Raw genomic sequence first — 115343 nt, 5'->3', positions numbered from 1 at the left:
GACGATCGCTGTGTTGCCATCTCGTAAAACCTTCGAAATCGGTTGGGGATGTCCTTCAGCATTCTTTCAGACTCAGATCGCATCTCGGACAGCCCGGAATAAATTCCTCAAAGAAGGTTGGAGACGCCGCCGGGCTTTCTTTCAGACTCAGGTTGACGACAGGCCCGGGTTTGATTTGCTTTTTGAAGGAGTTCTATTACCTTTGTGAAACCAGTGCGCTTAGACCTGTCGGGAGCCGTACAGCCATTATCATTCTTTTCTTCGGCATGAGAATCGTCAAAGGCCTGCAATGCATCGGTGGCCCTCTTGAGAGCCGTACAGCCATTATCATTCTTTTCTTCGGCAAGAGAGCGGTCAAAGTTCAGCAATGCTTTGACGACCTCTACGTGGCCATATGTAGCAGCAGTGTGGAGAGGCGTATCGCCAAAGCCAGACACCATTCTGGCCATTTTTTCGGCCAAGGGGCGTTCAATTTCCAGCAATGCTTTGACGACATCGCTGTGGCCTTGGTAGGCAGCAAGGTGGATAGCCGGCCTGTTAACCTTTTGAGTGGCCAGGGTTTGGTTATTCTTCAGCAATTTCTTGATAATATCTGCATTGCCTTCGTTGGCAGCATTTTCGAGCGGCCTAAGGCGATTTATATCCTCCTTATAGACGAGGTTGGGGTCAATCTTCAGTAATTTCTTAACTAACGCTAAGTCGCCATACTTGGCAGCAAGGTGAAGAGGTGTTTGATTCCTATTATCCACTTCTTTAGCCAGGCCACTATCTTTTTCCAGCATTTTTATGGCGATATCCGTATTTGCCTGTATTGCTAGTTCGAAAGCCGATAAACCTCTGCTATCCCTATGTTTGGCCAGGGAGATATCAAAGTCCAGCAATAAATCGACGGTACGCCTGCAGTTATTACCGATAGCGAAGTGGAGAGCCATTTCTTGCTTGGCCAAGGAGTCTTTATCTTTATCTTCAATATTCAGAAAAACATCGACAACCTCTGCCAGGTTATCTTTAATAGCCGATATGAAAACCTTGGGCACGAGGGAGGGGTTAATGTTCCACAATGTCTCGACGGTATCTTTGTGGCCACTGAAGGCAGCACTTTCGAGAGCTTTGGAGACACTGTCATCATCTTTGGCTAAGGAGGGGGCAATGGCCAGCAATGCCTTAACAAACTCTGTTCTGCCTTTTCTGGCAGCATTGACAAGAACCGTGTCGCCACGGTGATCCTTCTCTTTAGCCAAGGAGCGGTCACTGGTCAGCAATTTCTTGACCATCTTTATGTTCCCATTGTCGACTGCAATGTGGAGAGCGGCAGAAAGCCGGGATCGATCATTGCCCAGTTGCTCGATGAATTCGTTTTTTGGGTCGTCAAACCTGTCAGCTTTGCTGAGAGCAGGATTATCTAGCGCCGTTTTAAGGATTTCCTTACGCTCGATGCAATCATGATCGTGAGCATTGAGAGCCAAGTGGAGAGCGGTCTTACCATCATTATTTTTATCTATGGCCAGAAAGGGATCAATGTCCAGCAGTGCCCTGACGCTCTCTGCGTTGCCGTTACGAGCGGCTAAGTGGAGAACTGTTTCACCATCATTATTGCGAGCATTGACGTCGGCACCGTGGTTGACCAGAGTCCGGATTAATTCAGCATTTGCGTTGCCGTTACGAGCGGCTAAGTGGAGAACTGTTTCACCATCACCAACGCGAGCATTGACGTCGGCACCGTGGTTGACCAGAGTCTGGATTAATTCAGCATTTTTGCTCTGATTTTTGCTCTGTATGGCGACAGCTAACGGGTACCTTTCACCAAAGTCTAGCGCCGAGTAGTATTTCTGATTTGCACAAGCCTCATTTTTGCCCAGCAGATCTTCCAGCAATTCCCAATCACCGGTACGGCATGTATTAAGTATCGGGGATGATTCACAATATTTGTTTTCACCGACTTCACTCCCGTCCTTAGGAATCAATGGCAGTGCCGGTTCTTTGCATTCACTACATTGGCGTTTATCAAGGCTTGTCTCCTTCTGACTATCCAAGTGTTTGGTGATGCATTCCAAGTGGAAAACGTGGCCTTCTTTACAGGACGTTTCCACCAGTGAGTGCCCACCAAACTGACCTCCGATACGTCCGTCATTTATACATATGGAAGAACATTTAAGTGGTAAGCCTGCCGAACTGTCGCTGATACTGTTCATCATTTTGACCTACTTCATGTTAATGTTAAATTTTGGATATAAGTACATGATCAAATAAAATTATATATTTCAATAATTAAAGGCACAGATGCATGGCTGCGTCTTTAAAAGCAATCGTAAAGACAAAATCAGCAGAAATAAGTTCCATAAAAATCAAACTTTATAACAAATGAAAGGCGATGGTCGTTAAAATCCTAAAGTCAGGCGCGCGCCTAACCGCGTTGCACCAGACAATGGTCGTTAATTCAGAAAGGAGAAATCAAAGGCGTTGTGCCGAGTTTGGTGCAGAGTTTCCAGTGGCTTGGTATTGGGTTTTATGTCCGGTTTGCAGTTGAGCCCTTTGCTCCCGGTTTTATCGGTTCCTGTTTTTTGTCGCACGATGAACGCTTATAAGGTGTCTCCTGAAGACAAAAGGGATTAGAGATCGTATAATCCTTCGAATTTTGTCTGGTGCATACTGATCGATAACTCCTATGTATAAATTGACACGAAGTGCCCTGTTTTGCCTTTCTGCCGAAACTGCCCATGATGTTGCCATGGAAATGATCAGTGCGGGGGGGCGTCTTGGTCTTACCCGGTTGATGGCACCTGCTGTCCCTGTCAAACCAAGGGAAGTGATGGGATTGACCTTTAACAATCCGGTTGGGTTGGCAGCGGGGCTGGATAAAAATGGTGAGTGTATTGATGGTCTGGGCAGTCTGGGCTTTGGCTTTCTTGAGCTGGGAACCGTGACGCCGGTGGGGCAGCCCGGCAACCCCAAACCAAGAATGTTCCGTATCCCTGAGAGAGAAGCGTTGATCAACCGTATGGGGTTTAATAATCTGGGTGTGGATCAACTGGTTGCGAATGTTCAAAAGAGCCAATACAAAGGCATTATCGGTATTAATATTGGCAAGAACCTGACCACGGCTGTTGAAGATGCCAACCAGGATTATCTCACCTGTCTGCGTAAGGTATATCCCTACGCCGGTTATGTTGCCGTTAACCTCTCTTCCCCGAATACTCCCGGGTTAAGAAAACTGCAATATGGTGATGCCTTGAAAAGCCTGCTGTCAGTGTTGAAGGAAGAACAGGCGTCACTGGCTAAAGCTTATGGTCGCCAGGTTCCTCTGGCCATCAAAATTGCCCCGGATATGACCGACGATGAAATAGCCTCAGTTGCTGCCGAGTTGGTGTCCTATGAGCTGGATGGCGTTATTGCCACCAATACGACACTGGATCGAGATAAGGTCAGCGGCTTTGCGACAGCCGAGGAAGCGGGAGGACTCAGTGGTGCGCCGTTGAGTGATAAGTCCACGGCAGTGATTCGACTGCTTGCCAGTGAGCTTTCCGGTAAGCTGCCGATTATCGGTGTTGGTGGTGTTATGGATGCTCAGACGGCAGCGGATAAGATCCGGGCCGGGGCCAGCCTGGTGCAGATATATTCGGGCTTTATTTATAAGGGGCCGGAGTTGATCCGAGAGGCTGCGGAAGCGGTCTATTCTGTTGATGCATGAGAAAGCGCGTTTGATCAAGCGGGTGATATCAAAAAGCCCCGAACGGGGCTTGTTGACAGCGCAATCAGAGCTGGTTGGCTGAATAGGAGTGAGAGAAGTTATACATTCGGTGTAACCCCGAGATTCCTGTCATTCCTTCCCAGTTATCAACTCGACCCTCACGCCAGCCACTTAACCACGACTGGCGCAAATCTGCCTCCTGGTGGGGGCAGATATCCCTGGAACGGCCAGACAGGCCCACTTGGTATCCTTTATTAAAGGCTCTATCTGATTTATCCCTTTTGAGTCTTTTCAACATGGTAATGCCTCTTGCTGATATGGTTTTTGACGGCCTCCCTGGCACCTCGGGTTTGGTTCAGAATGACCGGACAGCCGCAAGTGCTAACTGTCCCCCAAAAGACAGTGTGGGCAGAGTGTCGACTGAAGAAGGTATTCACCCAAGGAAAGTCAACATTCTAAGTTTTATCCAAATCTGAAGCTTTTGTTGAGAAAACATTGAGAATTTTTAGTTAATAAGAGCTGTTTTTTAGCTTTTTTCAGGAATATGACGTTATGAGTACAACGATGTTGACTCTGTTTGCCAGTTGTCCCAAGGGGGTAGAATCCCTGCTGGCAGAAGAGCTGAAGGAACTGGGAGCCAGTGAAGTGGCAGAGACCGTTGCCGGAGTCAGCTTTGCCGGTCACCTTGAGTTGGCCTACAGGGCTTGCCTGTGGTCTCGTCTGGCCAGTCGGATTCTGTTGCGCATCGGCGAAGTGGATGCTTCTGACAAGCATGCGCTGTATCAGGGCGTGCAATCCTTTGACTGGGATGAGCATCTGGATCAGGGCTCCAGCTTTCGGATTGATTTCAATGGTTCGACACCGGATATCACCCATACCCGCTTTGGTTCCCAGTTGGTCAAGGATGCCATTGTTGATCAGCTGCGGGATCGTTATGGCTGGCGGCCATCTGTGGATAACAGCAAGCCGGATCTGCGGGTCAATGTGCACGCCAGAAGCGGCAGGGCATTTGTTGCCATTGACCTGTCCGGCCAGAGCCTGCATGAGCGCGGTTACCGTCTGGAAGCCGGTGAAGCGCCCCTGAAAGAGAACCTGGCGGCAGCGATTTTGTACCGTGCCCGCTGGCCTGAACTGGCGAAACAGGGCAGCACACTGCTGGACCCTATGTGTGGCTCAGGCACCTTTCTGATTGAAGGAGCCATGATGGCGGCGGATATCGCGCCCGGATTGCTCAGGGCCCGTTTTGGCTTTGATAAGTGGATGGGGCATATTCCCAAAATCTGGTTGGCAGTACTGGAGGAAGCCCGTGCCCGCCGCACGGCTGGCCTGGCTGCGATTAATACGACCATCGTAGGCTATGAAGGTCTGCCAAAAATTGTCGGGAGAGCCAGGGCCAATATCCAGCGTGCCGGGCTGGGTAAGCTGATTACTGTCAAACAGCAGGAGCTGGCCAGTCTGAAGGTTGACCCGGGGATTCCAGCCGGGCTGGTGATTGCTAACCCACCCTATGGTGAGCGCATGGGCGATGAGGCCAGCCTCGTTTATCTCTACAAACACCTTGGCGAAAAAATCAAACAGCAGACGCCGGGTTGGCAGGCGGCGATCTTTACCTCTTCACAGGCGCTGGTCAGAAGTCTGGGCATGGGGCCGAAGAAAAGCTATACCCTGTTTAATGGTGCGCTCTCCTGCAAGCTGTTTCTCTATGATGTTCGTGAGCGACAGGCTGACCAGCCGGCTTCCGGGCAGAGCCGTGTGGACAGTGGGGCTAATACCTTATTCAAGGCCAGCACTGCCGGTGGTGAAATGTTTGCCAACCGCTTGAAGAAGAATCTGAAGCAGTTGGGTAAGTGGGCCAGGAAAGAGAATGTCGACTGTTATCGTCTATATGATGCGGATATGCCGGAGTATGCCGTTGCCGTGGATCTCTACAGGGATTGGGTTCATGTGCAGGAATACGCGGCACCGAAAAGCATTGATGAGACTAAGGCCCATCAGCGTCTGCTGGAAGCGCTGGAAGTGATTCCCGGTGTGTTGGGTATTCCGGATAGTCATGTGGTCTTCAAGCGTCGTGAACGTCAGTCTGGCAAGCGACAGTACGAAAAGCTTGAGCAGTCCGGTGATATGCTTGAGGTGAAAGAAGGTGATTGTCGTTTACTGGTGAACCTGAGGGACTATCTGGATACCGGCCTGTTTCTGGATCACCGGAAAATGCGCCTGCGTATCGCCCGGGAGGCCGCCGGTAAAGATTTCCTGAACCTGTTCTGCTACACCGGAACGGCAACGGTTCATGCCGCCGTGGCCGGTGCGGCCAGTACCACCAGTGTTGATCTGTCGAATACCTACCTTGGCTGGGCCAGAAAGAATCTGGCGCTCAATGGCCTGGTGGATCGCAAACACCGGCTGGAGCAGGCGGACTGCCTGCAGTGGCTGAAACAGGATACCCGGAACTATGATCTGATCTTTATGGATCCCCCTACCTTCTCAAACTCCAAGCGGCTGCGCGGGGTATTTGATGTGCAGGAAGCCCATGTTGAGTTGATCGAGCGGGCAATGGCCAGGCTGAAACCGGGTGGGGTGCTCTATTTCTCCAACAACTTCCGACGTTTCCAGCTGGCCAAAGAACTGGTGCAGAAGTTCCGTGTTGAGGAGATCACGGCTACTACCATTGATCGGGATTTCCAGCGAAGACCGGGTATTCATCGTTGCTGGTGTATTCAGCGCTGAGTACTGAAGATGGCATTTAATTCAGTAATATTTATAGTCCATATTAATCTTTGTGGTTATAAAGCCTCACTCTTATAGTGCATGTTGTTAAGTTATGGATTGATGGGGAAAATAATGAATCTGGAGATGATTAATCAGGATCTGTCGACTCTGAGCCCGCAGGCTATTATCCAGTGGGCCGTCCAGCGTGCTGAAAAACCGGTGCTGACCACCAACTTCGGGCCCCATGAAGCGGCCATTATCCATATGGCCACCCGGGTCAAGCCGGATATCCCAGTGGTCTGGATCGATTCGGGCTACGGTACTGAAGCGACTTACCGCTTTGCTGACCAGCTGATTCGGCGTTTGCAGCTCAATATCCGGGTCTTTCACCCACAATACAGTCGTGGTTTCCGTGATGCCATTTACGGTGGTGTGCCGGAGGTTGACACCCCGGAACATGATGAGTTTACCCGGCAGGTAAAACTGGAGCCTTTTGCCCGTGCCATGGACGCATCCGCACCGGATTACTGGCTGACCGCCATCCGTAAGGATCAGACTGAATTCCGGCAGAACCTTGATGTGGTCAGTCTGACCAACAATGGTTATTACCGGGTGGCACCACTCCTTAACTGGACGGAACTCGATGTTGAGGAGTACCTGGTCACCCACGATCTGCCCATCGAAGAAGATTACTACGACCCGACAAAAGTATACGGTCACCGGGAGTGTGGTTTGCATACTTCTGTGGCGGGTTAGGAACTGGCATTCGACATTTCTGGTAAGGAATAGTCCTTGAATAATTTACACATTTCGGAGCCTACGAACTCCGTTCGTCCTGAGCCTGTCGAAGGGCGTTAACTCCGAGGCATGATAGATTGTGCCAGGCACCCTTCGACTCCGCTCAGGATGGACGGAGAGTGAGTTCTGAAAGTCGGAATTATTTAAGGACAATTACTCAGCGCTTCCCGTTACCCGCCACCCGAAAGAGACAGGCCACTTATTTACTTTTTACTGCCGCCCCGGCAATCCGGTGATGTCGGGGCGGTCTGGTTCTTGTCTGCCACTCAACGGGTGTGTAAGTGTGTAGCGCCAGCGCATGAATCTGCTCTCGCAGTTCGTCAGCCAGCAGTCCGTAGATCATCTGGTGCCGTTTGACCGGCATTTTCCCTTCAAATGCTTCACTGACAATCACTACCTTAAAGTGTGACTCTGAGCCCGGTGGCGTGTTGTGCAGATGGCTCTCATTGGTTACATCGATTAAGTCATTCTGTAAGGACTCATTCAGCTTATCGATGATATTTTCTTTCATTCCCATACATCACCTCTTCAGTCCCGGCCCGAACGACAAGGAGTTTGTCTTACCTGGCAATCTCTTTCTGGCACATTATAAGTAGCTAACCCTGTGAAATCATATATTTCTAACCCCTTGCACTGGTTTATGGATGATTTTTTTTCATGGTCTATGCTCATACCACCTTATTGCAGAAGCCCTCCGCTCAGTTGTTTTCAGGCTATACGGCGAAGTCCCCTTTACATGATATTCAAGGTGCAGGTCTTATGGGAAATCCGGATAAAGGTTTTGCTGGCAGAACAGTGAAGTCAGCCATAACCGTTCTGTCTGCTGCAGTGATTATTGCCGCCTCCTCAACCATCGCCCATGCGCAAAAGGCAGAAGCCTCCGATAAGGACAGCGACGATGGTGTACCTCTCTATACGGTGCTGGCTGATGGGGAGTCCGGTGGCCAGCTCCAACAAAAAAGAAGGGCGAATATCAATCCACAAAACCTCAGTGTATCCAGGGATTTTAAATTCTATAACCAGGTTGCCGCCCTTGACCTTACCGACCCGGTGCAGGCAGAAACTTTTCTGAAGTTTATGGATATCCGGTTGGCAGAAAAGAACCTGAATGAAGAGGTGGTACTGGTCGGTAACAATGAGTCCGAAACCAGGGCACAGGAAGTGGTGGTGCCGGTTGAGCAGACAGTAGTCACAGCGGAGCAGCAAAGAGGCTTAAAACCTGAGGTGGAAAATGAGACAGGTGTTGTACGTCAAATGCCTGTCAACACCGCCATTACCAGAGATTCAAAAGCACGGGAGGCAAAAGTTGTCAGGCCGACAAAACTCGATAAGGGGAGGGAGCAGCAGGGGCCGCGTTCAGGGAGTGTACAGAAGGACAATAGCAAGGTCAGTGACGCAAAGTCAGCAGTAGTTAAAGAAAAGGACCAGGCAAGATTGGCCCGGGTAAATGAGGCCCGTCAGGCAAGGGAGCAGGCCAGAAAGAAAGCTGAAGAGCAGAGGCTGGCACGGGAAACGGAAGAGAAAGCCAAAGCGGAAGAGTTAAGGTTGGCTGAGGAACAGCGCAGGGCTAAGAGAAAAGCCAAAGCCGAAGAGTTGAGACTGGCTAAAGAAAAGCGAAAAGCAGAGGAAAAGGCCAAAGCCGAAGCGTTGAGAGCGGCTGAAGAAAAGCGGAAAGCGGAGGAAAAGGTCAAAGCCGAAGCGTTGAGAATGGCTGAAGAAAAACGGAAAGCAGAGGAAGAAAAAGCCAAAGCTGAAGCGTTGAGAGTGGCTGAAGAAAAACGCAAGGTAGAGGAAGAAAAAGCCAAAGCTGAACCATTGAGACTGGCTGAAGAAAAACGAAAAACGGAAGAAAAGGCCAAAGCCGATGAGTTGAAAGTGGCTGAAGAAAAGCGAAAAGCAGAGGAAAAAGCCAGAGAAGAGAAAGCAAAAGCAGAAGAGTTGAAGCTGGCTGAAGAAAAGCAGAAAGCTGAGGAAAAGGCTAGAGAAGAGAAAGCAAAAGCCGAAGAGTTGAGGCTGGCTGAAGAAAAGCGGAAAGCAGAGGAAAAGGTCAGAGAAGAGAAAGCAAAAGCCGAAGAGCTGAAGTTGGCAGAAGAAAAACTCAAGGCTGAAGAAAAAAACAAAGCCGAAAAAGCGCAGGTTGAAAAGAAAAAAAGAGGGAAGGTTGAAGCCTTAGCCCAGGAGAAAAAGCGTAAGGACGAAGAGCGGGAACGCATCCGCAAGGAGAGGGCGAAGAACAGCTCCTTGCTGAAAAGAAAAAGCACGAAGCTGCCCTGGTGCAACAGGAATCAGATAAAGCAAAACCATCCAAAGAGACCGCTGTCAACATTCTACCCAGCCGCCCTGTGGCGTATCAGATTGCAGCAGAACAGGATCCCGGCATCATCAACTTTGATCAGGCCATTACCCGCCGCTTCAAGGTGGCAGGCTCATACCTGGATAAAGGTGAACACGGCAATAATATCGTCAAGGATCATAGAGGCCGGGAGTTTATCAATGTTATGGCTTTCTGGGATGTGCTGGTGGAACACCGGGACAACGGTGAGCATTATTACTACGGCAGCATTCAGTTCCCCCTGGGCAGTCGCCATCCGGCCATTATTAAAAGTACGGCAACCGGTGATGAAATCGCGCTGGGCTGTAAAACTGGTGAAGTTCTGGTATTGAAGGGCTTTGAGACAGAAGGGATTGATTATACCCATGGGCTGGTGGATGCCTATCTTGCCCACTCCGAGGTTATGCCCGATGGATCGGTCGCCTTTCAGGAGGTGGTGCGTCAGCCTTCCTTCAGCTTGGTTAATGCAGAAACCGGCTGTATGTCCCGCGATATATTCTCAAGAAATTATGTGGATCCACAAAGGATGGGGCATGACAAAACCCTTGATGCGTTACCGGTCAGAGAGTAATTTAGCCATTCTTGATCACCATCAGACGGTCGCCTGCTCTTGCCTCAGAGTGAATCCAGGCACTGAATGGGCTGCCCCCTGCGGAGCGAGCAATAATGCACTCCAGTGTTTGTGACTCGTCGTTGAAGCCGGTAACCGGGTAAGTGGCTTCAAAGCCTTCATTGGATACCAGGGTAATATGTTCGCCAATGGCAACCTCGAAAGGCAGGCGGGTGGATAACTTGATGATGACTTCCGTTGAGCTGAGTGACGTCAGCTCAGTAAGAATGCCGGGCACTTCATCCCGGGTAGGCAGTGCCAGGCTTAAATCACCAGTTACTTTGGTCTGACAGGCGAGAATATAGCCTTTTTTGATTTGCTCAGCAGTCAGTAACGACTGGGCTTCTGTCGGTACAGGCCCGGCTGTCACCCGAAGCATGCAGGAGTGACAGACCCCGGCCCGGCAGGACCAGGGTGCCCTGGCATGCTGGCGCAGTAATCCATCCAGAAGGTTCTCGTTCTCATCCATCGGGTAACTGTTGCCCTGAAATTGAATCTTCGGCACGGAAAAAAACCTGATATGTTGCACAGTGAATTTGGTGTGCAAGTTTACAACCTGCAATCGATAATACCAGTTGTACTCATAGTACATGGTTTCAATGAGTTTGACGGGTTGTCGTGCCTCCGCACTCCGTTCGTCCTGAGTGCTGAGCTTGTCGAAGCATCGAAGGACCCATAGGGCCTAAAGGCGGAAACTCCGGACTCTGATAGATCGTGCCAAGCACCCTTCGACTCCGCTCAGGGTGAACGGAGATCGTACACGTCAAACTCATTGAAACCATGTACAAGGAGCCTGTCGGACTTAAGCGTCCGTAGCGACGCTTTTTGAGAAAACTTTACCTCTCCTGCGGTTAATCAATGTTATTAGCTTTTGGCGTTGGTATAATCCCCGTCAAAATAAGATGAGGTTTGCCTGCCGTTAAAACTGTGCAAATGGGCATAATGCTCTCAGTTTATTGCACAGGTTCAAATCGGCAAGGTCGGATTGCGGAATAAAATCGTAGAACAAGGGGTGAAAACCAATGAATGTTGTGATTCGGGAAGATGACTTAATTCTGAGTGTGGCGGACGCACTGCAGTTTATTTCCTACTATCATCCCATTGATTTTATTGATGCGGTTTATCAGGCCTACCAGAAAGAAGAATCCAGGGCGGCGAAAGATGCCATGGCCCAGATTCTGGTGAACTCCAGAATGTGCGCCATGGGTAAGCGTCCTATCTGCCAGGATACCGGTATCGTTACTGTTTTTGTCCGTGTGGGTATGAACGTACGTTTTGATACTGACCGCTCCATTGAAGACCTGATCAACGAAGGCGTTCGCCGGGCCTATACCCATCCGGACAACGTGCTCCGTGCTTCCGTCCTGGCCGATCCTGCCGGTGCCCGCAAAAATACCAGAGACAACACGCCAGCGGTTATCCATATGACCCTGGTGCCGGGAGACACCGTTGAGGTGGAACTGGCTGCCAAAGGTGGTGGCTCTGAAAACAAATCCAAAATGGTCATGCTCAACCCATCCGACAGCATTGTTGAGTGGGTGAAAAAGACGGTACCGACCATGGGGGCTGGCTGGTGTCCTCCGGGCATGTTGGGTATCGGTATTGGCGGCACCGCTGAAAAAGCCATGCTGATGGCCAAAGAAGCCTTGATGGAACCCATCGACATTCATGAACTCCGTGCCCGTGGTCCACAGAACCGGGTGGAAGAACTGCGTCTGGAGATTATGGATGAAGTGAACAAGCTGGGCATCGGTGCCCAGGGGCTGGGTGGTTTGACCACCGTGCTGGATATCAAGATCAAGGATTACCCCACCCACGCCGCCTCTCTGCCTGTGGCCATGATTCCCAACTGTGCCGCCACTCGCCATGCCCACTTTACCTTGAACGGCAGTGGTCCGGTATATCAGAAAGCACCGAATATTGATGACTACCCGGAAGTCAGCCTGGATATGGGCGAAGGGGTGCGCAAGGTCAATGTCGACAACCTGAGCCATGATGACATCAAAAGCTGGCAGCCAGGCGATACTGTGCTGCTGTCTGGCAAGATTCTCACCGGTCGGGATGCCGCCCATAAGCGCATGGTAGATATGATCTCCAAAGGGGAAGAGCTGCCGGTTGATCTGAAAGGGCGCTTTATCTATTACGTAGGCCCCGTTGACCCTGTGCGTGATGAAGCCGTTGGCCCGGCTGGCCCAACCACCTCAACCCGTATGGATAAGTTTACCCGCACCATGCTGGAGAGCACCGGGCTTGCCGGTATGATCGGTAAGGCAGAGCGCGGCCCGGCAGCCATTGAGGCTATCAGGGATAATGAGTCTGTTTACCTGATCGCCGTCGGTGGTGCCGCCTACCTGGTCTCCCAGGCGGTGAAAAAGGCGGAAGTGCTGGCCTTCCCTGAACTGGGAATGGAAGCGATCTACGAATTTGAAGTGGAAGATATGCCGGTGACCGTAGCGGTAGACTGCCGTGGCGAATCGGTACACAACACTGGTCCGCAGATCTGGAAAAAGAAGATCGAAGAGCAGGTGCTGGAGATTAAATAAGCCTATTTGCAAAGAGTAGATTTAATACAGCCGCTTATTGGTAAACGTAGTTGTAACGCTGCATGGATGCAGGAGCAGTTACCAGGGGTGCCTGAGCAAGGGTGCAGGAATCACCGCCCTGCCATTCCTGGCAGGGCTTCAGGGGAAAATTTTTTCATTCAGAAGTTCATTTTTCAACAAATAAGGCAAATCGAAAGAAGACATTGTTTGTTTATCAAACACCTCAATCAGCCTCCTCCTGCACAGAACTTTTAGACTGAGAGGTGTTTCCAGAAAGCTGCCGCCAAATTTTTCAGTGACTTTCTGGATAACATCCGGTGCCAGGCTTCTTTGAGGACAGCCGCCGTGGTAGAGCAGTTCAAAAGCAATTTCACAAAACCCGTGTTTGTTGGCCCAAAACAGGGGGGTACCTTTTTTACAGTCACGGCTATGAACATCTGCTTTATGATGCAACAAAAACCGCACCACCCGGTAATGTCCTGCTGCGGCCGCCTGGGTCAGGGGCGTATACTCCCCAACTTTATTGCCGTGAATATCGGCACCCGATTGCAACAGCAGTTTAACTAATTTAATGTGCCCGGATCGGGCCGCAAGAGCCAGCGGAGGGAGGTTCCAGATATCAAAGGCATAGCCATCAGGATTAGCGCCCGCTTGCAACAGAAGTTTCACTACCTCAAAATCCGACCTGTCGACGGCCACTGACAGTGGTGAAAATATGCAGTGTTTAAAGCGGCTTACGTCATCTGCATGATGCTGCAACAGTAATCTCACGATCTCGATGCAGGCTTTTTCAACGGCCAGGTTCAGCAGACCTAACCGGTTCGAATCTTTCCACTGCGCGCCATGTTCCAACAACAGCTTGACAAGCTCAATATGCCCATTCCTGACCGCTTCACTCAGAGGATTCCACTGGTAATAGCTATTATTTTCACAGCTGTTAATGTTGGCTCCATGACTCAGCAGTAGCCGGGCACTCTCAGTATGTCCCCTGGCCGCAGCCTTCCACAGAGGTGTCCTGAATCCGGAAGCTTGGCTATTAGCGTCGGCTCCCCTGCTCAGTAGCAGGCTTATCGCCCCAACCCGCCCGTACTTTGCCGCCTGAGTCAGAGGCGTTGCCTCTCCGCGGGCACGGTTGTGAATATCTGCGCCATGTTCCAGCAACAGGCTTATCGCTTTCACCTGTCCCCACCTGGCAGCCTGGGTCACGGGAGTCCGTAAGCCGATGGTATTGCCGTTAACGTTTGCCCGGTAATCCAGCAACAGCTGCATTACTTTGATGTTACCCCGGCCGGCAGCCATAGCCAGTGGGGGTAGGCCCTTGGCATCGCAGTGGTCAACAGGTGCCCCGGACTCCAACAGCAACCTCGCTATGTCAGGTAACCCGTATATGGCAGCCCGGCTCAATGGAGTAAGCTCCTGGCTGGTGGGGAACTGGCAGGCAGGTCGCTTGAGCAATTTTTCGTCGCTGCCATCAACCTCTGTACCATTTTGCAGTGGCCACGCCACCATCCTGATATCCCCGGACTCAACGGCACAATTCAGTGGGAGTCTGCTGGCAGCGTTGGCAGAGTATGCACTCACACAACGGTTGTCGTCGGTAACAGCAAGACCCTCGGTCCTGACTCCCAACTGCACTGCCACAGACCGTTTGCGACCATTGGGCGGTGGTAATCCATTGCCATCGGATGTTGTCTGATCGCCGGGGCCAAAGCTTGGGGAATCTGTTTTGCACAAGCCGATAAAGCAGTGTCGACTAATGCCTTTGACGCCGGTGAGTTTTCAGCAGCACCGGTTGGTAGCAAGCCAGGATAACCCCTGGCATTAAGTGGTTGCATGATAATTACCATCAGTCCGAATATGTTTCAGGGTCCTTAGAGCAATCACCCTGAAAAAGGTTCCGGCCCTTACACGCCGGGCGACAGTGTGACTATTAAAAAACAACACGATGACGGATGTTGATTTATAAGCGGGCTCGCTGGGTTTTTCCGGAATCTTTTATGCCCAGTGTCAGCCGGATATCGTTGATCACCAACTCATCGATGGCCGTAAGATTGAGGCTGCTATCACCAAGGTAGGAATAATTGGACAGTGTGAAGCTGGTGGCCATTAACTTCCAGGCGCATTGCCGACTATCCAGGGCTGGATCAAACAATCCTTGTTGTTGGCCGAGGGTAATCACACCTTCAATCAGGTCTGTCAGGCTGATCATGGACTCACAATAGACCGTTTTCAGCTGTTCATTGCGCCACATTTCATCGGCAGCACTGAGCCACACCCGGTTTTCAAACTCACGGTCCGGGAAGTTTGATGGCAGTAACATCTGCTGCAGGGCTTCGTAGGGTGGTAATCCCTTAATGGCCTCCAGGTCGGAGTCAACGGATGATGATATGGCATAACGGATTACTTCGGTTTTCAACTCATCCAGCGACGAAAAGTGATGGTGAATGGTTCCCGTAGCGGCACCCATTTCGGCGGCAACCTTGCGGGCAGTTATGCCGGCAAAGCCACAGGACACCACCAGGGAGAGGGTGGCCTCCAGAATAGCTTTGCGTTTTTCATCCTTTGGCAGGTAACTCATAGACTGCATTTGTCCGATATAACTACTGGTTGACATAGCATAAAAAAGAATTGAACATGCGTCCAATTTGAACAAGTGTTCATATTGATCAACCAAAGGAACCAAAGCATTGCGGGTTAATCTAATGCCGCAATAAGGAAACGCCTATGTCAGTTCACACTACTGATGAAACGATGACTTCCGGTTGCACCACGGTGGATTTTTTCCGTTTTGTGGTGCCATCCATACTGGGTCTGGTAGCGCTGTCTTCAGCGGGTATTGTTGATGGTATCTTTGTCTGGAATTACGTGGGGGCAACAGCCCTGGCCGCGGTTAACCTGGTGGTACCACTGTATTCGGTGTTCTTTGGCCTGTGTGTCATGATGCTGGTAGGTGGTGCGGTGGTTGCCGGTAAAGCCCTGGGGGGGGGGGGAGATACACGCAGGGCGTCCAATATTTTTACCAAATCCCTGACGGTGATTGTTATCTTTGCCCTCACAGTGTCCAGCCTGGCACACTTTTTCGCTGGGGATATCGCGGCTTTTGTGGGAGCCGACGAGGAAGCACTGCCTTTGACCACGGAATATATCCGTATAATCTCGCCTTTTATGTTGTTCATGGGGCTGGCTTATACCTTATCGTATTTTGCCCGGGTTGATGATGCGCCAAATTATGCCCTGGCCGGGCTGGTGCTTACCGCCTTTACGAACATTGTACTGGATGCGTTGTTTATCAAAATGTGGGGCTGGGGTGTCAGTGGCGCAGCATTTGCCAGTGGTATCGCTTATACGCTGGGTACTGCGTTTCTGATGGTACGTTTCTTTGGCAGGCAGGCCCGCATTCGGTTGATTAAACCCTATGGTTCCTGGTCTGAGTTGTTCCGGGCTGCTTACAATGGCTTTTCCGAGTTTATAAATGAGATGTCCGGTGGACTGCTCATGTTCGTTATTAACTGGATTCTGATTATTGAAGCAGGCACTACCGGCGTTGCCGCCTTTACCATTGTCAATTATATCCTGTGGCTCAGCATCATGGTGGCATACGGCACTGCTGAAGCCCTGGGGCCTCTTGTCAGCGTTAACTTCGGTGCCAGAAAGCCAGAGCGTATTGTCAGCTTTGTGAGACTGGCTGTTGGTCTTGCCATTATGGTGGGTATTACCTTTGCGATGGCTCTGCTGATTTATCCTGAGGAGCTGGCCAGTGTCTTTATTCAGAGTGACGAAGTGGCCACGCTGGCGCTGACCATGTCGATCATTGCCGTCATCTGGCCGGCATTTCTGTTTAACGGTATCAACATTACCCTGTCCGGCTATTTTACCGGTATGCATGCGGCTACCCAGTCGGCCCTGATTGCTATCAGTCGCTCTCTGGTATTGCCATTGGTGCTGATCATTCTATTCTGGAAAACTCTGGGGCTTGAAGGTGCCTTTCTTGCCCTGCCGGTAGCCGAACTGCTGACGTTTGCCCTCAGTGTCACGCTGTTTTACCGGGCAACACCTGAAATGATGATGGGTAAAGATGTGGCAACAGCGAATAATAAAGTGGGCAACTCAGGAGTCTGTCGTACTTAATGCTGGCGTTGTGTTTTGTTTCCGGAACCCACTGTGGTCCTTGCCTGTGGGCAGCCTTCCGAAAGGCTGCCTGAATTAAAACTGCCAACCGTTGCTCCGATAACCTGACTAAATATCACTGGGAAAAGGAAACAATTGATGGATGGCATGAATGGCATTGGCGGGCTACATAGTGTTTACCATCTGGAAGGTAAACCCCAGGGTCAGGAGACGGCATCCGGGAAAAAGTTCGGACGAAAAGTCAGTAAAGCGGATCCGGTTCCTAAAAGGGATCTTCTTCCCAAACAATACCGTAACAAAAAAATAGCTGGCTACGTGATAAATGGCGTGGTTTTCCAGCCAGTCAACAAGAGTGGCGTGATTAACCCGCCAGCCAGTACAGCGATTCTTCGGCTGCAGTGGTTTAACTGGGCTACCCACCAATTTCAGGGCAAAGGTTATGCCCCCTCTGTTGCCAGGGTGATGGCAGAACGGGTGTTAAACCAGTGCGGCTATGATTATCGCTCGGTGGAAATCATGGTTAACACCACGCCATTGACCCCACAGTCTGCCTTTCGAGAACTGCAGCGGCAAAATTATCAATGGGCAATGGGGCAATTCACCGCCAAAGGCTACCGCCCGGACCGGTCCCATGAAGCCATTGTTAATGCGCTGAACATCGCTGGCTCAGACCTGAACCGGTTTCAGCAGTGGGTTTCTGATGCTCCTCATGCCCAAAGTGATAAAAATGCCAACACACTGCGCCCCTGGATGATTGAACAAATTGAGAAAAAAGGCTTTTCCCCGGAGGAAGCTCGGGCAGTAGTGGATAACCTGATCAGAGAGTCCGATGGCAACGTAGATTATCTGCGCCAGTCGGTCGGGAAAATTCACCCAAAAGGTGCCCCGCGCAAACTCTCTGCCGAGCAGATGGTCCAAAAGAATCGACAGTCACTTAATGCATTGGGGTTGTCGGAAGGTGCCAGCCTGAATGATGTAAAAAAAGCCTACCGGAAGCTGGCACTAAGGTTTCATCCTGATAAAAACCCTGGAAACGTTGATGAGAGTAACAAGACTTTTCAAATAATTACTGAGGCAAACAGGCACCTGATCGAAGATTCAGATTTGTTCAAAGGTCAAAGCTGATAGCGCACTGGTGGGGGAATTAATCCAGCAGAGCATCCATTTGAGTTGATCCCCCACAATCTGAACGCTGTCTCGTCGCGTTTCAGGAAGGCGATGTGAAGATCACCCATCATCTTATCCCGATTGTATTTTAGCTCGTTTGCTTTGTGCATCGCCTCTTCCCACTCAAGCTGGTCCAGACGGGCACCCAGATCAAACAGGTCGTTAGCATAGTCAATAACGCAATCGTAAAGGGTGTCAGAGCAGGAACTGTTTCTCCCCAGGACTTCCTTCAGGGCTTTGGGCAGTTCTTCTGGTGTCAGGGAGCCATTTCTGTTTTTCAGGGAGCGAAAGAGCTTGCTGCCTTCATCACTGTTGAGCGTCAGGGTGATTCTCATAATAATGGACTTTTGTTCCATGTCCAGATCATTGCAAGCGGCATCAAGCAGCCGATGGGAGGATGGGGCGGAAGCTATTCCCTGCAAGAGCGTGATATATCCCATACTGACTTCATCTTCAGAATTGAATATTGGTTGCATGATCCCGGACAACTGTTCACTGGGAATGGTCTCTGCGATCTGAACCAGTAATTTGATATGGTCTTCCTGAATCAGACGACGATGGTTGCTTGGATCGCCGTCATCACTTTCAATTGATTGCAGTAAAACGATCAGAGCCTGATGCAGTTCTTCCGGCGAGAGGCTGACACCCATTTGCCATAAGGCGGTGGCATGTCTGGGCATAACCGGGTACATACCCATTGGCTTTGTAAGTGAATAGGGCAAAATCTGCAGGGCAATATGCTTCATGCATTGGTAACAAGACGCCTCATAGTCAGTAATCCCTAGAGCTTCTTTCAAGGCCCGGGACCGCTCTTCAAGAGGCAAAATGGCACCTTTATCCATCAGGTCCCGAATTACTGTGGCCGCCATGTGATCGTCTATGCTCAGGGCGACTCTCAGGTCATGGCATTGGTTTTCCCGGAGTTTGGAAATTTCATTGGCCAGGGTAGCAGGAGAAAGATTTCGTGAATCAACGGCTTTCTTGCATACCGGGCATTGTGCGGGATCTTCTGGAATCGTTCCATGCTCAGGCCTTCTTTGCACCAGATTGACTTTTCTGCCCTGAAAACAAGACTCCTGACAGGATGGACAAATGCTCACATCCCTTAAATTAGGGTGCTTGAGAGGCACTGAGGAAGGAAGTGATATACCGGGCGTGGAAGCTAAATTGTCCATAATTGGGTTTCTCAAGACCAGATTGTGTATTTGGTGGAGAAATCGTTTTTTTCATTCCAACGTATTCATCTGATGTTTTTGAATAAAAAAAACAAGGCAGTACGGAGGCAGCTTGATACCCTGACTCTTATGACAACGATTACATTACAAAGTTCAGGAAACAGTGAGATATGAACAGATCCGTAAAAACCGTATTTGACTCAACCCAATGAAATCTCTATAGTTTGCCTCCGTTGACGCAGGGCGCTCGTAGCTCAGCTGGATAGAGTACCTGGCTACGAACCAGGCGGTCGGAGGTTCGAATCCTCCCGAGCGCGCCAAGTCAACAAAAGTGATTGACGGATTGAATTGATTCAAATATCTTTCACGTCGCTTCAAACAACGCGCTCGTAGCTCAGCTGGATAGAGTACCTGGCTACGAACCAGGCGGTCGGAGGTTCGAATCCTCCCGAGCGCGCCATATTAAAACGGTGAGGTGGCCGAGAGGCTGAAGGCGCTCCCCTGCTAAGGGAGTATACGGTTTGTAGCCGTATCGAGGGTTCGAATCCCTCCCTCACCGCCATTTATCTTTTCTAGCGTTTTGCCAAGAAATCTAAAACTATCGAATCAGATAGATAGTACGTATTAAGTTCGGTTAGTTCAGATCATCCCTAGAATATAATACACTCCTTTGCGCGGAATCTTGCATAATATTCACCTTGTGTATCGTGTTGATCAGATTGTGTATCGTGTTGATCAGATTGTGGATTGTTTCTTCTTTGCTTCCGTTGCTCATAAATGTTTTCTTGATTTGGATTTAATCCAGTCCTTGCTTCGGCAAGTCTAATATCTTCTCTTGTACAAATACGCTCCTTTGAGTGGTATCTTGTTAGAGGTGCATTTTGTGTAACGTGTTGATGAGATTGTGAATTGTCTCTTATTTGCTTCCATTGCTGATAAATGTCGCCTTGATTTTGAATTGGTCTGAACATTGCGTTGGAAATTCCAATATCTTGTTCTGTACAAAGACTTGTTATTAAATCTAAATCCTCATGGATAACGAACATTTCGATGAATTGCTCAAGTTTAATAGCTGCTTTCGTTCCTTTAAATTCACCATGCAAAAATTGTTCAACATTTGATTTGTTTTGTTCTGTATCGTACCAGTTTAAGACTGTGTCAACTTGTGCAAAAAGACGTGATCCATAACCCAGATGAGCCATACCATTATATAATATGTTATCAAGCTGGACGGCAAAACACTTAAAAACTTCTGCGCCCATCAGTTCTTTTAGCTGACTATAAGCTGCCAATTGCTGTTCTTTAATTAATTCAGCAGATTGAATTTCAGTCCGTTTTTGTAAAGAGTTCTCGTAATTTAGTTGGCGTGCAATTAAGTAAGCATCATGAATGGCTGTTTTTCCACTGTATTGAATTCGAGGCATTCCAGTATTGTCAATTACTAATCCTTCAATAAGGTCGCTGCATGGTGTTTTCTCTGGCATTATTTTCCAGCCATCCGGGAGAGAAATATCAGCCGAAATTTTTGACTTCATTTCTCTGATAATATCCATGACGATAGCTTCTGATTTAGCATCAAAACTGGTTGTTTCTGATTCAGCACCTAAAGATGGATATGATGCAGATGGTAGCAAAGAAGCTGAAACGTTTGGTTCAGGATCGTGAGTAACCTTAGGATCAATAACAGTAATTGTCTCATGCTCGGCTAGAGTTTTTTGTGTGTTTTTACCTGATCTTTCAGGTGAGCTGTAATTAATGTATTTATTTGTTGGGCTGTTATTATCTGAGCGCTTATTATCTGAGCTCTCTCCAGCCATTGAATAATTAGAAGGCTCAGCTAGTTTGGTTAGGGAGTTTACTGGCTGCATAATATAATCTCATAAATTTTCAGTTAATTTACAGGATGACCAGTCTTTTTCCGACTCGAAGATAATAATCCTTGTAGATCAAGGGTGATGTTACTCAGATTATTATTAAGAAGTGGTAAACCGGCAACTTCGTTTGATTATCAAGTCAGCAATAAGTTCAATTTTAAGGAACGCTGGGGCTTTCTGTCTGGGTCGATCTCATTATCAACAAATATGCTTTTGGCATTCCGGTCAACAGACAACTTAAGTCAGGAGAGACTTTATCGATGCCTGTCGTGGCGACTCGGATCTGGATAAATGGAGCACTAGAGTTGCTTCTTGTCAGGAATGGTAAGACGCAAAGTAAGGGTGCTCAAGCGCTTCAGTGGGGGACAGGCGCTTCTTGGGATCTGGCTCTGTCAGCGCCCTGAAAAAATCCGCAGCCTGTTCGCCTTCCACTTCCAGAAGTTTCTGGTAAGCATCCTCTCTTGCTTCTGTTAGCTGGGCTAAAGCCTCTTTATAAGACGTCTTATGTTCCCACATATCTTGAGTAACAGGCATTACAGGATCACCACCTAAACACATTTCAGCAAAAGTACATCCCAGGGCCCAGGAGTCTGCTCTGACATTAGGTTTTTTGGTCAAGTTATACAGTTTTTCCGGTGATATATAATCTGGTGTTCCGCTGAGAACTGGAGTGGCCCTGTCCATTTTTGCTGAAAACCCGAAGTCGCATATCTTCACCAGACCTTTTCCATTGATCAGAATATTTTCAGGTTTAATATCATGATGTTGATAGCCGGCTTTAAATAGCGTGTTAATACCCATGGTTGCCTGAAAAAAAGTGCTTTTCAGTTCTTCACCTCTAAAAAGACCATCCTGTTCTAATGAGTCCAGTAAATCATGACCGCCATATTCCATAAGAATGTATTTTTGATCGGATTTGCCACGACTCAGGGAAACAAGGTTGACAATATTCTCTGTGCTCTCACCGGTTGCTGCTATTGCCCGCTGAATTCTTACCATTTTTGCACACTCATCTCTGCGCGCAGTCTCATCACCAACAATTTTAAGGGCGAATTGTTGATTGGTACGTTTGTGTTTTACGAGAGCAACAGAGCCAAAACCTCCTTTGCCTAATGTCTTGAGCTTTTTTAACTCTTTTTTGGGTATGATCGCACAGTTGTACTCAGGATCGATTGGGGCACCCTGAAAAGTGATAGGTTCAGCTGGTTGAAGATCAAGAAGCACATTGGACTGCCCATCTTTTTGCACAAGAGGCGTTTCAGTGCTCTCTGTTATCGAACTTTTACTGACTTTGTTGTTCAGGTTGCTTGTATTGTCAGGGGTTATCTTGCGTTGATTTTCTAATTCCGTTATTGCTTTTTCTGTACTGCCTTGAATTTTCTGACAGTGTTTTTCTGGATTTACGGAAATTGTCTTAAGAAATGGTTCTACTGTTTCTTCTCTTAAATTCTGAATATTTTTTGATAATTGTTCACTCTCTTTCAGATTGTTCCGGGCAAGGCATAACTTTTTGATTTCACTTACATCGCTTGAGAATGTATTAACCATCATCTCACATATTTCTTTTTCAAGCCTGACAGCCAGGTTTTTCTCAATATGCTCAGCGGCATTAAACAGGTTTTTGATGGCATGGCACTTTTTTATAGCCATATTAAAGTCTTTTTCCGGGTCTCCATCGTAGGGGATGCTTTTAAGATGGTTCGGCATGGCCTTCACCAGAACTGCCATCTGATCATGTATTTTCTGATTGAGTGAATCGATCACGTTGGCTGATAGCTTATTGCCTGCCTTAAGCCGGTTGACTTCTTTTTTTAATGCAATAAGGCTTGCACCCGATTTGCAACGATGGATTTCATGGGAGAGATAGACTTCAGTATCTGATTCGATCAGCTTCCTGAACTGATTCTTGTCAAAAAAAGTACACTCTTCTGGTATTTCATCGGGAAGTTTTAAAATACTGTCAACGTGGTTTGATCTGTTTTTACCTTCCTGATCTTCTTGAACTTCTTCCATTAATACTTCGATACGTCTGTTGGTTATGCCTTTTTCAAATTTATACATCTTGGCTTTCGGGACGGATTTTTTTTCGTCAATAAACGTTTTATTAAAGTGATTTTCAATACGCCGTCCCCATTTAGAGACCAGTTTTCCATCGCTATTCAGTATCTTGGTGCTTTTATTTTCTTCGATCCCCGAATAATTGGCTGCTTTTGGTTCAGCCAGATTGATTTGTTCAGGGTTTATATTTAAGGGCGAGGTTACGTTGAAACGTTCCATGTTATGATCCGATGCTATGTATCTTTCTGAATATATCAAGAATAGCAAGCAGCAAAGTAAGGGTGCTTCAGCGCCTGGGTGGTGGACAGCCGGTCACCAGGATGCAGCTTCGTTAATGCCCTGAATAACTCAGCTGCCTGCCTGCCTTCCCGTTGCAGAAGCTGCTGGTATGCCTCTTCTCGCATCGTTTTCAGATGAGCTATTGTCTCACCAGGGAACTTGTGACTTTCCCATATAGTGCGAGTACCGATCATGACAGGGTAACCTAAGCGCAGTTCAGCAAATGTACACCCCAGGGACCAGGAATCAGCTCTGTCAATGGGGCCGCCGTGCAAATCATACAGTTTTTCCGGAGGCATATACTCTGGTGTTCCTCTGCCAATTTGAGTTCCCCTGCCCATTTTTTCGGCCAGGCCGAAATCGCAGATCTTCACAACACCTTTTCTACTAATCAGGATATTTGCAGGTTTAATGTCATGATGCTGGTAACCGGCTCTAAACAGGGTGTTAACGCCCTTAACAGCCTGGAAAAAAGTTCTTTTAAGCTCGTTCCCCCTGAAACGGCCATACTTTTTTGATGAGCCCAGTAAATCCCGCCCCCCATACTCCATAAGAACATATTTTCTATCTGACCTTCCTCGACTCAGGGAAATAAGGTTGACAATATTCTCTGTGCTACCATGGATTTTTGCTATTGCCCGTTGAATTCTTATCAACTGTGCACACTCTTGCCTGCGATCAGTATCGTTACCCACCATTTTCAGGGCAAGGTATTGATGGGTATATCTGTGTATCACAAGTACCACTGAGCCATAAGTCCCTTTGCCTAACTTCCTGACCTTAAGTAAATCTTTTTTAGGCACGATCGGGTAGTTGTACTCTTTATCGATAGTGGCCCCCTGAAAGGTAACAGGTGCTGCTTGCTGCAGATAAAGGGCTGTATTGGAGTTAGCGTTTCGCTGCAAAAGATGCCTCTGAGTTTTCCCATTGACGGCCCTGGCGGTGTTTGCGTTCACATAACGTTGTCCTGTCTCTGGAGTTACAGGGTGCCTGCCAAGGCAACCTTTGACAGGCTCAGGTTGTTTGGGTGGCTGATGCTGGAAATGATGCTGTCCCATTCCATCTGCAATTCTTTGAGGCATTGTGTCCCCCGGGCTCAAGAGTCCGATAAAAACCTTCGAGCTGGTTTGTAAAGGTACTATACCTATATAGAACAACTCGTCTTTCTAATCAGCAGGGAAGCAGCAAATGACTGATTCAGTGTTCAGCGCGCCTGATGTCCAGGCAATGGCCATTGTGGGGGACTATATGGCCAGGGGAGGGAGTCTTGCTGAAGCCAGTAATATCAGTGAGGAGGCGCAGGAAGCCATCTATGAACTGGCGTATCTGAAATATAATAATGGTTTGTACGAGAAGTCTGCCCGCCTGTTTCAATTTCTCTGTCTCTATGATCAGTGGAATCCCCGCTTTTTCACTGGCCTTGGTGCCTGCCAGCAAATGATGAGCCTTTATGGTGAGGCCATTGATACCTATCTGTACGCCATTTCTCTTGATGCCAATGACCCGCATCCGATGATTTATGTGGGCGATTGTTATGTCGCCCTGGAGCAGTATCCAAAAGCGAGGCTTGCTTATCGGGCGTCGGTTTTAATGGCCCATGAATCCGGCACCCCCAGTCCTGAGGTAAGCCGGGTAGAAAAAATGATTAACGAGTTTTGATGACACTGCAAGGAGTGAGGGTATGAGTGAGGTATCCGGGGATATACAGCCCAGCCGACTGGAACCTGTGCCGCCAGAGTTTCTGGCCGGGCAGCCTGCAAAAGAGAAGGTTGATAAGGTGGCTTCCGGTTACCATCAGTCGAACTCTGTCTCACAGGGTCAGGCAGCCAGGACTGAAGATTTCCCTGTTGCATCTGTGATTCCGGTTCCTGCCCTGCAACCGGCTCTTCCTGGTGCAATGGTGGCTTCCTCTGAAGAAATTAAGGGGCTCCTGTCAACAGCCCTGGTGATCAGAGACTCTCTGGGGCAAAAGTCTACAGGAGCAGCTGCCGAGCCTTTACCGGGTGGCCTGTCAGCGTCTTTGTCAGAAGCGGCATCTGGACAGCCACCTCAGGAGCGATCAACCGTTGATAACCAGGCAGCAGGGACTCAACGCTCAACCGTCAACGTGCCTGCATCCACCCCATTACAGGATATGGTGACAAAGGTGCAGTCGGCACTGCCAGAAGCCACGGATACGGATGAAGTATTGGGCGTCTACGAAAGTAATGTCAGACAGCTGACAGAGACCATTCAGCAAGCTTTGGCAGCAGGATCATCAGCCCCTCTTCAGGTATTAAGCGTTGTTGCTGCTGATGTGTTCCCATCGGATGCAAATAGCGGCTCACTGGTGCTGCAAAGGGTGATTGATAATATTGTGTCGATCAATCGCAACAGTGGGGAGTCATCTGTCCATAGTGGCAAGGGTATTCAGCAGAACAGTGCAGATCTCTATGGAATGCCGGAACATGTGCGGTTAAGTCTATTATCCCAGAGGTTGGGCATTGATCTGCAGCCATTAATCAGAACCCGTGAAGAGTTCCTGGAGAGTATTCTGGTCGCCCAGAGGGGCATACTGCTGGCTATTGAAGCTATGTCTAATGCAGAATTTTTCGAGCTCTTGAAAGAGCGATTACGGGAAGAACAGATCAAAGAGGACCTGGTCAAAGAAGGCCAGCATAAAGAAGTGGTGGACAAACTGAAGCAGGCCATTGCAGCACTGAAAGCCGGTGAACCGACAGTGGCAGCTGAAGTACTGAACTCGGCAAGCCTGATCACCACGGCAATTGAACAGATTGTTGATCGCTATACATCCGATGAAACACCCGGGAGTCTCAGGCAGCATTTGCAAGAGCACCTCACCCGGGTTCTGGATAGTGTCACCCAACAAGGCTCATACCAGGATATGATGAATAAGCGGGTGGAACTGCTGCAATCCGCCAAAAAAGTCTGATAGCAATTTATTTTAATTTTTCCAAAATTCCTTTGCATATTGGCTCAATCATCGAAAATATTTGTGCGGACTCATGACCTGTATTTTCATAATGTAACTTGATAAGAAGTTTTGCGTAAATTGTGTTGAATTCACCTCTGCTTGGAATCCCTTCAACTCTGGTAATAGAAGATAGCTCTGGATAATCTGACAGCATGTAGCTAAGCCGGTCAAGTAATTGCACTTGAGAAAGCACGTCAATCGGCATATTACTGACTCTGAACGTTGTTCCTTCAGACATGCTTGATGACGACAGTGAGCTGAAGCTACTCACGGAGCTGCTTGAGGTTGTGGTTAAAGATGAGTCACTATCTGTGCTGCTTACGGTTGTGGTTGAAGAGGAGGCACTATCTGAACTGCTTTCTGTGATTGTTGAGGAAGAATCACTCTCTGAACTGCTTCCGCTGACAGTTGATGAGGAATCACTGTCTGAACTGATTCCGGTTATTGTTAAAGATGAGTCACTCTCTGAGCTGATTCCTGACGTTGTTGAGCTGACTGAGCTGATTCCGGATATTGAAGCAATTGTGCGCTCAACAAGGCCTGTTGTTGGTAAATGCTGATCATCACTGTCAGGTATTTCTTTTTTAATCGCTTTCTTTGCGGGCTCATCATCAGGAGTTCGTGGGGATGATGGTGTATCTCTTATACTTCCTATCTTGAGCATATTCTTTTCCTTTTCTTATTTAACGACATAAGTACTTGAGGCGGCGCATAAGTAGTTAACGGGTAGAAACGCAGAATCTCCATGCGCCGATGCGTTACTGTCCACCGACAAGAGCGTGTTAAACGACATGTTATATGCTTTCTTCACGTTTAATCACCAGAATTCTAGCGTGTCCTGTGAGATGGGCAATGTTCTTCGTGACAATAAAAGCAGCGAATATCCCTTGAGGTTTGTCTCATGTGATAGCCCGAAGTAAGAAATATTCGGATTTAGCGTAAAATCTGATAATTTACCGGGTGAACCCAAAGATGGGTTTCGTTATTTTTTCAACAAAATGATCAGGTGTAAGCAATATGAGTACCGGTAGAGTCAGTGCCTTGATACTGGGCATGTCTGTTTTTCTGGGGCTTTCCTGTCTGGGGTATTTGTTGGCGAATGCTGCCATTGAGTACAAGCAGTATGAAAGAAGTGTCACAGTCAAAGGGTTATCAGAGAGGGAGTATCAGGCAGACGTCGTGATCTGGCCTATTCAGTTTTCAGCGGCCGATAATGATTTGAAAGCTCTCTATGGCACGATTGAGAACAATATTGACAGCATCAGGGAGTTCCTGGAAAAGAGTGGTATCGCGGCTGAAGACATTAGTCTTATGTCGTCTGATATTACCGATAAATCGGCTAATAACTATGGCAGCAGCAGTCGCCCGGAGTTTCGTTATACCGCCCTGCAAACCATTACTATCTATTCCAGTCATATTGAAGCGGTGCGCTCGGTGATGGGCAATCTGTCGGACCTTGGCCGGGAGGGCATTGTGTTTACCGGTGGTCATTACGGTTCACAGCCGGAGTACCTGTTTACCCGCCTGAATGATGTTAAGCCGGAAATGATTGAGGAAGCGACCCGTAAGGCCCGGGAAGTGGCGGAAAAGTTTGCCTCGGATTCACAAAGCGAGCTGGGCAAAATCAAGAGAGCTTCCCAGGGGCAGTTTTCCATCAGTGATCGTGACCGTAATAACCCTCATATCAAGAAAGTCCGGGTGGTTGCGACAATCGAGTATTATCTCTCCGATTAAGTATCACGGCAGGTCATCTGCGTTAAACAGCCGTTACCCCTGGGCAGGGAATATGCTATTTTAAGCCGCCTATATAAGGCAGTAAGGGTTCGGCTCAGCGTGAAAATTCCGGGCGTTTCGAATCCGAAGGAGCAAATGTGACAGGTTCCAATGAGTCCTGCGAAGGGCTGGTGTCTATTCGAGACTTTGTACGCTGGGGAGCAACCCGCTTTAATGAGGCGGGGCTGTTCTTTGGTCATGGCAGTGATAATGCGCTGGATGAGTCCCTGCATCTGGTGTTCCAGGTATTGCAACTGCCATGGGATCTTCCAGACCAATATCTTGACAGTCGTTTAACCCATCGTGAACGTGAAAAACTGGCCAACCTGATTGAAGAACGGGCGGTCAGTCGTAAACCCCTGGCCTACCTGGTCAATCAGGCGTGGTTCTGTGATATGCCATTTTATGTGGATGAGCGGGTGCTGGTTCCCCGTTCTCCCATTGCCGAGCTGATTCTCCAGCAGTTCCAGCCGTGGCTGGGGGATGTAGAGATCAGCCGTGTGCTTGATCTGTGCTCCGGTTCCGGGTGTATTGGCATTGGTGCAGCCCATGCTTTTCCTGAATCCCAGGTGGATCTGCTGGATATTTCTGAAGATGCCCTGGAAGTGGCCAACATCAATATTGATCGCCACGAACTCTGGGGCAGGGTGCAGGCCATTAAGTCGGATCTGTTTGATTTTCTGGATGCTTTGCCAGAGCGTCCCAGGTATCAACTGATTCTGAGTAATCCACCCTATGTGGATGCTGAAGATATGTCGGATATGCCGGAAGAGTTCACCCACGAACCCGAGCTGGGTCTGGCCGCCGGAGACGACGGGCTTGATTTCGCCCGTACCATTCTGGCGCAGGCAGCTGATTACCTGGATGACCAGGGGCTGCTGGTGCTGGAAGTTGGCAACAGTCAGTGGGCTTTACAGGATGAGTATCCGGAAGTACCGTTTGTCTGGCCTGATTTCGAAAAAGGCGGTCATGGTGTTCTGGTGCTGTCTGCTGAAGATTGCAGAAAATATCAGTCTTTGTTCAAAAATCGGTTAAAAGCCCTGTAAGGGGCTTTTAGCCATTTTGGGAATTTTCTGAAAATAACAATGAGATCGCTCAAGTATGGCAGGAAATAGTATAGGACAATTGTTCAAGGTAACTACCTTTGGTGAATCCCACGGTCTGGCACTGGGCTGTATTGTTGACGGTTGCCCCCCGGGGTTGCCCTTAACAGAAGCGGATCTTCAGGTTGACCTGGATCGTCGTAAGCCCGGTACCTCCAAATTCACCACCCAGCGTCGTGAGCCGGATCAGGTCAGAATCCTCTCCGGCGTTTTTGAAGGGGTGACTACCGGTACCCCCATCGGCCTGTTAATTGAAAACCAGGACCAACGCTCCAGGGATTACTCCAATATCAAGGATCTGTTCAGACCCGGTCATGCGGATTACACCTATGCCCATAAATACGGTGTCCGGGATTATCGCGGTGGTGGCCGTTCATCCGCCAGGGAAACGGCCATGCGAGTGGCGGCTGGCGCTATTGCACGCAAGTTCCTGCTGTCCAGGGGGATTGAAGTGTTTGGCTGGCTGTCCCGGATCGGCGATATTCAGGTCGAGAAGCTGGACTGGGATGAAGTGAGAAACAACCCGTTCTTCTCGCCAGATGCGGACAAAGTCCCGGAAATGGAAGCGTTGATTACCAGCCTTCGTGCCGAAGGTAACTCCGTGGGCGCTCGTGTTTCCGTGATGGCGACCGGTGTTCCGCCAGGGCTTGGTGAACCGGTTTTTGACCGCCTTGATGCGGATCTGGCCCATTCACTGATGAGCATTAATGCGGTCAAAGGCGTTGAAATAGGTGACGGGTTTGCCAGTGTCAGCCAGAAAGGTACAGAACACCGGGATGAGATTACCCCGGATGGCTTCCTTTCCAACCATGCGGGTGGCACCCTGGGCGGTATCAGTACCGGGCAGGACGTGGTTGCTCATATTGCCCTGAAGCCAACATCCAGTATTACCACCTCAGGAAAGTCGATTAATAGTCAGGGCGAGCCGGTGGAGGTCGTCACCAAGGGGCGCCATGATCCCTGCGTAGGTATTCGTGCAGTACCCATTGCTGAAGCGATGATGGCGATTACCCTGATGGATCATTTTCTGCGGCACCGGGCACAGAATGCCGATGTCGTTAGTCCGATACCGGTTGTGTAAAGCACCAAAAAGGCCAGTAACCGAACTGGACACTGGCCTGAATGTTCATGCTGAGTCTTTACACGGACAGGACTTTCAGATCATCGGCGAGCCAATTTGATAGCTCTCTCAAGCTTAATAAATTTCAATACTTCTTTGAAAGCACTCTGGCTCTGGTTTGCTTGCCACTGTGTTAGAGTTTTTTCGACAGTTTCCAAACCATCAAAATCACCACGATCAAGGATTGCTTTGATATCATCCTGCCATTGCTCACCTTCTATATAACCAGGAGTGTTGAATTTTTCTAACAGTTTGCTGGCCCCATTTTCCATATCCACGGGCATGACAGATGGTGCTGTGGCTTGTTTTGGTTTGATTAAGTTTTGTGCAACTTGTCGGTTCGTGGCGCGAGCTTTCTTGATTTCTTCCATACGAACTTTGTAAGCCTTTTTTGCGTTGTCAATATTTTTCTCTTTTCGATCCTTGAACAGATTCTTGTTCGCCTTGTACTTATCCAGACTGGAATTAACATGAACCGCTTTCTGACCCCCTTTTTCAATATTCTGGTGATAACTCTGCTTAAGTTCTGCAATTCTATTTTTATAATCTGCTTCTTGCTTCGCTATGTCAGTTTCCATTGCCTTTTTGGCATTTGCCATTTCCTGTTGATATTCTTTGCTCGCTGCCGCGCCCAGTTCCCTGCTTATCTTACCGTAAGCAGAGGAAATCTGTTCTTCCAGCTTGCGGAGAGCCTCTTTTGTTTCAGTCAACTTGTCCTTATTATCACAGTGCTTGTTAAAACAATCCTGTGTTTCGGAGTTCTGGAATTGCTCTTTAATATTATTGACTTGTGATTTTATCTGGCCCTGACTGCTTGAGTGTATTTTTATGTTTTCAGAACCGCTATTGGTTGGGATTTTCAGATTTTTTACTTTCTCTAGGTCTTTATCATTAAAATTGCCTTTATTAAATAATTTCAAAGCATCTGAATATGAACTTTCAAACTCTTTGACCTTATTCTCAAGTGCCTCAACTTCTTTCTTACTTTCTTTTACTTTAGAAACCAGTTCATTGTATGCCTTTGCGGAATTTACTGAGTCTGATTTTCCATCTTGACCTGGTATTTTACTGACTCTCTGCTGTTGAAAATAATTTACCCTTCCCCAATTGGTTTGTTGGATTTTTCGGCTAAACAACTTTGTAATTACTTTCTTTGGTTTAGATAGATAATCAGTGTCATTAGCCCTGCTCAGACCTGGCTCTTTCGTACCTTTAAAGGTTGTCACTAACTTACCCAGAAAGGATTTTTTAACGGGAGTGGCACCGTTGATAGAAGCATCGGATGGCGGTATGAACATTTTGTAGTGTCGAACCAGCAACTCTCGAGCTATCCATAGTATTTCTCCAGCATTCCTTTGGACTTGATAAGTACTAACTGTAGTCAATAAAACCAACGCTTTGTGATTTGATGCCGGGATAGGGCGAAAATGATCAATATAATGACGCAATCAATGGTTTTGGTAATGAAAACACAAAATGGTCAACCAACACGTCAAAGAGAGAATGTAAGAATCTGCACAGCAATAAGATGCCGCACGGTTCATTTTATTCGTTTAATACAGGCATGCTGCTTACCTGCTTAATTAGAAAAGAAATATTGAACGGGAACTTTTGCGTCATTTAATGGACAAACACAATACCATTTGGTCGATTGTCCAGTATTTTACGTACTGTCGTTCAAACTTCACTAATGCAACATGAGTTAAAAGTTATGCATGGCTTAGAATTAAACGTCTCTCTGCAGGGCGTGATGACACCCGCTGATTCAGTAGTCTTTAAAGCGGATAATCCGGAAATTGAAAAATGCAATTTCTGTTTTGGCAATCTGGGTAATCAGCGTACTGTTGTTATGTTTCCCTGTACCCATAGCTACCATAAGATGTGCATTGAAGAATTTCTGGAAGTCCCAAAGAATACCACTTGCCCGGGATGCAATCATAGCGTTACCCATTGTTTATCACCTGATGAGACGCCGCTCCTGGTGGCAGCTGCAAAAGGTCGGCCTGATGCGATCAGTGGCCTGCTTGCCCTCGGGGTAAATGTCAATGACAGCACCGAAGATGGGCTAACTCCCCTCCATAGCGCTGCCATCAAAGGTGATGTAGCGACTTTAGAGCAACTTGTCCGCCATGGTGCTAACGTCAACGCCCTCACAAGAGGTATGACTCCACTCCATTTTGCGGCGCAATTCGGGCATCTCGATACCATCTGGTTCTTGCTTGAAAATGGTGCAAATATCAATTACCAGGCAAATGTGATGGAAACGCCCAGTCAAATCCAAGACAGGCGGGATTGGAACGTTTTATTGGCTTCGGTGGAAAAGTGGCAGGGCCTCCCTTTGGGATCCACTCTCGAATACCATGGAAGCGATGCGCAAATAACAAGCTACGGGAAAACTCCCCTGCACTGTGCCATTGAAGCCGGGCAGGAACAGGCTGTTAACGATCTGGTCGTTGCCGGTGCCGACATCGAAGTACTCATTGGTGAAGGCAAGACACTGCTCAGCTGGGCAAAAAGTGAGGGGAAACTGACGAAATCCATAATTTGTTCTTTAGCCAATGCAACTTGTGATACTGAGGCCCCCTGCGAAGGGGCACGTGCAGAGCTACTTAGTGCATTGATTGAAATCAATGACTGGGCTTTATTCGACAAATTGTCGGCCAATACCGGGGGGGTTGCTCTTCATAAACTTCAATGCCTGGGGTCCAGTCAGCTCGTCTTTTTCCGGTCGGTTGAATGCGGTCAGACAGATATTATCAAAGCCATGATTACCAGAGGCGCTGACGTTAACGGCCTTAACGATCGTGGTATGACTCCACTTTACCGTGCAGTCTGCGAATGCCAGCCTGAAAGCGTTGCAACGCTGATTGCAGCAAATGCTGATGTCAATGCCACTATGGGAGAATATAGGTGGACCGCCCTCCATCTTGCGGTTAAAAAAGGTGAGTCATCCATTGTTCAGCTCTTGATTGACGGAAACGCTAATGTCAATGCCTGTGTCTCAGACGGGGAGATCCCGTTCCCCCCCGATAAAGCGTTTGACAGATATAAAACAAATTCAACAAACGGGGGTACCCCTCTTCACATTGCAGTTGAAAATTGTCAGCCAGAGATTGTTGAACGCCTGATTGCTGCAAATGCTGATGTTAATGCCCTCAATACTGCAGTACATACCCCTCTTAAAGTTGCAAAAGTGCTTCTCGACAGGGCAATTTATCGTGTGGATCACCTGAATGACTTAGCCGCTATCGATAAGATTGAACCTTACCAAGCTATCATTCAATTCCTGCACAGTGTAAACGCTGGTTCTGGTGTTGAATATTGAGTTTGTTTAGTAGTGCTATCACTGTTCCGGGGCAGTGATACAATCACAATGGGGCGGTTGATTCAGGTTCGCACGATGCGTGAGGGAGTCAGTCCGCCGCTAATGGCCAGCAGGTAGCCCGGTTGGCCATCGTGTTCAGCAATGGTTCCTGCCGCTGTCCAGTGAGAAGGAAAATCTTTTGCAGCACATAATACACATAGCCGCTATCTGGATTTAGGCATATTATACTGCGCCTTTCTTCTTCCTCTTCTCTTGAACAGGCCATTATCGTGCCACATCGAGCCCATCTGTTGTCACTGAAGCTTTGCCATGCCCTTAGTCAGGCCTGCATTGCCGACAAGTACACCGGCAAACGTTTTGCCAGCGACCTGCTGGCGGGACTAACCGTCGGAATTATTGCCATCCCATTATCCATGGCGCTGGCCATTGCCAGTGGTGTTGCGCCACAGTACGGTCTTTACACGGCGATCATCAGCGGATTTATTATCGCCTTGCTGGGCGGGTCCCGTTACAGCATATCCGGCCCCACCGCTGCCTTTGTGGTGCTGTTATTTCCTATTGCAGAAACATTCGGTCTTGCTGGCTTGCTGCTGGCAACGGTTATGTCAGGCATCATTCTGGTGCTGATGGCTCTCATGCGCCTTGGACGTCTGATTCAGTATATACCGGAGTCGATCACACTGGGATTTACCGCTGGTATTGGTGTTGTAATTGCCACACTGCAGCTGAAAGATTTCTTTGGTATGACCATCAGTGCCATGCCTGAGCACTATTGGGAAAAAGTAACAGTTCTGGTCAATGGAGTGGGCAGCACCCATTGGCCAAGCCTGCTGATTGCCAACGTGACACTGGCCGTGATGTTGTTGTGGCCCCGGTTAAGGTTGCCCATTCCCGCTCATTTACCGGCGGTGATTATTGGCAGTTTACTCGCTCTGATAATGGGCCATTATGGTTTCGATGTTGAAACGATTGGTAGCCGATTCCAATACCTGCTACCTGATGGCTCCATGGGTATGGGGATTCCTCCGGTCCTTCCCGAGTTTGCCTGGCCGTGGATGCAGGCGGGTGTCGATGGTCAGCCATCCGGTATCAGCTGGTCACTGGTTCAGGCCCTGCTTCCTTCCGCTTTTGCCATTGCCATGCTCGGGGCTATCGAATCGCTGTTGTGTGCCGTCGTGCTGGATGGCATGACGGGTAAACGGCACAGTGCAAACAGTGAGCTGTTAGGGCAAGGCATTGGCAACATGGTTGCGCCATTCTTTGGCGGGATTCCAGCCACTGCCGCCATTGCCCGATCAGCCGCCAACGTCAAGGCCGGGGCACAGAGCCCGGTAGCAGGGATGGTCCATGCCCTGGTTGTGCTGCTGGCGCTGGTAGCACTGACCGGTATTCTTGCCTGTATTCCCATGTCTGCGATGGCTGCTTTGCTGCTGGTGGTTGCCTGGAACATGAGCGAAGCACCTAAAGCGGTGCACCTGTTGAAAACGGCTCCGCGCAGTGATGTGCTGGTTTTTCTGGTCTGCTTTTTCCTGACGGTTGTCTTTGATATGGTCATTGCCATCAGCATTGGTGTGGTACTGGCCGCATTGCTGTTTATGAAAGAAGTCGCTGAGATGATCCAGGTCAGGGATATCACCAGGGACAAACGCTATGTGGACACGCCAGTAGCGCCAACAACGGCCGTCCTGCGCATCGAGGGGCCGCTGTTTTTTGCCGCTGCTGATCATGTTTTTGGAGAGATCAGTCGTTTAAGCCAGGATAAACATACGATTATTTTACAGATGGAAAATGTCTATCTGCTGGATGCGGGCGGTCTCTCGGCCCTCACGCGATTGATTGAACAGTGCAGGAAGCACCATACCCGGCTATTGATCAGTGAATTACAGTTCCAGCCATTAAAAAACCTGGCCCGGGCCGGTGTTGAGCCTGTAGAAGGCGTGGTGAAATTTTATCCTTCATTGAGTGATGCGTTGCTGGACGGGTGAGTCGGCCGGTATTAATAATAATGTCATGCGATGTTTGACGGTTAAATTCACCTGATGGGGCATGGCTGTCCTTCCTGTCTGCTATTAAAACAGTGGAGTCCGGGAAGGATTCCTGCCATGCCAGTTGAACGGTTTATCTCCACTGTCTCTGGTATGCACTCATGATGATCGCTTCCATATCATCATTAAATTTCCTGAACTCTCGCCTTGTACGACGAAAGCCATCTCTAAGCGAGCGCTGGGCCCTGCTTTTTGTATGCATACGTGGATATGGGTTACGGATTTCCCGGTCGATCATAACCAGCTCACATCGTTCCACATCGCGAATAATTACATCTTTCACTCGCAATGGCGCAAAGAAACCCTGCTGGTGAAGTCTGGCAATCAATGTGCCATAGGCTGTCAGAAGGTCATGAGTAATCTTTTCGTCCTCAGTATCGGTCAGATACCGGTCCAGCTGATAACCGGGAACCTCATCCACAAGAATAAAACCTTCGAAAGGAAAACCATTTTTCCGGCGCTCCCCCACTGCCATCACGTCCATGACCTGAAAATCATGGAATTTGAGCCGTTTGATATAAATAGCTTCATTAACAGCAGGGGTGTAAGCTTTGTGCAGCAGCATATTGCTCTCAAGGCACAATCTTTTCGAAACAATAAACTGTCGTTTCAAGTAAGCAACTTGCCCACTCTGTTTGATACGACGACTCTCTCTGGATAACTCTTTTTCCAGCACATCACCTAATGGCAACGTCATCGCTTTTCCAAAAGAAGTAATACCCAGCTGCTCCAGGCGTGGCCGGTAGCGCTCTTCAATATGAAAATAAGTTCCTGAGAACAACAGTCGGCTTCCTTCTGCGCGTTTCTTGTTATATTTGCTTAGATGCGGAGTCTAGCAAGCTGCTGTCATAGCAACAACCTTGATTGAACAGTACAGGAAGCGCCATGCCCGGTTATTGACCAGTTAATTACAATGCTCGTCGTGACGGTGTTGAGCCTGCGGAAGGTGTGGTGAAATTTTATCATTCATTGAATGATGCGTTGCTGGACGTGTGTCGGCCGGTAAACAAAGCGTTAAAAAAAGGCATCCGTTTGGATGCCTTTGCTGTGATGTTTTCAATCAGTCATCAGGCCTTGCTGGGAGTATACATGGCCTCAATCTCTTTCTTAAATCGCTTCATGATAATTTTACGACGCAGTTTCAGGGTTGGCGTGATCTCACCCAGTTCGATGGAGAACTCTTTGGGCAGCAGCGTGAATTTCTTCACCTGTTCAAATTTAGCCAGCCCTTGCTGGATTTTATTGACCCGCTCCTGAATCAGTTCCTGAATACTGCTGTGCTGAATCAGTTCCCTGTGGTTCTGGTATTTCAGGTTCAGCGCTTTGGCATGTTCTTCCAGAGCCTCAAAGGCGGGAACAATCAATGCGGTTACGTAGTTTCTGGCATCGGCAATAATGGCAATCTGTTCGATAAAGCGGTCTTTGGTCAGCGTACCTTCGATGTATTGTGGTGCGATGTATTTACCGTTGGAGGTCTTCATCAACTCCTTGATGCGTTCGGTCATTCGCAGCGCACCGTTCTCATCAATCAGGCCGGCATCGCCGGTGTGCAGCCAGCCGTCCGCAGTAAAGGTTTTTGCAGTTTCTTCCGGCTTTTTGTAGTAGCCGCGCATGACGTTGTCGCCTTTAACCTGAATTTCACCTTCTGCACCGATGCGCACCTGTATGCCCGGTAAGGGAATACCACAGGAACCAAATTCAAAGTCAGTATCACGGAAACAGGTCACGGTTGCCACGGTTTCCGTCATGCCGTAACCCAATTTCACATCAATACCGATGGCATGGAAGAAGCGGTTGATGTCGTCATCAAGACGAGCGCCGCCACAGGGCATAAACCGGATGTTACCGCCCAGGCCCGCACGAATTTTGCTGAACACCATTTTGTCGGCGATACGGTTGAGCTTCTGCAGATAAGCAGGTGCCTCAACACCTTTGCGGCGGTATTCCATGTGGGCGTTGCCAATGCTAACCGCAGTTTTAAAAATCATACGACGAATAAAGGGGGCTGTGGCAACTCTACTGTGAATGGTCGTATAGACTTTTTCAAAGAACCTGGGAACGGCACAAAGCACCGTCGGCTTAACGGTTTTCAGCGCCTCGCTGACTTGCTGGGGCTCTTTGAGGTAGACATTGGTAACGCCACGGGCAAGGGCGTAAAAACTCCAGGCACGCTCAAAAATATGGCTCAGCGGCAGGAAGCACAGCGAGGTATCCAGGCTGTCCAGGTGGATGATCTGGTCATGGCCACGGAAGCTGGCTGCCATATTGGCATAGTCCAGCATAACGCCTTTGGGCTCGCCCGTGGTGCCTGAGGTATAGATCAGGGTAAACAGGTCTTCCATGCAACGGGAATTCAGCCTTTCTTCAAGAATGGCCGGTTCAACACCGTGCTGGATAAAGTCGTCAAAGTAGATAGCCTGCGGGCAGCTGCTAATATCAACCGAGCGGTCAAAGATAACTATGGTCTTTAATGTGGATGACCGGGCCAGTAACTCAAGTGCACTTTGGTATTGTGCCTGTTCACCCACAAACAGCAGACTGGCTTCTGTCTCATCCAGAATGTATTTGACCTGTTCGGTGGTGCTGGTGGGGTACAGCGGTACGGTAACCAGTCGTGCCTGAAGGCAGGCCAGGTCGGCTACGGTCCACTGAGGCATATTCTGGGACCATATGCCCACTTTTGCCTGTACTTGCAGGTTTTGCTTTAACAGTGCGCGGGAAGCCTGGTCAATCTTTTTGCTGAGCTGATGCCAGCTGACTTCCTGCCACTGATGAGCATCCTGATCAGCGCTTTGAGTGACGAAGCGCATGGCGATATGTTCCGGGTTGCGCTGGGCACGATCACGGATCTGGCTGATCAGGTGCATATTCAAGGGGGAGTTCATCGGCACGGAACGTATTCTCAACAGCTGGATGAAAGGTAGACAACAAAATAATGGAAGCCAGATGTTACAGGATGGCTTGAAAGACCAAAATTGATCCACGTCATTTTTGGTGAAATTCTGAGCGGGAAAATGTAACGGTTAGTAACGATAATTGCTGGATGTAAACAAAACCCGCCATTCTTGTCAGATAAGTGCAGATTATACCATCACTGGGTCTGCAAAATCTGTTTTTATATGCGTTTATTGGCCAGTGAGTTGTGCTCAGCACCGCTGATAATGGGCCATTATCTAATGGATTAATGAATTATTATGATTCCCTCAGAATATAACTTGTTCCGCTGTGAACCTGCATCCTCAGGTGAAGGGATTAACAAGTCTGAAACACATGACGCGCTTTTACCAAGCCAACAGGATCCAGCGCACGCTACGGTGACTGATAGCCTTTCCAGGCGCACTGTAGAGCCCAAATTCACTAATAATTACCTTGGTTCTTCAGGTTTCGGTTCTGCTTTTTTTGATGCCGGGTCTCAGGAATACCTTCTCCTGGTAAAAGCCATCGGTGTTATGGAGAAAGGACCAGCCTTTAATGAAGATAAGCTTGGTCCTGTTTCCAGGAAAAAAATGACCGTTGCCCAACTGAGAAAAAAGAAGAGGGAATTAAAAGCTGAAGAAGATAAAAAGTTGAGCGAGCTGGAGTATCTTACAGTGCGAATCTTATATGCAATCAATACTGGAAAAGAAATAAGGCAGCAGGATATTGCTTGTTTTCTTGAGATATTGTCTGATTTTTACAGTTCTCAATATTTTATGCAATGTATGTTTTTCATTATTCATAAAGTGTTAATTGATCAGGGTTCTGAAACAAATGTGTTATTACCCGAAGTCGTAAAGAATCAGTGTGGAGGCATTATTGAGCTGATCTACAAAATTGTACTTAGCAGGGATGATGTGGGGCTTGTATCAGAGTTTTGGTACGTAGGGTGGGATCTTTATTATGTTTTTAATATTATCGCCTGCTGCGTGAATTTGGATGGCAGTGAGCGTTGTGCTGCATTCTTTAGCCCTGAGCTACCTGTGAAGTTGGCATTGAAATGTTTGCAGCAAATGCCTGGTGTAACTGAACAGGAAAAACAATTTCTGGAAATGAAAAAGAAGCGCGGTGATGATGAATCAGATATTCATACTTTACAATTCAGTTTGCTGGCAGGAAAAGATGTTGACCTGGAAATGCTGATTTCCCGTGTAAAAAATGGTTGTCAGAGATATCAGCAAACGGATTTGAGTGATATGAAAAAATATACCGAGTATCTTGGGCTGTTGCAGTTGTTGTTTTCTGCAACAGTGTGTGCCTTGGAAAGATCCGGGGAGGATGCTCGCAAATTGCTTGATTGTTACGATTGCTTTTCCTATCAACAGCCTTCCGCAGACGTATTGAAACAATATATGCTGGCCAGGTGCGAAGAAAAATCCGGCGCTATTGATGCAGCAAGCCGAATTTACCAGTCTTTGGTCAGCGGGGAAAGCCAGGTACCCTTATACGAAGAATGGATTACCTGTCTGGAAACGTTGGGCGATAACAGTGCTATTGTTCAGGGCTGCATAAGTGCTGCTGACTATTATAGAGCCAAAGATATTAAATGGCGGGAGGAGTACTATGAGCACAAGGCTGCCGACTATATGCTGGTTATGGCAAACATGGATGATATTGATGTCAGCTCCAATCAGCCTGACGTTGAACCACAATCTAAAGCCGCCAGCAGTAAAAAGCACAAAGTTAATCGAAAAAACAAAGCTAAACGGGGGGGCGAACATCATGCAACGCCTTCCTGTTCTTCCCAACCTGCTGAAACAACAGAATCTGTTCAATCCGGTCCAGCTGCCCGACCTTACCCGTCAATAAAATCCAGACATGGCTCGGCTCATGCTATACCTTCAGAGTCAGGAAGCACGAAAAATGGGCGGGATTACTGGCGAGAGTTGAATGCGCTGTTTGTGGATTATTATCACCTTCCTCACCGATACCGGGATACCGTCGAGAGCTTTTCCCGGGAAGCCTGTCAATGTTTCCCAAATGATATATGGGTTCTTCATTCTGCTGGTTGGGGATTTCATCTTATTGGCGATGAAATAAAAGCCGCTGAGTTGCTATTGAAAGGTTTGCGTCACTCTCTGGGCCGTTTCCCTGAGGTCAAAAGTTTTATACCGGTTAATATTTATGGCAATTTCGAACAGGGTCTGGATAGACTTAAAGCGCATCCCGGGATAACCCCCGGTTCATCCGCAGGTCTCAATGTGGCTGCTTATTTAAGCTCTCTGGCGTATGTGTATCGAAATCTTAATAAACATTGTGATGATCAGATGCGCTCTTTGGCTAATTGGTTGAACCCTTCCAGGGATGTACGCAAAAAAGAAAAACAACGCGTATCTTTCGCGGCAAAGGTGAATGTGATTCCAGCAGAAGTTGACCAGGTTACCAGAAGGTTTATGGCTTTTGGCCATGGTTGTCATGAGTAAATCCCTCAGCCCTTCCAGAAAGCAGGTGTAAAAAGGACCAGGACGGTAATCACCTCAAGCCTGCCCAGCAGCATGCCGGCACTTAATAGCCACTTGGCGATATCCGGTAGAGAACTGAAGTTTCCTGCAGGGCCAATGACGGCTCCCAGGCCGGGACCGACATTGGCAACCGCTGTCGTGGCTCCGGAAAGACTGGTGATGGGGTCGAGATCGCAAAGGGACAGTAACAGGCTCATTAAAGCAATCAACAGGATGAAGAAGAAACTGAAACCGATTAACGAACGGAGTATGTCACTGCTGATTTGCTGGCCGTTATAGGTTTGTACAAAACAGGCCCTGGGGTGAACCAGTTGCTTTAACTGAATGTTCAGAAGCTTGCCGCCAATTTGAAACCGGAAAATTTTGATGCCTCCTGCAGTTGACCCTGAACAACCGCCCACCAATAACAGGAAGAAAAAGGTGAGGTTGGCAAGACCACCCCACAGGGTATAGTCACCGTAGGCAAAGCCGGTGGTGGTGATGGTTGAGGTGGTATTAAATGAGACCAGGGTGAGCGACTGGGGAAAGGTGTTGTCAGAGTGGCAGCATAACCAAACGCTCAGAACCAGCCAGACTATCAGCAGAAAACCGATAAAGGCCTGTACCTGGGTATCCTGGTAAAAGCAGTTAACGTCACCGCGCATACAGCGAACAAAAAGAACAAAAGGGAGGCTGGCAAGTATCATGAAAATGGTGCTGGTCCAGATAATAAACGGGTTTTTAAATAACCCCATGGACGCATCTGAGGTGGAATATCCGCCGGTTGAGACTGTGGTCATAGCATGGTTTATGGCCTCAAAGCCGGTCATACCGCCCAGGAAATAAAGGTACGCACAGATAGCCGTCATGATCAGATAGACAGTAACGATACCCTTGGCAATGCTGCCTGAACGGGGCATGGCTTTCTCGGACCAGTCAGACGATTCGCTCTGGAACAACCTCATACCACCCACTTTGAGAAAGGGCAGAACGGCAACCGCCATCACAATAAAACCGATGCCGCCAAACCATTGCAGCAGCGACCGCCAGATCAGCACACTGGGGGGCATCTGATCCAGACCAGTCAATATGGTGGATCCGGTGGTGGTAATACCTGACATGGTTTCAAAAAAGGCATCGGTGAAACTGACGGGAAGTTTGAACCAGAAGGGCAGTGCTGCAAAAGTGCATACTGCCACCCAGCAGAGTGTGGTCAGTACAAACACCTGTCTGGGCTTCATATTGAAGTGTTCTGGTTTGAAATTGATGGTCAGGGCTGCGCCGCTAATCAGCGTAATGGCCGCAGCGGCGACAAATTCCCAGATATTCGACTCACCAGTCAGCAGATCATAGATGACCGGAATCAGCATAAACTTGGCCAAAGCGGTCAGGAACAGGCCAATCACATAGAATACCGGACGGTGTTTCATTGCTTTTCAATGGCAGTTACTGAGAAATAAAAAAGTTGGTACGCATCGTTTGGAGGGAAGTCAGATGCTCTGGGTGATCGCATCTGACTTGAAGAAGTTTAGAAGGTGAGAGCGTGATTACAACTTAATCAGTGTTCTGCCGGTGACTTGTCCATTAGTGATGGCCTCTGCCAGTTCAGGCACAACATCCAGTGACACTTCTTTGGCCGCGTCGCTGTAGAAGGACTCTGGCAGCAGCTCAGCAATACGGTTCCATGCCTGCATACGTTTTTCAATCGGGCACATGACCGAATCAACACCCAGAAGCTTAACGCCTCTGAGAATAAAAGGCATCACCGTGGTTGGCAGATCAAACCCACCGGCCAGGCCGCAGGCGGCAACAGCCCCCTGATAATCAACCTGTGCCAGTACCTTGGCCAGAACCTTGCTGCCGACGCTGTCAATGGCACCTGCCCAGAGCTGCTTTTCCAGCGGACGTGCAGGTTCAAGCAATTCTGCACGATCAATCACCCGGTCAGCCCCGATGGACTTTAACCAGTCACTGTTTTCCGGGCGACCGGAAGCGGCAACCACCTGGTAACCCAGCTGATCCAGCAGCGTTATGGCAACACTGCCGACACCACCGCTGGCACCGGTGACCAGAATCTCACCTTTCTCAGGGGTAATACCTGCGTCTTGCAGCGCCATGACACACAGCATGGCCGTCAGGCCGGCAGTACCGATAATCATGGCCTTGCGGCTGTCCAGTCCAGCAGGCATGGAAACCAGGTAGTTAGCAGGCACGCTGGCTTTCTCGGCCATACCACCCCAGTGGTTCTCACCAACACCCCAGCCAGTGAGGATAACCGAATCACCGGGCTGGTACCGGTCATCACTTGAGGAAATGACCTGACCCGCGTAGTCGATACCCGGAACCATCGGAAAATCACGGATGATTTTTCCCTTTCCGGTGATGGCCAGGCCATCCTTGTAATTCAGTGATGAATAGTCAACAGCAACAATAACATCCCCGGCGGGCAGGGTGGATTCATCCAGCTGTTCTATGGAAGCGACAGTGTTGTTGTCCTGCTGGTTCAGTACTAGCGCCTTGAACATAAACGATAATCTCTAAAAAGGTCAGGGCGTGAACTATACTCCTGCAATTGGCAGGTGGCGAGGATTGATTATTGCTGCTTTTATCCTGATTCAATTGGAAAGGTTATATTTTTTACCCGGGCAGCCATGAATGCATTAATAAGAAGTTCGTTTCCCTGTTCCCCGTCTTCCGCTGTTGCTTCTGAGAATAACCATGTCACTGGTCAGAAGGTTCGGGTGAAGGTACTGGTGGTTGGCGCTGGCCCTATCGGCCTTTTTGCCATGCAGCAATTGGAAGGGTTGCAGTTTTACCATAACGAAAGACTGTGTACTGGCAGTAATAAAAATTCATTTCTTGATCGAAAAGTGCTGGTTCATGATATGTCTCCCCGGGGCCATAACCCTAATGACGTAAAAATGGTATCGGGGCAGAAGTTTGCATCCCTCTACGATAAAAAAACGCACAGCTATGAACGTTGCCTGGAATGGCATTTTGATAGTGGGCAAAAACTGGACTGGATGATGTGCTCGGACGAACCCGTGGGAGGGAGTTGGAACACTTATCTACCATCACAGCAGACATTGAGCGACTACCGTGAGATGGGATTGCCTGACTATCCCATTGAACAATGTGATGTACGCAAAATTCCCTTGCCACCTCCACCACGCCCTTGCCAGCGGGTGGTGACCGACGGTGAATCTCTGCTCAAGTATTACCAGGACTATGGAAAAAAAATATTGACGGAATCCCGTGCAGTTCCGGGGCGAGTGGTCTCTGCAACTCAGGCCGGTTCTGTCTGGCAAAGTGGTCTTTTCTGGGACGTCATCGTTCGGGGAGCGGCCGGGCAGGAGACCCAGATCCAGTGTGATTATTTAATGCTGGCGATCGGCAAGAAAAAGCCAAACTGGTTAAATATCCCCGGGGAACGGGATAATCCCCATGTCTCTCATTGGACCCATGAGGCCTGCCGGGCGATGGATAAATTAGCACCGGGCAGTAAAGTTTTAGTGGTTGGCAACAGTTTTTCAGCCGGTGATACGATCTATGAGGCCTGGCAAAAAGGCATGAAAGTTATCCATCTGCTGCCTGCCAAAATTAAAGAAGAAGCCATAAGTGTGAAAAACCAGCCGGGTAAAGGGGGAAGGAATCCATTGATCCAGCATCTGAATTATAAAAGATCAGAACGCCATTACACGGTGGCAGAGGCAATGGCATGCCCTGAAAAATATCAAGTCGGTTATGAACAGGGACTGAATTGCAGCCTGGTCGGCATTGAAAACCAACGGTTGTGCCATATCGTTCAGGAATTGGCAGGGAGGGAGGCACAGCGCTTCCAGTTAGAATTTGATCATATTGCTCTGTTGACCGGGATAAAAGTGGATTATCCCTTCTTTCCTGATACTTTAAAGCCTTCTCTGACTCAAAGTAATGGCTATCTGGATCTTTGTCCTGAGACGATGGAAAGTAATGCCTGTCAGAATTTATTTTGTATTGGCTTCAGCGCCGGTGAGTCATTTTTAAGCCACTCGTTGGGTCATGCCGTGGCGGCCGTTGAAACCATCAGGAAGAGGGAACAGGATAAAAAGGCGCAAACGATGAAACGTGATGAGGTAGTTCCCATGGAATGGGATTAATAATGATCCGTCAACAAGAAAACGACGGAGACATACGATGAACATCAACATTTTGGGCAGTCACTGAACAGAGCAACCCCAACCCCAGCGTTGCTGGGATGCATCAGTCAGCAGCTGCTGACAATGGATATTGCCATTATTTATGGCCACTTGCAGGGGGGGGATCGCCAAAATTATCGGCCATATTGAGATCCGCGCCCTGGTCAATCAGTAGCTGCAGGTTCCTGGTATGGCCACTCTGGGCGGCCAGGTGCAGTGGTGTTCTGCCAAACTTATCGGTCGCATTGAGATTCGCCCCCTGGTCCAACAGTAGTTGCAGGACTGGCGTATGGCCAAGCCAGGCAGCCAGGTGCAGCGCGGTCTTGCCAGTCTTATCGGTTACATTGATTTCTTTTACCTTGTCCATCAGCAGTTGCACGATCCCGGTCTGGCCTTGCCAGGCGGCCAGGTGCAGCGCTGTCCTGCCAGACTCATCGGTTGCATTGAGCTTCCCATCCAATACCATCAGCTTTTTCAAGACCTTGGTACGACCCCACCAGGCGGCCAGATGCAGCGGTGTTTTGCCGGATTCGTCTGTGGCCCAGAGTTTCGCCCCGCAGGCTATCAGCAGATTCACGTTATCAATATGGCCTTGTATCGTGGCCAGATGCAGCGGCGTCATCCCATTCTTATCGGTACTGTGGATATCCGCATGGTGAGCGATTAACAGTTGCGCCACCTCGAGACGCCCCCAGTCAGCGGCCCGGTGCAATGGGGTTTGGCCAGAAATATCTTTGCTTTCCAAATCCGCCCCATGGTCTATCAGGTAGAGCATCTTCTCCCTATTTCCCATGACAGCGCTGTAAACGACGGCATGGTGCAGAGGCGTGCACAGGGACTCATTAACGGCATTCACGTTCGCCTGGTGGGTAATCAGCAGTTGCAAGCAGTCTATGCTACCTTCCGAGGGGCTCAGGGCAGAATGGTGCAGAGGCGTCTTGCCGGACTGGTCAGCGGCATTGATGGCCACCCTGTTATCCTGCAGAAGCTGTCGCAGGTTATTGATGTAGCTTTTTTTCGCAGCCAGGTGCAGAGGGGTGAGACCCTCATCGTCGGCAACCGTCGGGTCTGCACCGTAATCCAACAGCAGTTCCAGAAACTCACCAATATTATTTTCGATGGCCAGATGCAGGGGGGTAGAGCCGGTATTGTCCCTGCAATCGAGTTCCGGCCCATGCTTCAGCAACGCCCTCAGGCACTGGTCATGGCCTCCGGCAGTAGCCAGGTGCAGGGCCGTATTGCCCCGGTGATCGGCGGCATTGATATCGGCAGAATACTTGAGCAGAAGTTGCGTGAGTTCCGCCTGGCCTGCCTTGACAGCAACCTGTAACAGCCGGACACCCTGACCGGTCACGGCTTCACGAAAATCTTGTCGGGCAATGCCGGGTTCCTGCGCCAATAGTGTCTTGAACGTGTCCATATCCCCACGGCAAGCTTGTCGGCAGGCACAAAGTGCCAGAGGTTCGCAATAGGGTGAGGTTTCAATTTTCAGAGCCCCGGCCAGACGCTCCAACGGCACTGCCGGTTTCAAGAAGGGTGGACATTGACAACAGTTTCTTTCTGCAATTTCATGTTCATGGCCCGGCCGGCATTCCAGGATTTCAGCAATGCACCCCAGGTGAACGGTGCGCCCGCAGCAATTAGTCCTGACCAGAGAGTGCCCGTCGAAATCACCGGTTGCTGAAGCATCGATGGCGTCTGCAGGACCGGTTTGCTGTGAGCAGTACATGGAGCATGGGCCGATTAGTATTCATAGTGGTGTTTCCTGACTTTTCAGTTACCAGCACACTAAGGCATTAATGTTCAAACTATTTCTCAGCCAGCCTATTCTAGGCATAAAACCGTCAACCTGTTCGCAAAAGTAGTAAAGCTCTTTAATAAGACGCTTCTGAATCAGCAATCTGGGTGCCCTTTGATTCCAGAAAGTTATCAAAACCAGAAAAAAGATGAATTTGAGTAATTTTCTATGAGCGACTAGGATAGGCATTTTTAGGGATAAGCTGAAATTTTTGATAAAAATACCAGGGTTTGTTGACGTATCGTTGCGAACTTATCGGGAAGCGCAGTCTGGTTCACATTAAAGTGTCATGTGCGCGAAAGAAATCGTAATAAAACTGCACATAAATCAAACAAAAAACAGTCTTTTTCTGTTTATTGCAGCAATGAGGGTGGTTCAATGGCTGGCCAGGCTTTCGATGTGAAAAGCAGGGGTAAAACGCTTTATGACAAGTTGTGGGATGCCCACCTTGTACTTCAGCGTGACGATGGATCCGCGTTGATTTATATCGACCGGCAGTTGCTCCATGAGGTGACATCACCACAGGCGTTTGAGGGGCTGAAGCTGGCTGGTCGCCAGCCATGGCGGCTGGATGCCAACCTCGCCACACCTGATCACAATGTACCCACTACGTTGAATGAGCGCCAGCACGGTATTGAAGGGATTGCGGATCCGGTGTCGAAAATCCAGGTCAAGACGCTGGATGACAACTGTGATCATTTTGGTATCACCCAGTTTGACATGCAGGATCAGCGCCAGGGCATTGTCCATGTGGTTGGCCCGGAGCAGGGCGCGACTCTGCCGGGCATGACCGTTGTCTGCGGTGACTCGCACACCTCAACCCACGGCGCTTTTGGTGCACTGGCCCATGGTATCGGAACCTCGGAAGTTGAGCATGTACTGGCGACCCAGTGTCTTGTGGCCAAGAAGATGAAGAACATGCTGGTTCGGGTTGATGGTTCCCTGGGCACCGGAGTCACGCCGAAAGATGTGATCCTCGCGATTATCGGCCGTATCGGTACAGCGGGGGGTACCGGCTTTGCCATCGAGTTTGGGGGCGACGTCATTCGTAATATGACCATGGAAGGGCGAATGACGCTCTGTAATATGGCCATTGAAGCCGGAGCCCGGGCAGGCATGGTGGCGGTTGACCAGACCACCATTGACTATGTGCAGGGCAGGCCGTTTGCTCCGGTGGGAGAACAGTGGCAGCAGGCGGTCAAGGTTTGGGAAACCCTTCATTCAGACAGTGATGCAGTGTTTGATCAAATCGTTGTGCTCAATGGCGATGAGATAAAGCCACAGGTCAGCTGGGGAACTTCCCCGGAGATGGTGTTGCCGGTGGATGCCCGGGTACCTTCCCCGGAGGATGCGCCGGATGAAACCCGTAAAGAGGGCTACGCCCGTGCCCTGGAGTATATGGGATTAACCGCTGGCCAGAAGATTACCGACATTCCTGTTGATCGGGTGTTTATCGGCTCCTGCACCAATTCGCGCATTGAGGACTTGCGTGAGGCGGCAGCTGTCGTAAAGGGCAAGCAGGTGTCTGACACGGTTAAAGAGGCTCTTGTGGTGCCGGGCTCGGGTCTGGTCAAGGCCCAGGCGGAGGCAGAAGGGCTGGATAAGGTGTTTCTGGCCGCTGGCCTTGAGTGGCGTGAGCCGGGGTGTTCCATGTGTCTGGCCATGAATGCCGACAAGCTCGGGCAGGGCGAGCACTGTGCATCCACCTCTAACCGGAATTTTGAAGGTCGCCAGGGCTTTGGCGGGCGAACCCATCTGGTCAGTCCGGCCATGGCGGCTGCGGCGGCCATTGCGGGCCATTTTGTCGATGTCCGTCATCAGACATCCGTAGTGTAAGGGGAGAATCATGCAGGCTTTTACCGTCCATCAGGGGTTAGTGGCTCCCCTGGATCGTGCCAATGTGGATACGGACATGATCATCCCCAAGCAGTTTCTCAAGTCCATCAAACGCACCGGCTTTGGTGTCAATCTGTTTGATGAACTTCGCTATCAGGACGAAGGTTATCCGGGGCAGGATTGCACCAAACGTCCACTGAATCCGGAGTTTGTCCTGAATCAGCCCCGTTACCGGGGCGTGTCCATCCTGCTGGCCAGGCAGAATTTTGGCTGTGGTTCCAGCCGGGAACACGCCCCCTGGGCTCTGGATGATTTTGGTTTCCGCTGTGTAATCGCGCCAAGCTTTGCGGATATCTTTTACAACAACTGCTTTAAAAACGGCATTCTCCCCATCACCCTGTCGGACGAGGTGGTAGAGCAGCTGTTCAAGGAAGTGGAAGCGAATGAAGGGTATCAGCTGACGGTGGATCTCCAGCGCGAAGTGGTGGTTAAGCCTGATGGCGCAGAGTTGCCATTCAATATTGATGCATTTCGTCGTCACTGCCTGGTCAATGGTCTGGATGATATTGGCCTGACCTTGCAGGATGCGGATCAGATCCGCCATTTTGAACAGCGTTATAAAGCAGATAACCCCTGGCTGTTCGCCAGTAAAAATAATTAACAGCGGAGCTTTTCATGAGCAAGCAGATGTTATGTCTTCCAGGTGATGGCATCGGCCCTGAGATTATGGCTGAGGCCCTGAAAGTACTGGATGCGGCCAAACTGCGTTTTGGGCTCGATATTGAAGTCAGTCATGGTCTGGTGGGCGGTGCGGCCATTGATCAATATGGTGTTCCGCTGAGTGAAGAAACCCTGGCGCTGGCCAGGAATGCCGATGCGATCCTGTTCGGTTCGGTGGGTGGTCCGAAGTGGGATGATCAACCCATGGCGAACCGTCCTGAAAAAGGGCTGTTGCAACTTCGCGCTGAACTGGACCTTTTTGCCAACCTTCGTCCGGCCATTCTTTTCCCGCAACTGGCCGAAGCTTCCAGTTTGAAGCCTGAGCTGGTGGCTGGTCTGGATATTCTTATTGTGCGGGAGCTGACCGGGGGCATCTATTTTGGTGAGCCCCGTGGCGTCCGTACCCTGGAAAATGGCGAACGGGAAGGTTATAACACCTACGTCTATCGGGAGTCTGAAATCCGTCGTATCGCCAGGGTGGCTTTTGATGCAGCCCGAAAGCGGGGTGGACGACTCTGTTCGGTGGACAAGTCCAACGTGCTTGAAGTGACCGGTCTCTGGCGGGAGGTGGTTATTGCCGAGTCTGCCGGTTACAACGATGTTGAGCTGAGCCATATGTACGTTGATAATGCCGCCATGCAGCTGGTTCGGGCTCCGAAACAGTTTGATGTGATGGTGACCGGTAATATGTTCGGTGACATCCTCAGCGACTGTGCGGCAATGTTGACCGGCTCGATTGGTATGTTGCCATCAGCCTCCCTGAACGAAAAGAACCAGGGAATGTATGAGCCGGTGCACGGTTCGGCACCGGATATCGCCGGGGAGAACAAGGCGAACCCTCTGGCGCAGATTTTGTCCCTGGCGATGTTGCTTCGCTATTCGTTGGCCGAAGCTGTCGCTGCGGATGCCATTGAAAAAGCGGTCAGCGATGTTCTGGATAAAGGCTATCGTACCGGGGATATCGCCTCTGAAGGTTGTCAGTTGGTGGGCACCGCTGCAATGGGTGATGCGGTTGTTGACTGTTTGTTAAATGCATAACAAATATATAATGTTGGCGGCTTCTGTTGTCTGTTTTGAGCAGGGGCCGTTTTTTCGGGGGAGCGCAGTATGAAAAAAGTAGGTTTTGTTGGCTGGCGAGGCATGGTGGGCTCCGTATTAATGGAGCGTATGCAGAAAGAAAACGACTTTGCCCGTTTACAGGGCAAGGGTGTCGAGCCGGTCTTCTTCACCACCTCGCAACTGGGTCAGCCCGGACCTGATGTTGGTGTGCCTGTGGGCGACCTTCAGAATGCCCATGATATAGACGCTCTCAGAGAAATGGACGCTATTATTTCCTGCCAGGGTGGTGATTATACCGGCAAAGTTTTCCAGCCATTGCGTGACAGTGGCTGGCAGGGATACTGGATTGATGCCGCTTCCTCCCTGCGGATGAACGACGATGCTGTGATTATTCTTGATCCCGTCAACCGTGCTGTGATTGACCGTGCGCTGAATGATGGTGTTAAAAATTTTATCGGTGGTAACTGCACCGTTTCCCTGATGTTGATGGCCATCGGCGGGCTCTTTCAGCACAATGCCGTGGAGTGGGTCAGTGCCATGACCTATCAGGCCGCCAGTGGTGCCGGTGCCAGAAATATGCGTGAGCTGATCAGCCAGATGGGCTCTATCCAGAGCAACGTTGCTGCCGAGCTGGCTGACCCGGCCAGTGCGATTCTGGATATTGATCGTAAGACCTCTTCCTTATTAAGAAGCGCTGATCTTCCGCAAAGTGAGTTTGGTGTGCCACTGGCAGGCAGCCTGATTCCTTACATTGATAAAGAGCTGGATAATGGCCAGAGCCGCGAAGAGTGGAAGGCTCAGTCTGAGACCAACAAGATTCTCGGGCTCCAGGCTGCACCGGTTCCTGTGGATGGTATCTGTGTTCGCATTGGAGCCATGCGCTGTCACAGTCAGGCATTGACCATCAAGCTGCGTAACGATATTCCGATGGCGGATATTGACGCGATGATTGCCGGTGCCAATGACTGGGTATCCGTGGTTCCAAACCACCGGGAAGAGACCATGCATCAGTTGACACCCGCAGCGGTCACCGGCCGTCTGGATATTCCGGTGGGCCGCCTGCGCAAATTGAATATGGGACCTGACTATCTGACGGCATTTACTGTGGGTGATCAGCTGTTGTGGGGAGCGGCAGAGCCACTGCGTCGTATGTTGACCATATTGCTCTGAGTGTCTGCTTCTGTATTGAAATAGCGTTCTATAGACAACAGAGGTTTCATACTAAAGGTGAAAGACATGAAGCATTCCCGTTACTTCGTGTCTTACTGCCACTGTATAAATAACAAATAATCAGAAAAAATGAATTATGTTAACGGAACAACAGCTAACAGACTTTGCCAGCAATTTTGTCAAAGTTATTCCCCACTGCCTGCATCTGAATATGTCATTGGTCAAAGCGGATCGTAACGGCATTGAACTGGAAATGCCCTACGACAACCGACTGATAGGGAACCCGGAAACCGGCGTCATTCACTCTGGCGCCATTACCACCCTGATGGACTCCTGTTGCGGCATTTCCGTGTATACCCGTATGGAGCAGCTGGAAGCCTGCCCGACACTGGATCTGCGTATTGACCATATGACCACCGCTCAGCCCGGTAAGCCGGTCCGGGCATTTGCCGAGGCTTATCATATAACCCGTTCCATGGTCTTTACCCGCGGTTTTGCCTACCAGGAACACCGTGATCAACCCATTGCCCATGCCGTAGGCACCTTTATGCGAATAGGACAACACTCCATGAAGCCAGTGCAGGAGCATATGCAATGAAGGAGCAGATCGAACAACCGCCCGGGGACATTTCAAACTTTCCAGGGGAACGGCCTGAAACTGCTTGCCTGATATCAACGCCCTGTATAAAGTCGATGGTTTTTTATCATTTATGTGGTGCTGGCTGACACAAGGTCAACAATGCCCATACTTTCTCTGGCTTGCGGGGCCTTTTATCCATGAACCGAACATACAATATTGCTATTTACGCTGCCGACACACTGGCTGGTGAAACTCTGGTTCGGCAACTGGAAGAATCACTGTTGGATGGTAAGCCGCTACCGGTAATGAGCCTTTATCCGCTTGTGGAGTCTGCACAGGCTTCAGGTTCCGTTGAGTTTCATGGCGAAACACTGGAATTTATTCCCGCTGATGAAGCCGACTTTTCCGCCACTGATTTTCTGGTGATGCCCGCCGGGTGTCAGCGAAATGCCCAGTTGATGACCCAGGCCGTTGAGAGCGGCTGTGTTATTATTGATGCGGCAAAGGGGGCTGCATCCCAGGGTTATACCGTGCCGGTGATGGTTGACTTAAACAGGCATTTTATCGAAGAGGCAATAGATAACCGTTACTTTGCCGTACCCGGATCTGCTGTTGCCTGCTTACTTCCTCTGCTGCAAAAGCTGCACCAGCGGTTTACTCTCAGCCGTATCAATCTGGTGGTTATGCAGCCAGTGGCGGCTCTTGGTAAAAAGGGTGTCGATACCCTGCGTAAGCAAACCATTGAGCTGCTGAACGGCAAGCCAGCAGAGCAGGGTGATTTTTCCGCTCGCCTGGCCTACAACCTGATTCCGGAAGTTGATGCCGAAGAGGGTGAGAAAATCGGCAATGAAGCCGATATGCGCAATGAGCTGCTAGTGGCTTTGGGAGAGGAGTTGGACATCCGTGTGACCTGCATCACAGCCCCGGTATTTTTCGGTGACAGTTATGTTGTTGATCTGGATACTGTCCAACCGGTTGATTTTCAGGAAATACAGTCTTTACTATCAGAACTCCCTGAAATAGTAGCGGCTGATGGCCCTGGCATGCCTACCCTTGAAGACGCTGCGGGAAGCGATCAGCTGCATATTGGCAAACTCCGGCAGCAATCAGATTATGCAACCGACTTGAGTTTCTGGATGGTGGCCGATAGCTTCAAGAGAAGTGCTGTTCATGCTGTTGAATTAATTGGGTTATTGATCAAAGACTTTGCTAAGTGATAACTTAGTTTAACTGCTTGGGGTTCCTCGCTGTATCGAGAAGGGGGGGGCTGCTTTCTTTACAGCTGAAGGCAGAAGGGGCTCAAACAGTCTACGCATAAAACAAGGATTCATGATGAAACTGCAAAAACTTGTCGTAGTGATGTCAGCGCTGGCAGGGGGAATCGCTGCAATGAATTCCCATGCGCTGGGTCTGGGGGAGGTGAAGCTGTATTCAGCTTTGAATCAGCCCCTGGTGGCTGAGATAGAGTTAATGCAGGTCAATGATCTCACTCGCAACGAGATCCTCTCTAACCTGGCCAGCAAAACAGACTTTGAGCGGGCCGGTGTTGAACGTCCTTTCATTTTGAATAATCTGCGGTTTACCACCAAAGTTGGCCCTGATGGCAAAGGTTTGATCAAGGTCACCAGTGACAGCCCGGTCCATGAGCCTTATCTGAATTTCCTGGTGGAGGTGCACTGGCCAAGTGGTCGCCTGTTGAAGGAGTATACGCTTCTACTTGATCCTCCGGCCTTCAATGGTCAAACGTCAGCCCCTGTTGTCAAGCCATCCATTCCGCCCCATTATGGGTCTAACCCTGTGTGGGACCAGCCGCCCAGGGCCAATGGTAACCGGATAAACCGCAACTATGCGCCGTCCCAGGAAGCCGTTGAATATCGTGATTCCGTTCAGCGGCAACCGGTCCAGCGTGTCTCCTCCCGTCGCGATGATGCCTCTTCAGATTTGAGCAGCACACCCGGGACTTACCGGGTGAACAGAAATGACAGCCTCTGGGAAATCGCTGAGAAAGTGCGCCCCGACTCCGAAGTGTCGGTACAGCAAACCATGCTGGCGATTCAGCGTGGCAACCCACAGGCATTTATTGATAACAATATTAATCGCCTCAAGAGCGGGCAGGTCCTGCGGATTCCGGGTCGTAATGAGATGACCAGTCTGACGGTCCGTGAAGCCGTTGCCGATGTATCCAGGCAGAATCGTGAGTGGCGTGGGCGCAGCCAGGTTGCGCAACTGGATGCTACCAGGCGAACGTCATCCGTCGCCTCGGATTCCCGCAAGTCTCTGGATGGTCAGCTGGCCATCGTTTCCGGTGATGCAGCCAGCGGTCGTGGGCAGGATCTCGGTGGCGATGCCGCCGGTGGCAATGCCGTGTTGCAGACCGAGCTGGCCATGACCCGTGAACAGCTTGATAAGCTGAGCCGGGAGAATGCCGAGCTCAAGAGCCGGTTGAAAGATCTGGATGATCAGATTGCTACCCTGAAGCGCCTGGTTGCCTTAAAAGACGATCAGATGGCGGCCTTGCAAAACCAGTCCCGGTCGTTACCCTCCCAGCGCCAGGCAGAGACAGCATCCCCGGGCATGATGTCTACGCTCTTTGGTAACCCTCTGATCATGCTCCTGCTGGCTTTGATACCATTGGGAGGCGCTGGCTGGCTCTTTTATCAGCGGCGCAGGAAACAGCAGGAAGCGCTGGACGACGAAGATGTTGACATTCAACCTGTCAATTTGAATAAGGAGGTACCGATTGATGCCTCCCCAAAGCCAACAGCCTCTCCCAGCGCAGAGGATGAGCTTAAGTTTGATGAAGCGCTGGCCATCGATGATTCGATCATTAATGAAGTAGACGCTGATGGGGAAACCACTGGGCAGACCGAAGACCCGCTGAGTGAAGCCGATATTTATATTGCCTATGGTCGCCTGGATCAGGCTGAGGAACTATTGACTCAGGCAATCTTCAATGAACCGGGAAGGTCTGACCTTAAGCTGAAGCTTGTTGAGGTTCATTCAGAAAGTGGCGATCTTGAAAAGTTCAACCAGGCCTTAGCCGATCTGGAGGCAACCGGCGATGCGGCTGCCATGCGTGCAGCGGAGGAGTTCAAGGCCCGATTCCCTGACGCATTTGCAGGTGTTTCAGCGCCAGACGAGATTGATGGAATACCAGACCTTGATCTGGATGGCCTTGGGCTGGATGGTGATGAGCAGGGATTAGACTCTCTGGATGACCTGGACTTTGACCTGGATGATTTTGATCTGGATGAAGAGCCTGAAGCCGCTGAACAGTTTGAGACCAGCGGGCTTGATGATCTGGATGACCTTGATTTTGGTGTTGAGTCAGACGATGTGCTTGCCCGGGATAGTCAGGCCGCTTTCTCCGATGAAGGCGGTTCCAGCCTTGAAGCTTCTCTGGATGATGACCTGGACTTCCTCTCCGATGGCGATGAGGTTGCCACCAAGCTTGATCTGGCCAGGGCTTATATGGATATGGGAGACAGCGAAGGGGCCTCGACAATCCTGCAGGAAGTTATGGAGCAGGGCAGTGATGAACAGAAGCAGGAAGCGATGTTACTTATGCAGAGTGCTGGAACCCATTGATCGGGTTGATCAACCCTCTACTTCTGAAAGAGCTCTTGTGAGCTCTTTTTTTTGAGACCTTTCCAGAAGGCAACCTACTGATGAGGGTTCAGTCTGCTGGACTCGATAAAGACTCATTCACCTGCTGCACCTTGCCCAGGTTTTTCCAGGCAAGCTCATAATGGCTGGGCGAGTGATCCAGTGCCTGGTTAAGCAGTTGTTCTGCTAATGCCTGATTTCCCGCCAGTAGCGAAAGATAACCGGCATCATTAAAGGCTTCCCAGGACTTCATGGTGGTGCTGAGCAATGAGATGGCCTCTTCCTGTTGATGTTGACGAAGGTATAGCAAGGCAAGATTACGGCTGGCACGACCATAACCGGGCTTGATATTCAGCGCTTTTCTGAAGTGGCTTTCCGCCTGTGGCCATTGACCGGCAAGGTACAGTGAATACCCCAGGTTATTAAGCAGGGTTGGATCATTAGAGGTGAGGGTCAGTGCCTCCCGATAAAAGCGTTCTGCCCGCTGGTAATCTTTGCTCAGATCAGCAAGAACGCCAAGACCATTGAGTGATCGTATTGGCTGATAGCCAGTCATCGCATTACGTTCAGAATGCTCACCAATATTTTCAGACTGCTGTCGCCAAAGTGACACTGCCCTGTGGAGCAGTGCTGCTGCCTGCTTATTTTGCCTGCCTTGCAGCCTGATAAGCCCCAGAGCTTCCAATGCCGCAACAGGATAGGGATGATCGTTCACTACCTGTTGGTAAATACGCTCTGCCAGTGCTTGCTGTCCGGTCTGCTGGTAAAGTCCTGCCAGTTTCAGGCTGGCCAGATAACCCTGATCCCTGGCGTTATCTGTCTCTTTTATTTCCGCATTCTCCATTTCGGGGTTGAACGCATCCTGTAATTCAGCTTTTAAAGCATTGTTTGCCAGCTCAATGGTTCTGACATAGTAGGCCGCTGCCCGATCTGTTTCTCCCCCGGACCAGGCAATATCCCCCTTCATGAGAGCCTGCTCCATGGTCAGGCTCTGTTCAATACCGAGCATCTCTGCTGTCAATGTACCCTGATAAAGTTCTGGCGTCTGAGCTGTTGCAGCAACGGAGTCCGTCGATGTCTTTTGCGGCAGTCCCTGGTGCGGCAGTCCCTGGCAGCCAGCCAATAACAGTGTAGATATCAGTAATGGGTAACCGTACTTTTCGGTTGGTAAGCAGCGTTGCAGTAAAGCGGGTATGGATAACGGCATGGTAACTTCCCGATGCATATCTTCTTTGCAGGTTCTTTTTATTGGTAGGGTGTCGGTTAAAACTGGCTGAATGATTCGATCAGCTGCATGATTGCCGGCCCAACCGCCACCAGGAAAAAGGCGGGCAGCAGAAACAGAATCAGGGGAAAGATCATTTTGGTGCCAATTTTGGCCGCCTGCTCTTCCGCAGACTGAATCCGTCGATCCCGGAAATCTTCCGAAAATGTTCTGAGAGTATCGGCAATACTGGATCCATAGCGGATACTGTCACTCAGTGTGCTGATCAGGCCGTCCACCTCTTTCAACCGGATGCGCATGCCCATATCCTGAAGCGCCTTATCGGACGGAACACCCGCACGCATGGCCGCATTGACCAGTTCCAGTTCGTTGGCCAGTTCCGGATGGCTGATGTAGAGATCATCAGACAGACGTTGTATAGCGCTGCGCAGACCAAGCCCTGCTTCCAGGGAAACCACCAGTAGATCCAACGCATCCGGAATGGCCAGGCGTATCCGCTGCTGCCGCCGTTGAATCAAGCCAGTGAGTATCCGGTTGGGGAGCATCATGCCCAGCCAGGCACTGCCCGAAAAGGCAAACAGCCAGAGCTGGAAAGACATTTTCTCTACCACCAGGGCGCACACCGACAATACGACAATGGGCAAACCGGCGGCCAGTATTACTTTTAACCCGTAGAATACCCACAAGGCACTGTCCGCACGCCAGCCAGCCTGAACCAGACGGGCCTGTACCCGACTGCGCTCCCAGTTATCTTTTGGCAGAATGTAAGCCTGTATCGGACGCAGAGCCTGAAACATATCCACCCCGACCGGTGCCGTTCGGCTTTCGATATCGGAGATTTGTTTCAAACGACGGCGAACCGGATCGGTCATGCCGGTGGCAAAGGTGTACACGCCCATCAACAGTGTCGCGACGGACAGGGAGATCAGTGTTAAAAACACCAGTCGGCCTGCCTGCATATCCCCAAGGGCAATCTGTAATTCGGTTAACAGGTTTTCCATAACCACTCCCACATATTTCGCTACATACGGACTTTCAGTAGCTGTCGAATCCAGAGAACGCCTATAACGATCATGGCCAGGGCGGTCATCAACAGATGATTACCGCTTTCCGTTGCCAGCAGAGGCGTCAGGTAACCGGGATTAATGATATACAGCAAACCAAACATGCCAAATGGCATCAGACTCAGGACCCAGGCACCCATCCGTCCTTCAGCACTGAGGGTTCTGACCCGGCGCTGAAAACGAAAGCGTTCCCGCATCTGCTGATTAATCCTGCCCAGCACTTCAGTTATATTGCCGCCGGTATCCCGCTGCACCAGTATTGACACCACCAGCATCATCATGGCCACGGAAGGTACCCGTTGCAGCATGGCAAGCAACGCTCGACGCATATCATTGCCGTAGTTGATGTCGGCAAAGGTCAGGGCGAACTCGCCTGCCAGTGGGTTGGCCTGTTCTTCCGACACAATACGAACGGTTTCAATAAAAGGGTGTCCGGCCCGCAGGGCATTGACCATGGTTTCTATGGCATCCGGAAGTTGTTCCTCAATACGATCCAGGCGTTTTTTCCGATCCATGATGACCCGGACAAATGGCAATGCAGTGCTCACCACAAAGGCCATCAGGGAGAACGCTGGGGAACCCGTAAAAAACCAGAGACTAAAACCGGCCGAGATCCCCGCCAGCAATCCGGTAGCGACCAGTCTGTGCGCCAGCATTTCCCGGCCAGATTGCTCGATATACAGGCTCAGACGCTCCATCAGGGGCAGCTTTTCCAGTTGACGTTCCCAGGGTTGCAGGTTTCTGAGGTATTTTTCCCGCAGAATACGCTGCAGCGTCGGTGTATGGTCTGCCAGTTCAAGACGGTGCATCCGGCTCTTTAAACGACGGCGGACTTCACGTTTCTCGCCCACCAGGGGAACAGTCAGTGAACTGAGCAAGGCAAACACAGCAATAAATACCAGCAGGGCAAGTATCAGTTGTGGATTCATGGAGCAACTCCCAGCTCACCTGATGGGCCATACTGCCATTCGGTATCAAAGACATCTCTGGACAGCTCAATACCGTACAGTGCCAGACGGTGATAGAGTTCAGGCACCAGACCGGTAGCCTTGTAAACACCGGTAACCTGACCAGACTCGTCATGGCCGCGGCGCTGGAAGCGGAAAATCTCGGTCATGGTAATGATATCCTGCTCCATTCCGTTCACTTCCTGAATACTCACAATACGACGTTTACCGTCTTCCATGCGTTCCAGCTGCACAACCAGGTCAATGGCAGAAGCGATCTGCTGCCGGAGGGATTGTTGGGAAAATGCCAGGCCAGTCATCTGTACCATATTATCCAGGCGTTGCAGTGCATCCCTGGGCGTATTGGCATGGATCGTCGTCAGGGAGCCATCGTGCCCGGTGTTCATGGCCGTGAGCATATCCAGGGCCTCGGCTCCCCGAACCTCACCGACCACAATACGATCCGGTCGCATCCGTAAACTGTTTTTGACCAGCTCCCGCTGATTAATTTCCCCTTTGCCTTCCAGATTGGCTGGACGGGTTTCCAGGCGGACCACATGGGGTTGCTGCAGTTGCAGTTCGGCAGAGTCTTCTATGGTGATGATGCGGTCATCTTCAGGAATGCAGCCAGAGAGGGCATTAAGCAGTGTGGTTTTCCCGGTGCCGGTGCCACCGGAGACCAGGATATTCAAGCGCATCCTGACCATGGCCTCCAGGGTTCGGGCCATTTGTGGTGCCATGGCACCCAGTTCCGCCAGGTGCAGAAGGCTCATCCGGTCAACGGTGGCACGGCGGATGGAGAGGGACGGGCCATCCAGTGCCAATGGCGGAATAATCGCGTTCACCCTTGAACCATCGGGCAATCGGGCATCCACCATCGGCGACGATTCATCAATACGACGGCCGACCTGGGCGACAATTTTTTCGATGACATTCAGCAGGTGCTCATTACTGCGAAAGCTTAAGCCGGTCAGTGTCAGCTTTCCCTGCTTTTCCATGTAGATGGTCTCTGCGCCATTGACCAGAATATCCGACACATCCTCACTGCGCAGTAATTTCTCAAGGGGACCCAACCCCAGTAATTCATCAATAATCTCACTGAGAATGACACTTCGTTGCTCCATGCTTAAGGGAGCACTCATGGCGGTGAGTAACTGTTGTCCTGTTTCCTCTATCTGTCGACGGGCCTGGTCATGGGGGAGCTTACTCAGGCGGGGCAGATCAAGACGTTCCAGTAACTCTTCATGCACCCGTTGTTGCCAGTGATTCTGCAACTCCCTGAGGCGACGGGCCTGAAGGCTATCTTCTTCGCTGGTCTCGATCACTGGCGCTGCATCAGTGTCGCTGATAACGGGCTCACGACGTTTTTTTTCTGCCTTCCTTTCAACAGTAGGCTCAGGATGGTAGGTGAATGCCATAAATACGATCCCTGTATTTTTTCTCCAGCTATTAATCTTTTGATTTAACCGAACACTCGTTTAACCAGTGCCGACAGTCTCGATGGAGCTTCAGTCTGCTCGGTAAAACGGCTGTGCAGAGCCACTATCGCTTTGGTAACACTGGCCTTCGGGGCTTGCTTAAGCAGTGGCTTACCAGAATTGAGGCTGTTGCTTACCCGATGATAATCACCGGGAATGGTGACAACCTCGCTCACCTTGAGCGTGTTGCAGATATCATTGACCCTGATGGGCAGGCGGGGATGATAACGGTTGACGACGATAGTGAATTGATCCCGGGAAAGCCCAAGTTCACTTTCCGACAAGTCCAGCCAGCGCAGGGCATTGCGAAGGGAAAGCATATCCTGTTGAATAACCAGGCAGATATCGTCGGCCTGATCCTGGATAAAGGTACTGATATTGGTGGGAAACATAGGCAGGTCAATCACCACATCGTCCCGTCCCTGTTTCAGCAGTTTCAGCAGCCTGGCCAGCTGGTCGGCATCCGGGTCAGAATACGCCATCAGGTCTGGCTGCTTCATGGCCAGCACCTCAAGCCCACTCTCGTGTCTGGCCAGATAACCGGCCAGCGCCGTTTGATCCAGGGAAGGCAGTTCAGTCAGCACATCTTCAAGGCCATAATCGCTGTACAGATCCATAAACTGCAGCACCGAGCCCATTCTGAAATTGAGGTCCAGCAACAGGCTTTTCTGGTGATTGGTTGCCTTGATATGGGCCAGGTTACAGGCCAGAAAGGTGGCACCGGCACCACCGGAGGCAGAAATAGCGGCAGTTACCCTTGCATGCCTGATGCTTGAGTTGGCCTGCCGATGTTCAAAAAGAGTTTCCAGAAGAGAAAGCAGTTCCTGGTTGCTGAATGGCTCTGGCAGATAATCACTGGCTCCGGCCCGCATGGCGGCTCTCATCAGCAATGGTTGATCGGCAGGGCCGATAACGATCAGCGTCGTTTTTCCGGCGGTGTTGTTTATTACCGGAAGCAGTGATGACAGGGCATTAAGTTGTTGCTCCGGTTGCTGGCCCAGTCGGTGAATGATCACGTCAACTGGTTGTTGTTGCTGGAGTAGCTGTGTGAATGTGTCTTCACTCTGCAGTAACAGGCGTTGGCTATTAATCTCCACTACCGGTGCCAGAATGGCATTCAACCAATCCAGGGACTGCTCTGAATCACCCGTCAACAGTACTTCCAGTTGTTCCTGCTTTTGTTCTGGATAGAGGGTTTCACGGCTGGCTGGTTGGGTATTTTTCATAGATAAACTCACTGACATCTGCCTTCTGACTTTATTATGGGTATTGTTCTTATCAGCTACTGCACGGCGTCCCACTGTTTGTCCAACCCAGGCTTTCCCTGGGCAGAATAACCTGGAAAGGGGGCATGGCCATGGTTTTGGGGAACCCCATCAGATTGACCGGAGTGACAAATTCAAATGAATAGCCGCCACTCCCCTGAGCGAGTTGAGCCCTGACAAAACGGATGGAATCATAGGCAGCACAGTTAGCCGGGGAGGCAATGACGCTGCCATCCACATCCAGATAGGCCAGATCAATATGACTGGTGGTCAGTCCATTAATTAATGCACTGCTGCTGCCGTCAGCTTTCAGTATTCCCGCCTGTTTGGCGGATTCAATACCACGGGCGTCAGGAAACAGGAATGTTGCGGCTTCCGCTGACCGGCGAGTGGATTCCTGCAGCAGGTTCATGGTGAACATCATGCGACCAAAATCAATAATGCCCAGAATCAGGGCAAACAGCACCGGGGCAATCAGGGCAAATTCCACGGCGGCTACACCCTGCTGTTGTTGCTTTGAAATATTAAAACAGGTGCCCGCTATCATTAGAAAACCCTCATGGATGCCTGTGCTTGCATGGGAATACTGAGATCCAGGCCAAGCAGGGGGATTTCGTTGAAAATGGGTTGATAGGTGTAATCAATCTGTACCATCAGATTGCCGTCTATTTCGTTGCAGTAGCGTTCGCCATTGATCTGGTCTACCAGCTCACTGAGAATGTTGTAGCTTTCAAGATACGCTCGAACCCGACACAGGGATTGTCTTGATGTGCTTGTATCGCTGTTTTGAACAGCCTCAAGGGCGTTAAAATTCATATAGACCTGGTTTTCAGATAATCCGGGAAGTACGGGATCTCCCTTAGCATTGGCAATACCGTAAACGGCTACTTGGCGAGCCTGAATCCGTAGTTCATTTTCCAGATTAGCTTTTAAATTCTCCAGATTGAAAAGGCCACTGCCGGGAAGTCGGGCAGATATATAACGTGCAGCATCAAACGCTGCCATATGCAGGCGCTGATAGCTGTAATACATTCGACCAAATTCAACCGTGGTAATTAACAGTGCTATCAAAAAAGGTACAACCATGGCAAATTCAACAGCTGCCATCCCTTGCTGCCTGTTGGTGTTCTTATAGTTATCTCTGCTCATGCCCCTGGCCCATCATAGAGAACCACATCATAGGCACCACTGATCTTCTCTTCATTAGTAATGGCAGGGCATGGGATATGCTGTGCAATGAACTCTGTACGATATTCAAGATCAATGTTGGTCCAACCCCGCTCTTCATCTACATCATCAATGAACACTCGAGCCGGTTCCAGCATAAAGAAGCAGGCAAATTCTTTGTTATCCAAATCTTCAACGCCACAGTTGGGTGCAACGGGCATTTTCAAAATACGCCGGTTGGTTTCACACTCACTTCTGTTGCACTGCATGTTTTGATTGGCATTGTCTTGAAGATAATCTGCATAGATATAGGGATAATCTGCGATAGCTACTTCTCTACCCCAGCGTCCAAGTATCTCAGTAAGTAACCCCAGGTATTGCTGAAAAAACTCAACTTTGCCATCAATATTGGCTCTTGGGCGAAACTGCCGTGAAAAGGCATCACGCTCTCTGCAGTCAGCACAGGCTAACTCATCTTGAGAAGAGAATGTTGAATTGTAATCAGCACTGAAAACATCATTGCCGAAATTAGTAATACCCAGTCTTGTGTTCAGCATTGTGCCAGGCCTGAGAGTCCATGAGTCGTAGCCAAACTCATCAACGACCCTGGTGGGGGTATCTTCATACATCAACACATTTTCTCCGCTCCCTAACATTACGGAAGTGATTTCATAGAGTAGAGGCATATTCAATATCTGCTGGTCAAAACCGGTGGTATCAATAAACATTCTGAAACCAACCACATTTTCCAGGTCAGTGTCGTCCAGAAATGATTCGAGAAAGTGATAGATTTGTGGATCATTGGTATCAGCCGGACCAGGATCACCAAGATTTTCCGTACAGGCCATAATAGGAGCAACGCTATAGGCTGGCTCAGGGGCAAGCCCGGCAGATGCAGTTGCCGTAATCGTGGTATCACCAATTCCGGCTAAGCCGAGAAGAACCGGTGATACCGTTTTGGAGACTGTAACGGAATAGCGACCGTTAATGTCACTTCGTCCTCCAGCAGGCGGGGAAAATTGCATATCAAGTTGTTTGGGCCTTTCACCCATTGCCCGAATAGTGTCTTTTGCGTTTTTTTAACCTTGGAATACTTTTCATTCGGAAAGTAATAGGTTTTTGCCGCACTGAGCGCTGCCGCATTGGCAATATTCTGCAGTTTATCCCGCTGGGAAATAATATTGCCGGTATCCACTGCCAGCCCCATCATTGCCATAACACCGGTCAGGGTAATGGCAACCACCACGGCAACAGCACCGCGCTGTTTCCGTTTAATGAAAATGTGGGATAAACGTCGTTTATCTTGCATAACGGCTGTCTTCCAAAATAAGTCTGCCCTGTGGTCAGTTACCTAAATCAAGAGTGATACTGTTGTTCTCCGATGAGTCACTACCTTCACTCCCCCGATATTCCCCGAGGCTCAGGGCCGCCCGGCCGCCATCTTCACCGCTTAACAGTTTGTCAGAGTTCTGTTCAGAGGCGTTCGGGTGTAACCGTTGACTGACCATAATGGATTTAACGGCAAGGCGGCGGGTGTCAGCGGCTTCATCGGTAAAGTGATGCCGTTCTTTCATCACGCAACCGGTTAATGTCACTGATACCAGGGTGAGAAGAAGTATGGAACGTTTATTGTTGATCATTAGTAATCACCTCCCAGGTCATGACCGTACTCGCCTTCCGCACCGGCATGGGCTATCCGTTTCTGCGGGTTATCGGTTGCCGACTGAACTTCCGGCTGGAACTGTCCAAGCAGGTAAAAGGCGCGGTCATCCGGAGCCACAAACGTATCCGTAGGCAGGGAGGGCTCTGGATTCTGTAATGGTCTTGCCAGACGGGGTGTCACCATAATCACCAGTTCCGTCTGGCCTTTCTGGAATTCCTGGCTGCGGAACAGATAGCCAAGCACCGGAACATCGCCAAGACCGGGGAATTTATCCACCACATCCCGCAGGTTTTCGTTGACCAGTCCGGCAATGGCAATGGTCTGTCCATCCATCAGTTCAACCGTGGACTGGGCACTGCGCTTGGTCAGGGTGGGAATCACCAGCACATTGGAGTTATTGGCAAAACCGAAAGAGGAGGCACTATAGCTGATAATATCGCTGACATTGACATCCAGCTGCAGGTTAATACGACCAGAGTCCAGTACCATGGGCAGGAACTGAAGACCAACACCGTATTCCTTGTAATCGATGGTCACTTGATCGTCACCGGAATTGACCGGAATCGGAAACTCGCCACCGGCAATAAATTTGGCTTCCCGGCCACTCATGGTGGTCAGTGTTGGCTCTGCCAGAATCCGGGCGATATTGTTGTTTTTCGCCGCATCAATATAAAGATTGAACAGGCTGTCACCGGTCAGCAGGCTGGCAAACAGCCCTGAGCCGGGCAGGGTGATATCATCCGGAGTAAACTGCTGCAGGGGAGGCCCCCAGACGCCACCGTCGCGAATCAAGGGAATCGTATCACCACTGTCGGCAGTGGTGAGGTTGGGGAAACTGCTGCCACCATTGGAACCACCAACGCTCCAGCGTCCACCATTGGTCAGGGCATTAAATTTGATGCCCAAACGTTTGAGATGGTTTCGCTGGACCTCGGCCACCTTAACTTCCAGCATCACCTGGCGGGCACCGCCAATGCTCATCAAACTGATGACACTGGCATCGTCGTCAGTTCCGGCAGCAAAACTCTGAGCCAGACGAATAGCGGAATCCTGAACGATGGCGTCGGATACTTCACCGGAAAGCACAATATCCCGGCCACTGCTGCGCACTTCAATGGTTTCTCCGGGCAGCAGGCGATACAGTTTACGCTTCAGCAGATTCAGGTCGTGGGTCACTTCAATATTGAGACTGGCCAGCAGTTGGTCCTTGCTGTCCCAGGCATGAATATTGGTTTGCCCCAGGGTTTTGGCAACCACGTATACCTGACCACTGTCCAGTACCAGCAGGTCGGCAATATCGGGATTCCCCACCGAAATCCGGCCCGGCTTGCCCGCAAGATTGATCAGCCGGGACTGATTAATAGCCACCTGATGCTGCTGATGACTGCCCCGTGAAATATCAATGGCGCTGGCCGCAAAAGCGCACTCGGGTACCAGTGGGGTTGATAACAGACACAGTGAGAGACTGCCGAGAGCGCAGCCTTTGATGCACTTTCTGAAAAAACCTCTGGCCTGCTTCTTGAGAATGAGTCGATTCGGTGAACATAACATCGTAAACACTACCCCTGATCAGTTGCTGGAAGCCAGAGAGGCCGGTTGCCCTGAAGCACCCGGACTGACAGACTGGCCTTTCAGTCGGGTCAGCTCCCGGGAGGTGCCCCGGATAATCTGCAGCCGGTTATCTTCTACCTCCGGATACAAAGATTCTTCCGGATTGCGCAAAGAAAGTTGCAGGCTGCCACGGCTGCTGGCCAGCACCAGGGATTCGCTGTCCCGTGGTGAGACTTCCAGGGTCACCGAGCGCACCACCTGGGGACGACCACTGTCGTTGATAGCCTGCTGGTCTACTGCCAGCACTACCACATCTGAAAGAAGAATTTCGGAGTTGTCCGTATTATTGGAGCCACCGCTGCGGGCAGTCTGGATGGACAGCACATCCACCCGGTCGCCGGGCAGCACAAAACCGGCAACACCACTGACGTCGTTTACCCGAACGCTCACCGCCCGCTTGCCCGGCTGTACCCGGGTGGCCAGCAAACCACCGGTACCGGCATCGGTTAACCGTGCGGACATAATAATATCCCCTGGCAACAGTGCATTCAGGGCCATCTTGCCGTTTATCTCTGTAAGCCTGGTCAGGGCACCGTCGGGCAGATGCTCAAGGGCAATATCCATGGTGGAAACCAGGTCACTGGTCAGGGGCGTGCCGAAGGGAATGGTCTCTTTTGCCACCAGCACCTGCCCCATGGGGATACCCTGCTGTTGGGCCTGAACCGGCTGGGTGGATTCTGCCCCGGTCAGTTGTGTGCTGGCATACCAGGCGGCAGTGAGTCCCATCACTGCGGAGAAACCCAGCATACCCAATGTGCGTCCGTTCATGGGTGCTTCCTTGCTGTTGCAATGTTGATAAAGGCGTAGGTTGTCAGGAAACTACGGCTAAACCAGTGTCTGATAATAAAATTGCAGAATAACGCCGGTGGTAATGGCCAGGGCATAGGGGAATTTACCCGTAGTCACCTCGCCATCAGCCGGTGATAAATAAGTCATTAGTCGTGTGCTGAGCCAGTATCGCTGCATTGTGGGTAACAGCTGGCCTTTAAGGGCAATATAAAACAGTGCCAGTATGCCGCCGGCGATCAGGGTAAACAGGGCGGAAACAAAGATTGCCTGGCTGCCGAGTATGCCACCCAGTGCGGTCATCAGTTTTACATCACCGGCTCCCATGGCTTTGTTAAACAGGTAGCCCGGGAAGAAGCAGGCAAAGCCGGTGAGGGTGCCCAGTGTGGAAAATATCAGACCGATCGTGCTGTCGGTGATGGTGTGAAAGGCAATGGCTAGAAAAATCACAGTGCCATTTAGCCAGTTGGGAATTCGGTTGTATCGACTATCGAAATAGCAGGCCAGTAACAGAGTGCTGCATAGCATTAGAATAAGGGCCTGCGGGTAATCCGTTACCTGCATGAGTGTTCCGTGTTATTTTTTGATGCTTTTCGATCTTACGCTTCGAGAGTGTTGCGTAGGGCCTTAAAAAGAAGGGAACCACAAAGGCACAAAGACACAAAGTTTTTTTCGGGTTTGGTTGAGCTACGCTCAACAAACAAAAAGGCTTCCTCTGTGCCTTTGTGTCTTTGTGGTTCAATGCTTTTATATCTTTCGCAACACCCCCGCTTCACGTGGAAATGCGACCGTACTACTTGTCTGCTCGGAGTTGTCTTTTGGTACCGTATGCATTCCCACGGAGGGCCGTGGGAACGATGTCATGACAATGCTTTGTCAATCTTTCCTTTCAGAGTCTTTCCAATTGCATCAAAGTCTACTCCTGTAGCGGAGAAAAGTGCTGAAACTCCCGCAATAACTGCCCCAGCCAAAACCGCATACTCAACAGCAGCCAGCCCATCTTCTTCTTTAAGGAAATCGCGAATCAATTGCCTGATCATGTTAATAATCCTTTTACTAACTTTATAAATGTGATCGGTTTGGAAGCGATTGGTACTAATATCCCTGCAATCGCAGGACATATATTAATCAGCTTTGTCAACATGTGTCTATAGTTTGTGTGAATTTGGTCAATATTTTATCTGTATGCCATCTGAGCGGATATTTCTTCGGTGAGTTTATACCCTGCGACAAGCCGAATCCCTTTTTGATTTTTATCTATTGTCGTCGGTTTTGTCCGTGAGTGATTGCGGATGTTGAACCAGATAGTGCAGCCTTAACAGATGCAATTCATCATAAGAAACTTGTTCCTGCATCGCATCAAACAGTGGGCGTAAACGATCAGTACCATGGGTGTTTATGGCTTCCAGAACACGATCCTGTTGTGCAGGCAATAGCCGGGACTGTTGGAGAAAAGCATCCGAGACCGGTAGATGAGCGACTTCCGTCTGGTATTTATAGAGATGGCTGAGCAGGGTAGACAGCTTCAGATTAAACTCCTCCTGAAGACGGTTGAGACAGTTATGCTGACTGAACGACTCCCCAACCTCAACATGTCTGCCCCGGCTTGTTGTTCGATAACGGGGGCGGCTGTTACTGGCAGAAGGTTGTGCAATCTCTTCTATCTGATGTTTTTCGCAGAATGACCGGATTTCATGGAGAAACGCATCGCCATAGTGATCCAGTTTTACCTGGCCAACACCGCTGACCTGTAACAGGCTGTCCCTGGATTGTGGAAATCTGGCCGACATCTCAATCAGGGTTTTATCGGAAAAAATAATGTACGGCGGCACGTTCTCCTGATCTGCCAGTACCTTGCGACAGGCCCTGAGAATATCAAACAGCTCGTGGTTATATTCCGGGCTGCCCTGTTTTTCTGTTGCTGCTTTACTGGCGGGTTCTGCTCTTTGGGTGAGCCTGAGCTGGATTTGCTGAGCCCCTTTGAGCACAGCGCGGGCATTGTCGGTCAGTTTTAAGCTGCCGTATTCCGCATCCTGAAGTACCAGGTTTTCCTGTATCAATTTACGGGCCAGCTGCTGCCACTGGGGTCTGGTCAATTCAGTACCGATGCCGTAGGTGGGAATCTGGTCATGTTGGCGCTCCCGGATTCTTTTCGATTTTGAACCCCGCAGCACATCAATCACATAGGAAATACCAAAGAGCTGTCCTGTGCGATAGATGCAGGAGAGCAGTTTCTGGGCGGCTACGGTCACATCGGTAAACGGTTGTTTTTCGGATAAGCAGTTGTCGCAGAGCTGGCAGTTTTTCTGGCTATAGGTTTCACCGAAGTAGTGCAGCAGCGGTGCTCTGCGGCACTCTTCGGATTCGGCATAGCCGATCAGGGCGTTCAGGTGCTGGTTGGCGATGCGCTGTTCCGAATCGGGTTTCTGGTTGATAAAGAACTTGACCTTCTGAATATCGCCATAGCTGAACAGGAAGTGGCAGTTGGCAGGCAGTCCGTCCCGCCCGGCACGGCCGATCTGCTGATAGTAGCTTTCAATATTCTGGGGCATATCGAAGTGGAGGACAAAACGAACGTTAGATTTATTGATGCCCATACCAAACGCCACGGTGGCCACCATGATCTGAATATCATCACGGATAAAAGCGGACTGGTTGGCCTTGCGTACTTCACTGGCAAGCCCGGCATGATAGGGCGCTACGGAACAACCGTTATCCGCCAGAATCTGCGTCAGTTCATCCACCTGTTTTCTGGAATTGCAGTAGATAATGCCGGATTGGTTCTGGTATTTCTCAATCAGTTGCAGGGTCTGGTCAACCGGCTTCTTTTTCTCCATCACCTCCAGAAACAGGTTGGTCCGGTTAAAGCTGGCGATAAACTCATTGCTGTCGGACATCTGCAGGCTGGTTTTTATATCCTGCTGAACCCTTGGTGTGGCGGTGGCGGTCAGTGCCACACAGACGGCATTTGGAAAGTGTCGGCGCACCTCCGCCAGTTGCCGGTATTCCGGACGGAAATCATGGCCCCATTCGGAGATGCAGTGGGCTTCATCAATGGTCAGACAGTCGATGTTGAGGGTGCTTAGCAACTGTTGCGTGCGTTCCAGCATCAGGGTTTCCGGTGCCATATACAGCAGCTTGATACTGCCATTCTGCACCTGGCCCAGGGTGTTATGATAATCCGCACTGCTCAGGGTGCTGTTTAACAGGGCGGCAGGGATGCCCAGAGACGTCAGTTGATGAACCTGATCTTCCATCAGGGAGATCAGCGGCGAGATCACCAGGGTCAGGCCCGGAAAGATCAGCGCCGGGATCTGGTAACAGATGGACTTTCCACCACCGGTGGGCATGATGGCCAGCGTGTCGTTACGAGCCAGTATGTTGTCAATAATGGCGCTCTGGTGTGAACGAAATGCATCGTATCCAAAGACGGAATTGAGTATTTCTAGTGCTGGTGCGGACATAGCTATTTGAATTCAGGCTGTTTCAGGATCGAAATTCCAGTGGTTGTCCTTTTTACCGTCTTTATGCTGCCATTTTCAACTTTTTTGCTGGTTCAAAAAGGCTGGCCCGTGGAAATTGTATGGGAATTTATATTGAAGTTATTTTCACCAGCACAGGAGAACAGGCAATTACCCTTTGCCCTCCGTAGCCTTTTGGTTTTAAGCAAGAATAGCCTTCCCACTGTTTTTTGCTAAGAAAAATACTCAGGGTGAACGGAGATTGTACACCTCAAACTCATTGAAATGGTGTGCCAGGAGCACTTGTCACCTCTAATGGTTTTTTTGAATCTGAACGGCATACCGCACATTTCCCGACTTTGTTTTTCTTGTTGAGATTGTCATACTTGACCACTATTTTTTTCAGGGTTCTGAGGTCGTGTTTCACTACTTTTATCGGGTAGTAAATGCGTAGCAAATACGTAGCAAATGGCAGTCGATTTCGGGGTTTTTCAGATTATTTCAGTGGACCTTAGTGGTTAATGAATCAACCTATAGCTAATAAAGAGACAACGGTGGTTTCACCGGATCGGCGATTTTCCGTGGCACCGATGATGGATAGGAGTGATTTAATGTTATAACTTATTGAATATAAATAATATATTTATGATTACTAATGTTCTTGTTGCACGATTGTTGCATTTTTCTGCAGGGGAGAGGGAAGTAAATAGAGGATAAAAATTAACGTTAAATTAATTTGTGTGATTTACGCTATCAAATAACTGTAATTTGTTCATTGTAAAAAGGAGCTTTGTAATGAAAACAAGTAAGCTATACACAAAATTAAAAGAAAAGTTCAATGTGGCTACAGATGCAGAACTAGAAAAACTTAGTGGTATTTGGCAGTCCACCCTCAGTAATTGGAAGAAGGATGGTAAAGAACTTTCTGAGGAACAGATCGCTAATTTAGTGTACAAGAGTGCTATTCAAGGAGGTAGAAATGCAAAGGCTGAGCCTTCTATAGATACATCTGTGCTATATGAAAAATTAAAAGAAAAATTCAATGTAGAATCAGATGTAGAACTGACAGAACGTAGTGGGATTTGGCAATCCACTCTTAGTAATTGGAAAAAAAATGATAAAGGGCTAACTGAGGGGCAGATTGCTAATTTAATTTATAAGAGCGTTGTTCAAGGTGAAAAAAACGTAAGGAATGAACCTGCTATAGACAAAAGTGAATTGCTAGAAGAATTGAAAAACAAGTTTGAGGTAAATACTGATGTAGAGCTTGCAAAGCGAAGTGGGATTTGGCAGTCTATCCTCAGTAATTGGAAGAATTGTGACAAAGGGTTATCCGAGGCACAAATTGCTAATCTACTTTATAACAGTAATAAAAAAATAATGAAGGATTGCTTAAATAATGCTATTCGGCCTGTTGCAGAATTTATAAAAATTGATCCGGGCGAGTCAGTTGAGAAAAAGCTTTGGGATGTATTTGATAAAAATGTATCAAAAAAACATTCGGAACTTCGTAATAAGATTTCAAATTCTATTGGTGTTTATTTTTTTTATAACTCGGAAGGGAAAGTAATCTATACAGGGAAAACGAAAAATAATCTATGGCTTGAGATTAATAGCTCATATAATCTTGATCGTTTGAAACATAAAGCATATTTTAGCGATCAGAATGATAAGGATGATATGGTGTATCATCCAGAAGATAATCCAATAGAAATATCGAATACATCAGTATCTCTTCGAGATGTTGCTCAATATTTCTCTGCATATGAGGTAAGCTATCATATGATTGATAATCTAGAAGCAATGCTTACCAGAGCTTTGGCTAATAATATGATAAATATTAAAAAAGAGAAGTTCAAATATCCAAAATAACTTAATGAAAGTTTAGGTGATTCTAGATGGATTTAATTATATTGGTTGAAGCGTATTTCCATCTAGTCTAGGCTTGGATCTTTTAGCACAAGACATATAGTTGGTGTATGAGTCTTGTGCTAAATATCGTTAATAACGAGTTTGTGTGATATTATTTTTTTAAAACAAACGATGGCAACCTATGGTTGCCCTGTGTTGTTTTCAATTGGCAGCTCTAGAAATTTATCTAATAATTAGCTACTCCATAAATTTTTTAGTCATTTTTTTATACTCTATATGGGGTTTTAAAAGAATAATCTGTTGATGTAAAAACGATATAGTGCCCATCATAAATCGAAATTACGTCCACCATTTACCGTAATTTAATCGGTTTATTTCATAGATGATTCATTGAGTCAACTTTCTTTTTTGCCGAGAATAAAACACTCAGGATCTAAGTTGACAATCTCGTTAATAGTAGACAGTGCTTTGCTGTAGTCATTAGAGAGCATATCTTACGTCATATCCGGGTTGCCATGATAACTATGAAGGCTCTTGTAGGATTTCAGACTGCTACTGGGTTGAACATTGCTGAAGCCCTTATCAACAAAGGTTGTCAGCATATTGTCCGGTAATGTTGCTCAATCCTTGTTTTTCGTGGCCTACAGTCAGTTTTCACTGTAGAGTAGTTCGGAATCAAAATAGAGCCTCAGAAATAAGTTTAACCATCCTGAAAGCTATACAGTATTATTTGGAACTTTCAGTAACTTAAGTCTTTTCCTCCTATCACTAGATTTTTCTCTAGTGATAGTAGCTTTTAGATTACGCCCTTTTCCTGATAGGTTGACGTTCCAACCATCTAGAGAGTCTATATTAGCAAGATCATTAGCTATCTTTGATCTATGACTGCGTTTCGTCGAGTCTGCGAGCTTACCAAATCCTGAATATATTTTTTCACAAAGAGTGTCTATATAAATATTTTGTGTATTTCCTTCAAATACCCACCAAGATAGAAATACAAATACAAAATATTGCGACTCTTCTAATTTCAAAAAATCATGCATGCTTATGTATCTACGTTTTATCTTGTTTCCAATGGAGTCTGTTCCAAAAATAATGTCAGAGCTTCTGGAGTTTAGTATGAAACTGATTTTCGATTTCCCTTTTTTTTCTTTGTCAAAAATGTCGAAGTTCAAAAGTCGCATTGGAGTTGTTTTTGATTTGTCTTTTATGATAATTGTTGTCATATAAAGGCGCAATAAGATTTCTTCAAGAAGTTCATATTGAGCCCCTCCGGTCTGGAGGCCAGCGATTCTAAGTATGTCAGCAAGATAGCATTCTGCTCCGATGAGGGTGGCTTGATTGTCATTGCCTTTTATATAAACATGTTCTCTTAGTTTGATATAGTGCTGGTCTTTGATGTCACTTTCTACTTCATAGCTAACATTGAAGTCACAACATATTGCCATCAAAGCAAGATAAACACGAAGTTCAGGGCTTGATAGCGTATAAGGACAAATTATTCTTACCTCTGAATCATTAATGATTTTTCTGATTTCAGTGTTTTTGATGTATTTCTTATTCCTTTCTTTTGGGTAAAAAATTTCATTCAATGAAAATGCTGTATCTAAGAAGACATCTCCTGAAACTGAAAATAGATTATTTGATTTTTTTTCTTTTCCCACGACTGCATCCCTTTGAAGTTTTTGTTTGTTCTTTCGCTGCTAACCTAAATGAGTATCCTTCTTCATGATTTTTCGCCTGAAGTCGGTCTAGGAAGATCGGTTCAAGTCTTTTTTCTCCATTATTAATTTGAGGCATAATATGAGCAATCTGCCCTTCCTTCCCACCATGATTATTGAACATTTGTTTATTGTCATCGTAATCTAAGAAAAGGAAGGTGCTTCGTGCTGCCGCAACCAATGAGCTTCCACCTCTGACAGTATGAATAGGGTCGAACTCTTGGCTTTCTTTAGATGGTTTTTTATTGTGATGAATCAATATGATTGCACAGCCTGTGATACTAGCTATTTTTCTTATCTTAGTAGCAATTATTTTTAATGATTCATTACTTTCATCAAGTAGTGAAATGTTTGAGACACCATCAATAACAGCAATAGTTTTACCATGTAGTGTTTTAATAAGTTCTTTCTCCCATTGAATTGAAGTGATATCAATTTCTTTATCGGTAGCAGAATAGATATCAACTCTTTCTGCGATGTTCAGCCACTCATTGTCTGTAATCTGGTTGTTTTCTTTTATGGTCAATGTTTGCTCGTGTAGTTGGCGAGCTGTATCCTCACAACCGATCACGACTGCTGTATGCTTATCACTACTGGAAATTGTAAAGCCAAAATCTTGTTTCATTCCACACACAATTAGAGCTACATGAATTGCTGCTTTTGTTTTACCTGTTCCTGTTTTTCCAGAGAATAATGAAAATGTTCCTGTATCCAGACCCGGTATAATTTCCTTAGATGATCCTTTGTAGTAATTTCTCTGTTGTGTGAGATCAATTTTTTTTAGTTGAAACTCGGAATTATTACTGTCTTGGGTTATATCATCGTCTTCAATTTTGTTCATTTTTTATCCTCTGTTTTTTGAGTCATTTTAAATCATAAGTTTTTTTAAATTATCGTCAATAAAAATTATTACCAGAAATATTTTTTTGAATTTTGCTTTCGTGATAAAATGTAAATAAAGAAAAGATATTGTTCGAAGAATGCTCAGTAGTTATATGTATTTGTTAACTAATACATAGCAACCGACTAGGATTAGCAAGCTAATACGTCGGTCAAGGGGGTGCCCCCTTGAATCCCCTAGGAATTTCTCTTTGATCAATTTTTATTTATTATGACAATAACTAACAAAAAAATAACAACGGGTCAGCAGTTTTTTCATGTTGAACTCTATGGTAAAAAAGAAAATAGAAATGCTGCAATTAATCGTAATAAAAGACAGAGCAAACGTGGGCGACCAAATTCAAAGAATATTAATCGTGCTTTAAATGACCATAAAAGAAATAGGCTGGCGGATAAGGCGTCCAGTCAGAGAACAATTAAGGGGATTATAAATGAAGCAGAGAGATCACCGGGTTATTGTGATCATGTCATAGCTCCTCAACCACCTGTTCTCCTTTATGGTATGGAGCTGCCTCGGCTCGAAGAGAAGCTTGAAAAAATCTATGCATCAGCAAAAACACTGGTAGTAAAAAAAGGTGGAGACTTAGCGACTAGGAAAATCCGAACCGATCAGAAAATATTGTTAGCAGGTGTTGCCAGCAATCCAAGATTATCAGTTGACTATATTTCAGATTCTTCCACAAAAAAAATGGTTGATCTATGGCTTTCTGATTGTCTTGATTTTCTTAAAAAAGAATACGGTGATCGTTTACAAACTGCTATTGTACATCTTGACGAGAATCATCCGCATATTCATTTTTATTGTCTTCCTGAGGTTTACGAAGCTACCGTCGATGGTGAGCTTGTACCTTTAATTAGAGGTGTTGATAGCATTCATGATGGTAAAAGAGCAGAAAAAGAGGTTGAGGCACAAGCAAATCTCCTAAAGGGTAAAGATAAAATTATGGTTAAACAGAATGCCTATAAGGCTGCCATGGAAAAACTACAAGATCGATATTTTGCAAGTGTATCATCATATCATGGTCATCAGAGGCTAGGTCCCGGTAGAAAAAGATTTAACAATAGGGTGGAATACTTTGATTGGTTGAATGGTCAGCAGTCTTTGGAAAATGCAGCTTTTAAGCAGAGAAAGGCTGATCTAGACAGGTTCGTTGACAGGAATAAACTTGGCTCCGAAATACTATCAAAGAAGAGTGAGTTAGAGTCTATTAATGCTGAAATAAATCAAGAAAAGAAACGAATTCCAGTCATCAAGTCAAAAGTAGATGATTTTAAAAGTATGAAAGTTAAAGAGATTAATGAGGAGCTAATTAAGTATCGATATGAAATAAAAGGTGAAATTGAAAAAAGTCTTGAGGATGAGATTAGGGAGGAAAAGTTATCAGAGATTAAAGAACTTTCAGGGGTTATTGAAAATAAGCATTTTATTTTTGGAGAGGTTAAGCGAGTTGTTAAGCTTCAAGAAGAACAAATACTTTGTTTGGAGAAGTCCAACAATGATTTAAGGTATAGCGAAAGAATGAAGGGGGTAGAACTTGCGAAAACAAGGAATGAACTTGCTTCTGAAATATCATTGCATAATGATTTGAAAAAACGATTTTCAAAACTTGAAAGAACTTATGACTCTTTGGTTGAGAAATTTAATTTTTTATACAAGCATGGTAGAGAGTTTTTTGATAAAAGCCATGGCAGATTAAAGAGCTTTATAAAGAAGGTATCAGAAATAACTCTATAAATGTATTCTAAATGCTTACAGCTGTAATGAAGCTTGTAAATAGGTTAAGTTCGTCGTTTACAACTGTACGGGTAGTATTATATTATGCCCGTGTTACCACCAAAGTAACTCTCCAGCCTGAGTGACCAAAGTAGCTTATTACGTTGGGTAATGAGGGTTGTCCATGGCAAGCATGGACGTTTCATGGAGATTTGCGCATGATTCAGAAAGTTGTCTACGTACGTCAGTACGTTCGCTTTCGTCTCGGCAGGCTCGAAACAGTGTGTCAGCACTTCCGGTCACTGCCTAGACGGTAATTCATAAATGCTGCGGTGGTAACGTCCTCTCAATCTTACCGGTACATTGCTTCAAAATGCTCATGTTGATCGAGCTTCTTGAAAAGTTCCTCAAATTTCTCGATGTATCTGTCAGGAGCAACATCAATCATAAAACCAGTGTTTATTGGGTCAGAATGAGACTGCCTGTTGATATACCTATAAAAAGCCTTGAATCCATGGTCTGATTCTTGTATTGCCAGTTTATTTATTTCTTCATGCAATTTAGAGGTTTTCTTTAAAAAGCCAAAATAGTATTCAAGAATGTTTCTCATTACATTTGGCAGCACTACAGGGTTTGAATTGTGCACAGCAACATCTTTCACTATCTGCCATAGAGACTCATAGTCATTTTGCATCTCATTCTTTGTGATTTTTTGAATGATAGATGTATTATTTTTTGTGATGCGATAAAGACTATAATTTTCTTCAAACTTTTTATCTCCTCCAGAGGCAAGTTTAATCATCTCCTGATAGAAGAATAAACTATGTGTTAAAATAATGACCTTTCTAAAAGGTTTGCCAAGAACCACTTTAGACTGTATGAGCGATGCGATTTCATAAATATAATTTTGTGAAAGACTAGAGATCGGATCATCGATAACAATGATTTTTTCTTTATCATGTATTGCACTATCTCTACTGATACTTCCTCTGCACATCTCAACGAAATATAAAAAGGTGATCAGCGTTTTTTCACCTTCACTCAGGCTTTTAAAGATGTTTGAATTTTGACTCGTTCTGACTCTGTGTAGCCTGAAAGAGCTATCATTTTCTGAGTTTTTTTCAATTGTGAAGCCTGTAATACCGAGCCTTTCTAAGTCTTGGTTGATTCTTTTAATTGTATCATCAATATTTGTAGTCATCCCTAGCAAGACTTCAATCTTGGCTTTCAGATTTTTTCCAACTCTCTCGATTTTTTTTAGCCTAGCTTCATTATCACTTAATGACTTGGTTAACTGGCTATATTGAGAGTTATATAAATTTATCGCATGTTGGGTTTGTGCATGGATAACACGCCACATTTTATTGGCAATATTGCCTTTAACCTCATCAACTCTGTCGATGTTATCATTAATTTCATCAATGATATGATTGCTAAGAGAGTATTTCTTCTCAATGGCCTCAAGCCACTGTTCACAACCTTCAATCTCTATTTCAAGGCTTGGATTTTCTATTTTATCACTAATTTTAGTTAGGTTACTTCTGAAGTGCATATTTAACGCCTCTAGATAGGGCGCTATTTCACCGATATCCGTTTTATCTATAGGGCAGCTTTGAAATTCACTTTTGATTTTTTCAATATAGATGCTTGTTTGTTCGCTATAACTTTGCAATAAGCTATTTAGCTGGTTCAGGTTATCCTTATATGTGTCATCAAATAGGTTCTCCATATGATTACGGAGTTGATCATCGATAGTTTCTCTCTGACAAAAAGGACAAGTAGTTTGGCCTTCTTTCAAGTAATCGGATTTACCTTTTACCACCCAAGTGAGATTATCCAAACGATTTACGAACTCAGAAAACTGTGTATTTCCTGAGGTGACGAATGGTTCTTGTAATATTTTAAGGTTTTTTTCTGAAATAGCAGGAAAGGTAGGTAAGGTGATTTTTCCTATCTTATTGCCTTTATATTTATGCAGTTTATTAATTTCTGCTATCAGGTCGTCCAAGCTTACGTCGGAGAGAGGATCTACTGATATTACTTTTTGGTAAAAAGAATTTTTATATTTGTGCCCGGTAAGAAAGTCCGAAAGAGCAGTCCGTTCTAGGGCTCTCTTTACTTTGAACACTTCTTCCTCAATCATGGATTTAGCATCGTCCATTTCTTTATTAAGTCTTTTGCTCTCCGACTTGGTATTGCTGTAAAGTACTGAAAACTTGTCTTTTCTAGTCTCAAAATGCTTTTTCTTCCTTTCAATATCTACATTATCTTTACTGAGAGTGAACACCCCTTGCTGATGGTCTTTATCAGCAAAGACATCATCGATAAATTTTTGGTTGTAAACGAAGTAATTAGCTTCCCCGTCAATCTGAGCAGAGCATGAGAGAAACTCATCACTAGTAGTTGCTTGGTCGTTTTGTAGACTATAAAGGAAGTTTGAAATGGTAGACTTCCCTGCACCGTTCATCCCATAAACAATCGTATTTTGCTTTGATATGTCCAGCACTTGCTCTTCTGTGGCATGATAGCTGGCAACATTTTTCATCTTGATATGGTGGTCTGGCATTCGTTCTTTCTCTAAATGGTTGAATGCTGCCTTAGTAAAAATTCAGGCAGCTTATGGTCTCGAATTGAAAATTAAATTGGTCTGTGACTGTCATTTTTATTAGCGTTTACAGCCTCCACCGCCAATATCTGCTCAATAGTCCCTTCAAAAGTCCTGCGGAAATCATCATCTTTCACATACAGCTTATAAAGATCCAACTCCTGTCTGCGTTGTAGCATCACTGCTCGTTGGATCAGTGACTCAAGGGCAATCCGTCGATTTTGTTCATCCTTATTATTGAGCACCTGCGCCTCATAATCCGGGCTGTCCTGAACAAGTTTTACGATGCTCTTGAACTTCACCTTACGCTCTTCGGGAGTTGCCTCCCAACCATTGAAGTGACGTTCATTGAAGTTCTCAACAATCACATCCAACGGATCTTTATCCTCTTCACCGTGATACCCACGCTGATTAGGGTTCTGAGGCTCTACAACCGTTTCGTTACTATCCAGTTCAATGCGCTCGTTCAGCTTCACCCTCGCCATGGCGTAAGTGTTCATGTCTACACTTTCCAGAAGTGCTTTCAGATCTTCCTTTTCCGGAGTTTTAACCTTCAGCTTTGGGATCAGGAACAACAAGAACCAGTGCAACATTTCCCACCGAACATTATTGAACGACATGATACAGGCAAGCTGGGCATATACTTTCACAAACTGTTTGGCCTTGATTTTAAAATCAATCTTCAGCTTGTCGGCTTCATCCTCATCACCCAGTTCTTCACCCAGTTTGTCAAAGCGTTCGGCAACCGGGTCAGCGATAATATGAAGCTCTTCATCAGGGCGGTTATTCCAGAATAGTTGGTTAAACTCGTCAACCTCCTTCCACTCGTAGACACCCACCTTATCCAACTCATCTTTCCAGTCGTGCAGTGCATTAACGTCTGTCTTTCCCTCCAGAACAGCGCTGGTGTAGAAGGGATCAAACGCCGCCTTGATCTCTGTGGTGGTATTAGCAAAGTCCAGCACAAAGGTGTCGTTCTTCTCCATCTTCTGGTTACAGCGATTCAGGCGGGATAACGTCTGTACTGCCTGAACCGTTTGCAGCTTTCTGTCCACATACATGGTGTGCAGTAATGGTTCATCAAAGCCGGTGGTATATTTCTTCGCCACCACCAGAATCCGGTAGTCATCAGTTTTAAATCGATCTGGAATATCTTTACCGGCAAAGCCATTAACGGATTCTTCAGTGTGCTCAAACCCTTCTTTCTGAGAAAAGGCGACAATCGCCCCAAAGGGCATGTTGGCCTCTTTCAGTAGGCGGGAGATCACCACATAATATTCGTAGGCTCGTGGAATGCTGGATGCCACCACCATTGCCCTAGCTTTACCCTTGAGCTTTCTGCCTTTCACCACACTCTCAATGAAGTGGTTTACCATCACTGATGCTTTTTTCTCAATAGTATCCGGATGACTCTCCACATATGCTTTCAACGTAGCCTGAGCTTTTTTACTGTTGAAGGCGGGATTATCTGCCACCTGCTTCTGGATCTCATAAAAGCTCTGATAGGTGGTGTAGTTCTGCAACACATCGAGGATAAAGTTCTCTTCAATGGCTTGCTTCATGGAGTAGAGATGAAATGGGTAGAATCTCCCGTCTTTTGGTGATTCCCTGCCAAACTTCTCTAAAGTCTCTTTTTTGGGCGTAGCAGTGAAGGCGAAGAACGAAGCATTGCTGCTCATCTTGCGCCCCTCCATCGCTTTCAGGATTTTGTCCTGCATAACGTCTTCTGTCTGCTCGTCTTCCATTCCGAGGGACATATTCAGTTTGTCAGCACTCTTACCACTCTGGGAGGAGTGAGCCTCATCGATAATTACCGCAAAGCGTTTCTCCGAGAGATCGCCAATACCATCCACAATAAACGGGAATTTCTGGATGGTGGTTATAATCAGCCGTTTACCCTGCTCCAGATGGGATTTTAGCTCGGCAGACTTCTCAGCCGCAGCGACAATATTTTTCACTTCTGAGAACTGACGAATATTGTTACGAAGCTGTTGATCCAAGATTTTCCGGTCTGTCACCACCACCACGGAATCAAACACGTTCTCCCGTCCAGCAGGGTCATACAGTTCGATAAGCTGGAAGGCCAGCCAAGTGATGGAGTTGGACTTGCCAGAACCCGCCGAGTGTTGAATCAGGTAACGCTGTCCAGCACCATTGGTCTTGGCATCAGAGAGAATACGGCGCACCACTTCCATCTGGTGATAGCGGGGGAAGTACAGGATCTTCTTGATTTTGCCTTTAGGGTCTTTCTCTTCAACCATCTTGGCAAAGTGTTCAACAATCTGAACCAGCGAATGCGGCTCCAAAACCTCTTTCCAGAGATAGGCAGTCTTGTAACCACCGGGGTTAGCGGGATTCCCTTTACCGTGGTTCACGCCCTTATTAAACGGCAGGAAGAAAGTGCTCTGACCATTCACATGGGTAGTCATAAACACTTCGTCAGTGTCTACCGCAAAATGCACCAGACACTGGCCGAAGCGGAACAGTGTAGTTTTTGGGTCACGGGTTTCCCTGTACTGTTTCATGGCGTTGTGAACGGTTTGCTTGGTCTGAGGCTTCTTCAACTCGAAAGTCGCCAGCGCCAAGCCATTTATAAACAGCACCATGTCCACCGATTTGCCCGGTTCCGTTTCCGAGTAATGCACCTGTCGGGTAATGGAGAAGATATTCTGTTCAAACAGGCTCTTCTGGTTGGGGTTCAGGCTGTTGTAGACCCCTTTATGCAGCAAGTTAAGATGGGCATCATTAATAGACAACCCTTTCTTTAGCACCGTAATCACACCATCTTTGCGAATCTTGTTACTCAGCCGTTCCAGTACCAGTTGTTCCCAGTTAGGCTGGTTTTTCAGCTTTGCCAGTTCTTCGGCTTGGGTAGTTTTCAGGAAATGCCAGAACAGGGTTTTATCGATAGCAAACCGGCGATCAAAATCCGCAGGGTTGCCTGCAACATAACCTTGACCACGGTGCTTTGCCTGACCGTAGGAAGCAGGAGGTTGTGCTGCTGAACCACGGTTTTCACGACAGTCACCTGTCAGCGCAGCTTCAATGGCTTGTTCCAGTGCATCTTCGCCGGTATTGCTAACCATGTTGACTCCTTCCCTAGACTTTGATCTTTCCGGTTGTGGCGTGTGCGATTAGCGATTGTTTGAATTCTTGTAACGCTTTGATTTCATCAACCTGTAGTTGTTCTATGTTGGCATATTCAGTTTGCAACTCACGGCAGTATGAGACAATTTTATTCTGCTCATCTTCCGGAGGTACAAGTACTTTAATCTTTGCAATGTAGCCAGAACTGAGATTCATCTGACTTGTTTCATTTCCAGCATCTCTGATGAAAGGGTATGCAGCATAAAGAAAATAAAATGCATAATTTGTAGACAATTCTTTTTTTACTATGATTGCTGCACAAGCCTGATTGAAGGCGGCAGGAACTTTTAGTATACCAACACGTCCTCTGGTGACACCTTGACCATACATTGCCATAAGTAATGTCTCGGCAGGTGCTAGTCTTGCTGCTGAGTGCTTTAGACCTAATTCTGATATATATTCTTCACTACTTTCAATATTTGAAAATTTGACTTCACCTGTTTTGATCCACGGTATAGTGCCATTCCAATAATTCGGATTCGTTCGGTCAGGCGTTGCACCAGTAGTGATAGATGCTGTATGACTCAGCGAGCAAACTCTCCAATGCTCAGGGGTTTCTCCAATCCAAGCCACACCACTGTCTTTCATTTTGACATTGGGGTTTAGTCCCTTGGTGACAGCTCGGTTGATCAGAATGGTTTTCTGCTCGTTCAGTAGCTGGATCAGCTCCTGCTTTTTGGCAATGGCGGCATCGATCTCGGCGGTTTTTTGGTCGAGAAAATTGACTATACGATCCTGTTCAGCTTCTGATGGATTTGGCAAAATTAGATCAGAAAAATCACTGAAGCGGAAATCGGTCGAACGCTCTCTGATCCCCTTTGCTAATGAGTTTATATAACCACTGAGAGCCATATAACGGAGTAGGTAAGCGTAATATTTTGTATTTGTGTAAAACTCCCCTCTTGGAATACATGCAGAATAGACTGGGGTCGATTTCCCATCTGAATCAGAAACACCAATCGCCCCTGCAAAGGCATCCATAGCATGAATAACCAAATCACCTTTACGGATGCCCTGATAGCCATGCTCCTTTAGGGCATTAGTAAAACCTTCCGTTCTACGGTTTTTTCTGAGTGTTACTTGCCCATCACGAAAGGCTGTAACAACATCATCTTCAGCTCGAACAGGGCGATCTATTTTTGTGAATAGCCATTTAGCTTTGACCTTTTCCCACTTCGTTGGAATATCACCAATCCAAGGAATTTCGCTATCCTTGTAGCTGTCATATTTAGGGAACTCAATGGAGGCTTCCATTACTTCGCCTCCCCAAGGCTAACCAACTTCTTCAGCAAGCCTTCTGTCTCACTCTCTAAACGTAGAATGTCTCCTGTGACTTCTTCCAAAGAACGTAGAGACTTATGCTGGTAAAAGTATTTATTAAAGCTGATTTCACAGCCAATTAGGGTCTTATCCAGAGCTATCCAAGCGTCGTCTACATGAGGGCGCACTTCATCAACAAAGTACTGGTGAATATCTTCCTTCAGAGGTACGTTTTCTGTATCACGCAGCTCGGAGTCGGGCTCGTACTCGGTAAACTGGGTTCCTTCTAAACGCCAGAAACCGTAATCCTGAAGGTTCCCATTATCGTCTTCCTGATGCTCAAGGATTTCAGACAGGATACTTGTTACCTGTGCCAACGAATGAACCTTCTTGATGACTGGTACAGCGTTTTCATCACGCCAACTGAAAGCGTTTAAGATCTGGTTTTTGTCACCGGCTGAAAGCTTGAGACCAAGAGATTTCAACGCTTTATTGAACTCATCCTTGAACTGGTTGAAGTCGTTCGTTTGCTCTGACCCCATCTTTGCCATCAGTTGCTGGGCAGCGTTGATCAGTTTTTTCTGGTCATCCCATGTCTTTTGTGCCAACAACTTATCTCTGTTTTTCTTGGTCAGGTTTTCACCCTGATCTTCAAAGTGCTGGATAATGGCTTGTCGGTGTTCCATGAGGGTGTCGTTGCCATAGACAGCATCACCAAACTCTTGGTAGATCCACTTCATTTCATCCCGCAGTGCCGGGAAGAAGCGAAGCTCACTCACACGCTCTTCAGTAAACTGGGCAGATTTACGTAGCGGGCGCTCAACCGTAACCTTGTAGTAGCCAAAATCTTTGTTATCGAAGACTTTGGTAATATCGCTTTCATCAGCCCCGGCCATTTTATGGTAGAGCTTGGTCAACTCATCAATATGGTCGTCGGTCAACTCACAGTTTTTATCACCATAATTCTTACGAAGCTTTTGGTACATGTTTTGAGCGTTAAGTAGCTGGACTTTGCCCTTACGGTGGTCAGGCTTATTGTTGTTCAGAATCCAGATATAGGTGGTGATTCCAGTGTTATAGAACAGATTGTTCGGTAGTTGGATAATGGCTTCCAGAAAGTCATTCTCAACAATGTAGCGACGAATATTGCTCTCACCACTGCCTGCTTGACCAGTAAACAAAGAGGAACCGTTATGAACGGAAGCAACACGAGCCCCCATGTTGTTTTGACCAACGGTCTTCATTTTGTCCACCATTTCCATCAGGAACAAAAGTTGTCCATCAGATGAAGAGGGTGTGGCTTTCTGAAAGCTGTGGATTCCTTTGAAATCAGGCAGGTTTACTTCAAAGCGAGGTTGAAGGATTTCTTTACCCTCAACCACAAACTTCTGCTCAGTACTCCAGCTTTTACCATATGGAGGATTGGAAAGAGCAAAGTCAAAGCGGGTTCCTTCAAACTCGTTACTGGCAATGGTAGAGCCAAACCGGATATTTTCCGGGTTGTTGCCCTTGATCATCATATCGGATTTACAGATGGCATAGGTCTCACCATTGATCTCTTTGCCATAGAGATGCACTGCCGATTTTGAAGCGATTTGCCCTTCCGGGTCTTTGATGAAGTTCTGGGATTCTGTGAGCATACCGCCAGAACCGCAAGCTGGGTCATAAATGGTGATAACCGGTGGAAGCTGGTCTTTTACTTCCAGAAACAAGAAGTGAGTCATCAGCTTGATCACTTCACGAGGAGTAAAGTGCTCACCAGCCTCTTCGTTGTTCTCTTCGTTGAACTTACGAATCAGCTCTTCAAAGACATAGCCCATGCCAAGGTTAGTAAGAGCAGGCAAAGTGCGACCATCAGCGTCTTTCGCTGGATTGGCGCTGAGATTGATGTTTGGGGAGACAAACTTTTCAATCACGTCATGAAGCTTGTCAGCTCCTGCCAGTTTGTTGATCTGGTTGTACAGGTCAAATTTCTGGATGATCTCCTTTACATTTTCAGAAAAACTATCCAAATAATGCTTGAAGTTACTGACCAACTGGGATGGGTTGCCGGTCATATCCTTCAAGGTAAGTTCTGAGGTGTTGTAGAACACATACCCGGAAGCTTCACGCAGAGCATCCGGATCTTGGTCTGGAACACCAAACTCTTCCATCTGAAAGGCTACTTCTTCCTGTACCTTCTCTTTAGTCTCTTCCAGCAGGCAGTCAAGCCGACGAAGGACGAACATCGGGAGGATCACATCACGGTACTTACCTCGAACATAAACATCCCGAAGGCAGTCGTCGGCTATTGACCAGATGAAGTTAACGATTTTGTTGTGAACGGAGTGATCCATGGGCACCTGAAGGGCTAAATATCTGTTGGAAATCAGACCTATATTACTCTTCATATGGTTTGTCGTATAGCCTGCCACTTCCAAGGTGGGGTAGGGCGGTGGGAGGGGGTTTTGGTGTCCATGATTATTTTCAGGAGGAAACTATATCTAGTTTTTCTGGTCAAAAGACCAGTTCATAAGATTGGGTTGAGGTATCACAAGTGTCATTCAATAGAAATAAAACTGTAAAAAAGTATATGCAAACGCTTACTTCTGAGGTGGGTCTGGTTTTTACGACTGAGCAGTTAATCAGATTTATAGTTGGAAGGTTTGTTAGTAATTCAGAGGTTATGGATGGGTTGCTTAATATCAACTTTGGTCGGTGGGTGAGTCTTAATAGGAATGAGTTAAGGGTTAATTATGTACGCAGTATCAGTATAGCTGATGATAATGGGAATAAAACCACGACTGCCATATGGATGTTGGAGGAAGGGTAAAGGTGTTTGTCGATTTTTTGATGCTATAACCAAGAATCAATTAAGTCTCTGGGGGTTTCCCAGAGCTTGCTTTGAGATGGTTTATTTGTGTGGTTGCCTTGTGATAATGCTTGTTTTTCAATATGTCAGCTCGGAGATCGGTAGGTGTCCATAATAAAGATCAGTATTACTGTTGATTATTAATTCAGAGTTGAAGTTGTCTTTTATAAAGTTTCTTATCAGCTTTATGGAATTATTTAACAGTTCTCTTCTTTCATTGTTATTTTTTGTTAGATATTCATCTTCGTATTCGTGACAAATCCAGCTTATATGTGATACATCGAAGTCATTGTTTGCATTTATCTTTGCGCTAAAATGAATGTCAATATGATCTATGAATGGTCTACAAAATGTTTTTTCAAAAAAAACTATACTAAAACGTATGTTTTCTGGGCCAGTGTAGTGGCTCGAATTGCAAGCCTTTATGTCAATGTAGAGAAGGTCTTTTTTTACTCTTGAAATAGTGGCGACAGAACTCTTTAATTTTTCAGTTAGCTTCAAGTTTTCAATGGCACGGTTAATCGCAGGGGTATTGTCTGTTTCTTGAGTAATGGACGTGTTGTTATCAGTAAAGTTTGTTTTCTTCATGGTTTATACCTTTTGGGTTATATATAGATTTTTAATAAATTAATATCTTATTGGCAAGGCTTTATTGTTATTTTTTTTATGAATTCATATTTTTCTCTGAAATCAATTTTCGATTAAAAAATCCTTTATAAAATCGCTTTTCTAATTTTGTTGTAGGGGGGTATATGGTGCAGATAAAGGCAAGCTAGCAAGCCTTTTTTAGCTCTAATATTTCGGTCGAAAATTTTTAAAAAATCCCTTGACGATCATTTTTTTATTCATAAAATTCTTCGTAATAATGGGGAATAAATGACTATAACGGAAGATCGACTATTTAAACAATATCAAAAGCATTTTATACCGCTCAAAGAGTGCTGCGAGGGTTTGACGGGTGTCAGTTATAAGAGAGCCTGTGAACAGGTGCGGGCAGGTATGTGGCGTTTCCAGTGACTCGTTTGCACCCTAAAAACCAAAAGGCTCCTTATATTGTTGATATAACGGACTTGGCTAAATATATTGACGAGTGCTTTGAAGATGCAAGGGAAGATTTTGAAAAATTCAATAAATAATATTTGTATTTGTTGAATGGCAGTAGCGTTGTGTAACTGCCATAGAATTTTATATTTAATCTCTGGTTATTTCCTCTAAACGTTTTGCGATTTTTTGAGCGTCCAGATTTATATATCGTTTCAATTGTTCGTAATCTTTATGGCCAGAAATGACCATGGCTTCCTCAAAAGATAGTCCGCTTTCTACTAGTTGGCTTAAGCCGGTGCGTCTAAGGTCGTGGAAATGTAGATCATCAATGTCTAGCTTTTCACAGGCTCTTGCCCAAGCAGCTCTGACAGAGTCTTTTTTAAAGGGAAATACTCGCGCATCAGTTCTTTTTTGTCTTTTAATTATTTCTAACGCTTTTGGTGAAAAGGGAATTGTTTGGTCATTCCTATGTTTATTTGATGGGTCTTTTCTTTGCTTTATGAATATGGTGCGAAAATGATCATCAATATCTGACCATTTGAGACTGCATATTTCGTTAAGGCGCATGCAGGAGCGGTATGCAAATTCTGCAACATCGTGGGCTGGTATTTTGCGCCTTGGAGATGATTTAAGGTATTCAATTACGTCGCCAAGTTCTTTTGGTGTGGCCTTACGGCTTCGGGGGATGGAGTTATCTATAAGTTTTCTTGCCTTTAAACTTGGTGATGCTTTCTTAAATTCGATATCATCAATATCGATATTTAAGTGTTCTCTTGCGTGCTTGAATGGCTGCCTCAAATATGAAATATCTTGAGCCACGGTTTGCGGTTTGGCTTGCTTGTTACGCTCTTCGGCGTATTTAATAATAACATCTTTATTAAGTCGAGTAGCTCTAAGTCTACTGAGTAGTGGGTGATGCTTGATACATTCAAGGGCGCTAAGTTTGCTTCCACCAATGTCCAATTTTGGTTCGTCATGCCATTTTTTTATGTAAAGATCTATAAGTTCTGGAACTAGTAGTTTATCAGGCTCCTTATGGCCTGATTCAGATTGGGTTTTCCCTTGTTTGGCGAGTGCTATAAATTCTTTTTTCCTTTTTTCTATCCATTTACTAGCAAGCTTTTCGCTATTGAATGTCTCCGTGTCTTGGTAAGGTTCCCCATTGATCGTGATTCTTGCCGTTGCTGTATAGCGGAATTTACCGTCATTTTTCTTATACTTTCGTATCACTTTGCGAGTCCTTTGTTTGTTATATGAATGGTCTATTATAATAATTAAAAGTATAATGCAACAATTCGGAGGATTGCAACACGGATGCAACAAATCAGTTTTCTAGGCTTTTTTCGGCATTTAAAAGCAAAATAAAGCGAAATTTGGCTATTTGGTATCGTGGGTAACTTATTGGAAATTATGAATAATGTAGATAAAACCTTGGATCGCACGTTTAGTGTAGCGCCGATGATGGACTGGACGGACAGACACTGCCGCTACTTCCACCGCGTCCTGTCTGAGCGGGCACTGCTGTACACCGAGATGGTCACCACCGGTGCCCTGGTGTTCGGCGATAAAGACCGCTTTTTACAGCATGATGCATTTGAATACCCATTGGCCATTCAGCTCGGTGGACACGATGCCAGCGACCTTGCCTTTTGTGCCGGGCTGGCGGAAGAGCGGGGTTATCAGGAAGTGAACCTGAACGTGGGCTGTCCCAGTGACCGGGTGCAAAATGGCCGTATCGGGGCGTGTCTGATGGCAGAGCCGGAAACCGTAGCCAATGCTGTCAGAGCCATGAAAGAGCGTGTAGCCATTCCGGTAACGGTAAAGCATCGCATTGGTATTAATGGTCGCGAGTCCTGGGAAGAGTTGCTGGACTTTGTTGGTACAGTGGCGCAGGCGGGGTGCGATACCTTTATCGTTCATGCCCGTATTGCCGTTCTGGAAGGGCTTTCTCCGAAAGAGAATCGGGATATTCCGCCGTTAAAGCCAGATTGGGTGTATGCGCTTAAAACTCAGTTTCCCGGGCTGAATATTTCTATCAATGGCGGGATCAAGACCTTTGAGGAGATCGATCATCACCTGCAGTATGTGGATGGAGTGATGCTCGGTCGTGAAGCCTACCAGAATCCGTATCTGCTATCGGAGGTGGATGGTCGGCTCTATGGTTGTCAGCAGCCCGTGAAAAGTCGCGCTGAAGTGATCGAGAAGATGCTGCCCTATATTGAGTCAGAGCTTGCCAGGGGAACATGGCTCAGCCATATTACCCGCCATATGCTGGGGCTTTATCACGGTGTACCCGGCGGTCGTCGTTTTCGCAGGCATATCAGTGAAAATGCCCATAAAGCCGGTGCCGGGATTGATGTGCTGCTTGATGCTGTCAGGCTTGTGGAAAGCGTGTAATACCTGAAGGCAATGTGCAAACCAACGTCAGGCAGTCACCTCTGGCTGCCTGCAACGCTCCAGTTGCTTAACCAGGTCACTGAAGGCCTTCTGGTTGTTTTCATTCAGGCTCATCAGTGTCCTGTGGGCTTCCAGTACCCGGGCATGAATGGATTCCTCACTGCACTCCTCGCATTCAATGTCCTGGTATTCGCAGGTCTGACCGGCGACATCTTCCACAATGATAAAGATTCGCTCAAAACCCATGCTCATAAGGATTCTGGTGATATCAGGGCGGGGAGATATCAGCACTGGCCGCTGGTCTATCTGCTTTCTGGCCATAATGGATAATTTTGCCAATAGCCCCAGTGACGTGCTGTCGATGGTTTCCGCCTCTGAAAGGTCAACAATCACAGAACGAAATCGCGGTTCTTCGAACATGGCCTGAAGCAGATTCTCCAGGCTGGAGCAGAGGGTGAGTCGAACTTCTCCGATCAGCTTCAGTACGTAGGTACCTTCGCTTTCGGCAAACTGAATTTTTCCGGGTGTCATAATCAGTATCGAGCCAGTATTAACATTGCAATGTCATCAGGAGCTTCCTGAATATCATTGAGCCCCAGCCTTTCGGTCAATGTTGCTATGGTGTCGGCACCTTCTCCGATAACCGATAATAAATGATCTTCCTTTTCTTTAAGGCTTTTCTGGGGCAAAACCTCAAGAATACCATCTGATAGAATAGTTAAGCTGAATTGCCGGGGCAAGTCTATAATGACATCCTCATAAACAGCATCCTCAAACAATCCTACCGGTAAGCCTTTGCCTTCAAGAAAACGGACCTGTTGGCCTTCTTCAGCGATTACGGGTAATGGAAAGTGTCCACCAAACGAGTAGGTAAGCGTCTGGTCACGGGTATTGACTATGCCACCAAATACGGTGACATGTTTTCCCAGTCCGGTTTTCAGCAGGCTCTGGTTGATGTAGCTCAGGACATGTGACGGTTTGACCCTGATTTTACCGCCGTTGTTGTGATAGTCCTGAAGCAGGCTGATGGACATATGCTTGAGCAGCACAGTAACAAAAGCTGATGACGCGCCATGCCCGGAAACATCGGCCAGATAAAAGGCAAAACTGTGATCGCTGAGCGTGAAATAGTCGACAAAATCCCCGCTTAAATAGAGGGATGGGATGATGTTGTGGTCAACTTTGAAATCCTTGTATTCCAGCGGGTGTCTGGGCAGCATATTCATCTGCACCTGGCGGCCGGCTTTCTGGTCCTCCTGCAGCAGGGTCAGGCTGCTCTTTAAAGAGTTGATGGCTTCTTCGAGGCTGGCCCGATAGCGCTTGTTTTCCATCAGTAACTGGGCTTTTTCAAGAGCCCGGTGGATGGCGTACTCTAATACCTCAAGATCCACGATCGGCTTCACCAGGAAATCGCTGGCTCCAAGGTGCAGGGCTTCTACCACATCGGTCATAACGCCAGCGCCGGAGACAACAATAAAGGGTATGTCACTGGCTTCACTGCGCACCTGGCTCAGCATGGTGAGTCCATCCATGATCGGCATGCGCAGATCACACAGAATCAGGTCCGGATGGCAGTCACGAAAAATATGCAGGCCCTGTTGTCCATTTCCGGCTTCATGGGTTTTGAAGCCAATGCCTTGCAGGTAGGCGACAATGCTTTCACGTACTATAGTGTCATCGTCGATAACCAGAATGGTACTGCCGGTCATGGATACACCCGCAAAGTAAAGTGAAGATAAGGACCCGCTTGAACCCGATACATTCGGATAAAAAAACTACATTAAAATGTAAAGTTAAGGGAAAAATACTCCCAAGCTGCCTTGGCTGCAAGCGGGAGTATTGGCAAATTAATGTGTTAAAGTCATCGGAGCCAATGGCTGATGCGATTGTCATTGACGGTTTAAAGTTAGAAGTCATCTTCAGGCAGCTGGCCGGTGATCAAATATTCACGTCTTTGTAAATAAGTGTCCCGGATAAACGTGTAACGGTCTCCAAGAATCAGCTCTTCAGCATCCAGGAATTGAGCGCGACGATTGATAAGGTCGATGCCGCCGAGAATCCAGCGATCCCGCTCAGTGTCATGATAGGCTACCGGGTTGGTGAATGCATCAGGAATTCGGCCAACGCCGGAACGGAACGTGCTCGGGCCAAGTAACGGAAGCACAAGGTAAGGTCCGGAAGGTACCCCCCAGTTGGCAAAAGCCAGCCCGAAATCGCTATAGCGCTGATCAAGCCCCATGGGCGTTGCTACATCAATCAGGCCAAGAATACCCGCCGTTGAATTGATGATGAAGCGGCCTGATGACACCAGTGCATCCTGCCCTTTGAGCTGGACGCCGGCACTGGCGATATTTCTCAGTTCCCCGAGGTTGCTGAAAAAGTTGCTGACTAAGGTCTGCACCGGCCCGGGGGTGACCAAGTGGTAGGTCTTTGCCACTGGCTTCAAGGCATAGTGATCCAGGGTGTCATTCAGTTTGAACACCCGGCGGTTCCAGCTCTCCAGTGGATCATCGTAAGAGACGGGTTCAGTGCCAAACGTCAGAGCGGGAAAGAGTGTCAGTACCATTACGACAACTGAACGAACAATAAACGCAGGAGAATGATTCACACGTTTGATCCTTGATTCCTTGTTAATTTTCAACATCTTCAATGACTCAGGCACACCTGTTTTCTGTTGCATGCAATGACGGAATGAGTTTCGCAATCGGTTTTCCTGGACGGTTAGCTGTCGGGATGAGTTATAAAAAAAGCGATGAAGAGGCTATTCTAACTTGATCTCATGTACTATTGCCAACCCATGGTCAGCTTCAGAGTTTGAGAACAATCTCCCTCTCCCATCGCCATTGTCCAAGTGTCCCGGTATCACCCCGCCGGTGAATCAGCTGTCGGGTCAAAGCCCGGAGTCTGTTTGGACTCATCACCCCATCGACGTAACAAAATCACGGACGGGAACGCAACCGCATACATCGTCAGCGAATACACCGCTGCTGGCAGGGCCAGGTCTGGCAAGCCTGTGCTCACGCCACTGATCAATACCGTCAGGGTCAGCGCCATGGGGGAATTCTGAATGCTGGCTTCAATGGCAAGGGTTTTGGACTCGGTACGGGTGAGATTAGACATTCGTCCCAGTATTAAGCCAAAACATGTCATCACAATGGGTAAGAAAAAAAGTCCCATAACCACTTGGGAAAAGTTAGTCATAACATTTTCGGCGGAGGATGCCACTGCACCAAGCACGATAATGGTCCACAGTACGTAAGCCAGACGTTCAAGCCCGGTTTCAATCTTTACTGCAATCGACGTTTTAAAATGGCGGAAGATCACCCCGAGTGATACCGGCGTCGTGGTAATCAAAAAGGTGACCAAGGCAATCTCGCTGAAGGAATACTCGTTTAATGCATCGCCCAGGAAATGGGTCAATGACAGCGACACCAGGAAAGGAACAGACACAAAGGCCAGAATACTGGTAACGGCGGTTAAAGAGACGGATAACGCCACATCGCCTTTGGCTAATTTAGAAATAATGTTGCTGGTAACGCCCCCGGGGCAGAAGCTCAGAATCATCAGACCTGCGGCAAAGGCGGGGGAAAACGAGAACAAATGCACCGTCAGATAGGCCAGCAGCGGCAGCACCATGACCTGGGCCGTCAGCGCAATGCCCACCACCCTTTTACGTTCCAGTACACGTTTAAAATCGCTGATTTCAAGGCCCAGGCCCAATGAAAACATAATGATGCTTTGGGCAACCAGCAGCGAAATATTGACTATAACGTCCATCTAACCTTCTCTCTTTGTTATTGTTGTTGAGAACTCCGTTCAGGGGCATCCTCCCGAAACTCATAAAGCACAGCCCTGCTCACGGAACAACGTTATGTGGGTTAATATGCCTGCTCAAGGCGTGGGTGAATATTGAATTAACTTTTGTAGAGTGGTCAAAGAGAGGCATAGGAAGTTCTTTTTGCTGCTGAAAACTTAGACACCATAATCCGCTGCCTTCACTTGTGGGAGCACTGGTTTGGACAATCACATTAACAGTGAATCGGGAATAAATATCTCTTTATTCTTTAATAATATTAAGAATTATTTTTTTATTCATAAAATATTTATTTGACTGGGAAACTAATTAATAACTTTCCACTCTAAAACAAGAGTTCAATTTTATCGATTTCAAATAAAAACATAGAGAGGGAATGATCATGGGACCTGTAACCGATAATCCGGTGAAAATCCTGGCTACCAATGCTGGGCCGGATGCGGCTTATTCATCCGCTATCAAGGGTGTGAACGATGGAGCCAATGCAATACATCAAACAACCAAAGCTGCGGTTGATGACCTGGGCTTTAACAAGCCCGGTTTGATCAAATGGGGAAAATGGCTTGTTGGCAAGCTTGGCCCGTTTGGATACCTTGCCACTATTGTGCTTAGCCCGATACTTATCCCTTCCTCTCTGGTCTATGATGCGGGCAGAGGCATGAAGCTCCTGTTCCGCAAAATCTCCGGGGTTGAAGAGCCGGTGCAAAAGCTTCTGCCAATGATGGCAAAGCAGGTTCAGGAAGTCGGGAAGCTTAAGCAGCACAAACAAGAATCTGATTCCAGGCATGCACAGGTTTCTGACCAGCTGGCAGCCTGGAAGACCCACTCCGGTGAGTTAAAGAGCCTGAACGATCAGGTTAATGATCAGGCAAAGCAGTTGGAGCTTAAATTAAAACGGGAGCAGATGAGAAATCATGAGCTCAATGATCTGCTGGAACTTTTAGCCAATCGTGCAGATGCTCTTGAGAGCAATAATGCAGATAACCGTAATCATTATCAGGATATAAGAGTTGCATTGGACAAACAACTGGCTGAAAAATCGGTACGCATTGCAGAGCTTTCCAAAGAGCTTGAAGCAGCCCGGCAGCAACATGATCATGATCTGGAAGTTGATATGCGGACCAGACAGGAACAGGCTGATGTAATTCATAATCTTCAGAGCAAATTAGCAGCAGACCAGCAGCTAATGATTGATTTAGAGGGTCTTTACGAGGCAGAGGTACGCAGATTATCAGGTCGGCATATCTCTGAAACGGTGAAGTCAGATAATCAGCATAAGCTTGAATTGAAGGAGCTTTCGGCGACGCATCAATCTGATATGGAAAAATTAGCGGGTGGTTATGAAGAAGCTATTAAGGGTATCGAGGCTGAAAACGAAGAGCAGGTTGAAAAGCTGAGGGCGGAATGCCGCGAATTGAATCAGATGTTGAAAGATCAATGTGCTAATAATGAAAATCTGCAGTTTGTGGAAACATCGCTTAGAGTCCAGGTATCTCAGCTTGAACAACAATACAGTAAATCTTGTGATCAATTAGAGAGTTTCAAGGAGCAATACAATATTCTGCGTAAACAAAAAGACGCAGAAGCAAAGGCCGGAACTCATACCCGATCACAGCTTGAGAGTCGTATTAAGGAGCTTCAGGCGACACTTGATCTTGATATTCCAAAGGATTCACGTGGAGTGCAGACATCTGAAGTCACAGTAAGTGAACCCCGGGAGCGTGTCGACACAGCTTCCCAGGTAGAGGAGCAACCACTAACGGTGCTGGTCAATAAGGATGCCCAGACAGAGATTGGTTTCTCGGATGCTGAGTCCCACATGGTCGAAGGTGCCCTGTCAGGAGCGGGGCTTGAATTACTGATAAAACAGGCAGTTTCTGAGGACGAAGAGTTGCTGGGTATGCCTGTCCACGGTAACTCGGAGCAGGAAGAGGCAAACGTCAATGTCGTTACTCAACATGAGCTGGAAAATATAACCGATCAGCTTCATGCTGCAGAAAACAATGTTCTGTCCCTATCTAATGAGATGCATATCCTCAGGGAAAAACTTAAAGGTAACGAAGGTGATGTAGCTCGTTTGGTGGAAGAAAATAAAAAACTGTCAGAAGAAAAAGCAAAGCAAGATGAAGTTTTAAATTCTCTGGAAATGTTGATTAGTGGAGAACGTTCGGATAGTGCGAATTTAACAGGTTTAAAAGAAGCATTAAAGGACAGGCTTGAAGCTGATGCTATGACAATCGGGGAGCTGGACGCTAAATCAAAATTTAATAATGAAGAAAAGTACAAGCTGCTGACACAAAATCAGGAATTGCATCACGAGATTGATCGTTTATCGCAAGCAGTCAATGAATTTAAGGAGCTGCAGGAACAACAGCAAAAATTCATTGAACTTAAGGCACAGCAGAAACAACAAAAGCAAGACGATCAAAGTACCGCTGAATTACCTCGGACTGAAACGCCTGGTTCAGTAGCTGCAAATGAGGTAGTAGAATCCGAAAATGTTGAACAAAAGCCATAACGCCAGTAGCAACCCAAAGGACGGCATTATCGCAAGCAACAGTTCGGCTGGATAGTGTCATGATTGGTTTAGTGAAGTGGCCCTATAGCCAGCTCTACAAATCCTTGTATCTGGCTTTTGATTACGGAGCGAAGCCCATGGCCTCATGGACATGGAAAAAGAGTACGGCTATTGCCGATTCTATACGGCAGAGCACCGGTTGGCTTAGTCGGAAGATATGGGCAAAAACGCCTGATCGGGCCGATTCCGGTGCTAACACGGACAGTCTGCCAGTGTCTTCCAGGCCGGAAGCGGATGCTTCAACTCTACCCGATAATCCGGAAGTATAGTTACGGCTATGCTATCCGGTTTATTCCTTGAATAGTCAGCCTCCGAGAAGCCTGCCTTACTTTTGAAATCGAATATTTCTGACACCTTGTGCCGACACTCCCGGCAACTGCTCCTGCGTTGCTCTAGCTCCTGAATCCATGCAGTCGTGCTTCGTTACAACTCCGGTCACATAGCTACGGCTATGCTCCCACCGTTGTGCCTCGCATAGTACCAGCCCAAGTAGCCAGAAATATTCGATTCCATATGGCCAGCTACTTAATGAGTTATCGGATATTGAAATTAAAACACTGTCTTTTGATTTTAAAAAAAATATGAATTCATGCAACTTTCTCCAGCTTTATCTTCTCCAAGCATTGTTGTTTTGGCCCAACAAAAAATGCAAGGTAATAAAATGTCTTATAGCAATATCATGACAACTCCTCCCGCGCCCAGCTTATATACTGGTGTGCCGTCGTCTGCTCCCGAAACGGGGCAGGGGCAGGGTTCCTGGGGGGGGGAATAGAGTATCTGATCACAAGGCTGACATACCTCATTTGTCAGGGCATCAGGAAGGGCGAGCTCCATCATTTGATGGCTCTCCCCCTTTTGGTGGTCGTGTTGTTGATCAGGTTAACCCTGAGGCTATGTTCAGGTTGAAGGATCACAACAATGAGCTAAGGAAGCAGAAAAATGAACTGCGCATGGCACTTCGTGACACCGGGGAAAAACTAAAAGCCAGTGAACAACGAAGTCATCAACTGGCAAAAAGAGCTGATATTTCTCCTGACAGATATACTGAATTATTAGCGACGGAGCGAAGATCCTCAAGATGGGAGAATTCGAGCCAGCGCATGACTGATTGTACCGAGCGACTCCTGGACTCTCACCAAATGGCCGGTCAAACAATCGAGATGCTACTGGCGAAAAATGAATCATTAACTGAGTTACAGGGGCAGATGAGTGACACTCTTAATAGTGTCAATCATGAGCTCAAAGGGGAGAGAGAGCAATCAGAGCAGGCTCAATTGAAATGGAGCGAGGCAGAGCAAGAAGTAGCCCGACTAAACACTGAGTTGCAATCTGCGCATGCGGATAAACAATCTCTGGAAGGTCAGCTCAATCGCGCGTTAGACCATGCAAGCAATGCTGAAGGCAAGATGTATGCAGAGGCTGAGAAGTTTCTTCAGCTGAAAACCAAAATGTCAGAGCTGGTGACAGAAAATTCAGGGCTGTCAGCGACTATTGAGAATATGGATCGTCGCGTGGCTTTTTTGAACAAAGAGATTCAGCGGGATGGGCAGGCGCTGTCTGCAACAAACCTGGAGAAGAGCCAGTTAAAAGAAGAGTTGGACTCATATCGGAAAAATGAGACCCGGTTGCAAAATGAACTACATAACACGAAAACCAGTCTGGAGGTTGCCAATGACCAACTGACCCGCTCGGAGAATTTATTAAGTGATACACAAAATGAACTTTCGGAAATAAAGAAAGAGGCACTTTCCCTGGAGCAACAGCTGACCAGGGTTCAGGCGGATAAAAATCACGTATCGGAACGCGCCAGGCAACTGCAGACCACGCTAAAGGAGAAACTGGAGTCAATAGAAAACCTCCAGACTGAACGTGCCCGAATGGGAAAAGAAGTTGACTCTTTACGGGAGGAGGTGGATCAAAGTAAGGGACGGATCGCTCAGCTGGAGCAAGAACTGAAAGCAAGTGAAAAAAATATTAAAGGTTTAGAGCAACGAATCGAACAACAGGTGTCAGAACTTGGCGCTATGCATCGCATGGGAACGGAGTTTAATACTACAAAAACCCTTAATACAGAGTTACAGCAGAAAAATCAGAAACTAACGGGTGAATTGGCAACAGCTCATCAGCAGGCCAGGGATAACCGGGCCCTGTACGATGCAACTTTACTTGAAAAGGGTAAAACGGATCAGGCTCTGATGAAGGAGCAGAAATCTCATAAAACAGATATTGAAAATTTTCAAAAAACGATCCAGAGTCAACAGGAATCAATTCAGACTCATTTGTCATCAATTTCGGCGCGTGAGAAAGAGATTCGTGATCTGAACACTCAGGTACGTGGCCTTGGTGCCGAATTGGCTACCGCTAAAGCTGAAGGTAATAAGGAAGAAATTCAAAGACTACGCCACGATGTTGCCGTAAAAGAACAAAAAATTGCGATACTTCAGGAACAGCAAAGGGTCTCCCAGACACAGATAGATACGCTGCGTGAACAGGTCGATCAGCTTCAACAAAAACTGGCTGAATCTGAGCTGGAGTGTAAGAAGGGGGCGGCAACCACCAATGGTTATATTTCTTTAATGAATAAAGCAGAAGTTGAGATCCAGGAGCTACGAGAGCAACTGGAGGGAATCGACAGTATTAAAAAAAGCATTCTTGAACTGAAAGGTGGTGTACAAATGACTGGTAAGCGTATGGATGACTTCAGTGTTCGTTTACAAAGTTGTGAGGGAAAAATACAGGAATTTATCAGCAAAATAGAATCAATTATTAATATCCCGAACCTTGGACCAATGGTGAATGATATAAAGAGTGAATTGCAAGGTCTGGGTAAAGAGTTCTCGACGATAAGAACGGAGCAGGGGCAGAACGAAAATAGACTTGCTTGTCTGGAATCAAGAACAGAGCTGCTGGAAAGTACCAGCAAAACAAGTGTCACCATTAAAAGAGAAGAGAGGTTTATTGAGTCAGGCTCTTCTTCATTGGTGATGAGTACACCAGGCTTTGATGACGTGTCCCAGCGTGAGATCCAGAGAGGGCTTGCTGCCGACCTGGGGGTTGAGGGTGCCGCTGGCAGTATCAGCCAGAGTCGCCTGAACCAGGCAGGTGTGGATTCAGCGTACACGTCATTGCAATTACAGAGTCAATCAACAGCTGATGGAACAATGGTTCAATCAAGGCCGACCCACCTGCAGGATGGCTCTGGTTTGATAGGCGGCCTGACATCGATTGGACGTTATGGGGACGGCTTTTCATCCTCGGAGGATAACTACTTGCGTGATCTTTCCCCTGACATTCAGGAATTATTAAGTGAGAGTTTTGACTCTGAAACTCGTTCGGAAAGTATTTACTATAGTACGAGTACTAGAAGGGATATGGACACCATGGAATCGTTAACAATGCCTCTCAACGGAGATAGCAGCGACGAAGCGTGACACTTATCATCTGGCTGAGGATACCTCTGAAGCGATTCAGAGGTATTTTTATGTGCATGGAATGAATACCTCTGTGAAAAAATTGTATCAATCCGGAACGCTGCCAATGGCAGTCCCCATTTTTATTTTGTTGTCTGGCTGGTGGTGTTCAAGCCAGCCCACTTCGGTATTGGCAAAAAGAACGATAACTGTTGATCCCAATTTGAATCGCCCCATTTCATCACCACGCTCCAGATGGACAGGCCTGTTTATATAGTTCTGATAGTTATCAGGATTCTCATGAAGCGCTTCACTCAAATCGATATTGTTTCTGGCAGTGAATTCGCTGATTAACTGATTTTTAAGCCACGGCCACTTTTTTCAGCAAGGGAGTGAGCCAGATAATTGATCAATTGGTGAGGCAGTAGCCTTTGCAGGTAGGGGGGAACGCTGTGAGGAGTTTCTGACCTCAATATAACTTCAGGACAGGGACCCCTTGAGGGATCCCATTGATTAGCGGTTAAGTAGCTGGCCATATGGAGTCAGAAATATATGATTTCATATGGTTAGCTACTTACGCTTCACCAGCCCCCCGGGAGGCACGGCAAACGTAGATATCAGCCACAAGGCCATTGGAGCAGGTCGGGTAGTGTTCAGCAACTGCCTGTTTGACCGCATCCACTTTTTCCGCCGGAATCAGTGCAACGACGCAACCGCCAAAGCCGCCACCGGTCATTCTGACACCGCCTTCACTGCCAATCACCGCTTTGACAATATCAACAATACCGTCGATGGGCGGTACGGTAATCGCAAAGTCGTCCCGCATGGAGAGATGGGATTCAGCCATTAATCTGCCCATGGCTTCCAGGTCACCCCTGCCCAGTGCTTCGGCAGCGGCCAGGGTGCGATCATTTTCAGTCACCACATGGCGGGCCCGCCGGTAGGTCAGTTCATCCAGTTCGCCCTGGCTGGCTTCCAGCTGGTCCAGGGTGATATCCCGCAGGGCTTTGACGCCAAAGTGCTGTGCTGCTGCTTCGCATTGTGCACGACGGGTGTTGTATTCACTGTCTACCAGGCCACGTTTGACATTGGAGTTGATAATCACCACCGCCGCATTTTCAGGGATGGGCACCAGTCGGGTATCCAGGGACCGGCAGTCCAGCAGCATGGCATGGTCTTCCTTACCGCAGGCGGAAATCATCTGGTCCATAATGCCGCACTTGCAGCCAACAAACTCGTTCTCTGCCTGCTGGCCAATCAATGCCAGCTCTTTCAGACTGACATCCAGTCCGGCCATTCGGGTCAGGGTCAGTCCGGTAACCACTTCCAGACAAGCGGATGAACTGAGGCCGGCACCCTGGGGAACATTGCCAATAATGGCAATATTGACACCCTTGAGACTCATTTCCTTTTCCAGCAGTACGGTGGCGACACCACGGACGTAATTGCTCCAGAAGGCTTCTTCACTGTGCGGAACCGGCAGGGACAGTTCAAACTCGGTGACCTGCCCGTCGTAACTGTGCGCCGTGGCCATGACTTTCTGGTCATCCCTGGGAGAAGCCGCAATCATTGCCTGGTAGTCAATGGCACAGGGCAATACATAACCATCGTTGTAGTCGGTGTGCTCACCAATCAGATTGACCCGGCCAGGTGCCTGAAAATAGTGGGTTGGCTGATGACCGAAGGTTTTCTCGAACAGTGCAGTCAGGGTTTGTTTCTGGTTCATCTTACTTTCCATAACTCGGAGCAATCTTAAAGGCTTTTTGCGGGCTCAGCGCTTCTTTACAGAGAGCTGCTTTCCAAATAATGCACATCGGACAGTTCGCGCAGACGGGCGGCAGCCTGTTCTGCGGTCAGGTCACGCTGGGTTTCTGCCAGCATTTCAAAACCCACCATAAACTTGCGAACGGTGGCTGATCTCAGCAGTGGTGGATAGAAATGGGCGTGCAGTTGCCAGTGACTATCATCGGCATTGACCTCCCCCTGATGGCAGGGTGCACCATGCCAGCCCATAGAGTAGGGGAATGACGTCTGGAACAGATTGTCGTACCTTGTCGTCAGTGTTTTCAGGATGTCGGCCAGGGCATCACGTTCCACTTCGGTCAGATCCGGCATGCGCAGCACCTGTCGCTTGGGCAGCAGGAGCATTTCAAACGGCCAGGCTGCCCAGTAAGGAACCACGGCAATCCAGTGATCGTTTTCAACGACGGTACGTTCACCGGACTCAGATTCCCGCAGGGCGTATTCAACCAGCATATTGGTGCCTTTTTCCTGCAGCCATTGACGTTGGTTGTCGTCTTCTTTGCGCGCTTCGTTGGGCAGAAAGCTGCTGGCCCAGATCTGCCCATGGGGGTGGGGATTGGAACAGCCCATCACGGCCCCTTTATTTTCAAACAGCTGTACCCAGGGGTAACTCTGTCCCAGTTCGATAACCTGTTCTGCCCAGGTATCAACTACCTTGCGGATTTCCTGTTCGGTCAACTGTGGCAGGGTTTTACTGTGATCCGGTGAAAAACAGATCACCCGTGCTTCCCCCCTGGCAGAGCTGCTCTGGAACAGGTCTGACCCGCTGGTGGCATCTGGGGTATCCGTCAGCAGTGCCGGGAAGTCATTGGGGAAAATGTAGGGATCGGTGTAGTCCGGGTTATGGTCACCGGTAATACGGTCATTTCCCGGACAGAGAAAGCACTCCGGATCATGCACGGGGCGAAAGTCCGGTGCTGTTTTTTCCACCTGCCCCTGCCATGGGCGTTTGGCACGATGGGGAGATACCAGTACCCAGTCGCCAATCAGCGGGTTGAATCGACGGTGTGGGTGATCAACAGGATTAAATGGTGTCATTAGTTAAATCCGTTCGGGTTTTCTGACTGCCAGCGCCAGGTATCGATGGTCATATCGTCAACGGTGCGGGTGGCTTTCCAGCCCAGCTTTTGTTCTGCACAGGCAGGGTCGGCGTAACACTGGGCGATATCCCCGGGTCGGCGTGGCTGGATTTGGTGAGGCAGTTGTTTGCCACAGGCTTTTTCAAAGGCGTGCAGCATATCCAGAACACTGCTGCCTTTGCCGGTACCCAGGTTGTAGGTGTGGACACCCTGATCGGTCCAATGGGTACGCAATGCCGCCAGATGGCCAAGGGCCAGATCAACCACATGGATATAGTCACGCACACCGGTACCATCGTGGGTCGCGTAGTCGTTGCCAAAGACGTTGAGCTGCTCCAGCTTGCCAACGGCCACCTGGGCAATATACGGCATCAGGTTGTTGGGTATACCACTGGGGTCTTCACCGATAAGGCCGGATTCGTGGGCACCCACCGGATTGAAGTAGCGTAGAATACTGAAATTCCAGCGATCATCGGAAGCCGCTGTATCACGGAGGATCTCCTCCACCATGAACTTGCTGCGTCCATAGGGATTGGTAACCTGGCCAACCGGGAAGTCTTCCCTGATCGGCACTTCATGGGGGTCGCCATACACGGTGGCAGAAGAGCTGAAGACCAGGTGTCGTACGTCAAACTCATCCATGACTTCCAGAAGTTTAATCGTTCCGTTGACGTTGTTGTCAAAATAAGCCAAGGGTATCCGGGTAGACTCACCAACGGCTTTTAGCCCGGCAAAATGAATCACTGCTTCAATGGTGTGTCTGGTGAATACGGTGCGCAGGGCCTCTTTATCGCGTATATCCACAGGATAAAAAGCGGGCTGCTTACCCGTCAGACTTGCCACCCGGTGTAGCGCGGTCTCATGGCTGTTGCACAGGTTATCTACGACGACCACGTCATAACCGGCATTCAATAATTCCAGGCAGGTGTGGCTACCGATGTAGCCAGCCCCGCCGGTGATCAGGATACTCATTGTTTACCTCGTTCAGGCAGCTTGTCTGCCTGGTAAATAATCGATTGTGGTCATTTTACGAACAGGCCGCAGGATATTTCTTTTACGGTTTTTTTTTGGTTTTTCCCGAAAACAAAGATTTGTGCCACGGCAATGAGTATCATTGTGGGGCTTTTTGATAAGGGTCAATATTTGTGGACAGTCAGCAGCTATTGTCGGTCAGGAAATGTCGTGGAACCGGTCGCAGAACCGAAGGTGTGGTCCCCATGCCCGGCTCGATTTCCGATATTCAGGGGGATATCTTTTATATCGAAAACCGGGCCCCTTATATTATGGACAGTGGCCATGTTCATGGCCATGTTGAGCTGAACTATCTGCTGGGTTGCTCGGCCACTTATATTGTCAATGGCAGGGAGCAGCGCATTCCTGAAAACCGGCTGGCCATCTTCTGGGCCAACATGCCCCATCGACTGGTGGGCCTGGTGGAAAAAAATCCGGGGAAAGGCACCCTTTATAACCTCTATATCCCGTTACCGGAATTTCTTCAGTGGCCATTGATGGGGCAACTTCGTCAGGAGGTGATGACCGGGGCTATTGCCCTGGCAAAGCCGGACCATGACTACCTGGTTATGAGATTGAGTCGCTGGCATGAGGATTTTCGCAGCGATCACCCGGAATTAAAGGAGATTATTCTGGGTGAGCTGTCACTGCTGTTAAAGCGCATCAGTTTTCAGGGGTGGGATCACCCGGAAAGTGTCTCCGCCGAAGACCATCTGGAGCAGGCACCGGCTGCCGGTCATCCGGGCAGTGGTCGTTTAAAAGGTGCTCACCATGTTTCTACCATGATTCACTTTATCGGGGAAAACCTGCATCGGCCTATTTCAACCGCCGACGTGGCGGCTCATCTTGGCCTGCACAAGAATTATACGACCAACCTGTTTACCAGTGTGATGGGGGTCTCTATCAAGCAATATCTGCAGTTCCAGCGCCTGCAGAAAGCACAGTTGCTGCTGATGGACAGCAAGCGGCCCATTGCCGATATTGGCTATGCCTGTGGTTTCAGTTCTCTCAGCCGCTTTTATGAAGCTTTTCAACGTTATTTTGGTATGCCGCCAGGGCAATTCAGAAAACAGCTTTTATAACTCAGGGCGTGTTATCAACCACTGACCTCAATACCCGTTTGCCTTCAAAGTACACCGTCAATTTTTGGTCTGGATAATACCAGCGGGTGATGGCGGGTTCACCAATGGTTTCCGTCTGGCCGGCGTTGCCCAGCACCTCCCTGACTTCATCCATGGATTGACCATGTTTCGGTAAAGCCAGAGATTGACGCAACTGCCGGGACTGACTGCCCACGGGAGTCACAGTGATACCGTCGGAATACGGAGTCTGGTCGGGAGCAAGCTCATTGGCAGTGACCTGGATAATAGACGACGAACAAATAATTGCTATAGTCACGGAAAGAGTACCAACAAGTGTTTTCATAATAATTGCGTCCTGCTTGACTCGAAAAGAAGGCTGAAGCGTTAATCAGGCATCACGCAAAGAGATTACTCCTGCCAGTGGTTCATTGAAAGTGCGTTCTAATTATTTTCCCAGCAACAATAGCTCTGGTTCTTAGGGTAGATTAAGCATCTATCCGCCCTGATACCGTTAATGATAAAACCAGCATAAGCGATAACATACACAACAATGCCCATTGACTGAACAACATAATACGTAATATGGATTTGAGATGGACAGCATCAACTCACTGGCTGAATTGAAAAAAATATTTCAAGATTACCTGTCACACACAGGTCCCACCATGGATCTCACGTTGTGCGAACTGGGTTTAACCCGTGATAACAAAGTGGTTCAGCTGACAGATTATCCGGGTCAGCAAGAAATACTCAAGGGCAATCTCGATAATGTATTAGACGAAATGGCACCGGCATTACTCAGTGATCGAAAAATTACTCTGCAAACAGCCTGTCAGAAGTTAGAACTACAAGATATAGTCGAAGCAAAAGAACCGAAACCAGACCCACAATCCGTAGCAAACCGTGAACATACAAGAATTCAGCAGCTCCTGAATGAGCTGAAAATCACTTACAAAAAAGAAAATGAACATTTAGCTGAAATGACAGAGACCTTTCCAGACAAATATTCAGATGGACAGGAGTGTTATTATACATTTACATCCAAAGATAAATTGGATAAATACGGCCCGTGCAGATTTATCAATACCTTTACGCCAGAAGCCTGGTTTTTTAAACTCAATTTCAAGTCGGATAAAGTGCCCGGGCATTTTTTTTCATGTCCAATGTTGTTGCCTTGCAGTATGAGAACTGTTTCAGAGACAACGGATGGCCACTTCAACTGCCGGAAACCATTCATCGATGTGATATAAACAACGAGCAATCTGATGCCTTGATCCTGAAATACACGGGCCAACATAACTCATCAGCATTTATGGACGATTTTCTTCATAACACGGTAAACGGCAAGAGTACCCGGAGAATTGCTGACGCTTTTGGGCTGGAAATTTATCAGCTGGACGTGCGTGAAGGTCGCATGGATCGTAGAGAATCCGCACGGCGGGACAATCCGAATCTGCCCAGGAAGCTATTTACCGTCGTTGCTCATGTAAGACCGAAAAGCTAATATTTCTTGTCGAACAGGGGTGGAGGAAACAGTCGCAAAGCGCAGGAAAATTCGACGGGAATTATACCGCTTTATGGCATAATGCCAGCTTACAAACTTGTGAAACAAGTGGCCAATCCGCCCCTGACACGCCGATGGCGCAAGGAATACTGGCAGAATAAATGTTTAGACCATTACCTTTTTTTATCGGTTTGCGCTACACCCGCGCAAAGCGACGGAATCATTTTATCTCCTTCATCTCCGGAACATCCATGGTGGGGCTGACGCTGGGTGTTTCGGTACTGATTATTGTGCTGTCAGTGATGAATGGCTTTGATCGGGAGCTAAAGCAGCGAGTGCTGGGTATGGTTCCCCATGCCACCATCACGGCGGCCGGTGGTGGTATTGAAGACTGGCAGGCGCTGGTCAATACCATTGCGGACAAAGAAGGCATCGAAGCGGCTGCACCGTTTGTCGATGCCCAGGGTATGCTGGCCAATGGTGATCTGGTGCGGGGAACGCTGGTTTACGGTATTGATCCCGGCTACGAAAGAAGGGTCTCTATTATTGCCGATCACATGAAACAGGGCGCACTGGAAGACTTGCAGCCCGGAGAGTTTGGTATTCTGCTGGGTGATATTCTGGCCAATTATCTGGGGTTGTCCGTTGGCGACAAAGTGACCATGGTTCTGCCTGAAGCCAGTGTCAACCTGGCGGGTGTTTTGCCTCGCCTGAAACGATTCACTGTCGTTGGTACTTTCTCAGTAGGTGCCGATGTGGATGGCAACCTGGCCTACGCCCATCGTGAAGATCTGGCCCGTTTTCTGCGGGTGCCTGAAGGGGTAACAGGTATACGACTGAAAATGGATGATCTGTTTGCCGCACCGAAACTGGCCTGGGATGTAGCGATGACCTTACCCGGTCGCTACTACGTTCAGGACTGGACCCGTAGCCATGGCCGTCTGTTCAGGCGATTCAGATGGAAAAGACCATGGTCGGCCTGCTTCTCACCCTGATTGTTGCCGTTGCCGCCTTTAATATTGTCTCCACGCTGGTCATGGTGGTGACCGATAAGCAGGGGGATATCGCCATCCTCCGCACATTTGGTGCGACCCCGAAAATGATTATGGGGATTTTTATGGTTCAGGGATCCCTGATTGGTGTTATCGGAACGCTGCTGGGGGTTGCCCTGGGCATTGTCGGTGCGCTGAATGTTTCCGAAATTGTGGGTGCCCTGGAAAAATTATTGGGCATTCACTTTCTGAGCCCCGACGTTTACTTTATCAGCTACCTGCCATCGGAGTTAATGTGGCAGGATGTTGCGGTGATCAGTGTCTCCGGTCTGTTGATGAGTTTCCTGGCAACCCTGTATCCGGCATGGCGAGCCTCCAGAACCCAGCCTGCGGAGGCGCTTCGTTATGAATAATCCCGAAAACCGTGCAGTTCTGGAGTGCCGCAGGCTAACCAAAGTATTTGCTGAAGGGCCTGAAAAACTCGAGGTGCTCAGAGGCATAGACCTGTTAGTATCACCCGCTGAACGAGTAGCGATTGTCGGTACTTCCGGTTCAGGAAAAACAACGCTGCTTCAGCTGTTGGCCGGGTTGGATCACTCTTCCAGCGGTGAGGTAATACTCTGTGGCCATCAGCTGATGAAGGTATCTGAACAACAACAGGGCCAATTGAGGAACCGTCACCTGGGGTTTGTTTACCAGTTCCATCATTTGCTGCCAGAATTTACTGCCCTGGAAAATGTCGCCATGCCCTTACTGCTGCGCAAAGAGGTATCCGTGGGGCAGGCAAGCATGAGAGCGGAAGAAATGCTGGGCATGGTGGGGCTGTCGAAACGGGCCGGCCATAAGCCGGCGGAACTTTCCGGTGGTGAGCGGCAGAGGGTGGCTATTGCCCGGGCACTGGTCGGCAGTCCGGACCTGGTTCTGATGGACGAGCCAACGGGCAATCTGGATCCCCATACCGCCAGCAAGATTCATGAGTTGATGAAATCCCTCAGTGAACAGTTGACCACCAGTTTTATTGTCGTGACCCATGATATGGTATTTGCCCGGCAGATGGACCGGGCATTGCGCCTGGAAGATGGGCATCTTGTCCCTGTAGTATAAAAAAAAGCCCTCTTCTGAGGGCTTTTTTGGATCAACTATTGATTATCACCGCCTTTTTTCTCTTCATGGATGACATAAACTTCAAAGGCGCTGCTGTTATCTTCGGGTCCGTCATAACCGTCACCCCCTTTGAATCGGCTCTCTGGCCAGACAAAGTCAGTGGAACTGAAGGTCGGGCCTGAATGGTCAGCAATGTAGTAGGCATTATCGCCTCCAGTGACCCTTCTCTCGTTGGCGATGGCTGATGCGGCACTGATGGCTAATCCGGCAATAAGAGTTATGGTGGTAGCCGTTCTGATGATCATGGTTCGTCCCTGTGATGTTGTTTACAGCTTTACTTTTATCGTCCATGGCCTGCTATGAATTAGTCCGAATATTTTATCCGTTGTGAATACTGAGTCTTTATGTCTGACACGGGAATTTTTCGGGCAAGAATTTGTCAAATGGATTCTCGGGGGAGATATAAGCAAGAGGAGACAGTAGCATGCTGACTGCACCCACTACCCAAAATATCCACCGGTCCATGACGGACCCGAAAGCCTGCGTCGATGTTGGCCATGACTACGGGAGTCTGGTGGGCTGCGGTTTTGGTATTTACAAGGGGATCCAGGTAACGGGTTGCAGTGGTACACAATATGTTGGCTACGCCATGCAGTGCATCAATAAAGGTTGCCTCGCTATGTCCAGCGCAAAGGGTGTAGACGCTTGTTGTACGTTGACGGTTAAAGCTTGTGGCTGTTACTGCATTACCGGAGCAATGGCAATGGCCGGAGGCCTGGCAGGAGGTCTGGTGGATATCTTTACGCGAACCGTGAGCAGCTATCAACCTGTACTGGCAAAAAAGATGACCATATTGCGGCCAATATGCTTTCTAATCGTACTGGTGCAAAAGACCAGAAGACACCGGTCCCGGTTACCGACGCTGAGGTTATCGATACCCAACCCTTGTTTCACAATAACAATTTGTCCATGGCTCAGGGCATAGCTGCTCCTACTCTTTACCCACCGCCGTATGAACCCATGCACGATGCACCCCCCGGTTATCACGAAGCCATAAATAATGAATATACCCTCTAACGCAACCACGGATCTTCACCCCAGGCAGTCAGCAAACAGTCGTCAGAACGACAGCAGTAACACCTTATTTGCCGGTAAGAAAACGGGCCATGCAAAGACTGTTAAGATTTATATTAAGGAATCGTTTATACAGACAGATCAGTCATTAATTAATCCCGCTATTACCAATAAAACAATAATGCACAGCTTTGAAATTGGAGGGAGGGCTTATAAAGCAATTTGTGGTGAGGTCGCTGATGAATACATAAGGTCGCTTTTTCAAGACCAGGATGATGGCATTTCTTTTGTTGTCAAAGACCAGAATGACAGGGAGTATGAATATCACCCTCCAGTCGACTGGGGGAAACGATTTATCAAGTGGATTTCACAAGGGGAAAGCTACTGTACGACTTCCGAAGACAGTAAGGATCAGCGATCATCCTGTCATCAGTTTGAACATTTTTTACACTGCGGAGTCAACAGGTTCTCTATTAACAAAGTGATGTTCTGTTATAACGACACTGTAGTCAATGATATAAAAACAGTTAAGTCATTTAGCTATCTGAATCTGTCAGATACCTATACGCAAGAGTGGATCCATTCCATGACCTACATAGGTTCCGGTTTCTGCATCGGAAAATTTGGCGTAGGAGGCCCCATTGCCATCCAGACTGTTGAAAACTCGTTATTACATTGGAGCAACAAGGACTGTGAAAGCCCCAGGCCAATTACGCTGCGGACTGGTTTATTGTATGCAGCTTTCTGGTCGTAAAGTTGCGGGTGCTGGTTGCTCATTATTGGCCATGTTCTGCTGGCAAGTGGCAAAAACAAAGCCCGGAACATGCCGGGCTTTTAATCGAGAAGTGTGGTCAAGCGTCTCTATCTGGACTTCAGGTGTTGTTGATCAGAACATCCATCAAGAGCTTTATTAAAACACTCAAGCGGCCTGGGCAGCTTGCACTCCCACAATATCAGCCGATTTTTTCGGTGGTTTGACCATAAGACCAATGGCAGCCGCGGCAAAACTTACTCCGGCACAGATCATAAAGGTGCTCTCATAACCGCCCGTGGTGTCCAGCAGATAGCCTGCCAGTTTCGGACCGGCCATGCCCGCAACACCCCACGCGCTGAACAGGATAGCGTAGTTAAAGCCCAGGTTCCGGGTACCGAAGAAGTCTGCCGTTGCAGACGGGAATACTGCCAGCATTGCACCATAGCCGAAGGTGATAACCAATGAACCCATCAGGATCATGCTAAAGGTATCAAAACCACCGAACATCAACAGCACGGCACCTTGCAACATGTAGAGAATGCTCATGGTACGGGCGCAACCGATTCTGTCAGAGATTAAGCCAGCACCCGGGCGGCCCAAAGCATTGGCGACAGAGAACGCCTGAACCAGCAGGGTAATGTTAAATGTATCGGTCAGTTGCAGCTTGGCAATGTTACCAATATGACCAATCATCATCAGGCCGGTCATGGAACCTGCCAGGAACATCAGCCACAACATGGCAAACTGTGGCGTCCTGATCATCTGCTTCCAGTTGTACTCACCGGTTTGTGGGCCATCAGCAACAACCGGGGGCTCTTTGGCCTTTTTATCCGCAGTCGCCATGCTTGTTGTGGTTTCCGGAACGCTCATGAACTGGGCACCAGTAACGATCACACTACCGAAGAACACCGCCAGTATATTAAAGCTGGCAAACAGGCCATATTCTGCGATCAGGTATTTGGCCAGCGGCGCCGCATACAGCGGTGCCAAACCAAAGCCGGTGACAACCAGACCGACAATTAATCCTTTTTGCTCAGGCTTGAACCATTTCACCGCTGCCGGAGCTGTTGCCGAATAACCCAGACCGATGCCTGCACCATTGAGAACACCAAAACCCAGGATCACGCCGGTTTCGGTGGGCATGGCACTGCACAGGAACATACCTGCCGCAGTGCACAGACCTGCGATGGTAATCACTACGCGCGGCCCCAGGCGATCCTGCAGCTTACCACCTACCAGCATGACCAGCGCAAACGCGGCAATGGCCGCTGCGTAGGGTGTGGATGCCTGAGAAGCGGTCCAGCCCTGAGTGTTGATAAAATTCTCGGAGAAGATACTCCACGTATAAAGACTGCCGAACATTAAGTTAATCGCCAGGCCAGCCGTCACTACGACCCAGCCACGATTCGTACCAGTTGCCATTGATGCCTCACTTAAAGCCAAGTTTATAATTTCTGTCACTAACCGAATGCTTTATTTGTTTTCCAAATATCAATGTCAAAATAAAACAGCTTGCACCACTGTTAAATAAAGAAATGAAAAACAAATAACAGCAATAAACAAACGATTTTCCACGGCAAGGAAAAAAAAAAGTAAGTAGCACAGGGCATTGCTGTTCGTTAATCCTTGCAAAGGATTTTGTCTGCCTGTTTTTCAGATGGTGATACCATCTGTCACTATTTTTCAAAACAATATGAAGGTGTTTTTTCAATTGTTTCCTGTTATCAATATTTCCTGCATATGTTCTCTACCATGGTTTTCAAAATAGACCTGTAAGAAAAATAACCATTACTGAGATAAAAGTTCTGATTCTGATTGTATTTATTAAATCAACTGGAAAGATTGACAGAGGTCAAATAATAATCAATTAAAAACAATGTTATCTTTGTCGTAATTACAGGGGGTTATGTTTTTAAAAATGATATTATTTGTATCATTGTTGATATTTCCTTGAAACCTGTTTTCAAAGGGCTAATCAGATATTCAGTAACATCATCAACATGCCGCCAGTTAAATGAAGCAACTAATCGATTGTCACTGCAACAACCAGGCCTGAGCGTTGTTTTGATCGGGCCAGCCCTACCTGACCAGTAGGGCTGGCTTCCGTCTCAGTCAGGCATCAGGATTATCAGACTCTCGCAGACGTTCCTGCCGTTTCTGTTCCTCAGCCAGAACCGCTTTTATTTCGGCCAGCACTGAGTCCACATCGGCGGTTTGCTCCGCTTCGGTGAACAGGCCGGTCAGTTCGGTTTCCGGGGTCAGTTCGCCATCTTCATAAAGTGCCCACATCTCTTTGGCATATTGGCTGTTCAACAGGTCCGGTGCAAACTGTCCATAGTACTCCGTGATGTTGTTGATATCCCTGGCCAGCATCGAGCGGGCATGATTGTTGGCCGAGGCATCCACGGCCTGGGGCAGGTCAATAATCACCGGGCCGTAGTCATCCACCAGAACATTGAATTCCGACAGATCGCCATGAACCAGGCCGGCGCAGAGCATCAGCATGACATAATGCATCATGGTGGCGTGGTCTTCACGGGCCTGTTCGGCGGACATGGTCACTTCACCCAGGCGCGGGGCAACCTGGCCTTCATCATCCGTCACCAGTTCCATCAACAGTACGCCATCCAGGCAGATATATGGCTGTGGGACTCTTACGCCCGCTCTGGCCAGGCGGAACAGGGCGTCAACCTCGGCACTCTGCCAGGTCTTTTCCTGCTGTTTCCGGCCATATCTGGAGCCTTTCTCGATGGCTCGCTGCCTGCGACTGTTGCGCTCTTTGCGACCTTCCTGATACTGGACGGCCTTTTTAAAGCTGCGTTTTGCCGCTTCCTTATAAACCTTGGCGCAGCGGATATCATTGCCACAGCGCACCACATAGACATCGGCTTCTTTACCACTCATTAGCTGGCGGAGTACTTCATCCACCAGTCCTTCATCAACCAGGGGTTGGATTCGTTTCGGGGTTCTCATAAGGCACTTTTACCTTATTTGAACCCGCTAGGGAATAGCGCTTTTGGTAATAACCGTTGGGAATAGCGCATGACAGGCTGATGCGTTTGGGAATTGCAGTATAAGCCGTGCGCCGAAATCGTGTTGTTGGTCAGTCTCCTGATTTGCCATTAATGGTTTATAAAAGCTAATGTGCTAATACATCACTGGATTGAATGAGGCACCAATGAAGAAACTGAAGAATGAAAAAGAGCTGGTAAAGAAGGCCATTGAATATGGCATGAAGTATGGTGAGAAGCGGGGGGTTGTGGAATTTGAGGCGACCGATTCTGCCAGTGAGAAAATCGAATATATATACCGGCTGCTGGTCCATGATAACCTGATCCAGCCTCTGCCAGAGGATCAGGTATCCCAGGTGACCATGAAGCACAAACTGGCAATCTGGGCATCTAAACAGAAGTTGGGCTGATCACGGCCTTGTGCCATTTGCAGGGAGGTTTTGCGTGCCACACTGTATTATCGAATACTCGCGGCCACTGGAAGCAATTGTCAGTCCAGAGGCCCTGATGGAAAGTGTGCATCAGGGAGCTGTCAGCTCCGGGCTGTTTGACGTGTCGACCATCAAGGTCCGGGCGCTGCCTTACGATCATCTTGACGATTTGGCCGGGTTTTCAGGATGGATCATTTCATCATAGGTTTCGGAATAAACCAGCTGCAAGTGATGAGCAATATCATCCCCAAGGATCTCTTTTGCCTCACTAATGCTATGGAAAATAGTGGGGGTGGCATCGTGATTACTCAGCAGGTGCTTACCGTCCACCCGGCATAAATAGATATCTCCTTCCTGACTCAGCAGCTCCACAGGCAGAGGGTTTTCTTTGAAGGCTTTTTTCAGTTCTTTAAGGGTCATTGATCTTCTCCTTATTTGCCCGCTGATGAAGAACACGACGATTTATCGTAGGGATCTTCCTGGAAAAAGTTGTCCCGAAAAAGGGTTTTTAAGTCCACAGGCCACACCGGCAGCTCTTGCGGGTGCATAATTTGATACGGTTTCGTTCATTCTTTCCCATTCTATTGGGGTTTTGATATTGACCATAACTACCGCGCCACCTTGCTGAATATGGTCATGACAGGGCTGCAGACGACCATTATCACTCGAGGCTCCGATCATCCCGCCGAGCCAGGCAGGGACGCCAAGGGCGATCAGGCAGGCGAAGACGGTGCCAATACCGCCGGCAGGATGACCTTCCCAAAGGTTGTAGGTAAAGAATCCAACCGTCGCTGCCAGAATGACACCAACCTTGAATTCTATAGCACCACTATGAATGGTGTCGTTTTTTTTCAGCAGGTTGAGATGGTGAAAGTGGTAGTTTGTGTCACATAAATGATCCTGGTGAGCGATACGAATACGGTTGTGATCAATGCCAGCCCTTTCCAGTTGTTCGGAAAGTTCGCTGGCAGTTTTGAGGCCGGGTAGTAGAAAAAGGTGCTTTTTCATGGTTGCAATTCCTTTGCAGTGAAATACTGAAACACGCTTCGTTGCTGTTGTTTTTTGGGAGCGCTAGCGAACTCAATCTTTTTCAGTCTTCAAGAGTGGAGTCCTTATATCGTGTAAATCAGGATAAACTTTACCCATGACATTATTGTGAATATCGCCAGCAGCCAATTCCTTTCGAGTTCTGACCCGGGGCACTCAACTATCTCTGGTATCGATCACCAGACAAAGTTAGCCTTCGCCATCTCGCCGTTATCCACCAGAATATCCTGTGCGGTCATACTGCGATTGATGATCGCCATAAAGTAAACCCACTGTGCTATTTCTTCAGAACTGGCCCATTTTGGCAGTAGCGTTTCGTTCATGATGGCCTGCCATTTTTCCGGATCGTCCATGACCGGTCTGTTCAGTTCGGTAAGCACGCCTCCCGGGGAAATACTGTTGCAGGTGG

Annotated in this window: 94 protein-coding genes, 3 tRNA genes and 1 pseudogene (1 of these 98 running past the window's edge); 43 read left to right on the top strand and 55 right to left on the bottom strand. The window is 48.0% G+C overall.

The features are described 5' to 3' along the window. Positions 1 to 107 precede the first annotated feature (107 nt). On the bottom strand, positions 108 to 2033 hold the full coding sequence (locus tag O3276_RS05425) for an ankyrin repeat domain-containing protein (protein WP_269674724.1): 1926 nt from the start codon (positions 2031 to 2033) through the stop codon (positions 108 to 110). Between the two features lie 632 nt (positions 2034 to 2665). Here O3276_RS05425 and O3276_RS05420 point away from each other — a divergent pair. Further along, positions 2666 to 3688, top strand: a complete 1023-nt coding sequence (locus tag O3276_RS05420; RefSeq protein ID WP_269674723.1) for a quinone-dependent dihydroorotate dehydrogenase — start codon at positions 2666 to 2668, stop codon at positions 3686 to 3688. A 64-nt stretch (positions 3689 to 3752) separates the two neighbouring features. Here O3276_RS05420 and rmf read toward each other — a convergent pair whose 3' ends face one another. After that, positions 3753 to 3986 carry a ribosome modulation factor gene (gene rmf / locus O3276_RS05415; protein ID WP_422445790.1) on the bottom strand — a complete coding sequence of 78 codons (234 nt, stop codon included), beginning with the start codon at positions 3984 to 3986 and terminating at the stop codon, positions 3753 to 3755. Positions 3987 to 4240: 254 nt separating this feature from the next. Between rmf and rlmKL the strand changes: the two genes are divergently transcribed. Both rlmKL and O3276_RS05405 read left to right on the top strand, forming a co-directional pair. Further along, positions 4241 to 6412: a bifunctional 23S rRNA (guanine(2069)-N(7))-methyltransferase RlmK/23S rRNA (guanine(2445)-N(2))-methyltransferase RlmL gene (gene rlmKL, locus O3276_RS05410; RefSeq protein WP_269674722.1), complete on the top strand. Its 2172-nt coding sequence runs from the start codon at positions 4241 to 4243 to the stop codon at positions 6410 to 6412. Between the two features lie 114 nt (positions 6413 to 6526). Continuing rightward, a complete protein-coding gene (locus tag O3276_RS05405; protein WP_269674721.1) occupies positions 6527 to 7150 on the top strand; it encodes a phosphoadenosine phosphosulfate reductase domain-containing protein in 624 nt (207 codons plus the stop codon). Positions 7151 to 7391: 241 nt separating this feature from the next. Here O3276_RS05405 and O3276_RS05400 read toward each other — a convergent pair whose 3' ends face one another. After that, complete coding sequence (locus O3276_RS05400; RefSeq protein ID WP_332328185.1) at positions 7392 to 7703, bottom strand: BolA family protein; 312 nt, start codon at positions 7701 to 7703, stop codon at positions 7392 to 7394. Positions 7704 to 7849: 146 nt separating this feature from the next. Here O3276_RS05400 and O3276_RS05395 point away from each other — a divergent pair, with 146 nt between their 5' ends. Beyond that, positions 7850 to 9856 (top strand): hypothetical protein, encoded by a 2007-nt coding sequence (locus O3276_RS05395; RefSeq protein WP_269674720.1) that lies wholly within the window; start codon positions 7850 to 7852, stop codon positions 9854 to 9856. Next, complete coding sequence (locus O3276_RS05390) at positions 9853 to 10095, top strand: hypothetical protein (protein WP_269674719.1); 243 nt, start codon at positions 9853 to 9855, stop codon at positions 10093 to 10095. Before O3276_RS05395 ends, O3276_RS05390 begins: the two co-directional genes overlap by 4 nt. Before the next feature lies 1 nt (position 10096). Here O3276_RS05390 and O3276_RS05385 read toward each other — a convergent pair whose 3' ends face one another. Then, positions 10097 to 10639, bottom strand: coding sequence for a 2Fe-2S iron-sulfur cluster-binding protein (locus O3276_RS05385; protein ID WP_269674718.1), 543 nt, complete (start codon positions 10637 to 10639; stop codon positions 10097 to 10099). Between the two features lie 517 nt (positions 10640 to 11156). On the opposite strand from O3276_RS05385, the gene O3276_RS05380 reads away from it, so the two are divergent. Beyond that, on the top strand, positions 11157 to 12677 hold the full coding sequence (locus tag O3276_RS05380; RefSeq protein WP_269674717.1) for a fumarate hydratase: 1521 nt from the start codon (positions 11157 to 11159) through the stop codon (positions 12675 to 12677). 138 nt (positions 12678 to 12815) lie between these two features. Here the strand turns inward: O3276_RS05380 and O3276_RS05375 are convergent, their stop codons facing one another. Then, positions 12816 to 14411 carry an ankyrin repeat domain-containing protein gene (locus O3276_RS05375; protein ID WP_269674716.1) on the bottom strand — a complete coding sequence of 532 codons (1596 nt, stop codon included), beginning with the start codon at positions 14409 to 14411 and terminating at the stop codon, positions 12816 to 12818. 226 nt (positions 14412 to 14637) lie between these two features. Then, positions 14638 to 15255, bottom strand: a complete 618-nt coding sequence (locus O3276_RS05370; protein ID WP_269674715.1) for a TetR family transcriptional regulator — start codon at positions 15253 to 15255, stop codon at positions 14638 to 14640. A gap of 146 nt (positions 15256 to 15401) precedes the next feature. Between O3276_RS05370 and O3276_RS05365 the strand changes: the two genes are divergently transcribed. Then, on the top strand, positions 15402 to 16805 hold the full coding sequence (locus tag O3276_RS05365; RefSeq protein ID WP_269674714.1) for an MATE family efflux transporter: 1404 nt from the start codon (positions 15402 to 15404) through the stop codon (positions 16803 to 16805). Positions 16806 to 16943: 138 nt separating this feature from the next. Beyond that, on the top strand, positions 16944 to 17930 hold the full coding sequence (locus tag O3276_RS05360) for a J domain-containing protein (RefSeq protein WP_269674713.1): 987 nt from the start codon (positions 16944 to 16946) through the stop codon (positions 17928 to 17930). Here the strand turns inward: O3276_RS05360 and O3276_RS05355 are convergent. Then, entirely contained in the window at positions 17921 to 19147 is a 1227-nt protein-coding gene (locus O3276_RS05355; protein ID WP_269674712.1) for a hypothetical protein, read from the bottom strand. The genes O3276_RS05360 and O3276_RS05355 overlap by 10 nt on opposite strands. A 243-nt stretch (positions 19148 to 19390) precedes the next feature. Here O3276_RS05355 and O3276_RS05350 point away from each other — a divergent pair. The 3 genes from O3276_RS05350 (at position 19391) to O3276_RS05340 (ending at position 19709) form a co-directional block, all read left to right on the top strand. Beyond that, positions 19391 to 19467: transfer RNA gene (locus tag O3276_RS05350), tRNA-Arg, on the top strand. A 63-nt stretch (positions 19468 to 19530) separates the two neighbouring features. Further along, positions 19531 to 19607, top strand: a tRNA-Arg gene (locus tag O3276_RS05345). Between the two features lie 9 nt (positions 19608 to 19616). Next, positions 19617 to 19709: transfer RNA gene (locus O3276_RS05340), tRNA-Ser, on the top strand. Between the two features lie 88 nt (positions 19710 to 19797). Here O3276_RS05340 and O3276_RS05335 read toward each other — a convergent pair. From O3276_RS05335 to O3276_RS05325, 3 genes are all read right to left on the bottom strand, one after another. Further along, a complete protein-coding gene (locus O3276_RS05335) occupies positions 19798 to 21015 on the bottom strand; it encodes a hypothetical protein (RefSeq protein ID WP_269674711.1) in 1218 nt (405 codons plus the stop codon). Positions 21016 to 21336: 321 nt separating this feature from the next. Continuing rightward, positions 21337 to 23298 carry a serine/threonine-protein kinase gene (locus tag O3276_RS05330; RefSeq protein WP_269674710.1) on the bottom strand — a complete coding sequence of 654 codons (1962 nt, stop codon included), beginning with the start codon at positions 23296 to 23298 and terminating at the stop codon, positions 21337 to 21339. A gap of 35 nt (positions 23299 to 23333) precedes the next feature. Continuing rightward, a complete protein-coding gene (locus O3276_RS05325) occupies positions 23334 to 24440 on the bottom strand; it encodes a serine/threonine-protein kinase (protein ID WP_269674709.1) in 1107 nt (368 codons plus the stop codon). A gap of 106 nt (positions 24441 to 24546) precedes the next feature. On the opposite strand from O3276_RS05325, the gene O3276_RS05320 reads away from it, so the two are divergent. Together O3276_RS05320 and O3276_RS05315 are read left to right on the top strand one after the other, a co-directional pair. Beyond that, positions 24547 to 25017 carry a SycD/LcrH family type III secretion system chaperone gene (locus tag O3276_RS05320; RefSeq protein WP_269674708.1) on the top strand — a complete coding sequence of 157 codons (471 nt, stop codon included), beginning with the start codon at positions 24547 to 24549 and terminating at the stop codon, positions 25015 to 25017. A 22-nt stretch (positions 25018 to 25039) separates the two neighbouring features. Then, positions 25040 to 26290, top strand: a complete 1251-nt coding sequence (locus tag O3276_RS05315; protein ID WP_269674707.1) for a hypothetical protein — start codon at positions 25040 to 25042, stop codon at positions 26288 to 26290. Positions 26291 to 26297: 7 nt separating this feature from the next. Here the strand turns inward: O3276_RS05315 and O3276_RS05310 are convergent, their stop codons facing one another. Beyond that, positions 26298 to 26537: a hypothetical protein gene (locus O3276_RS05310; protein ID WP_269674706.1), complete on the bottom strand. Its 240-nt coding sequence runs from the start codon at positions 26535 to 26537 to the stop codon at positions 26298 to 26300. Positions 26538 to 26568: 31 nt separating this feature from the next. Here O3276_RS05310 and O3276_RS05305 point away from each other — a divergent pair, with 31 nt between their 5' ends. From O3276_RS05305 to aroC, 4 genes are all read left to right on the top strand, one after another. Further along, positions 26569 to 26892: a hypothetical protein gene (locus O3276_RS05305; RefSeq protein WP_269674705.1), complete on the top strand. Its 324-nt coding sequence runs from the start codon at positions 26569 to 26571 to the stop codon at positions 26890 to 26892. 457 nt (positions 26893 to 27349) lie between these two features. Then, positions 27350 to 28066, top strand: a complete 717-nt coding sequence (locus O3276_RS05300) for an SIMPL domain-containing protein (protein ID WP_269674704.1) — start codon at positions 27350 to 27352, stop codon at positions 28064 to 28066. A 137-nt stretch (positions 28067 to 28203) separates the two neighbouring features. Continuing rightward, a complete protein-coding gene (gene prmB, locus O3276_RS05295) occupies positions 28204 to 29151 on the top strand; it encodes a 50S ribosomal protein L3 N(5)-glutamine methyltransferase (RefSeq protein WP_269674703.1) in 948 nt (315 codons plus the stop codon). Between the two features lie 55 nt (positions 29152 to 29206). Beyond that, positions 29207 to 30289 (top strand): chorismate synthase, encoded by a 1083-nt coding sequence (gene aroC, locus O3276_RS05290; RefSeq protein ID WP_269674702.1) that lies wholly within the window; start codon positions 29207 to 29209, stop codon positions 30287 to 30289. A gap of 80 nt (positions 30290 to 30369) precedes the next feature. Here aroC and O3276_RS05285 read toward each other — a convergent pair whose 3' ends face one another. Next, on the bottom strand, positions 30370 to 31776 hold the full coding sequence (locus tag O3276_RS05285) for a hypothetical protein (protein WP_269674701.1): 1407 nt from the start codon (positions 31774 to 31776) through the stop codon (positions 30370 to 30372). 263 nt (positions 31777 to 32039) lie between these two features. Here O3276_RS05285 and O3276_RS05280 point away from each other — a divergent pair, with 263 nt between their 5' ends. Further along, complete coding sequence (locus O3276_RS05280; RefSeq protein ID WP_269674700.1) at positions 32040 to 33653, top strand: ankyrin repeat domain-containing protein; 1614 nt, start codon at positions 32040 to 32042, stop codon at positions 33651 to 33653. Between the two features lie 269 nt (positions 33654 to 33922). After that, positions 33923 to 35638, top strand: a complete 1716-nt coding sequence (dauA, locus tag O3276_RS05275) for a C4-dicarboxylic acid transporter DauA (RefSeq protein ID WP_269674699.1) — start codon at positions 33923 to 33925, stop codon at positions 35636 to 35638. A gap of 133 nt (positions 35639 to 35771) precedes the next feature. Here the strand turns inward: dauA and O3276_RS05270 are convergent, their stop codons facing one another. Both O3276_RS05270 and O3276_RS05265 read right to left on the bottom strand, forming a co-directional pair. Next, the gene (locus O3276_RS05270) at positions 35772 to 36479 is read right to left on the bottom strand and encodes a lipopolysaccharide kinase InaA family protein (RefSeq protein ID WP_269674698.1); all 708 of its coding nucleotides are present in this window, start codon (positions 36477 to 36479) and stop codon (positions 35772 to 35774) included. 286 nt (positions 36480 to 36765) lie between these two features. Beyond that, positions 36766 to 38583, bottom strand: a complete 1818-nt coding sequence (locus O3276_RS05265) for an AMP-dependent synthetase/ligase (protein ID WP_269675939.1) — start codon at positions 38581 to 38583, stop codon at positions 36766 to 36768. A gap of 309 nt (positions 38584 to 38892) precedes the next feature. On the opposite strand from O3276_RS05265, the gene O3276_RS05260 reads away from it, so the two are divergent. Then, complete coding sequence (locus O3276_RS05260) at positions 38893 to 41097, top strand: hypothetical protein (RefSeq protein ID WP_269674697.1); 2205 nt, start codon at positions 38893 to 38895, stop codon at positions 41095 to 41097. Positions 41098 to 41102: 5 nt separating this feature from the next. Here O3276_RS05260 and O3276_RS05255 read toward each other — a convergent pair whose 3' ends face one another. Continuing rightward, complete coding sequence (locus O3276_RS05255) at positions 41103 to 42545, bottom strand: TrkH family potassium uptake protein (protein WP_269674696.1); 1443 nt, start codon at positions 42543 to 42545, stop codon at positions 41103 to 41105. A gap of 117 nt (positions 42546 to 42662) precedes the next feature. After that, positions 42663 to 43640 carry an acrylyl-CoA reductase (NADPH) gene (gene acuI / locus O3276_RS05250; RefSeq protein WP_269674695.1) on the bottom strand — a complete coding sequence of 326 codons (978 nt, stop codon included), beginning with the start codon at positions 43638 to 43640 and terminating at the stop codon, positions 42663 to 42665. A 126-nt stretch (positions 43641 to 43766) separates the two neighbouring features. On the opposite strand from acuI, the gene O3276_RS05245 reads away from it, so the two are divergent. Beyond that, a complete protein-coding gene (locus O3276_RS05245; RefSeq protein WP_269674694.1) occupies positions 43767 to 45254 on the top strand; it encodes an NAD(P)-binding domain-containing protein in 1488 nt (495 codons plus the stop codon). A gap of 136 nt (positions 45255 to 45390) precedes the next feature. Here the strand turns inward: O3276_RS05245 and O3276_RS05240 are convergent, their stop codons facing one another. Beyond that, entirely contained in the window at positions 45391 to 46812 is a 1422-nt protein-coding gene (locus O3276_RS05240) for an ankyrin repeat domain-containing protein (protein WP_269674693.1), read from the bottom strand. Positions 46813 to 47469: 657 nt separating this feature from the next. Here O3276_RS05240 and leuC point away from each other — a divergent pair. From leuC to O3276_RS05205, 7 genes are all read left to right on the top strand, one after another. Further along, positions 47470 to 48927 (top strand): 3-isopropylmalate dehydratase large subunit, encoded by a 1458-nt coding sequence (gene leuC, locus O3276_RS05235; RefSeq protein ID WP_269674692.1) that lies wholly within the window; start codon positions 47470 to 47472, stop codon positions 48925 to 48927. Positions 48928 to 48937: 10 nt separating this feature from the next. Beyond that, positions 48938 to 49588, top strand: coding sequence for a 3-isopropylmalate dehydratase small subunit (gene leuD, locus O3276_RS05230; RefSeq protein ID WP_269674691.1), 651 nt, complete (start codon positions 48938 to 48940; stop codon positions 49586 to 49588). 14 nt (positions 49589 to 49602) lie between these two features. After that, positions 49603 to 50685 carry a 3-isopropylmalate dehydrogenase gene (leuB, locus tag O3276_RS05225; protein WP_269674690.1) on the top strand — a complete coding sequence of 361 codons (1083 nt, stop codon included), beginning with the start codon at positions 49603 to 49605 and terminating at the stop codon, positions 50683 to 50685. A gap of 69 nt (positions 50686 to 50754) precedes the next feature. Next, positions 50755 to 51876 (top strand): aspartate-semialdehyde dehydrogenase, encoded by a 1122-nt coding sequence (gene asd / locus O3276_RS05220; protein WP_269674689.1) that lies wholly within the window; start codon positions 50755 to 50757, stop codon positions 51874 to 51876. 136 nt (positions 51877 to 52012) lie between these two features. Continuing rightward, the gene (locus O3276_RS05215) at positions 52013 to 52474 is read left to right on the top strand and encodes a PaaI family thioesterase (RefSeq protein ID WP_269674688.1); all 462 of its coding nucleotides are present in this window, start codon (positions 52013 to 52015) and stop codon (positions 52472 to 52474) included. A gap of 179 nt (positions 52475 to 52653) precedes the next feature. Beyond that, on the top strand, positions 52654 to 53673 hold the full coding sequence (locus O3276_RS05210; RefSeq protein WP_269674687.1) for an Asd/ArgC dimerization domain-containing protein: 1020 nt from the start codon (positions 52654 to 52656) through the stop codon (positions 53671 to 53673). 112 nt (positions 53674 to 53785) lie between these two features. Then, positions 53786 to 56044, top strand: coding sequence for a motility hub landmark protein FimV (locus tag O3276_RS05205; RefSeq protein ID WP_269674686.1), 2259 nt, complete (start codon positions 53786 to 53788; stop codon positions 56042 to 56044). Between the two features lie 88 nt (positions 56045 to 56132). Here the strand turns inward: O3276_RS05205 and O3276_RS05200 are convergent, their stop codons facing one another. The 15 genes from O3276_RS05200 to recQ all read right to left on the bottom strand — a co-directional run bounded on the left by O3276_RS05200 (position 56133) and on the right by recQ (position 70732). After that, on the bottom strand, positions 56133 to 57287 hold the full coding sequence (locus tag O3276_RS05200) for a tetratricopeptide repeat protein (RefSeq protein WP_269674685.1): 1155 nt from the start codon (positions 57285 to 57287) through the stop codon (positions 56133 to 56135). Positions 57288 to 57325: 38 nt separating this feature from the next. Next, entirely contained in the window at positions 57326 to 58288 is a 963-nt protein-coding gene (locus O3276_RS05195) for a type II secretion system F family protein (protein ID WP_269674684.1), read from the bottom strand. 20 nt (positions 58289 to 58308) lie between these two features. Next, on the bottom strand, positions 58309 to 59280 hold the full coding sequence (locus tag O3276_RS05190) for a type II secretion system F family protein (protein ID WP_269674683.1): 972 nt from the start codon (positions 59278 to 59280) through the stop codon (positions 58309 to 58311). Then, the gene (locus tag O3276_RS05185) at positions 59277 to 60716 is read right to left on the bottom strand and encodes a TadA family conjugal transfer-associated ATPase (RefSeq protein WP_269674682.1); all 1440 of its coding nucleotides are present in this window, start codon (positions 60714 to 60716) and stop codon (positions 59277 to 59279) included. The genes O3276_RS05190 and O3276_RS05185 overlap by 4 nt, the downstream gene beginning before the upstream one ends. Positions 60717 to 60760: 44 nt before the next feature. Further along, positions 60761 to 62002, bottom strand: coding sequence for a CpaE/TadZ family protein (locus O3276_RS05180; protein ID WP_269674681.1), 1242 nt, complete (start codon positions 62000 to 62002; stop codon positions 60761 to 60763). 52 nt (positions 62003 to 62054) lie between these two features. Further along, positions 62055 to 62588, bottom strand: a complete 534-nt coding sequence (locus tag O3276_RS05175) for a TadE/TadG family type IV pilus assembly protein (protein WP_269674680.1) — start codon at positions 62586 to 62588, stop codon at positions 62055 to 62057. Next, complete coding sequence (locus tag O3276_RS05170; RefSeq protein ID WP_269674679.1) at positions 62588 to 63190, bottom strand: TadE family protein; 603 nt, start codon at positions 63188 to 63190, stop codon at positions 62588 to 62590. Before O3276_RS05170 ends, O3276_RS05175 begins: the two co-directional genes overlap by 1 nt. Next, positions 63187 to 64056 (bottom strand): hypothetical protein, encoded by an 870-nt coding sequence (locus O3276_RS05165; protein ID WP_269674678.1) that lies wholly within the window; start codon positions 64054 to 64056, stop codon positions 63187 to 63189. The genes O3276_RS05170 and O3276_RS05165 overlap by 4 nt, the downstream gene beginning before the upstream one ends. Positions 64057 to 64136: 80 nt before the next feature. Continuing rightward, on the bottom strand, positions 64137 to 64517 hold the full coding sequence (locus O3276_RS05160) for a pilus assembly protein TadG-related protein (protein ID WP_269674677.1): 381 nt from the start codon (positions 64515 to 64517) through the stop codon (positions 64137 to 64139). Between the two features lie 34 nt (positions 64518 to 64551). After that, positions 64552 to 64848, bottom strand: coding sequence for a hypothetical protein (locus O3276_RS05155; RefSeq protein WP_269674676.1), 297 nt, complete (start codon positions 64846 to 64848; stop codon positions 64552 to 64554). After that, positions 64848 to 66422 (bottom strand): type II and III secretion system protein family protein, encoded by a 1575-nt coding sequence (locus O3276_RS05150; RefSeq protein WP_269674675.1) that lies wholly within the window; start codon positions 66420 to 66422, stop codon positions 64848 to 64850. The genes O3276_RS05155 and O3276_RS05150 overlap by 1 nt, the downstream gene beginning before the upstream one ends. 18 nt (positions 66423 to 66440) lie before the next feature. Then, positions 66441 to 67250, bottom strand: coding sequence for a Flp pilus assembly protein CpaB (gene cpaB, locus O3276_RS05145; RefSeq protein WP_269674674.1), 810 nt, complete (start codon positions 67248 to 67250; stop codon positions 66441 to 66443). Positions 67251 to 67307: 57 nt separating this feature from the next. Continuing rightward, the gene (locus tag O3276_RS05140; RefSeq protein ID WP_269674673.1) at positions 67308 to 67832 is read right to left on the bottom strand and encodes an A24 family peptidase; all 525 of its coding nucleotides are present in this window, start codon (positions 67830 to 67832) and stop codon (positions 67308 to 67310) included. 296 nt (positions 67833 to 68128) lie between these two features. After that, positions 68129 to 68308 carry a Flp family type IVb pilin gene (locus tag O3276_RS05135; RefSeq protein ID WP_269674672.1) on the bottom strand — a complete coding sequence of 60 codons (180 nt, stop codon included), beginning with the start codon at positions 68306 to 68308 and terminating at the stop codon, positions 68129 to 68131. Between the two features lie 213 nt (positions 68309 to 68521). Further along, entirely contained in the window at positions 68522 to 70732 is a 2211-nt protein-coding gene (recQ, locus tag O3276_RS05130; protein ID WP_269674671.1) for a DNA helicase RecQ, read from the bottom strand. 792 nt (positions 70733 to 71524) lie between these two features. Between recQ and O3276_RS05125 the strand changes: the two genes are divergently transcribed. Next, positions 71525 to 72601 carry a hypothetical protein gene (locus O3276_RS05125; protein WP_269674670.1) on the top strand — a complete coding sequence of 359 codons (1077 nt, stop codon included), beginning with the start codon at positions 71525 to 71527 and terminating at the stop codon, positions 72599 to 72601. 716 nt (positions 72602 to 73317) lie between these two features. On the opposite strand, the gene repC is transcribed toward O3276_RS05125, so the two are convergent. Both repC and O3276_RS05115 read right to left on the bottom strand, forming a co-directional pair. Next, entirely contained in the window at positions 73318 to 74265 is a 948-nt protein-coding gene (gene repC / locus O3276_RS05120) for a replication protein C, IncQ-type (RefSeq protein WP_269674669.1), read from the bottom strand. Then, positions 74240 to 75163 (bottom strand): AAA family ATPase, encoded by a 924-nt coding sequence (locus tag O3276_RS05115; RefSeq protein WP_269674668.1) that lies wholly within the window; start codon positions 75161 to 75163, stop codon positions 74240 to 74242. The genes repC and O3276_RS05115 overlap by 26 nt, the downstream gene beginning before the upstream one ends. Positions 75164 to 75433: 270 nt before the next feature. Here O3276_RS05115 and O3276_RS05110 point away from each other — a divergent pair, with 270 nt between their 5' ends. Continuing rightward, complete coding sequence (locus O3276_RS05110) at positions 75434 to 76957, top strand: plasmid recombination protein (protein WP_269674667.1); 1524 nt, start codon at positions 75434 to 75436, stop codon at positions 76955 to 76957. 331 nt (positions 76958 to 77288) lie between these two features. On the opposite strand, the gene O3276_RS05105 is transcribed toward O3276_RS05110, so the two are convergent. The 5 genes from O3276_RS05105 to O3276_RS05085 all read right to left on the bottom strand — a co-directional run bounded on the left by O3276_RS05105 (position 77289) and on the right by O3276_RS05085 (position 87387). Further along, positions 77289 to 79502 carry an AAA family ATPase gene (locus tag O3276_RS05105; RefSeq protein WP_269674666.1) on the bottom strand — a complete coding sequence of 738 codons (2214 nt, stop codon included), beginning with the start codon at positions 79500 to 79502 and terminating at the stop codon, positions 77289 to 77291. 71 nt (positions 79503 to 79573) lie between these two features. Further along, a complete protein-coding gene (locus O3276_RS05100) occupies positions 79574 to 82627 on the bottom strand; it encodes a type I restriction endonuclease subunit R (RefSeq protein ID WP_269674665.1) in 3054 nt (1017 codons plus the stop codon). Between the two features lie 13 nt (positions 82628 to 82640). Next, on the bottom strand, positions 82641 to 83942 hold the full coding sequence (locus O3276_RS05095) for a restriction endonuclease subunit S (protein WP_269674664.1): 1302 nt from the start codon (positions 83940 to 83942) through the stop codon (positions 82641 to 82643). Continuing rightward, a complete protein-coding gene (locus tag O3276_RS05090) occupies positions 83942 to 86284 on the bottom strand; it encodes a type I restriction-modification system subunit M (protein WP_269674663.1) in 2343 nt (780 codons plus the stop codon). Before O3276_RS05090 ends, O3276_RS05095 begins: the two co-directional genes overlap by 1 nt. A gap of 593 nt (positions 86285 to 86877) precedes the next feature. After that, on the bottom strand, positions 86878 to 87387 hold the full coding sequence (locus tag O3276_RS05085) for a hypothetical protein (RefSeq protein WP_269674662.1): 510 nt from the start codon (positions 87385 to 87387) through the stop codon (positions 86878 to 86880). Between the two features lie 413 nt (positions 87388 to 87800). Here O3276_RS05085 and O3276_RS25645 point away from each other — a divergent pair, with 413 nt between their 5' ends. After that, complete coding sequence (locus O3276_RS25645) at positions 87801 to 87935, top strand: pyocin activator PrtN family protein (protein WP_269676300.1); 135 nt, start codon at positions 87801 to 87803, stop codon at positions 87933 to 87935. Positions 87936 to 87990: 55 nt separating this feature from the next. Here the strand turns inward: O3276_RS25645 and O3276_RS05080 are convergent, their stop codons facing one another. Continuing rightward, the gene (locus O3276_RS05080) at positions 87991 to 89073 is read right to left on the bottom strand and encodes a site-specific integrase (RefSeq protein ID WP_269674661.1); all 1083 of its coding nucleotides are present in this window, start codon (positions 89071 to 89073) and stop codon (positions 87991 to 87993) included. A 180-nt stretch (positions 89074 to 89253) separates the two neighbouring features. On the opposite strand from O3276_RS05080, the gene dusA reads away from it, so the two are divergent. Next, positions 89254 to 90240 carry a tRNA dihydrouridine(20/20a) synthase DusA gene (dusA, locus tag O3276_RS05075; protein WP_269674660.1) on the top strand — a complete coding sequence of 329 codons (987 nt, stop codon included), beginning with the start codon at positions 89254 to 89256 and terminating at the stop codon, positions 90238 to 90240. A gap of 27 nt (positions 90241 to 90267) precedes the next feature. Here dusA and O3276_RS05070 read toward each other — a convergent pair whose 3' ends face one another. The 4 genes from O3276_RS05070 to O3276_RS05055 form a co-directional block, all read right to left on the bottom strand. Beyond that, positions 90268 to 90771 carry an STAS domain-containing protein gene (locus tag O3276_RS05070; protein WP_101748885.1) on the bottom strand — a complete coding sequence of 168 codons (504 nt, stop codon included), beginning with the start codon at positions 90769 to 90771 and terminating at the stop codon, positions 90268 to 90270. 2 nt (positions 90772 to 90773) lie between these two features. Continuing rightward, positions 90774 to 91949 (bottom strand): SpoIIE family protein phosphatase, encoded by a 1176-nt coding sequence (locus O3276_RS05065; protein ID WP_269674659.1) that lies wholly within the window; start codon positions 91947 to 91949, stop codon positions 90774 to 90776. Between the two features lie 197 nt (positions 91950 to 92146). Next, on the bottom strand, positions 92147 to 92848 hold the full coding sequence (locus O3276_RS05060; protein WP_269674658.1) for an MlaA family lipoprotein: 702 nt from the start codon (positions 92846 to 92848) through the stop codon (positions 92147 to 92149). A 254-nt stretch (positions 92849 to 93102) separates the two neighbouring features. Next, positions 93103 to 94017 carry a bile acid:sodium symporter family protein gene (locus O3276_RS05055; protein WP_269674657.1) on the bottom strand — a complete coding sequence of 305 codons (915 nt, stop codon included), beginning with the start codon at positions 94015 to 94017 and terminating at the stop codon, positions 93103 to 93105. A gap of 578 nt (positions 94018 to 94595) precedes the next feature. Between O3276_RS05055 and O3276_RS05050 the strand changes: the two genes are divergently transcribed. From O3276_RS05050 to O3276_RS05040, 3 genes are all read left to right on the top strand, one after another. Then, positions 94596 to 96572, top strand: a complete 1977-nt coding sequence (locus tag O3276_RS05050) for a coiled-coil domain-containing protein (protein ID WP_269674656.1) — start codon at positions 94596 to 94598, stop codon at positions 96570 to 96572. 59 nt (positions 96573 to 96631) lie between these two features. After that, positions 96632 to 96901: a hypothetical protein gene (locus O3276_RS05045; protein ID WP_269674655.1), complete on the top strand. Its 270-nt coding sequence runs from the start codon at positions 96632 to 96634 to the stop codon at positions 96899 to 96901. A gap of 534 nt (positions 96902 to 97435) precedes the next feature. Further along, on the top strand, positions 97436 to 100063 hold the full coding sequence (locus tag O3276_RS05040) for an AAA family ATPase (protein WP_269674654.1): 2628 nt from the start codon (positions 97436 to 97438) through the stop codon (positions 100061 to 100063). An 87-nt stretch (positions 100064 to 100150) separates the two neighbouring features. On the opposite strand, the gene O3276_RS05035 is transcribed toward O3276_RS05040, so the two are convergent. The 4 genes from O3276_RS05035 to galE form a co-directional block, all read right to left on the bottom strand. After that, positions 100151 to 100360 carry a phosphatidylserine decarboxylase gene (locus tag O3276_RS05035; RefSeq protein WP_269674653.1) on the bottom strand — a complete coding sequence of 70 codons (210 nt, stop codon included), beginning with the start codon at positions 100358 to 100360 and terminating at the stop codon, positions 100151 to 100153. Between the two features lie 256 nt (positions 100361 to 100616). Beyond that, the gene (gene galK / locus O3276_RS05030; protein WP_269674652.1) at positions 100617 to 101768 is read right to left on the bottom strand and encodes a galactokinase; all 1152 of its coding nucleotides are present in this window, start codon (positions 101766 to 101768) and stop codon (positions 100617 to 100619) included. Between the two features lie 56 nt (positions 101769 to 101824). Next, a complete protein-coding gene (locus O3276_RS05025; RefSeq protein ID WP_269674651.1) occupies positions 101825 to 102883 on the bottom strand; it encodes a UDP-glucose--hexose-1-phosphate uridylyltransferase in 1059 nt (352 codons plus the stop codon). Beyond that, positions 102883 to 103896 carry a UDP-glucose 4-epimerase GalE gene (galE, locus tag O3276_RS05020; protein WP_269674650.1) on the bottom strand — a complete coding sequence of 338 codons (1014 nt, stop codon included), beginning with the start codon at positions 103894 to 103896 and terminating at the stop codon, positions 102883 to 102885. Before galE ends, O3276_RS05025 begins: the two co-directional genes overlap by 1 nt. 173 nt (positions 103897 to 104069) lie before the next feature. On the opposite strand from galE, the gene O3276_RS05015 reads away from it, so the two are divergent. Then, the gene (locus O3276_RS05015; RefSeq protein ID WP_269674649.1) at positions 104070 to 105017 is read left to right on the top strand and encodes a helix-turn-helix domain-containing protein; all 948 of its coding nucleotides are present in this window, start codon (positions 104070 to 104072) and stop codon (positions 105015 to 105017) included. Position 105018: 1 nt separating this feature from the next. Here O3276_RS05015 and O3276_RS05010 read toward each other — a convergent pair whose 3' ends face one another. Next, entirely contained in the window at positions 105019 to 105360 is a 342-nt protein-coding gene (locus O3276_RS05010) for a hypothetical protein (RefSeq protein WP_269674648.1), read from the bottom strand. Positions 105361 to 105610: 250 nt separating this feature from the next. Here O3276_RS05010 and O3276_RS05005 point away from each other — a divergent pair, with 250 nt between their 5' ends. The 3 genes and pseudogenes from O3276_RS05005 to O3276_RS04995 all read left to right on the top strand — a co-directional run bounded on the left by O3276_RS05005 (position 105611) and on the right by O3276_RS04995 (position 108617). Next, entirely contained in the window at positions 105611 to 106267 is a 657-nt protein-coding gene (locus O3276_RS05005; RefSeq protein ID WP_269674647.1) for a hypothetical protein, read from the top strand. Positions 106268 to 106682: 415 nt separating this feature from the next. Continuing rightward, positions 106683 to 107926, top strand: a pseudogene (locus O3276_RS05000) (lipoprotein-releasing ABC transporter permease subunit). Next, positions 107919 to 108617, top strand: coding sequence for an ABC transporter ATP-binding protein (locus tag O3276_RS04995; RefSeq protein WP_269674646.1), 699 nt, complete (start codon positions 107919 to 107921; stop codon positions 108615 to 108617). Before O3276_RS05000 ends, O3276_RS04995 begins: the two are co-directional and overlap by 8 nt. Before the next feature lie 35 nt (positions 108618 to 108652). Here the strand turns inward: O3276_RS04995 and O3276_RS04990 are convergent, their stop codons facing one another. Then, positions 108653 to 108922 (bottom strand): hypothetical protein, encoded by a 270-nt coding sequence (locus O3276_RS04990; protein ID WP_101748677.1) that lies wholly within the window; start codon positions 108920 to 108922, stop codon positions 108653 to 108655. 179 nt (positions 108923 to 109101) lie between these two features. Here O3276_RS04990 and O3276_RS04985 point away from each other — a divergent pair, with 179 nt between their 5' ends. Both O3276_RS04985 and O3276_RS04980 read left to right on the top strand, forming a co-directional pair. Continuing rightward, the gene (locus tag O3276_RS04985; RefSeq protein WP_269674645.1) at positions 109102 to 109602 is read left to right on the top strand and encodes a hypothetical protein; all 501 of its coding nucleotides are present in this window, start codon (positions 109102 to 109104) and stop codon (positions 109600 to 109602) included. Between the two features lie 75 nt (positions 109603 to 109677). Continuing rightward, entirely contained in the window at positions 109678 to 110445 is a 768-nt protein-coding gene (locus O3276_RS04980) for a hypothetical protein (RefSeq protein WP_269674644.1), read from the top strand. Positions 110446 to 110610: 165 nt separating this feature from the next. Here the strand turns inward: O3276_RS04980 and O3276_RS04975 are convergent, their stop codons facing one another. Then, on the bottom strand, positions 110611 to 111867 hold the full coding sequence (locus tag O3276_RS04975) for an L-lactate MFS transporter (RefSeq protein ID WP_269674643.1): 1257 nt from the start codon (positions 111865 to 111867) through the stop codon (positions 110611 to 110613). 690 nt (positions 111868 to 112557) lie between these two features. After that, positions 112558 to 113418, bottom strand: coding sequence for a PA4780 family RIO1-like protein kinase (locus O3276_RS04970; RefSeq protein ID WP_269674642.1), 861 nt, complete (start codon positions 113416 to 113418; stop codon positions 112558 to 112560). A gap of 205 nt (positions 113419 to 113623) precedes the next feature. On the opposite strand from O3276_RS04970, the gene O3276_RS04965 reads away from it, so the two are divergent. Continuing rightward, positions 113624 to 113866, top strand: a complete 243-nt coding sequence (locus O3276_RS04965) for a DUF5062 family protein (protein ID WP_269674641.1) — start codon at positions 113624 to 113626, stop codon at positions 113864 to 113866. Positions 113867 to 113963: 97 nt separating this feature from the next. Beyond that, a complete protein-coding gene (locus O3276_RS25640; RefSeq protein WP_442876590.1) occupies positions 113964 to 114092 on the top strand; it encodes a tautomerase family protein in 129 nt (42 codons plus the stop codon). Here the strand turns inward: O3276_RS25640 and O3276_RS04960 are convergent. The 3 genes from O3276_RS04960 to O3276_RS04950 form a co-directional block, all read right to left on the bottom strand. Next, complete coding sequence (locus tag O3276_RS04960; RefSeq protein ID WP_269674640.1) at positions 114044 to 114307, bottom strand: DUF6482 family protein; 264 nt, start codon at positions 114305 to 114307, stop codon at positions 114044 to 114046. The genes O3276_RS25640 and O3276_RS04960 overlap by 49 nt on opposite strands. A 42-nt stretch (positions 114308 to 114349) precedes the next feature. Next, a complete protein-coding gene (locus O3276_RS04955; RefSeq protein ID WP_269674639.1) occupies positions 114350 to 114895 on the bottom strand; it encodes a hypothetical protein in 546 nt (181 codons plus the stop codon). Positions 114896 to 115110: 215 nt separating this feature from the next. Further along, positions 115111 to 115343, bottom strand: the end of a protein-coding gene (locus tag O3276_RS04950) for an SDR family NAD(P)-dependent oxidoreductase (protein WP_269674638.1). Its footprint extends 421 nt past the window's final position; only the last 233 of its 654 coding nucleotides appear in the window; its start codon lies beyond the right edge, outside the window; it ends in the stop codon at positions 115111 to 115113.

It is taken from the genome of Endozoicomonas sp. GU-1 (assembly GCF_027366395.1).
Taxonomy (GTDB): domain Bacteria; phylum Pseudomonadota; class Gammaproteobacteria; order Pseudomonadales; family Endozoicomonadaceae; genus Endozoicomonas.
This window is presented reverse-complemented; position numbering and strand designations above follow the sequence as displayed.

What these genes read in the sequence shown, in the direction of transcription:
- O3276_RS05420 (WP_269674723.1), top strand. Translation starts at nt 2,666, where the DNA reads ATGTATAAATTGACACGAAGTGCCCTGTTTTGCCTTTCTGCCGAAACT.
- rmf (WP_422445790.1), bottom strand. Translation starts at nt 3,986, where the DNA reads ATGTTGAAAAGACTCAAAAGGGATAAATCAGATAGAGCCTTTAATAAA.
- rlmKL (WP_269674722.1), top strand. Translation starts at nt 4,241, where the DNA reads ATGAGTACAACGATGTTGACTCTGTTTGCCAGTTGTCCCAAGGGGGTA.
- O3276_RS05405 (WP_269674721.1), top strand. Translation starts at nt 6,527, where the DNA reads ATGAATCTGGAGATGATTAATCAGGATCTGTCGACTCTGAGCCCGCAG.
- O3276_RS05400 (WP_332328185.1), bottom strand. Translation starts at nt 7,703, where the DNA reads ATGAAAGAAAATATCATCGATAAGCTGAATGAGTCCTTACAGAATGAC.
- O3276_RS05395 (WP_269674720.1), top strand. Translation starts at nt 7,850, where the DNA reads ATGGTCTATGCTCATACCACCTTATTGCAGAAGCCCTCCGCTCAGTTG.
- O3276_RS05380 (WP_269674717.1), top strand. Translation starts at nt 11,157, where the DNA reads ATGAATGTTGTGATTCGGGAAGATGACTTAATTCTGAGTGTGGCGGAC.
- O3276_RS05370 (WP_269674715.1), bottom strand. Translation starts at nt 15,255, where the DNA reads ATGAGTTACCTGCCAAAGGATGAAAAACGCAAAGCTATTCTGGAGGCC.
- O3276_RS05365 (WP_269674714.1), top strand. Translation starts at nt 15,402, where the DNA reads ATGTCAGTTCACACTACTGATGAAACGATGACTTCCGGTTGCACCACG.
- O3276_RS05360 (WP_269674713.1), top strand. Translation starts at nt 16,944, where the DNA reads ATGGATGGCATGAATGGCATTGGCGGGCTACATAGTGTTTACCATCTG.
- O3276_RS05355 (WP_269674712.1), bottom strand. Translation starts at nt 19,147, where the DNA reads ATGGACAATTTAGCTTCCACGCCCGGTATATCACTTCCTTCCTCAGTG.
- O3276_RS05335 (WP_269674711.1), bottom strand. Translation starts at nt 21,015, where the DNA reads ATGCAGCCAGTAAACTCCCTAACCAAACTAGCTGAGCCTTCTAATTAT.
- O3276_RS05330 (WP_269674710.1), bottom strand. Translation starts at nt 23,298, where the DNA reads ATGGAACGTTTCAACGTAACCTCGCCCTTAAATATAAACCCTGAACAA.
- O3276_RS05325 (WP_269674709.1), bottom strand. Translation starts at nt 24,440, where the DNA reads ATGCCTCAAAGAATTGCAGATGGAATGGGACAGCATCATTTCCAGCAT.
- O3276_RS05320 (WP_269674708.1), top strand. Translation starts at nt 24,547, where the DNA reads ATGACTGATTCAGTGTTCAGCGCGCCTGATGTCCAGGCAATGGCCATT.
- O3276_RS05315 (WP_269674707.1), top strand. Translation starts at nt 25,040, where the DNA reads ATGAGTGAGGTATCCGGGGATATACAGCCCAGCCGACTGGAACCTGTG.
- O3276_RS05310 (WP_269674706.1), bottom strand. Translation starts at nt 26,537, where the DNA reads ATGCCGATTGACGTGCTTTCTCAAGTGCAATTACTTGACCGGCTTAGC.
- O3276_RS05305 (WP_269674705.1), top strand. Translation starts at nt 26,569, where the DNA reads ATGCTTGATGACGACAGTGAGCTGAAGCTACTCACGGAGCTGCTTGAG.
- O3276_RS05300 (WP_269674704.1), top strand. Translation starts at nt 27,350, where the DNA reads ATGAGTACCGGTAGAGTCAGTGCCTTGATACTGGGCATGTCTGTTTTT.
- aroC (WP_269674702.1), top strand. Translation starts at nt 29,207, where the DNA reads ATGGCAGGAAATAGTATAGGACAATTGTTCAAGGTAACTACCTTTGGT.
- O3276_RS05280 (WP_269674700.1), top strand. Translation starts at nt 32,040, where the DNA reads ATGCATGGCTTAGAATTAAACGTCTCTCTGCAGGGCGTGATGACACCC.
- O3276_RS05265 (WP_269675939.1), bottom strand. Translation starts at nt 38,583, where the DNA reads ATGAACTCCCCCTTGAATATGCACCTGATCAGCCAGATCCGTGATCGT.
- O3276_RS05260 (WP_269674697.1), top strand. Translation starts at nt 38,893, where the DNA reads ATGATTCCCTCAGAATATAACTTGTTCCGCTGTGAACCTGCATCCTCA.
- O3276_RS05255 (WP_269674696.1), bottom strand. Translation starts at nt 42,545, where the DNA reads ATGAAACACCGTCCGGTATTCTATGTGATTGGCCTGTTCCTGACCGCT.
- acuI (WP_269674695.1), bottom strand. Translation starts at nt 43,640, where the DNA reads ATGTTCAAGGCGCTAGTACTGAACCAGCAGGACAACAACACTGTCGCT.
- O3276_RS05245 (WP_269674694.1), top strand. Translation starts at nt 43,767, where the DNA reads ATGAATGCATTAATAAGAAGTTCGTTTCCCTGTTCCCCGTCTTCCGCT.
- leuC (WP_269674692.1), top strand. Translation starts at nt 47,470, where the DNA reads ATGGCTGGCCAGGCTTTCGATGTGAAAAGCAGGGGTAAAACGCTTTAT.
- leuD (WP_269674691.1), top strand. Translation starts at nt 48,938, where the DNA reads ATGCAGGCTTTTACCGTCCATCAGGGGTTAGTGGCTCCCCTGGATCGT.
- leuB (WP_269674690.1), top strand. Translation starts at nt 49,603, where the DNA reads ATGAGCAAGCAGATGTTATGTCTTCCAGGTGATGGCATCGGCCCTGAG.
- asd (WP_269674689.1), top strand. Translation starts at nt 50,755, where the DNA reads ATGAAAAAAGTAGGTTTTGTTGGCTGGCGAGGCATGGTGGGCTCCGTA.
- O3276_RS05215 (WP_269674688.1), top strand. Translation starts at nt 52,013, where the DNA reads ATGTTAACGGAACAACAGCTAACAGACTTTGCCAGCAATTTTGTCAAA.
- O3276_RS05210 (WP_269674687.1), top strand. Translation starts at nt 52,654, where the DNA reads ATGAACCGAACATACAATATTGCTATTTACGCTGCCGACACACTGGCT.
- O3276_RS05205 (WP_269674686.1), top strand. Translation starts at nt 53,786, where the DNA reads ATGATGAAACTGCAAAAACTTGTCGTAGTGATGTCAGCGCTGGCAGGG.
- O3276_RS05200 (WP_269674685.1), bottom strand. Translation starts at nt 57,287, where the DNA reads ATGCATCGGGAAGTTACCATGCCGTTATCCATACCCGCTTTACTGCAA.
- O3276_RS05195 (WP_269674684.1), bottom strand. Translation starts at nt 58,288, where the DNA reads ATGGAAAACCTGTTAACCGAATTACAGATTGCCCTTGGGGATATGCAG.
- O3276_RS05190 (WP_269674683.1), bottom strand. Translation starts at nt 59,280, where the DNA reads ATGAATCCACAACTGATACTTGCCCTGCTGGTATTTATTGCTGTGTTT.
- O3276_RS05185 (WP_269674682.1), bottom strand. Translation starts at nt 60,716, where the DNA reads ATGGCATTCACCTACCATCCTGAGCCTACTGTTGAAAGGAAGGCAGAA.
- O3276_RS05180 (WP_269674681.1), bottom strand. Translation starts at nt 62,002, where the DNA reads ATGAAAAATACCCAACCAGCCAGCCGTGAAACCCTCTATCCAGAACAA.
- O3276_RS05175 (WP_269674680.1), bottom strand. Translation starts at nt 62,588, where the DNA reads ATGATAGCGGGCACCTGTTTTAATATTTCAAAGCAACAACAGCAGGGT.
- O3276_RS05170 (WP_269674679.1), bottom strand. Translation starts at nt 63,190, where the DNA reads ATGAGCAGAGATAACTATAAGAACACCAACAGGCAGCAAGGGATGGCA.
- O3276_RS05165 (WP_269674678.1), bottom strand. Translation starts at nt 64,056, where the DNA reads ATGGCCTGTACGGAAAATCTTGGTGATCCTGGTCCGGCTGATACCAAT.
- O3276_RS05160 (WP_269674677.1), bottom strand. Translation starts at nt 64,517, where the DNA reads ATGCAAGATAAACGACGTTTATCCCACATTTTCATTAAACGGAAACAG.
- O3276_RS05155 (WP_269674676.1), bottom strand. Translation starts at nt 64,848, where the DNA reads ATGATCAACAATAAACGTTCCATACTTCTTCTCACCCTGGTATCAGTG.
- O3276_RS05150 (WP_269674675.1), bottom strand. Translation starts at nt 66,422, where the DNA reads ATGTTATGTTCACCGAATCGACTCATTCTCAAGAAGCAGGCCAGAGGT.
- cpaB (WP_269674674.1), bottom strand. Translation starts at nt 67,250, where the DNA reads ATGAACGGACGCACATTGGGTATGCTGGGTTTCTCCGCAGTGATGGGA.
- O3276_RS05140 (WP_269674673.1), bottom strand. Translation starts at nt 67,832, where the DNA reads ATGCAGGTAACGGATTACCCGCAGGCCCTTATTCTAATGCTATGCAGC.
- O3276_RS05135 (WP_269674672.1), bottom strand. Translation starts at nt 68,308, where the DNA reads ATGATCAGGCAATTGATTCGCGATTTCCTTAAAGAAGAAGATGGGCTG.
- recQ (WP_269674671.1), bottom strand. Translation starts at nt 70,732, where the DNA reads ATGTCCGCACCAGCACTAGAAATACTCAATTCCGTCTTTGGATACGAT.
- O3276_RS05125 (WP_269674670.1), top strand. Translation starts at nt 71,525, where the DNA reads ATGAAAACAAGTAAGCTATACACAAAATTAAAAGAAAAGTTCAATGTG.
- O3276_RS05115 (WP_269674668.1), bottom strand. Translation starts at nt 75,163, where the DNA reads ATGAACAAAATTGAAGACGATGATATAACCCAAGACAGTAATAATTCC.
- O3276_RS05110 (WP_269674667.1), top strand. Translation starts at nt 75,434, where the DNA reads ATGACAATAACTAACAAAAAAATAACAACGGGTCAGCAGTTTTTTCAT.
- O3276_RS05105 (WP_269674666.1), bottom strand. Translation starts at nt 79,502, where the DNA reads ATGCCAGACCACCATATCAAGATGAAAAATGTTGCCAGCTATCATGCC.
- O3276_RS05100 (WP_269674665.1), bottom strand. Translation starts at nt 82,627, where the DNA reads ATGGTTAGCAATACCGGCGAAGATGCACTGGAACAAGCCATTGAAGCT.
- O3276_RS05095 (WP_269674664.1), bottom strand. Translation starts at nt 83,942, where the DNA reads ATGGAAGCCTCCATTGAGTTCCCTAAATATGACAGCTACAAGGATAGC.
- O3276_RS05090 (WP_269674663.1), bottom strand. Translation starts at nt 86,284, where the DNA reads ATGGATCACTCCGTTCACAACAAAATCGTTAACTTCATCTGGTCAATA.
- O3276_RS05085 (WP_269674662.1), bottom strand. Translation starts at nt 87,387, where the DNA reads ATGAAGAAAACAAACTTTACTGATAACAACACGTCCATTACTCAAGAA.
- dusA (WP_269674660.1), top strand. Translation starts at nt 89,254, where the DNA reads ATGAATAATGTAGATAAAACCTTGGATCGCACGTTTAGTGTAGCGCCG.
- O3276_RS05070 (WP_101748885.1), bottom strand. Translation starts at nt 90,771, where the DNA reads ATGACACCCGGAAAAATTCAGTTTGCCGAAAGCGAAGGTACCTACGTA.
- O3276_RS05065 (WP_269674659.1), bottom strand. Translation starts at nt 91,949, where the DNA reads ATGACCGGCAGTACCATTCTGGTTATCGACGATGACACTATAGTACGT.
- O3276_RS05055 (WP_269674657.1), bottom strand. Translation starts at nt 94,017, where the DNA reads ATGGACGTTATAGTCAATATTTCGCTGCTGGTTGCCCAAAGCATCATT.
- O3276_RS05045 (WP_269674655.1), top strand. Translation starts at nt 96,632, where the DNA reads ATGATTGGTTTAGTGAAGTGGCCCTATAGCCAGCTCTACAAATCCTTG.
- galK (WP_269674652.1), bottom strand. Translation starts at nt 101,768, where the DNA reads ATGAACCAGAAACAAACCCTGACTGCACTGTTCGAGAAAACCTTCGGT.
- O3276_RS05025 (WP_269674651.1), bottom strand. Translation starts at nt 102,883, where the DNA reads ATGACACCATTTAATCCTGTTGATCACCCACACCGTCGATTCAACCCG.
- galE (WP_269674650.1), bottom strand. Translation starts at nt 103,896, where the DNA reads ATGAGTATCCTGATCACCGGCGGGGCTGGCTACATCGGTAGCCACACC.
- O3276_RS05010 (WP_269674648.1), bottom strand. Translation starts at nt 105,360, where the DNA reads ATGAAAACACTTGTTGGTACTCTTTCCGTGACTATAGCAATTATTTGT.
- O3276_RS05005 (WP_269674647.1), top strand. Translation starts at nt 105,611, where the DNA reads ATGGACAGCATCAACTCACTGGCTGAATTGAAAAAAATATTTCAAGAT.
- O3276_RS04995 (WP_269674646.1), top strand. Translation starts at nt 107,919, where the DNA reads ATGAATAATCCCGAAAACCGTGCAGTTCTGGAGTGCCGCAGGCTAACC.
- O3276_RS04990 (WP_101748677.1), bottom strand. Translation starts at nt 108,922, where the DNA reads ATGATCATCAGAACGGCTACCACCATAACTCTTATTGCCGGATTAGCC.
- O3276_RS04985 (WP_269674645.1), top strand. Translation starts at nt 109,102, where the DNA reads ATGCTGACTGCACCCACTACCCAAAATATCCACCGGTCCATGACGGAC.
- O3276_RS04980 (WP_269674644.1), top strand. Translation starts at nt 109,678, where the DNA reads ATGAATATACCCTCTAACGCAACCACGGATCTTCACCCCAGGCAGTCA.
- O3276_RS04975 (WP_269674643.1), bottom strand. Translation starts at nt 111,867, where the DNA reads ATGGCAACTGGTACGAATCGTGGCTGGGTCGTAGTGACGGCTGGCCTG.
- O3276_RS04970 (WP_269674642.1), bottom strand. Translation starts at nt 113,418, where the DNA reads ATGAGAACCCCGAAACGAATCCAACCCCTGGTTGATGAAGGACTGGTG.
- O3276_RS04965 (WP_269674641.1), top strand. Translation starts at nt 113,624, where the DNA reads ATGAAGAAACTGAAGAATGAAAAAGAGCTGGTAAAGAAGGCCATTGAA.
- O3276_RS25640 (WP_442876590.1), top strand. Translation starts at nt 113,964, where the DNA reads ATGGAAAGTGTGCATCAGGGAGCTGTCAGCTCCGGGCTGTTTGACGTG.
- O3276_RS04960 (WP_269674640.1), bottom strand. Translation starts at nt 114,307, where the DNA reads ATGACCCTTAAAGAACTGAAAAAAGCCTTCAAAGAAAACCCTCTGCCT.
- O3276_RS04955 (WP_269674639.1), bottom strand. Translation starts at nt 114,895, where the DNA reads ATGAAAAAGCACCTTTTTCTACTACCCGGCCTCAAAACTGCCAGCGAA.